Here is a 115,343-nt window from a genome sequence, read left to right on the forward strand (position 1 = left end):
AAAGCCGTAGTCGAAGCCCGGACGATCAACGGGGAGACGGTTTCCGTTGCCGGTACTTTCAAGATCGTAGAATTGATCGCCACTCAACCCGGCACGAATAATACGAAGAGCTATCGGGAAGGCAAGCAAGTTGCCGCCGGCGACTTTACCAGCGGCAAGGAGATCAGCCCGGTCATTTTCAGCCAACTGCCCTCCGGACGCTACCGTATCTCGATAGAAGCCAAGGACAGCCAAGGACGACCAAGCAAGAACCAGTCCGATTTCATCCTATACGGTAAGAACGACAAGCGTCCTCCCGTATTTACCCATACATGGGTGCTGAAAGAGAAGACGACTTGCTTACCCGGAGAAGATGCGGAGATCGTATTCGGCACTTCCGATAAGGACGCATATATACTCTATGAATGGTTCGCCGGAAATAACCGCATCCATCACGAGTTGATCAAGCTAAGCGATGCGAATCGCAGATTCGAGATCCCGTTCAAGCAAGAATACGGAGACGGTATCATCGTGTCTTTCACGTTCGTAAAAGAAGGTGCGCTATATATCACCCAAGTGCCCGTAGAGCTTCGCTTACCCGACCGGCAGTTGACCATCAAGCCGGTCACCTTCCGGGATCGCTTGCTTCCGGGAAGCAAAGAGAGTTGGAAATTCCGTATCACCGACGCAGATTCCACGATCGTGTCTGCCGAGGTACTGGCCGGCATGTACGATGCTTCGCTAGATAAGATCATACCTTTCAGTTGGTATTTCTCGCCGCGGCGATCCATCAGCTTGCAAGCTCCTCGCTTCTCGGCCGGAACCGGATTCCAGCGTAGTTACCAATACGATCAGACAGAGGCTAAATATATAAAAATCCCTCAATACAAATACGACCAACTGAATTGGTTCGGCCTGTTCAACGAGGTTTACATACGGGGATACGGTGCCAGCAACCGTGCTCTCGCCACAGGAGGCATCATGATGAAATCGGCAATGGTCCCACAAGCGAGCCTGTCGGTGGGGGTAACCGCAGACAATATGACAGCGGAAGACGTTTTGGAGGAAAAGACAGTAGAGTCTGCCGAGACCTCACCCAACTTCTCCGATCCCGTCGTCCAAGAGAGCGGCCAACCGTTGAACCCGGAGCAACTCCGGCAGAACTTCGCGGAGACCGCCTTCTTCTACCCCACTTTGCAAACCAACGAGGAAGGTGACGTATTCGTGAATTTCACCATGCCGGAAAGTAATACGACATGGAAACTACAGATGCTGGCCAACACCAAGGACCTGAAGTACGGCCTACTTACGAAAGAGGTCGTCACCAGCAAGCCGCTGATGGTTTTACCGAATCTGCCCCGCTTCGTCCGTCAAGGGGATGAGGTCAGCGTCAGCACGCAAGTAATCAATAACTCCAAGGAAACGATATCCGGTCGCGTAAGTATCGAGCTATTCGATCCCGCGACCGACCAACCGGTTATTTGCCTGAGCAAATCACAACGCCCGTTCGAGTTACGGCCGGATAGCATCGCCACCGTAAGCTGGCAGATCCCTGTACCCAAACAGATCAGCCTGCTGGGGGTACGTATCCTGGCCGACTCGGAAAAGGGTAGTGACGGGGAACAGCAGATAGTGCCTGTCCTCTCCGATCAATTGCTTATCACGGAAAGTACCCCGTTCTTCTTGCTCAAGGAAGGAGAGAAACAAATCCGTATCTCCGGGAATCAAGAAGGAAAATCTCCGTTCCGTCTTACGTTAGAGATCACAGGGAACCCGATTTGGTATGCGGTACAGGCATTACCTACGATCACACAACCGGACAATGACAATATCTTGTCTTGGTTCGCCGCTTACTACAGCAATACGTTGGCCTCCTATATCGCCCAAGCCCATCCCCGTATACAGAAAGTGATCGCCCAATGGACCGCCCAAGGAGGAGACGCCTCTACCCTATACTCAAACTTGGAAAAGAACCAAGAGCTCAAGAATATCCTATTGGAAGAGACACCTTGGGTATTGGCCGCCGATAACGAGACGGAGCAAAAGCAGCGTTTGTCTTTATTATTCGATATCAACCGGGCAGACGGGTTACGAGAAGCGGCCCTGCGACAACTTATCCAGCAACAGAACGAAGAGGGTGGATGGAGCTGGTTTAAAGGTTTCCCCGCAAGCCGCTCGATCACGCTTTCGATCCTGCAAGGTATGTCGCAACTCGTGCGGTTAAGCGCGACGCAATACGGACAAGCGGAGAAAGAGATGCAAATGAAAGCGCTCAAGTTCTTGGATAAGAGCATCCAGGAAGATTATGAGAACTTGCGGAAATACGATAAGAAGTGGCAAAACGCAACACCCTCGCCAGAACAAGTGAGGTTCCTGTTCGTCCGCAGCTTCTACCGGGATATCCCGGAACTGGGAGATGCCCGGGAAGCGATCCGCTTCTATACGAGCCAAGCGGAGAAGCACTGGAAACAATATTCCTTACTCAACAAGGGTGAAATCGCCTTGCTGATGCACCGAAACGGAAAGAAAGAAGTGGCTACCGCCATCTTGACCTGGCTAAAGAAGACCGCTACGATCTCTGAGGAGAAAGGCATGTATTGGGCAAACAACCGCAGGGGTAACGATTATTTCACCTCTCCGATAGACACGCACTGCCTATTAATGTCCGTCTTCAACGAGATAGCGCCAGACACCCAGAACACCAACCTGATGAAACAATGGCTGCTAAACCAGAAACGTACACAGAACTGGGAATCCGTACCCGCCACGGTAAACGCGATTTATGCCTTGCTGCTCACAGGTAGCGACTGGCTGGACACGCAAAATACCTGTATCGTAAAATGGGACGGTAAAACCTATAGTACCGCAGACGGAGACATAGCAACCGGTTACCTCAAGACGATACTCCCGAACGAGAAGACGAACCGTTCAGCCAATAACGTGCTCTCGATCCGCAAAGAAGGAGACACTCCGGCATGGGGAGCCGTCTACGAACAATATTTCCAGGATATCGACAAGGTGAAAGGAGAAAAAGGCGTGTTGAACGTCGAGAAGAAGTTATTCGTTGAGATCAATAACGGCACTAACCGCCAAATCCGTCCCGTGACACCGGAACAGCCACTCCATATCGGAGACAAGGTAATCGTACGACTGACGATCCGCACCGACCGCGAAATGAATTATATATTCCTGAAAGACTTACGTGCGGGTTGCTTCGAACCGGCTAACCAGCTTTCCGGCACGGAATCAAGAGACGGTATCTGGTATTACAGATCCCCGAAAGACGTATCCGAGAATTTCTTCATCAACCGCCTGCCGGAAGGTACGTTCGTCTTGGAATATCCGGTCTACGTATCCCGCGGCGGCGAATACGCCGGAGGTATCAGTACGATTCAATGTATGTACGCACCTGAATTCGTGTCGCACACCGCAGGAGAAAGCTTACAGATCGTACCCTAAACGAGCCATTCTTTACAATGCCCGTCCTAAGCCCCTTACAATGCCCAGTATAAGGAAGTTAGAACGGGCATCGTAAGGAGGTAAGAATAGGCATCGTAGAAGCGTTATCTTCCTCTAATTTTCAATCCTCGATTCACTATTTTCAATTGAATTAATTATCTTTGTGATTCGAATTAAAACTAAACGATAAAGATGAAACAAATAGTTTTTATTTTCATGGCGATCCTGTTAGCGACAGGAATGGCTTCGGCTCAAAAGAAAGCGGTTATTTCCGCGGAGACAACTAGCTTTGATTTCGGTACCATCAAAGAAGCCGACGGAAAAGTATCCCATACGTTTGAAGTATCCAATACGGGTGATATGCCCTTGGTAATTACACGTGTAATCGCATCTTGCGGATGCACGACTCCGGAATGGCCGAAAGAACCGATCGCACCGGGAAAGAAGGCACAGATCAAGGTCACTTTCGATCCGGCAGGACGTCCGGGCCCTTTCACGAAAACCATCTCCGTATACAGTAACGGAAAGACCGGAAGCTTCATCATGAACATCCGGGGAGAGGTTGAATAAGAAACACGCGAAAAACGAACATCGGAATGCTGAATATAAAAAGGTTAATCCTCGCTCTTATAGCTCTTATATCTATAACAACGGCTTGGGCACAGCAAGGCGCCCAAATCGTGTCGGACGAGCTGACTTATAATTTCGGGACCATAGCCGAGGCAGATGGATTTGCCAGTCATACCTTCACGATAAAGAATACCGGAGACGCTCCCTTGGTTATCACCCGTGTCACCGCCTCTTGCGGCTGTACACGCCCGGAATGGACCAAGGCCCCGATCGCTCCCGGCAAGACCGGCGAGGTCAAGATAACGTATAATCCGAAAGGACGCCCCGGCCCGTTTTACAAAACCATATCGATATTCAGCAACGGAAAGAAAGGAAGCTACAGCCTGGCCATAAAAGGAAACGTCACCCCGAAACCCTCGCAGCCGGTCTTTACGTATCCATACTCCATAGGAGACTTGAAATTGCATACGAAGACCGTCTTATTCAGCAGTATCCGTCCGGAGGAGACGCTCGGCGAGAAGATCAGTATCAAGAATGAGGGAGAGACTCCGATTACGGTTCATCTGGGTAAAGTACCCCACTATCTCAACGTACAGGTCAACCCGGCTACCCTTCAGCCGGACGAGGTGGGCGCCGTCACGATACTTATGGATGCCAAGGCCGTAAAACGGAAAGGACGAGCTTCCGCACTTTTGCCGGTCACGGTACAGAACGCCGGAGAAAAGGAGGAATCCGGTAAGATACAGATATCTGCCAACGTAATCGATAACTTCAGCAAATTATCCGCGGCGGGTAAGGCACAAGCCCCGGTAGCGGAATTATCCGGTACTTTGTTGGAGTTCGGTAAGTTGCCGGACAAGAAAAGTATCGTACCTTTGATCGGGGGCAAAGTATCGGGTACGTTCGAGATTACCAACGCGGGAAAGACTCCGCTCTTGATCTATAGTGTCACCTGCGACGATGAGCGCATAGACTTATCCGGAGGAAAGAAAGAACTTAAACCGGGAGCGACCGCTACTTTCAAAGTAACCTTGCGACCGAAAGAGATAAAGACAAAACTTGAAACACTTATTAATGTCGTATGCAACGATCCGAACGGGCCTATCCGCTTGATCAAGGTGACGGCATACAAATAACAGATTGATATGGAACATCCAGAAAACGATGATCAGTACAAGGGACTGAAAGTGAACAAGGGCATTTCGGATGTCCCGACCGTAAACCCTTATATAAAAAAACGTGTCCAACGTAAGGTATATACCCCTTCCGAGTTCGTGGATGGTATCTTAAAAGGGAACATCACGATACTCAGTCAAGCGGTTACCTTGGTGGAAAGCTCAAAGCATGAGCATCAGCAAATAGCGCAGGAGATTATCGAGAAATGCTTGCCTTTTGCCGGGAAATCGGTCCGCATCGGTATTACGGGTGTCCCCGGAGCGGGAAAGAGTACCTCTATCGACTCTTTCGGCATGCACCTGATCAACCAAGGGCGTAAACTTGCCGTACTCGCGATCGACCCGAGTAGCGAGCGCTCGAAAGGTAGTATCTTAGGAGACAAGACCCGTATGGAGACTTTGTCGAGAGAGAAGAACGCTTTTATCCGGCCTTCGCCATCCGCAGGTTCCTTGGGGGGAGTAGCCCGTAAGACCCGCGAGACAATCGTATTATGCGAGGCCGCCGGTTTCGATACGGTATTCGTAGAGACCGTGGGTGTAGGGCAAAGCGAGACTGCCGTACATTCTATGGTAGACTTCTTCCTTTTGATCCAACTAGCCGGCACAGGCGATGAATTGCAGGGCATCAAACGCGGTATCATGGAAATGGCAGATGGTATTATTATCAACAAAGCGGATGGCGATAATATCGATAAGGCGAATCTTGCCGCCGCTCAGTTCCGGAACGCCTTGCACCTCTTCCCACCCTCGGAATCGGGCTGGTTCCCAAAAGTATTGACTTATTCCGGTTATTACAACCTTGGTATCAAGGAAATATGGGATATGGTCGGAGAGTACATGGAGTTTACCAAGAAGAACGGTTATTTCAACTATAAACGTAACGAGCAAGCCAAATACTGGATGTACGAAAGCATCAATGATACGCTGAGAGATAAGTTCTACCATAACCCGGCGGTAGAAGGTATGCTGGAACAAACCGAGAAGCAAGTCTTGAACAACGAGATCAGCTCTTTCGTGGCAGCCAAACGAATGATAGATCTGTTCCTGGATAATATCGCCGCAAAATAGAAATACATAAGACTTATATTGATCTTTTTACCGGGTGCAACCGACTTGATCGGTTGCGCCCGGTTGTTTATTTGAACCTCACGTCGATTCCTTTATCCTCCTTCGCTTTCACGGCCAACGCACGCCCTTGCCTTTTTACCTCTCCCGTGATGAACTCGGGAATATTATAGGATTTCATAAAGCGAAAATAAAAATCCGTATCCTTCTGGGGCAACAGAAATGGTTTGCGAGCCTGCCCTTCCTCATCGATATAAGCGATAAACGGCCTTGTGTACAGACCGTCCATCCGGCGGCTGCTAAACACGATCCAACGACTATTACTGCTCCATGAATGATAACTTTCCACATCATCGCTATTCGCGGCCTCCAACGGATAGCTTTGCCGAGTAGACAAGTCTATCATGTGCAAATCGGCATCCTTATGCCAAATAGAGAAATTCCCATAACCGGACAAGGTGTATAGCAGGAACTTTCCGTCCGGGGAAACCCGGGGAAAAGAAACGCTTCTACGGATATCCGACGCTTTATATAAGGTATCGACTACCGTCCCGAAACGACGTGTAGAAGGATCAAACGGGATAGAGCATAGATCGTATCTCACCCGATCGTATTCCTCGGGCATCGGACGGGCTTCCGCCGAGCAGAAATAGAGCGTGTTCCCATCCGGGGAAAACGTGGGGAAAGTCTCGAACGCTCCTTTCGAAAACAATAGCGGAGAGGTCACGATCTCATGCCTTTCCGTATCATAGACAACCACATCCGAGGCAGAGTCGAATACCTCTACCCGGTTCCTATCGTTCATGTGAAAAGCTTGCTTGGTCGTATTTACGGAGAAAGCGACGTATTTTCCGGAAGGATGCCAAGAAGGATAGACTAACGGGGAAAGGGTTTGGCCGGTCTTCGTATTCAGCTTTTCTACCTTATCGCCATCAATCAACAACGTACAAGAATAGGTCTTGCGCATATGGAAGAGCATTTTTTCCGGATCTTGCATGCAGAAAGAATGGCAGTTCACGCAATTATTGCCGCTCATCTTATTTTCTATGATCGCCTTCTCCGTATAATCCTCCAAGTTACGTTGATAGATGCCCATACGATTCCACAACTCATAGCCCGGCTCGATCAAGCGATAAGCCAGCCAACCATCGACAGGCTCCCTCGCTACATGGATAGCGAACGGGGCATACGCAACCCACTCATCATTCACCAAAGCCTGTACGGTTACATTTATACTCTTCCCGGAAGCGGTAGCCAGCAATTTTTTCCAGCCGGAAACCGGGATCGCGAAGCTCGCGCCTCTCCCGGCCTCTATTTTCAATTTTTCCGAACCGCATTCGAAAATGGCACGGGCCTCGGCACAAGCGTTTTTCAATTTAAAATTCAAGGGAGCGATATTCGGGGGAATCGTCACGCCTGCATAATCCGGATAGATCTCCGGCTCCACTTCCAGAACCTTCCGTATCCCGACCGGACCGGAACAAGCTACCAAGCCCAGAAGCATCCACAGGAATATACATCTCATATACATTTTCCTCATCTCCTATTTAAACATATAATAATACCAATAGGTATCGCCATAAGAACGATACATCAAACCGGGCAACGCGCTACTGTTATTCCGTCCCGCAAGCACCTGCCTCTTATAATCGGCGAACCTGCCCGCGATAGACTCCGAGACCCCGAAACGCTTCCAGTAATCCGGATCTTTTTCCGACAGGATAATGACGGCCTCTTGAAAAGCGAGCGGCAAAGAAGGGAGCAAATCGGTCCCGTAATAGGTTTCTACCAACTTCTTAAAATGCGTCACGTCTTTCGCCAGCAGATAGAACACGCCTACATAATGGAGAGCGGCCTTGTTGGAGGGATTTTGCTCTGCCAGACGAATCAAGTCTGTGTCGAACCCATCAACCTGGCTCAGATGATTCTCTGAGAGCAGGTTCTTACGCATATTTCCCAACACGGGATCTGCCTCGACCGCCTCGTCGTTATACAAGAATTTCCGTTGCGCCTTGGCCCAATCCTTATAATAAAAGGTGTTCTCCAAGACCGCTATATATTTCTCCGCTACCGGATAAGCCCCATAAATCAAGTTTGTTTGTACCAGACGTTGCATCATGCGAGGATTCCCGCCACATAAGGCCCCGATATTACTCTCGAAAGCCATCTCTTGAGCTGCCGCTACATTTCCCATCGTAAAGTAGACATCGCTCAACAAAGCGGATAGGGTAGTTGACTTATTCCACGCTACCATTAACCCGCGAGGCCCGTGTTGCGCATACTTGAACGCCTCATCTGCCAGAATCCCTTTCCGTGCCAACGCCATATTCTGGTAGCATAAATAGAGTGGATTGGTCACCGGTTCCTTGCACGACTCCAAGATCCGGTCCCATTGCTCTGTACGGGTAAAATAATCCATCATCTTCAAACGGTATGCCCCCTGTTCGCCATACAAGCCAAATCCTTTCCAGAATACAAGCCCCAAGATAACAAGTTGCGAGACATCCAGCGCTAAACGCTTTTTGCCAACCCATGGTTCCCGGTTCTTACACAGGCAAGTTATAGCCAAAGCCGCAAAGAAAGCGATCCATGAGAAATAAATCACCTTATCCGGAATCAACCGGAAATAATAATAGCTATCCGGCAAAAAGGCAAAGCGATATTCACCGATCACCGAATAACGCACGCATAATCCACCCAAGATCAGCACCATCGTCGGCAAGACCACCGAATAATACCAACGGGAAGTCCGGCTCATGGCCTCATACCCAACCATGGATAAAGCAAATAACAAAGAGACCGGCCCGGCCAACCCAAAGAGAAGCAAGGAGGAGAGCACACTCGTTATCAAACGGGGGATGAATTTCCTTATCCCCAAAACGAGATATAGAACAAGCAGCATCATGCCGAACGCAACCGTCCCCTGAAGCCTGTAATTAAAATCCCATTGTACAAACAATAAGGACAGAATGGGAAGCCAAGCCCACAAAATCCCATGCCCCCGCAGATCGATCCGTCTCAAGATAGCTTGGAGCAAGATCCCCAGGCTTGTCAATAACGCCGCCGTGATCATAGCCCCCGCATTCGGGATAATGAAGAATTGTACCAACCAGCCAGATAGAACCATCGCTAAACCTCCCGGTCGCGCCAACTCATCGACAATAAAAAAACGAGTCAACAGGAACAACTGGTTCTGCTCGACACAATAAAAATGATACTCGCTGAATACCCTCAGGAAGATAAACAGAAAGACAAATACAATTACACCCAAGGCCCCGCCTCTATACTTCTTCATGATATCAGGTTGTTCGAATAAAAAACCCGGATGTAATTATCGCATACATCCGGGTCTCTATCGATATAAATTCTTGTCTTATTTAGATGGAAGAAACACGGAGCGTGTTCAACAAATCCCGGTTAATAGGCTTATCGTTCTTAATCGCCTTAGAGAAGGGCACATAAACGATCTGGTCGTTCTGGATACCCATCATCACGTTACGCTGATCGTCTAGCAAGGCATCGATAGCGGCTACGCCCATACGAGTGGCCAAGATACGGTCTTGAGCCGTAGGAGAACCACCCCGTTGCAAGTGCCCCAAGATAGAGACACGCACGTCGAACTGCGGATACTCTTTTTTCACACGCTCGGCTACACCCATAGCGCCTCCCGTGACCTCGCTTTCGGCAACCAATACGATACTACTGTTCTTAGACTTACGGAACCCGTTCTCGATCATCTCGGCCAACTGGTCTTTCTCCAAGGAGATCTCCGGGATAATAGCGGCCTCGGCACCAGACGCAATCGCTCCGTTCAACGCCAAGAAACCGGCATCACGCCCCATAACCTCCACAAAGAACAAACGATCGTGGGAGGTAGCCGTATCACGTATCTTATCCACGCATTCCATAATCGTATTCAAGGCCGTATCATAACCGATCGTCGTATCCGTACCATATAAGTCGTTATCGATCGTACCCGGCAATCCAACGATCGGGAAATTAAACTCTTGCGCGAAAATACGCGCTCCCGTCAACGTACCGTCGCCGCCAATGGCGATCAAGGCATCGATTCCATGTTCTTGCAACTTGTCATAGGCCAGCTTCCGTCCCTCGGGAGTCTTGAACTCCACGCAACGGGCAGTTTTGAGGATCGTTCCGCCGCGTTGAATTATATTACTGACATTTTGTGTCTTGAACTCTTCAATCTCATCTAGGATCAACCCTTTGTAACCACGGTAAATACCTTTCACTCTCATTCCGTTGTAAATAGCGGAACGTGTTACCGCACGAATAGCGGCATTCATTCCCGGGGCATCACCTCCGGACGTTAAAATACCAACACACTTTACTGTAGACATAGCGTCATTGATTTTAATGTTCTCCGGCAAAAGTAGTAAATATTTAATTATATTCTGTCTTTCTCCCGGAAAGTTCACGTATTCTTAATCAAAATATCATTCTGAAGCATTCAATTCCTTGATCCGGACCGCTACTTCCTCCATCAGCCACTTAGGAGTGGAGGTAGCACCGCAAACCCCGACCCGGCGTACCCCCTCGGGTAAAGGCTCGGTTATCTCCGATACCTCGGAAATAAAAAGCGTATTCGGGTTCGCTTTCCGGCACTCCTCGAACAACATCTTTCCATTGGAGCTTTTACGGCCGGCCACAAAATAGACCCAATCGTGACTGGAGGCAAAGGCTTTTATATTCGGCAAGCGATTCGCCACCTGGCGGCAAATCGTATCATAATAATTGAACTCCACACCTTCCGCCATCCGCTTCTTGATCTCTTCCACCACCGCCTTGAACCCATCCAAGGATTTCGTGGTCTGGGAAAACAAACTGATCGCACGGGTAAAATCCAAGCGGTCGAGATCCTCTATTTTTTCGATGACAATCGCCGTGCCTTCCGTCTGGCCCACCAAGCCATTCACCTCCGCATGCCCTTTCTTTCCATAGATAACCAACTGGGTGTTATTCGCACGGGTCTCTTGATAACATTTATGAATCTTGCGTTGCAAACGCAAGACAACCGGGCAGGTAGCGTCTATAATCGTGATATTGTTTTGCTTCGCTAAAGAATAGGTAGAAGGCGGCTCGCCATGCGCCCGGAGCAATACCTTTTGGTCTCTCAACCCAGAAAGCCCCTCATGGTCGATCGTATGTAACCCCATATGCTCCAACCGTTCCACCTCCAAGCTGTTGTGAACGATATCGCCTAGACAATACAGTGTATCCGTATTTCCCAGTTCCCGCTCCGCGCTTTCTATAGCGGTGACAACCCCAAAACAGAACCCGGAATCTTTATCTATCTCAACTTCTATCATACTCTCAATATTGCTATATGTACGAGCCACTTACAGTTTCTTAAAATATCTATCGCAGGAAACTGCAGTTTCTCTTCATAGAAACTAAAGTTTCCATAGCAAGAAACTCTAGTTTCTTTTGCAGGAAACCGCAAGCACTCATTTATGAACCGATCGCTTTATGATATTGTTTCAACAGCCAAGCCTTTTGCTCGTCTAAGGTCATATTGGAATTATCCAGCACCAAGGCATCGTCGGCTTGTCTTAAAGGCCCCTCCTCCCGGGTTGAGTCTATATAATCCCGTTTCTTCACATTCTCCAGCACTTCCTCGTAAGAAGCGGGAATCCCTTTTGCCTCCAGCTCATCGACCCGGCGCCTCGCACGTACCTCCGGCGAGGCCGTCACGAAAAGCTTCAACTCCGCATCCGGAAACACGACCGTACCGATATCACGGCCATCCATCACGATACCTTTCGCCTTCCCCATCTCTTGTTGCTTAGCGACCAAGGCACGACGCACAAAAACCAACGTAGCTACCAGGCTAACCTTATTCGCTACCTCCATGCCGCGGATCTCTTTCTCTACATTCACACCGTTCAAATACGTATCCGGACGCCCGGTCTCAGCGTTCAAACGAAAAGAGATGTCGATATGATCAATCGCGGCCTTCAATTCGCCTTCCTTGATCTTCTCACCCTCAAAGAATCCATGCTGGATGCAATACAAAGTCACGGCCCGATACATGGCCCCCGTATCGATATATGTATATCCGATCTCTTTGGCTAGATCTTTTGCCATGGTACTTTTGCCACTGGAAGAGTGACCGTCTATAGCGATAACTATCTTCTTCATATATATTAATGTATAGGTTTATTTTATTCCTTACTTGAAGTCGGCCAAGGTCGTAGATACACTGATCATCATCGACATGGCAGACGGATGATATTTCGCCAGCGAGAAACCGACATCAAACATCTTGATCCTCACGCCAGCGCCAGCCGAGAAACCGGAGAAACTTCCTCCACCTTTCAACTTCATATCCATATTCACCTTCGGATTAAATCCAGCGCCCACCCAGAAATTCTCGGACGGGATAAAATCCACACCGATGATAAAATGCTTCGCCAATGTCTTGAGGAAAGAATCCCCGTCATATTCCTTATTCGTATTATCGATATAATCGAACTTCCAACGGTTCAAGTATTGAGCCGTCAATGAAAAACGAATCGGGGCATGCGCCATTTTTTGCGTGATCCCCATCTGGATATCCCAAGGCATTTTCTGTCGCTCATCCTCGTAAGCCTTCAGTTGCGCCCCTATATTCTTCAAGGCGAAACCAAAAGAGAAACCTTTATCCGAATTATAATAACTCAATCCTGCGTCCACGCACAAACCGATAGAGGTATAATCCGCCAATCCCGAATACAAGAACTTCAACGACAACCCGCCGCGCCAACGCTCGTTCAGGTCGCGGGCATAGAAACCATTCACGCTGATATCCTTCGCCGAGAGGCTCGCCCCGGTCATGACATTATCCGGCAATACCTCCTTGATATCCCCATAAGCGATGAACGTAGCTCCTACACCCCAAGCCCCCTTCTCGCCATGCGCTTTCGTGAATAAAGCGCTTCCCACATTGATATCCGAGATGTAGTTCATATAATTCAAGTTGATCATCCCATCCATCTCCGCGCCCAGCAACCCCGGATTATGGAAAATCAAGGAAGGATCCCTTTCCACCAACGCCACGGAATGCCCTCCCAAAGCATTAGCCCGAGTAGAGGTAGGCAGACGTAAAAAAGTGAATGCCTCACCCCCGTTTTGCGCAGAGACAGACAGCGTAACAATAAGCGAAATCAATATAAATAGTTTATTTCTCATATTTTCGTGTAAAAAATCGTTCAAAGATACATTAATTCGGAAAAATGTTTTTACTTTACACCCGCAAATCTCTGAAATACGGATTTCATATTAACAGAAACGGAAAAAATACCGAAAAGGTATATTATCGCTCTCATTTTTGTTTTGAGATATGAAATAATTCGTATTTTTGCGGAAGTGAAAAACACTTATAAATTATTATAAACGTATGGAAATTAAAAAATCACCGAAAGCGGACCTAGAAAAAGGTAAGACCCTAAGTATCCTTATGGGATTCGTAGTGGGCTTAGCGGTCTTGTTCGTGGGCTTCGAATGGAGTACGCGCGACGTTATGATCGTTCAGGCTAGCGAGGGTGTGGCAGACATCATCGCTGAGGAAGAAGTGGAAATCACGAGACCGGAGAATACGCCTCCTCCACCACCTCCACCACCAGCACCTGTTGTAACCGAAGTATTGAACGTCGTTGAAGATGACGTAGAGTTGGAACAGCAAGATATCTTATCTTCCGAGGATGACCAGACATCCGCTCAGGAGGCTGTTTATACACCACCCGCAGTAGTAGAGGAAGAAGAGGAATCTTCTCAGCAGATCTTTACGGTTGTAGAGGAAATGCCGAAGTTCCCTGGTGGAGATGCGGAATTGTTGAAATTTATCGCTAAATCCATCAAGTATCCGGTAATCGCACAGGAAAACGGAATCCAAGGTCGTGTAATCTGCGCCTTCGTGGTGAACAAAGACGGATCCGTTGTGGATGCCGAGGTATTACGCGGTGTAGATCCGTCTCTGGACAAAGAAGCTCTCCGTGTGATCGGAACCATGCCTAAGTGGAGCCCGGGTAAGCAGAGAGGTAAACCAGTACGCGTTAAGTATACTGTGCCTATCACGTTCAGATTACAATAGTATAATACTAAACATATTAAAAGGCTGCTTTATTCTTGCAGCCTTTTTTTATTTCATAATTCCATTAATCGTCACAGTCATGTTAACATTCGAAAACATATTAAAAAGAATAGAAAGCGAGATTTCCCAACTACAATTCGCGAACCCTCCCAAAAGTCTATACGAACCCATAGAATACATCTTATCCCTGGGAGGAAAAAGAATACGCCCCGCATTAACGTTGATGGCGTGCAATATATATAATAACAGTATAGAAAACGCAATCAAGCCGGCTTTAGGGCTGGAAGTTTTCCATAATTTCACGTTGTTGCACGACGATTTGATGGATGAAGCCGATAAGAGAAGGAACAAGCCCACCGTACATAAAGTATGGAACGCCAACACCGCGATCCTTTCCGGCGACGCCATGCTAATAGCGGCTTACCAGTTAATAGGATCGACAGCTCCCGGCCACCTCAAGCAAGTGTTGGACTTATTTACGCAAACCGCGCTGGAAATATGTGGAGGCCAACAATTCGACATGGAATTCGAGTCTCGCATGGACGTGAGCGAGGAAGAATATATCGAGATGATCCGGCTAAAAACAGCCGTGTTGCTGGCCTGTGCCCTGAAGATCGGCGCTATCCTCGGGGGGGCCTCACAAGAAGACGCGGACAACCTATACGCGTTTGGCATTAACATCGGCCTAGCGTTTCAATTGCAAGACGACTTATTAGACGTATATGGCGACACCGCCACTTTCGGGAAAAACATAGGCGGCGATATCCTTTGTAATAAGAAAACATTCCTATTAATAAACGCTATCAGGCTAGCGAACAAGGAACAAAAGGAGACTCTCCGCGACTGGATGGATAAAAAAGAGTTCGATCCGGCTCAAAAGATACAGGCCTTTACCTCTATCTACAATGATTTAGGACTAAGGCAACTAACAGAAAATAAAATCCAGGCCTATTACGACGCATCCGTAGAGAACTTGAATGCTTTACAAATTGCCCCGGAGAAACTAACGATCCTAAAAGAGGTTTGTGACCGATTAATGTACAGACAATCTTGATCCATGAAGTTAATAGATACACATTGCCATTTATATCTGGAGGATTTCGACCCGGAACAAGACGAACTCGTGCGGAAAGCGAAAGACTCCGGTATCGACACCCTGCTCCTGCCAAACGTAGACCTGACAACAGTTGACAGGATGCACGATTTATGCGATCGGTACCCAGAGTTCGCTTTCCCCATGATGGGATTACATCCTACCAGCGTAGACAACAATTATGCCAATGCCCTAAAACAAACCGAATCCTATCTATCGAAGCGTACCTATTGCGGAATCGGAGAGATCGGGATCGATCTATATTGGGATAAGACATACTTGAAAGAACAACAAATCGTATTCGAGGAACAACTACGCTGGAGTATCGACTTGGATCTGCCCGTGGCGATCCATACCCGCGACGCATATCCGGAGGTACTGGAAAGCCTACATAAAGTCGGAACGGAGAAACTTAAGGGCGTATTTCATAGTTTTACCGGCATACCCGAAGAGCTAGAAGAAATTAAGAAACTACCCACTTTTAAGATCGGGATAAACGGGGTTGTCACCTTTAAAAATTCAAAACTATCCGAGGTTATCCGGCAAACAAAGATTGAAAAGATTCTCTTGGAAACAGATGCTCCCTATCTCTCGCCAGTACCCTACAGAGGTAGAAGGAATGAGCCTACTTACATATGGAAGACGGCCGAGAAAGTAGCGGAAACCTTCGGTCTCACACTGGAAGAAACCGTAAATGCTACTCGAAAAAACACATTAGAATTGTTTAAAAGCGTAAATAAACCCATATAGAAACTTTTTTTCGAAAGAAGTCAAAATTTATTTCATGGATATTGTGTATATGTCAAGCAAAAACTATAGATTTGTGCACTGAAAAGATTGCATATGGGATTTTTTTCGTATTTTGCGGTCGTTTTAGGAGGAGCTAGGCGAATAATTGGAGAGATGCTCGAGTGGTTGAAGAGGCACGCCTGGAAAGCGTGTAAACCCCTAAAGGGTTTCGCGGGTTCGAATCCCGCTCTCTCCGCTGTGGGGATACCATGAATAAATAATTAACTAAAATAAAAACAAATAAGAGAATTATTAATCTTAAAAATTAAACACACAATGAAAAAGTATTTCGTAAAAACATTCATGAGCCTATGTGCTCTTGGAGTCTCTTCCGTAGTATTTGCGCAAGAAACTGCCGAAGCTGCAGAAACCGCAGTTGAAGGAGGTTTATATCAAGCGTTAAAAGTTAAATTTATTGAAGGTGGTGCAGACTTCATGAGTTTGGTAGCCATCGCTTTGATATTCGGTTTAGCATTCTGCTTGGAAAGAATTATCTACTTAAATTTAGCTGAGACGAATTCTAGTAAATTGTTGAAAGGTATCGAGGAGGCTCTAGACAAAGGTGATGTTGAAGGCGCTAAAGCAATCGCTCGCGATACAAGAGGCCCTATCGCTTCTATCGCTTACCAAGGTTTAATGAGAATCGATCAAGGTATCGACGTTGTTGAGAAATCAATCGTTTCTTACGGAGGTGTTCAAGGTGGTCTTTTGGAGAAGAACCTTTCTTGGGTAACACTATTTATCGCAATGGCTCCGTCATTAGGATTCTTGGGAACAGTTGTTGGTATGGTTATGGCGTTCGATAAAATTGAGCAAGTTGGTGATATCAGCCCGACGGTTGTAGCAGGTGGTATGAAAGTGGCCTTGATTACAACAATCGGTGGTTTGGTCGTAGCTTTGATCCTTCAGGTATTCTATAACTATTTGTTGAGCAAATTGGAGGCTATCTTGAATCAAATGGAAGATGCTTCTATCACGTTACTTGACTTAGTTATCAAATACAACGTCAAATTCAAAAAATAATAAAGAATTATGGCAGTAACTAAAATAAGAAAAATATCAAGTTGGACACTGTTGATATGCTCTATCATCAGCATTGTCACCTTGGTAATGTTTTTCGCTGGTGGTGTCGTAGATCCCGCCGCAGAAATGAAAGAGCCGATCTATACCGGCCTGCTACTTAACTGGACAACAATCTTATCATTTGTTACAATTATCAGTACAGTATTGTTCGCTATCTGGCAATTCGTAACATTATTGAAAACAGACGCAAAATCAGCTCTATCTTCACTTGCGGTTATCGTTTGTTTCTTCGCGCTTTTGTTTATTACTTATACAATTGGTGACGGAACACCGTTAACAGGTTTGAACGCAGACTCTCAAGTATACAACACTCCGGGTTGGTTAAAGATCACGGATATGTGGATCATGTCTACAATTGTTCTTTTAGTCCTGATTATAGCATGTGTCGTTTGGGGTTCTGTAAAAAGAATCATGGGTAAATAATAGTAATAACGATTTGATAAAACAAGAAAGAAATGGGTAAGAAAAGAAAGACACCGGGTATCAATGGTTCTTCTTCGGCCGATATCGCTTTCATGTTGCTTATCTTCTTCCTTATTACTACATCCATGGATACAGATAAAGGTTTGGCAAGACGTTTGCCGCCCCCTGTACCTAAAGATCAGAAGAATGATACAGATGTTGACATCAAAAAGAGAAATCTATTGGTTGTTTTGATTAACAGTAACAACCAAATTCTTTGCGGTGATCAATTCATCGACATCAAGCAATTGAAAGAAAAGATCAAGGACTTCATTGATAATCCATTTAATGACGAGCATAAGCCCGAAAAGGTGGAGCTGGATGTTCCTTTTTATGGAAAAATGATGGTTACAAAGAACCATGTGATTTCTTTGCAGAATGACCGTGGTACTGAATACCAAGCCTATATCAACGTTCAAAATGAGATAGCGGCCGCCTATAACGAATTAAGAGATAATATCTCTAGAAAGAAATTCGGAAAGGCTTTCGCAGACTTGGACGAAGATCAACAAAAGGCAGTGCAAATGATTTATCCGCAGAAGATCTCTGAGGCTGAACCTAAAAATTATGGAGGTAAAAAGTAATGGGAAAGTTTAGTAAAGCGGGTGGTCGTGAAATGCCCGAATTGAATACATCATCATTACCTGACTTGGTGTTTGCTTTCTTGTTCTTCATCATGATGGTAACATCTATGCGTGAGGTGACATTGAAAGTAGAGTTCCATGCTCCACAAGCAACAGAGCTTCAAAAGTTGGAAAAGAAATCTCTAGTAACATTCATCTATGTGGGTAAGCCGACTAAAGACTTACGGGCAAAAATGGGTTCTGAGACTCGTATCCAGTTAAATGACGCTTTTGCGGAGACTTCGGAAATTCAGGATTACATCGCACAGGAAAAGTCCAGTATGAAAGAAGAAGACCAGCCGTTTATGACAGTCTCTATCAAGGCTGATAAAGAGACAAAGATGGGTGTCATCACCGATATCAAACAGGCTCTTCGTGAAGCATACGCATTGAAGATCAGTTATTCCGCAGCACAGCGTGTCGCAGACTAATTATCTGATATAACCATTATAAAAAGGGCGGGATTTATTTCCCGCCCTTTTTTATTTCACTCCATAAACATTTTGATGAATGATAGCCTTAACCCGTTCAAAAGATTGCTCCATATCAATTTCTCCATGAGTCATCAAACGCATTTCCAAAAACTCCTCTCCCCTACGATATGGAGGTTGGTAATAGACATGATGATCCAAGATAAACCCCAAACGCTCATAAAAACCGATCCTGCGTTTGCTCATCTCCTCGGTCGGCATCTCTACCTCCAAGACAACCGGATCCTTATGAAGGGCAAGGAAGCTCGTCATGGCTCTCGCACCGATCCCCCCGTTACGAGCAGACTCGTCAATAGCGAAATGTTCCGCATAAACAAAGCCCTCAAATTGCCATCCGGTAATAAAACCCACATAAATCCCATCCCGCAATAAAGCATACATCTCGAAACGGTTATCTTCCTCCAAAAGCTTACGTACCAAAGAAAAATCACGGCGTTCCTCTTCCGGAAAAGACCCATTATATGTTTTCTCCACTAGATCCAATAAAGGATCGTCGATCTCACGCACAGGCTTACTAACTATTACATGATTTGCGCTCATAATAAGAAATACTTAATAATTGAATAAAGAGTACTTACAAAATCAAAATAATCAACCATAATCTTTAGGTGATTATAAGATTATCCTTATATTTGTATTAAATTGAAAGATATAATCTAACAGCAATACAAATATACTGAATATATGGCACATCATCAACTAGATGAACTGGATGAGAAAATCCTTAAATTAATCATCGGTAACGCACGTATGCCGTTTTTGGAAGTAGCGAGGGAATGTAACGTGTCCGGAGCGGCTATCCATCAACGCATACAAAAGCTGACTAATTTAGGTGTCATCAAAGGTTCAGAATTTATCGTAGATAATACAAAGGTTGGATATGAAACTTGCGCATATATGGGATTATTCCTAAAATCTCCCGGGCAGTTCCCGAGTGTTACCGAGGCACTGCAGCAGATACCGGAAGTTGTGGAATGCCATTATACAACGGGCCAATATGACCTGTTTATAAAAATATACGCAAAAAACAACCAGCATTTGCTAAGTATCATTCACAACAAGTTACAGCCGTTGGGCTTGGCTCGTACCGAATCGCTCATATCCTTTAAGGAAGCGTTCAAAAGGCAAATTCCTATCAATCTGGATGACGATGATTAAACGATGGAATACCTTATATAAGAAAAAGGCCTGTAATCTGGTTGAAACCGATTACAGGCCTTTTTTATCATGACCACCAAGCACTTTTAGAACTCAGCGTTATTCGGAGTACGCGGGAAAGGTATCACGTCTCGAATATTTGCCATACCAGTTACGAACAGCAAAAGACGCTCAAAACCCAGACCGAAACCGGAGTGAGGTACCGTACCGAAACGACGAGTATCCAAGTACCACCACATATCTTTCATCGGAATGTTCAGCTCCTCTATACGAGCCAAGAGCTTACCATAATCGGCCTCACGCTCGGAACCACCGATGATCTCTCCGATCTTCGGGAACAATACATCCATGGCACGTACGGTCTTCCCATCCTCGTTTTGCTTCATATAGAAAGCCTTGATCTCTTTCGGATAATCAGTTAAGATTACCGGACGTTTGAAATGATCCTCTACTAAGAAACGTTCATGCTCCGAAGCAAGATCTACCCCCCAATATACAGGGAACTCGAATTTATGCCCCTTAGCAACGGCCTCTTCCAAGATCTTGATACCTTCCGTATACGACAAGCGAACAAATGAATCTTTCAATACGCCCTCCAGACGAGCGATCAATTCCTTATCGAACATATCGTTCAAGAACTTGATATCCTCCATACAGTTATCCAAAGCCCATCGCACGCAATATTTAATGAATTCCTCGGCCAGCTCCATATTGTCCGTGATATCATTGAAAGCTACTTCAGGCTCGATCATCCAGAACTCGGCCAAATGACGAGGCGTATTTGAATTCTCTGCCCGGAATGTAGGGCCAAACGTATAGATCTGTCCTAAAGCAGTAGCGGCCAACTCACCTTCCAACTGCCCGGAAACCGTCAAACTCGCTTGCTTACCAAAAAAATCATCCTCATAAATAATAGAGCCATTCTCATCCTTCTTCAAGTCATACAAGTTCTTGGTAGTAACCTGGAACATCTGCCCGGCACCCTCACAGTCGGAAGCCGTAATGATCGGTGTATGGAAATAAAAAAAGCCTCTATCATGGAAAAACTTATGGATAGCATAAGCCATATTGTGACGAATACGGAATACTGCGCCAAACGTATTAGTACGAGGACGCAAATGAGCAATCTCCCGTAAAAATTCCATGGAATGTCCCTTTTTCTGCAACGGATAGGTAGCAGGATCAGCCGTACCAAAAATCTCGATCTCGGTAGCTTGTATCTCAATATTTTGTCCCTTACCTTGAGATTGTGTCAAGATACCGTTCACGCTGATACTAGCTCCCGTGGTAATCGGTTTTAAGAATTCATCGCCCAATTTATCCACATCCACAACGATCTGAACATTATTGATTGTAGAACCGTCATTCAAGGCGATAAAACTCACCTGTTTGCTACCACGGCGGGTACGGACCCATCCTTTCACGTTCACGGTAGTACCGAAAGCATCGCTTTTCAGCACATCTACAATTTTTGTTCGTTTAATTGTTTCCATCTGTATCGTTTTTTATTATTCGAAAGCTCCCATCCGAAGAGCATTCACTTCCCTTTCATTCAAGTAACGCCATTTTCCGCGACCTAAATTCTTCTTGGTCAAACCGGCGAAATAAACACGGTCCAATTTCGTCACATGATATCCCAACGACTCGAAGATTCGACGCACGATACGGTTACGACCGGAATGAATCTCAATACCAACTTGGCTCTTATCATCCTCGCTTGCATAACTGATAGCGTCCGCATGGATTTCTCCATCCTCAAGTTCAAGGCCATTGGCGATTTTCTCCATATCCTCGATAGCCACGTTCTTATCCAACCATACATGGTAGATCTTTTTCTTCTTGAAAGACGGATGGGTCAATTTAGAAGCCAAATCACCATCATTGGTCAATAACAAGACTCCTGTCGTATTACGGTCTAAACGGCCTACCGGATAAATACGTTCTTGACAGGCGTTCTTCACCAAATCCATAACGGTTAAGCGCTCTTGAGGATCATCGGATGTCGTTACGCAATTTTTCGGCTTGTTCAATACGATATACACCTTGCTCTCGATCTGAACCGGTTTCTCATTGAATGTGACTACATCTTGACGGGTAATCTTAGTACCCAACTCAGTTACCACGACATCGTTTACCTTAACAACCCCTTTCTGGATAAACTCATCCGCCTCACGACGTGAGCAAACACCGGCGTTAGATAAAAATTTATTCAAACGGATCGGTTCGTTTGGATCTGCCAAAACCTCCTTATACTTGATTTGTTTCGGGCGCATTCCATATCCTTGTGATTTTTGAGGAGCGCCACCTCCCTGACGGCGATTATTATTGAAAGAAGGACGGCGATTATTTCCATATCCACCACCTCCTTGACGATTGCCACCGTAGGAATTATCGTTACCGTAAGGACGTCTGGGCGCATAACCGCCTCCACCGCTAGGGCGCGACTCGTTGTAATCAACCCGGGTATCACCTACTCTGGGTCTTCTTTTCTTCATGCCATCAGCAGACATTCCTTCTCCGGAAGGGTTAGCGGAATAAGCCTTAGCCGGTCCATCATAATTAGGACGGGACGGACGATTATACTGTCCTCCCCCATTCCCATACGACGGGCGGTTGTTACCATAAGATGAGCGGCCATTGTTGTAGCCACCTTCACGGTTGCCGCCATAAGAAGGACGGTTATTCCCATACCCGCCCTCGCGATTGTTACCATAAGACGGACGAGTATTTCCATAGCCCCCCTCACGGTTGTTACCATACCCTCCTTCACGGTTATTATCGTAAGAGCGTGGACGGCTCGGACGATCTCCGTATGAAGGACGGTTATTTTCTCCATAAGACCGATACGGCCTACGTTCATAGTTACCCTCAGGTTTGTTGTAACCCTGATTATAAGGTCTTCTTTCACCTTCTTGGTCTGTGTTTTCCCGTCTGATACTTGGTATCACCTTTTTTGGACGCGGTTGAGATTCATCTCTTTCTTCTGTACTCATTTGTTGTAAATTAAACAATGGTTAAAAACTTGGTAGCCTCACGGCTACCCGTATTATCACTAAATTCCTGTATAATTATGAGGCGTTATAGCCCTTAATTCATCCTTAATCCGGTCGCTAACATTCAAGGTATCAATAAACTCCTTGATAGATTGCTCCGTAACTGCTTGGTTCGTACGTGTCAACTCTTTTAATGCCTCGTAAGGCTTCGGATAACCCTCACGACGCAATACCGTCTGGATTCCCTCGGCTACCACGGCCCAGCAATTATCTAAATCTCTACTAAGAGCTTTCTCGTTCAATAACAATTTACCCAAGCCTTTTGTTAAACTTTTGAAAGCAATTTCTATATGCGCTAATGGCACACCGACGTTTCTCAACACGGTAGAATCCGTCAGGTCTCTTTGCAAACGAGATACCGGCAATTTCGTGGCTAAATGCTCCAAGATAGCGTTAGCGATACCTAGGTTACCCTCAGCATTCTCAAAATCAATCGGGTTCACCTTATGTGGCATAGCGGACGATCCGATCTCACCGGCCTTAATCTTTTGCTTGAAATATTCCATGGAAATATATTGCCAGAAATCACGGTTCAAGTCGATCAAGATCGTATTGATACGTTTTAAGCTATCAAAAATCGCTGCCAGATTATCATAATTAGAAATCTGTGTAGTCCATTCCTCTCGCTTCAGACCTAATACCTCATTAACGAACTTATTACCAAACGCCCGCCAATCATATTCTGGATATGCTACATGATGCGCATTAAAGTTTCCTGTTGCGCCACCAAACTTAGCGGAGATAGGAACAGCCTTCAGCAAAGCCAACTGTTGCTCCAAACGATAAACAAAAACCATTACTTCCTTACCCAAACGGGTTGGAGACGCAGGTTGTCCATGCGTCTTGGCCAACATCGGGATATTCATCCATTCCTCCGCATACTTCTTTAAGGTATTAATCACTTCCTCCAAACCCGGGAAATATACCTCTTGCAAAGCATCCTTGATAGATAAAGGTACAGAAGTGTTATTAATATCCTGAGAAGTCAATCCAAAATGGATAAACTCGTGATACTTCTCCGCAAGGAAATGATTTGTTTTTTCCTTAATAAAATACTCCACCGCTTTCACATCGTGGTTTGTTACGCTCTCGATCTCCTTCACTCGCAAAGCGTCTTCTTCCGTAAACTCTTGATAAATCTTCCGAAGCCCTTCTTTTATTTCCACCACATTTAAGTCACTTAATTGCGGTAGGAACTCAGAGAGAGTAATAAAATACTCAATCTCTACTCGCACTCTATACTTGATAAGTGCGTATTCAGAAAAATAAGCCGCCAGATTCTCAGTCTTATTCCTGTATCGCCCATCCACAGGCGAAATAGCAGTCAGTGTCGATAATACCATATACATTATTAATATAGAGTCGCAAAGTTAAATCTTTTCCTCTGAATAATAAGGTAAGCAACCGTTATTTTTAACTAAATGTCCTATTTTGGGAACCTATATCTTGCGAATTGTTTTATATCTCACAACCATGATAAAAAGTTCATGTATCTCTTGACAGAGAAGGCTATAGAAAATCTCTATAAACTTATTAAATAATGTATTCTAGAAGGCACAATTTCATAATATCAATGATAGTTCCATAATCGGGCTCAAAAACAAACTGAAAGGAGTAATTTGCGGGAAGAGTAAACAATAAAAAAACGGGACTCCCGTTAAGGAGTCCCGCACAAAAGATTTTATCTATCTTACATAACCCTGGTTTTGGATTTCTTTTTCCGTCAATGGTTTTGTTTTCTTTTTCTTCTTTTCTTCATAATCTTGACTTCACAAACGTAAGCCTTTATATTTAACCACACAAATTTTTATTGAATTATTTTAAAGAATTGCCACCTTTTAGTTTAATCTTATGGATTTTAGTGTGGATCGGACATAGTAAACAGGATGGAACGCCTCCGAAGATAGAGATTTTCGGGAACTTTGTCCCTAATTTTTCTAATACTTCTTACAATATCAAATTTACCTATTGACCGTAGCATCTAAGCAAAATCCATATTTATCCACATTTTTTCGTCTAAAAGTTTGGAGGTAATGAAAAAAGCAGTATCTTTGCAGCGCTTTAGAGAGATAAAGCAAACGAAAAATAAGTTTAAAGGGCGTTTAGCTCAGCTGGTTCAGAGCATCTGCCTTACAAGCAGAGGGTCGGCGGTTCGAATCCGTCAACGCCCACTTTTAAACTATTATTTCACCGAAAGAATTTCGGGCGTTTAGCTCAGCTGGTTCAGAGCATCTGCCTTACAAGCAGAGGGTCGGCGGTTCGAATCCGTCAACGCCCACGAAGATAAAAAGTTGGAGGAAGTCAACAAAAGACAGAAACTTCAACTAAGAAATAAGAATCCTGTTAATCAATAGATTAATAGGATTTTTCTTTTTACATAACCGACACTGCTGAATGAAAAAAGCCATAAAGAAACAGTAGGTTTGTTGTAAACCGTATGTAAGAAACAATCTTAATTTTATACACAAACAGATGCATAATCGATTAGAGTAAAGCATCTTGTAGTATTTTTGTTTGGTATTTTTAGGGCGATAAATCCTTTGACAATAAACTATAATTTTGTCGAGTTAAAAAGGAGAAACATGAAAAATACTTACCGTGTCCTATTCTATATTAGGAAAACCAAATCAAATAAAGACGGTTCTACAACAATTGCGATCCTCTTTACGATCAACAGAGAAGTTTATTAAATTCAATCCAATGTTGTTTGTACCCTCCCTGATCATATTTTTATTTATCTATAACCTCTGATACGAATCTAAGACTGGTATATCTTTAGATAGAACTTTCCCACCTCTTTGAAATACTTCAAGCAGGTGTCAAAGCGAGAAATAGTTACTTTGGCGTAATCCTTACCAATCAGTCCATGGCATTTGTCGTTATATTCCTAATAAACTTCAAAGAACATTAGGTGCTTTTCATCCAGTCTGAGAAAACCTCTTCTAATTTCCATCGGATTGATAAGCTTATCATCTTCTTCTAAAATTCCATGAATACCATACAAGTGTAGTCTTACCGATTCAAGATCGCAGTTTACTTCTATCGATTTAGCGTCTTTATCTGTACACTGCTCTTTGGCTTGCAACCAAAGTTTAGGCTTAACAGTTCTTTTTAGCTGCATTCCTGCTAATTACCCTTAAATTGTTATCCGTAACATGATAGATGTCTCACCTGATTTTACTGTTCTTATTTTGCGAACGAAGAACAATACGTTGAAGTCTGTCATTTCATACTCTAAAAATTAATGTTTAAAGTTTCTGAATCATGTAGAATAGTAAGAATTAAACGATAAGTCAATCTGTGACTTATGATACAATTCATGGACATTTTTTTCGAGACCAAAATTGTCCACGATTTAGTACTACGGAAGTACATAACTTAGCTAAAAAATGTGGGAGTTTTAGGAAAAAGAAAATCTCTGAAATATTTAATTTTCAAGGATTTACCCAATTTGAAGTCTTTTAAAAGTGATACCACCAGCAACCGAAAAATGGTTTGTATAGCACTATTTATCAACAAGTTATATTTTTATTACGATGTTAGTCCCTAGAATAAGGTTTTCACTGTTTTGTACCGTTCGACATCAGTTTTTTCTTGGGTACGATTTCTGAATGCAGAGATAGTGTATTTTTTGATATTTTGGGTTGAGATTATTTATTAATAAAATTTTTTATTTAGCATGTCTATACATCTATTTAGCATAACCTCATTATTGATTATTACGATGTGAAGTTTTTTTCTAGTCCTAGTGATTATTTGATATAACATTTGTCTTTGTGAATAATAATTATTATCAGCTATTAAATCTCCTTGAAAGTTATACTTAAAAGACTCGTCTATGACTACTACAACATTGTCGAATTCTTGACCAACAACAGAATGTGCACTTTCTGTATCATTAGATAAATATGCTTCATAGTGAAAGAATGAGCGTGTTCCTGGTGTATAATTAGGAATTTTCCACCCTCTTTCCGATAATTCTTGCAGTACTAATTTTGTGGAGAAATAATTTTTACAATATGTGAATTCTATATTAGGATAGTCTATACTGGATATATTCTTTTTAATATTGAAAAGTTGTCTTATAAAATATGCAATTTCTTTATTGGTTCTAATTTTATCTGTTAACTTATAGGGAGTGCATAATAATTCTTTTTCAATCCTTTCTTTGGTATGATATTGTTTCTCATTGTCACGTAAATATTGGTTCTCATCATATGAGAAGATACACTTTTTATTAAGAGTGCGTACTTCTGTTACATATTTATCAAATTGATATGGATACATTCGTTGAGCTTCATCAATTATGATTAAGTCAAAATCTGTCGTATTAGGAGCATACTTAGGCATATATATACTCCAATTGTATTCTTCCATTAAAATTTGATGACCACTATTTAGTGGGGCACAATGTAGAACGAGCACTTTTTTACCTATCTGAATAGTTTCTTTAGCTATATGATAAGTCAACAATGTTTTACCTGTTCCTGCACTCCCTGTTAAGGCTATAAAATTTGTTGTAGTATCAGACAACTTTATTTGAATGTCCTTATATATTTGTTCTTGTTGAACTGTAAGGAAATATCCCTATGACATAAATTTTGGGGGAGAATTAAAAGGAGAAACTAAATAGTCTTATGGATTAAATAAATCATCAATATTATCAAATGTTACCACTTGTTAACATATTAACATGTCGCATAATTCACTAAAGATTGTTTCTTCTATTTCGCTTTTATTATTTTTATTTACAAGCTTATAAAGTTTGTTTTCATTTAAAATATAGGTATAAATATAAAGTGGCTTATCTAAAAAACTGAGATAGTATCTATTCTTTTGTTGTTGTTTTAATATCTTCTCTATTGAACTTTCTGTTTTAATCTCTATATTAATAATATAGTTATTTCCAAATCTAAGTAAATCAAATTCTTTTCTAATCTGTGGTATTGAATAACCTAAATAATAACGATTAACAATAGAAATATTATTATTTACTTTTTGCAACTCATTTATAAAAGATTCGATACCATTAAGTTCGTAATCTTTTATCCCGCTAGTTATTCCGTAATTATTCATCAATTTTTGGAATGAAGTATCGCTTAGTTTTCGATAAGCTTCTATGATAGATAGAATATTGACACTCTTCATTATATGAATTTATAAAGATTGATTTTTATTTGATGTTTTATTATTTTTGTTATTCCAATAATATCCACCATTTCGTTGAGCCCCCTTGAATTCTATAAATTCCAATCTAACCAAAGAATTTAAATAGCGTTTAGTAGTAGGAACACTTTTCCCTATTAAGTCTGCTATTTTAGACGAGTTGAGTCCTGGATATTGTTTGACAATATTTAGGTCTTCTTGTTCTTTTGAATTTACAGTATCATTTATAGTATCATTTTTGATACTGATACCTCTTTTAAATACAGCTGTAAACATCCCCTCCGTATGAAATTCCGGTTCGGGCAGATTCGCATCTTTCATGGCTTCCTGCATACGAGGAATACCTGATGCAACTCTTTCAACTAAGTGCATACGAGTAAATAAACCGAAGATTAACGGATTATGCGTCATGCTTTTATACCCGAAATCTTTAGCCACAACAGGCAAAAGTCCTCCGAGATTGGAAATATCTACCTGATCGTCAAACATTTCTATCATAATGCTTGCGCCTTGTTCGTAGTAATCACGGTACGACAGGGCGTTTATAAAGGCTTCTTTAAATACGGTCAGAGGTATTTCCCCAATTTCTTCTCTTGGTCCTGCTCCCTCTATTTTATAGGCTACTTGCAGTTTGCTTTCCAGCCAAGACATAGCCTGTAAATACTGTTGATACAATGAACCTCCGAAAGTTTTATCATCTATAATATAGACTTTATTTGTTCCCTTGAAAAGAACACATCTTGCAACAGCGTGTGGAAACTTTCGTTCGGGTTGTTTGCCGTAGAACATCGCTGCACCGTTTTTTGCCGTAGCATTTTCGGTAAACAGTTCCAAATTCTCAAATATTTGTTTGTCGGATATAGACAGACCTAGTTTGGCTTCTGTCCGGAAATCCTTAATCATCTGTTCATCTGTATCCGTGTAGATATTGAACCAATGGCAGGGTATATGGTCAAAAAAGATTTTGTTACACTCTTGAAAGAAGCTGCGCATTTCTTCGGCTGTGCGAAGTTTCTGTGAGTTTGCCCCCTCACGCACATAGATAGAACCGAAAAATATATAAGGTTTATCCTTGCCGAACGGAACATCAATCACCCAAACAGTTTTATTGCCAATATTTGCGGGATACAATTCACAGTGGAGTGCAGGAGATATTTCGCTGATAGAACCTTGAATGGCAGAGCACTTATCGTTTTCTAAATTAGTATCTACCATTTTCCGTTATCATCTACTCCTATAAGCAAATATCCTCTGTCTGCATTGGCGAAAGCACATATTTCTTCTGTCAGTTCACGAACCTTTGAAGGAACACGAACCTTAAATTCCACATTGTAACCTTCTCCACCCTCAATGAGTGATTGTATGGTTTCTGTATTTAGCACGAAATCCTATTATAAATAATGCAAAGTTAGTCAATTTGTTGAATGTCTCAATACCCTATTACGTTCATTTTCAAAAGAAAATTGGCAAATTCTTGCCTTTTACCTAATAAGAGATTACTTTTGTAACGAAATTTAAAATTATTCCGATGAAAGTACGCTAATTCTATTCATACAAACATTTTTCAATAAGGATATCTTATTGTGTATTAGTGTACTTATTTCCAACATAACAACTCATTGATAATTTCCTTGTATTCATGGGGTAATATTTGTGTTTGTAATGAATAGTTCTATTTCTACTCGTTAGTAAGTATATTCATTAATAAACATTGTAACAAAGAATGCCTGTGAAAAGATTCTTGAGAACAAAGTTATTCAAGCTACTTACAGATTCTATTAGTGATAGAAAAATAAATTCGTCTGAACTATCTGTAACTTATGATGATTTTGTACGACAGCTATTCTTATTTTGTCAAAATAAACAAGATATAATACTATTGTACTTTACTATTAATTATACCATAGCCGAAATCAAAGAACTGAATGTGCGATTAGAATCTGAATATGATAATTCTTTATTTGACATACGATTATTATTATTAAAGTTATCAAGTATATTAGATTCAACATTTAGGATTGTGCAATTTCAATTAGAAAATCCCAATATCTTTATACAGAATGAAGAAAATAGCTTTGTGCCCGATGTCTATTTAGCTAATGATGTTGATATGATTGATATAATGGAATTGATATGTGGGCTTTTTTATTCACATTCATTAAGGAATAGACTAGGAAAGCCTGTGACTTTTTCTGATTTAACACGTGTTTTTGAAAAAGGTATGAATTTTAAGTTTGCAGACATTTATAAAAAAAGAGATGATGTTTTTAAGCGTAAAACTACAAAATTGACGGAATTTATAAAAGAGTTGATTGTTACGATTAAAATAGAAAGTAAAAATAGAGGATATTTATAGTTAGTAATATGGAATACAGAATTAGGAAGTTAAGAGTTTCAGAAATTCGGATTTTAAGAACATTTCTTTATGAAGCAATCTATCAGCCAAGTAGCAGAGATAAATTACCTGTTAATGTTATTGATACTTCAGAATTGTATCTATATATTGAAGATTGGGGTAAGACAAATGATTATTGTTTGGTCTTAGAAATTGAGAATGAAATTGTTGGGGCTATATGGGTTCGGATTTTGAAAAACGGATATGGATATATAAATGATACTATACCTGAAATTTGTATGTCTTTACTAAAAGATTTTCGAAATCAAGGTTTTGGAAGTCTATTAATTAAGAAAATGCTTGATGATATGAAGTTATTAGGATATAAGCATATATCGTTGAGTGTTTCAAAAGATAATTATGCAGCAGACTGGTATAGAAAGTTAGGTTTCAAAGTTTATAAGGAACAGAAAGAAGATTATATAATGGTAGTTGATTTATAGCAACTTAATCCTAAAATATAGGGGAGTAGATAATTTATTACCCTATATTAAAATTTCTATTTTTCAGAACTTTGCTTCATCAATCGATTGACAGGCAAGGATGTATAATCAGAAAATGAAGCAATCATGTATATAGACAATGACGATTTCAACGTATGGATGCAGAAGCTGTATGCCAAACAGGAAGAACCTTGCAAGGATGTACGGGCACTGCACAATGCCGACAGGGTACTGCCCGAAGATGACAACCTGCTGGATAATCAGGGCTTGTGTCTGTTGTTCAAAGTTAGTATCAAGACCCTACAACGTTACCGGGCTATCGGTGCGCTGCCATACTTCACAATCAGCGGAAAAGCGTATTACAAGGCTTCCGATGTCCGGGAGTTTATCAAGGAAAGATTTAGCGTCACCACGCTGCGCCAGTTCGAGAAAGAACACCGCACGAAGAATAAGAAGTGAATTTGAAAGCCGGAGCGGTTCTACTCCGGCTTTACTTTTGGTTTATGGTTTGCCTAACTTGTCGGCTTCCTCCTTTAGCTGCTCGGCTTGTTCGTTAAGTAGCCTTGCACGTTCAACGCTTCTGCTTGTTTCCTGTACGGTATTCAAAGCCTTTCACCGAATCGGTCTGGTTTCGGATAAAAGCGTTATCCCGTTCTCGGCTGAACTTCGTTTCCTGCAAATCAAGGCAGCTGCCGTCTGACTTTCCTTTCATAAGGATATAGCGATATTTTATATCATTGTGCTGTAACCACTGCATCTTTTGACACAACGTACAACTGTTCGTTCTAATGTTATGGTGGAACATACTTTATTAAAGTTTGAAATACCTTCTGGTAATAGTATTGGTATCACATTAAATTTCTTAGAGCATGCATTTCGGGTATCAGGTTTTAAATTATAACTTAAATAGTATGTTAGACTGTTTCAACACACTATCTAAGCTATAAAAGATTATATTAATCGTTTTTCAACTTCTTGCATATCTCTTAAAATGGTTGGGGCTAATACCTTTACATAATGCTATATCATTCTCGTAGAAGAATGCCCCAGCATTTTAACCACGTTCGGCAGTGATACGTTGTTAGCCAGTGCGATGGCTGATGTGAAGCTGTACCGGGCGATGTGCACAGTCAGATTCTTTTTAATGCCGCACAAGTTGGTAATTTCTTCCAAATAACTGTTCATCTGCCGGTTGCAGATAACGGGAAGGCACAGCCCCTTTTTCATGCACACGGGATGGTCTTCGTTTTTCTTTAAAATGGAAAGCGGAACAGGCAACAAGGGAACATTGCTGATGGAAGGTACCCGACATCTGTGCTCCATTTTTACACGTCCTTTCCTCATCCACCAGGCCCCGCTGTTGTCCTGTACGAGGTTGTCTCTCATCTGTGTAGAAACAGCGGTAAAAACGAGTCCCGTGAACGACGCAAAGACAAAAATATCCCGTACCAGCGCAAGCCGTGGAACGGTGAAATGTTTCTCCATGATGGTTTTAAGTTCCTGGTAAGTGAGGAATACGGGATCTGTCTCGTCCTCTCCCATCTTATAGACGTAAAACAGGGCTTTGCGCATCCACTCCTTTGCCAGGGCCATGTTCGTGATCCGTTTGAAACATTTCATGTAACGGACAACTGTGTTTCCGCAAAGGTTGGCTTCCGTTTTCAGGTGCAGGTCAAATGCCGCGATGAAGTCGGAGTTCAATTCGTAAAACGTGATGTCCTCTTTTTCATAAAAGGCTGGGATGGTTTTCTCCTGCTTCTTCATCACATTGATATATCTGTTGATCATAACGGGAGCATAGTCTATGTCTACAGCTTGTTTCATCTTTTCTATTTCTTCCCGCATGGTTCCGAGCAGGGTACGCATTTCCGTGTCTTTCCCGAATACCCGTTTCAAAAGCAGTCTGGGGGTGATCAATGCCTGTTCAAGCATGAGTTTCTTGTGCTTCCGCAAAGCCAATGCGCTCAGTTCCGCAATGTAATTGTTCAGTTCCTTGGTCACCCGGTCTTTTCCTCATCCTTTTGAAGAATCCCACAGTTTGGGAGAAATGCTTCTCCGGATTCTTGCCTCCTCGTATTGTCCGTCAATGGTTATCCGCATGAGGATGGGAGCTTCGCCGTTCTTTAATAGCTTCGTCTTCAGAATGAAGAACAGAATGTTCATTGTTTCATACTCGTTTCCTTTTAGTTGTTGAACACATTTTTAATTCTGTCAACTTGAAAGGTAAGGAAGGGAATCTGTCGGTGTTTTTTTGTGCCTTCAATCCAGAAAACCACCCAAAATCCGGGAAAAACACCGGATTTTTGAAAAGGGAGGAAAGTGTCCTCTACAGAATATCGGGCCATTCCCATAATCCGGTTGTTCTTTCATCCTTTCCATTCTTTTCTTCTACATTCAAGCAGGTAGGCAAAAGTAGTCTTTTGTACCTGAAAGATGAATCTGCAAATGATTGAAAATAAGTGAAGTATCAAGCAAATGGTGGCTTTTTTGAGGGGTTTTGAAAAACCACCGAATGGGAAATTTTTAAATTCCTAAATCTGCAAGTTTTTACGTTTTGGGGGAATAAAAAATCCCCTGAAATTGCTGAATTTCAGGGGATTTCAAGAAAAGAACTTTTTGCTTGGTGGTGCCACCAGGAATCGAACCGGGGACACAAGGATTTTCAGTCCTTTGCTCTACCAACTGAGCTATGGCACCATCATATTATATTTGGTCACTGTTTTGATTACGGGTGCAAAGGTAGATATTATTTTTAATTGAGCAAATCTTTTGAGAGAAAAATTCAAAGGAAAGTAAAATATTCATTTTTCTAGAAAAAAAAGCACTTTTCTCTTGCAGATTCAAAAACAATGTATACCTTTGCACCCGTAATCAAAACAGTGACGTAATAATATAAAAACGGGATGTAGCACAGTTGGCTAGCGCGCCACGTTCGGGACGTGGAGGTCGGAAGTTCGAGTCTTCTCATCCCGACTTCTTAAAAAGGTAAGAATCTTAAAAAAAGATCTTACCTTTTTCTTTTTAGTCTTATTGATATTTTTTAAGTACTAAAAGTGGATCGCCTCAAAAGTCATGATACATCCAGAAAAGTGGGTTAATCCAGAAAACTTGTGGATATGTTAAAAACTAAAAACACAGTTTGTATACCTCAAAGATGAAAGGAAGTATTATAGATGCCAATCAATCCCCAAGCCTGTCATAAGCCGACTTCTGTTCAAGACAATGATAATGCCCAAATATGATTCTTGTCCATTTTTTATCCCAATCCTTTTCAAAAAATACCAGCCAAATGTACGCTCAACTCTTGCTTAAAATTGTTTACTCCATTTACATATCAGAAAAAACATATTCAAGGCCTCGCCCACTATACCACTGAATCTCATCATTTCCCAAATCTTGTACCATTTATCAGTTGGAAACATGAACCTTGTCAATCGTCTAATAGAAAATTTTTATACATGAGACCTGTCATTGATCATTCTCACATTCGAGAAAAAAGAATATATAGTAAGGCATGTTTCAATTAATCCTATTCCTATATCCGCTGATGAAATCCTTACATCACACAGCGCCTCGCAGATCATCCTCCCACAAAAAATGTAATAAAGCTGATACTTACCACAGTCGCTTCAATTTTCTTCTTTCAAGCAGAGCGACAAACAACAAAAAACGGGACCCTCTAAAGAGTCCCGTACAAAAGATCCTATCTTAACATAGCCTTCGCTTTGGTTAATAAAGTTCATTTTGTTTTCTGTCAACGGTTTTGGTTTTTCTTTTTTCATAGTCTTGACTCCACAAACGTAAGCCTTTATTTTTAAATGCGCAAACTTTTATTGATTTATTTCAAAGAAATGTTATCTTTTAATTTAATCCTATGGATTTGACCATGGATCGGACATGATGAACTGAATGGAATGTTTCGAAAACGGGAGATTTTTGAGACCTCAACTTCAAATACCGCAGACTATTCCCCTCAATGAAAATAACTGTTATAATATAATTGTTTATTGCCATATTCATAGCTTCATGTTGTCCGAGCTATTTTCTGGAGGAACACCAACGATTCGTTCTCACCATAGTTCTCTGTTCGTATAGTTTTTTTGCGATAAGGAGCCCCTTACATAAGGCAGGTTATTTCGAAATAAAATTAGAGTAGAAACTCAGATGGATACTTATAGCAATAAGCGGATTACCATTATATATCTTCTCCATTCCATAAAGCATCCGCTATATCTTGATGCTGTTGAGCTAGCTCATCCTCTCCTATCGCCCGAAAACCTTCTGCCAGATATTTGTGAGAAGCCGCATGCTTGGGCTTGATACTTACCGCTTGCTGAAAATCCAGAATAGCTTCATCGTAATATTTGAGTTTTAACAAGCATTTTCCACGATTATAGCGGGCCTTGAATGATTTTGGGCTTAATTTCACGGCCTTATTCAAACAAATCAGAGCATCATAGTCCTCACCTATATCCAATAAAGTAACCCCTTTTCGTACCCAAACTTCCATATAATCAGGATTCAGACTCAAGGCTTTATTAAAACAACGAATAGCGGCATTCGCATCATGGGCTTTCGTAATACACTCATTACCCATTAAGTAATATTCATGCGCATACTCTTTCTGAGTCTCATGAAGAGAATGCAATTCCTCCCGTAACGCTTTAATTTGTGCCTTTTGGCTATTTAACGTTTGTAATTTCAGACGAAGCAAACGTTGCACCATCGGATTGTCCAATTCATTTCGTTTAGAGACAGCGGCGGCAAAGGCTTCTACCGCTTCTTTCATATTACCTTGCCGGAAATTTTGTGCAGCCTGGCTATATTTCATTTCCGCTTCACTTTCCTTAAGGCTTTTCTCTATTAACGCTTGATTATTGAATATTTGGCTGAACTCTACGATCTCTTTCCGGATAAAGATATCCCGAGAAGAAATCTTGCTTTTCAGTACCAGTCCTTCCAAAGAAGTACATCGGCTCAACGCCACATAAGTTTGTCCTCCGGCAAAAACACCTCCGGTCAAATCAACTACGACCCGACTAAAAGTCAGGCCTTGACTTTTATGTACCGTGATTGCCCAAGCCAAACGAATAGGCAATTGTTCGAACGTACCAACAATCTCTTCCTCAATCCGTTTCTCCTTCTCGTTATATTTGTATTTATAATTCCGCCACGAGGTTGGTTCGACCAAATGTTCCACACCACTTTCTAGCAAGACATAAACATTTCCATTCTCATCAATCCCCGATACCATACCGATCGTTCCGTTTACCCAACGGCGCTCATAATCGTTATCAATAAAAATAACCTGCGCTTGTTCCTTAATAGATAAATTCAATTGGGTAGGTAATGAAGATTCCGGAAAATCCCCCTCAATCTTTCCTACAGAGACATACTCTTCTCCGGGAAGTTCGGCCAATTTCTTCTCATTTATAAAGTCTACCTGATCTCTTCGGGTAGCCAACGTGATATACATATCCTCATTTTGAGGCTCGAAAGAAGGAAAGTAACGGCTATTCAAGGTATCCAGCTCCTGTTTTCTCGCAGCGTTACTACGAATCCGGTCTAATACGTTAATAAATAAAGGATCTGTCTGACGATACACTTTTTGTAACTCAATCGGCACTAAATTGATATCTTTAAACACGTGAGCCGAGAAAAAGAAAGGACTTGCGTAAAATAAACTCAAGATCTCTTTTTGATCCGATGGAACAACAGGTTCCAATTGGAATACGTCTCCCACGAACAATAGCTGTTTCCCGCCAAAAGGTAATCGCATATTACCTGAGTAAACTCTCAAGATACGATCCACACAATCAATAATATCTGCCCTCACCATTGAGATCTCATCAATGATAATCAACTCAACCTCCGCTATAATCTTCCGTTTTTCCTTCGGATACTTGAAAAACTCAAAGATACGACCATGTGACAAACTTAAATCCGGATCATCCGGCAACATCGGCCGGAAGGGAAGTTTAAAAAAAGAATGCAACGTAACACCTCCCGCATTGATGGCAGCGATTCCTGTCGGAGCCAACACCACATACTTTTTCTTCGTATGATTACAAATATACTTCAAAAAAGTAGACTTACCAGTCCCGGCTTTTCCCGTTAGGAAAACAGACTGGCGAGTATGGGTGATCAGTTGCAAAGCATCCTGAAACTCCTTATTATTCGTGTCTAGATGAAAATCCAAATATGTAAATTTAAGATGAGACAAAGCTATGAAAATATTTACAAATCACTCTAATAATATCCCTCAAAATATTTGGCAATCTCCATAAAAATTACTTATTTTGTGATATTAAAATAATATCATATATAAATCATTATGAAATTAAATAATAAAACATTCAAAGTACTGATAATCTTTGGATTCAATATAATATTAGCGCCATCATCATGTTTAGGCTTATATCATTATCCGTAAGACCAAACCGATGCACATATTCACGGTCATAACGAAAGTTAGGATCTGGAAAGTTTATGATTTAGCAGTTGTGAGGTCTTTAAAAAATTTGAGAAAGAATAAAAATCAGTCTAGAGACAAAGGATACTGAAGTTCTGGATGTTTATGTCGATTATTTAACATATGCTCCAGATATCACCAGAATCATACAGCGTACAATATAAGCGGATGTGATTAGAAATTTAATATTAATACTAGTATATGGCCAAAAAAGATAATACTGTCAAAAGTTTCATCCTTAGGGTGGATACTGAAATGATGGAAGCTATCGAAGCTTGGGCTGCGGATGAATTTCGCAGCACCAACGGCCAAATCCAGTACATCCTGGACCAAGCCTTACGAAAGGCAGGACGGTTGAAAAAGAAAAAACTGCCCCGGCCACAAAACGACGACAAGTCATAAAAAAAGCCTGATCAAAAGATCAGGCTTTTTTATTAACGGCTAATAAACAGCCAAGCATTTTTATATTTTTCAATCTTTCGTAATGCCTCAATATAGTTCTCGGCATCAGAGCGATTATTAAACTTATCCGCATAAATACGATATTTACCATCACGAACTACCTTGTTTACATTTTTACATTGCGTGCGGTCTACACTAGATATATACTCATCTGCCTGTTTCTCTGTCGGAAAACTAGCTATCACGATATAATACGTTTTCTCAGCCATTACCGGCTCTACATTCGGAGCAGGAATGACAACTTCTTTTCTCGCCTTCGGAACTGGGGATGCATCTACGATCTTAGCCTCCCTAGGAGTTTCAACCATTAAAGCCATCTCCGAAACTGCTTCATTATCTTGTGGCACATAAACTTCATCCGGTTGAGAAGCTGGTTCCTCAAATCTATAATTTATCATCTCCGTAGGAACAAAGCTTGCTGTATAAGCAGATTGATTCACTTCTTCCACCGGAGTCGAAACTACAAAAAACAATGCGATAGCAGCGGCCGAGACCGCAATAAGCCGGATCAACTCACGATTATCCGGAATATAAAGTTTTCTCTTTTTACCGGTAAGCAGGGTCGCCTCTTTCCGTCTTTCTCTCAACGATTGCAAAACAGGAAAATGGAACGATGATAAACCATACGAATCTGCGTCGAATATCCCTGAGTCTCCCGGTGTAAAAATAGTCTGCCCTTCCTCACCTATAGAAAAAGTTCCAATCCGTCCAAGCATTATCTGCTTATCTTGCTCTAAAGAAGCGTTCAAGACCTCAATATCCTCTTCCAGCATCAATTGAGCTTTCCGGTAATCAACACCGTACACTCGCATATACGACTCGGAAAGTAAACCGTCCGTATGCTGTAATGTGGCATTGAACATGACCTCTTTACGCATCGGACGGAATTGATGCTCTTTTTCCTGATACACAGCCGGTAAGGTTTGCAGCACAAAACCACCAAACTTCGGCAAGATCACACAATCGTGCGTCAGCAATAAACGTTCAATATGTGTTATTATCCTTAACATAGAGACAAAGGTAAATATCTTATATAGAAATAACAAAAAAAGACCATCTTTTCCTCTAAGATATCCTCAAAAAAACATCATTTCAAAGTTTTTCATCACATTCAATATCATAATACCATTCATAGTATCTACTATATTCTTATCTTACTAACAAACGGTTGCGAGTTTCTGATTCTAAATCTTTTTCAAAAATTGGCAAAAAGCTAAAACCATCTTCTGCTTGCCTATCAAGAAGAGGCTATCCCGGTAATTCTGTTAATGTCGAAAGAACATCTTTATATAGCTTGAATAAAAACAGTAAAAACGTTATTTTTTATACTTTGTAGATTCTTTGCCATCCTTATGGCACTGCTGTGCCACCCTTATGTCATAGCCTTGCCACTTAGATGGCATAACTATGCCACAAGAAAAAAAATCATTGGCATAGCATACCATTGATATACAACCACATAATAAGTTTTCCAAATCATTAAAGTCTCCAAGGATAAGCACCGTCTTAACTTACTAAGTATTCTAAATAATAAATTCCTACTCAATTGATAGTTTATATCTAAGATCTCCGCTATCTCATTATGCAACAATTTATTTACATAATAAAGATAAAAATCTTTCGCTGTAGAGAAGAAAGTTTTGTCAAAACCACTATTGAAAGTTTTTTATGCGTCGCTTCCATCGCATTCTGAAAAATACGAGAAAACATCCCATTCAGACACGGTTTCCAAAGTTTTTTAGAAAAACACGTGCATAACGCAAAATACATTATACACGTGTTTTTTGGAATAATATGAAAGATTACTTATATTGTTTGCCTTGCCAAGGAATCATTCCTGTCTGGCGGATATGCTCCATCAAGCCATTGAACAAGTTTTTATAAGTAGCGGAAGAACGTTCCACGATCGGGTTTTGCTCTTTTGGGTCTTCTTTCAGATTAAAGAACTGGATGGGTTCCCAAGGGGTGTTCTGTAAAATCTTATAATCTTTATAACGAGATGCGTAATAAGCTTTACCACCATATTGGAAATTGCCTTCTCTGCGGACCCAATAAACCATCCGATCATCCGTATCTTGCTGCTCACCCCGTAAAAGAGGCAAGATGCTGATACCGTCGATCTCATGCGATACAGGCACGGCTGTCAGATCGCACAATGTCGGAAACATATCCGAAAGCATAACAAAATTATCACATACCGCCGGACGTATCTGGTTTTTCCAATAAATACCTCCAGCTACCCGGATTCCTCCCTCGTACATATCCTGTTTCGCACCTCTGAACGGGCCATTATTCGCTCCGGCATCTGCCTGCCCACCATTATCAGACGTGAAGATAATGATTGTATTCTCCAACTGGCCATTCTTTTCCAAGGCCTCATACACACGTCCGACATTGTAATCCAGATGTTCTATCAAAGCAACAATCTTAGCACGCTTCTCTGGAAGTGACGGTTCACGCTTTTTCACCATTTCCAACCATTCCTTAGGAGGTTGTATCGGAGTATGCGGGGCATTATAAGCTAAATATAAGAAGAAAGGCTCTTGTTTTTGCTTCATATCCGACAGGTAACCGATCGCCCAATCAGAGAAAATTTCTGTAGCATGCCCTTGCGGATCGATCTCTTTCAAATTCTCACGCATATAATTATTCCCGAAACGACGATGGGTATAATAATCATCCATCATATCCCCCAAAAATCCCCGGTAGAAATCGAACCCCCTTTCCGTAGGGGTATTCGGAGACTCCAATCCTAGATTCCATTTTCCAACCATCGCATTATGATAACCTCTTTTCTTCAACATCTGGGGTAATAATACGGCATCTTCCGACAGATACCCCCAACTATCCTCCTTATGCGTACGAATGACTCCCGGTACACCTACCATATCCGGATAGCGCCCAGTTAATAACGAGGCTCTACTAGGAGAGGAAACTGGACAGTTCGCATGGAAATTCGTAAAACGAACTCCCTCATTTAATAATTTATCAATATGTGGAGTTTGAATGTCATTGGCAGCGCCTTGACAAGACAAATCACCATATCCTAAATCATCAACCAAAATCAGCAGGATATTCGGGCTATCCGGCAAAGCCTTTGTTTGTGCGGACACAGTAGAAAAAACTAATCCACAAGCCGCTGTTAGTATATATTTATTCATCAATCTATTTTTTTAATGTTCCATCACATCATATCACATACCGAAGGCTTGATCTTCATTCCTTTCCTATGCTTTTCCCCGGCTTCGATCAGTAATTTCACGATCTCCGGATGCTTATCCGCCTGATTGAATCTTTCTGAGATATCAGTCTCCACATTATACAACAAAGGTTCTGCAGGAGTCTCGATTTTACAGGTACGCAGATATTGATCTTTGATCGTCTTAAAATAATACTTCCACTCACCTTTACGGATCGCCATCAACTCACTTCCCCACCAATAATAAACCTCATCACGGGCAGAATGCTTCTCCTCAAACAATAATCCGGTCTGATTCACGCCATCCAGTACGATATCTTTCGGTTGCTCAATACCTGCCATTGAGAGGAAGGTCGGATATAAATCCATCGAGGTCATGATCTCATCATTGATCGCAGGATTGATTTTTCCCGGCATCCAACAAATAGCCGGAACCCGGAAGCCACCTTCCCACCAAGTACCCTTGCCATCTTTCAACGGACCTGCGGAACCGCCATTCTCATGTTCCGTCAACCAAGGACCGTTATCGCTGGTAAAAATAACAAAAGTATTCTCGTCTAAACCATTCTCACGCAATGCCTTCAACACCTCTCCAACGCTCCAGTCGATTTCCTCAACCACATCTCCGTACAGTCCTCGTTTGCTCGTTCCCTCGAAACGGGCATTCGTATACAATGGAATATGTGGGAAAGTATGAGCGAAATAAAGGAAGAAAGGTTCTTTTGAATGTTCCTTTATGAACGCTACCGCTTTTTCCGTATAGCGACGGGTCAATTCTCCTTGGTCTGGTTCAGACTCGATTTGCTTCCCATCCAATATCAATGGAGTCGGTGGAAAATTCCGGGCATGCGCACCTTTATTCTGAACGGGACTCATATCATTGGAATAAGGTATGCCGAAATAGGTATCAAAACCATGATCCGTAGGTAGATAGGGAGAGAACGCTCCTAAATGCCATTTGCCAACACAGCCAGTCGCATACCCGTTTTGCTGCAAAACCTTGGCGATTGTAACCTCATCTTGCCCTAACCCAGCTTTTGAATTAGGGAAAAGTACGGCTACACGATCTCCATACAATCCATTTCGAACCGGCAGACGTCCGGTCATTAACGCAGCCCGACTTGGCGTAGAAACTCCGGCCCCCACATAAAATTGGGTCAGCTTCATTCCTTCACAAGCCATACGGTCGATATTCGGTGTGCAGATCGTAGGATTCCCATAACAACTCAAATCCCCATATCCCATATCGTCACAGAATATGATTACGAAATTAGGCTTATTGGCCGCATCCGAGGAAGCGTTCAAACTCAAACTATTCGATAATACCGCCGCTGTTAAAACAGATAATGATTTTAGTGTTTTCATATACGTATCTTTTTATTTAAGTAAACGAGGAAAAGGCTCATCGATGATACCGGCAGGACGCTGATTCCGGCCTTCATATCCCCAATCTCCCATATCATCACGAACCTGTTCGATCAATTGATTCATTTTCGCTATCACCTCAGGATGTTTATCGATGACATTTGTTGTTTCCGACAGATCTTCTGCCAAGTTATATAAACGAGCTTCACCGATTTCTGTATCTGGGAAATGAGGACCTTTGATACGCTCCTTCAAAGGCAAATGATATTTCCAATTTTCCCAACGCACCGCTTGTAATTGTTGTTTCTGGTAATAATAAAAAGTCTTCGTAGGCGATACCATAGACCTACCTTCTAAAATTCCAGACACATCATGACCATCTATCACCCGGTCGGAAGGAACCGTGTACCCACAATAATGTGCCAATGTCGGCAAGAAATCCATAGAAGTTACCAAACTATTATTTTCTTGTCCTTCCGGTATTTTTGCGGGCCACCTCATTATGCAGGGTACCCTGAATCCCCCTTCATATGTAGTTCCCTTTTGCCCCCTCAACGGGCGGTTCGTTCCTCCGAAATGTTCATCAGCGCCATTATCGGAGGTAAAGATAACCAATGTATTTTGATCCAGTCCTTCCTCTTTTAAAGTCTCAAGCAAAACACCCATCGACCAATCCAATTCCTCGGTCGCATCTCCGTAAAGTCCGTTTTGAGACTTTCCCTTGAAGGCGGGAGAAGCCGCTAACGGATTATGAGTCATATTATGGCACAAATAGATAAAGAAAGGTGATTCTTTATGAGACTTTATAAACTCCACGGTCTTATTGGTATAACGAATCGTCAAAGAATCATGACCGACGGGAGCCACAATCACCTCTTCCTGTTCCATCAAGGGTAACGGACAGTACGGACGATCCATATCGTTACTATAAGGAATACCATAATAGTAGTCAAAACCCTGCCGTGTAGGAAGAAACGGTAATTGATCTCCTAGGTGCCATTTCCCGATACAAGCCGTCGCATATCCTTGCTCCTTCATCAATTCGGCGATCGTTACCTCTCCGGGATTCAAGCCTTTATGCGAAGCCGGAAATAGCACTTGCCTTCCCTTGGACATCAAAGGTGTAGGGTCCGCATTTACATGCATGGAAACACGTCTTGGATAACATCCTGTCAATAAAGCAGATCTGGAAGGTGTACTCACGCTCGAACCCACATAAAAATCAGTCAGTCGTATTCCCTCTTTAGCCATTTGGTCGATATGGGGAGTACGATGTTTCGTACTCCCATAACAACCTAAATCTCCATATCCGAAATCATCAATAAATACAATGATTACATTCGGTCTTTCTGCCGCCTGAGTAACCACAGTCACTCCGGAAAAGGCTAACACAGATACCAATTTAGATATAAATTTCATTTCAACCTCCTTATTAGTTGAATATTACCAACCTGGATTCTGATCCAAATTCGGATTCAACGAACGTTCACTATCAGGAATAGGTAGTAAATCATAATATTCCAGATAACCATTCGGGAACTTTGTCTCAATCACACTTCCCTCATGATCCTTAATAATCATTGGATAAAGAGTCTTTCCGATTTTCCAACGTTTCACGTCCGACCAATAACGGCCTTCCAGCGCTAACTCTATTCGTCTCTCATGCCTTACTTTCTCACGTGCCTCATCACGACTCATGGATGTCGGTAATAACGAGATCTTAACATCATCTCTTTCCGTACGGATACGATTGAGAATAGCGATTGCATCTGCCACATTTCCGTTTGTCTCTATAATCGCCTCTGCTTTTGACAATAAGACATCCGCATATCTCAATATGATATCATTGATATAAGATTGCCCGGAAGGAGGTAGTTTCGATTCATCCTGAATACGGTACTTACGGGTACTTAAATGTTTCAACCGATTACCAGCATGATTAAACGCACCACCCGGATATAAATAATTAGGAAAACGGTATCCTAAAATATAAGAACCAGGAAGCACCACCGTGAAACCTAAACGAGGATCCCGATTTTCATAAGGATTCTCAGGATCTACCGGAGAACCATCGATAGTCTCATAAGCCGCAACCAAATCATCCGTAGGAACATAACGACTCCCTCTAGTCCAACTCCCGGTACCTGTCCCACAATACTGGTCTATATAAGAACCTTGCGAATTCTCTCCTTCGATATATTGGATATCAAACAAAACTTCTTTATTATTTTCATTATCAGGATCAAACAATCCTTCATAACTATGGAAAAGACCATATTTCTTCAGCGCATCAATTTGTTCGACACAAGCTAAAACCTCCTTGTATTTACCTTGATACAAATAGGCTCTCATTTTCATTCCTAAAGCCGCACCTTTTGTCGCACGACCTGGCTCAGGAGCATCCACTCCCAAACAGGTGACCGCTATCTCATAATCATCTAACGCTTGTTGCCAAGTCTCTTCCAAACTCGCACGCTTCAGACTTCTAGCCTCCTCCGTGGAAATATTCGTCAATATAATAGGTACACCACCATAAGTTTCCGCAAGTACAGAATATGCCAATCCGCGTAAAAAATAAGCTTCTCCGGAATACATGTTTTTAGCCTCTTCCGATAATTCCACAACATCTAGGCAGGTCAATAAATAGTTTGCCCGGGAAATTATCTCATAACACCTTTTCCAACGATACGTAACAACACCTTCATCGCTAGAACTTAATCGCCCAGCACCTAACTTATTAAAAATTTCATCCGTTCCCCAATTAAAAGCATTTGGGGTAGCTCCATCCGTTATACCAAAGCCAAACAAGCCCTGATTATAAATCTCTTTTTCCCGTAACTGGGCATAAATACCATTTAAAAGAAGCTTTATATCCGATTCATTTTCCGGGAAATTCGCTGTCGTAATCTTATCCTCGGGATATAAATCCAAATAATTTTCCATACATCCCGTAAAAGAGACACAGAATATGATTGATAAACAATATGCTAATAGATGTTTCATAATTTTAGAAATTAAGATTTATACCAAATGTAAATATTCTCGGAGTTGGGTAATAACCCGTACCCTCATCAAAAGTATTTCTCTCTGGGTCATATCCTTCGTATCCTTTTTTCCACATAATCGTAAATAAATTCTGGGCATTCGCATATACATACAATCGTTGCACTTTCAACTTTGAGGTAATCCATTCCGGGAACGCATAACCTAATTGTAAGTTTTTCAATTTCAAGAAATCAATCCGATGTACCCAAAACGAGGAATCGTATGTATCCCATGAAGAGTCAAACCGGAGCATCGGTATATTCGAGTCAGGATTCTCTGGGCTCCACGCATCCCGCCACTTTTCCGAAATGGTCAACCATTCATATTGCATACGGGTCATACCACTCTTGGTAAACGCATTCGCCTGTCCCAAACCTTGGAATAAAAGATTTAAGTCAAATCCCTTATAACGCAATCCGGCTGTGATACCGTATGTAATTTTAGGGATTGTATTGCCAAGAACTTGTTTGTCTTGATAATCTAATTTTCCATCGTTATTAACATCCTCGTATTTCAGATTTCCCATTTCCGGTTTCAATCCGTTACTATGCATATGTTGAGCAGCCTCTTCATCCGATTGATAAATACCAACTGCTTTATAACCATACAAAGCTTTATACGGATATCTTTCACGGATCAAATAAAGCTGGTCCGGAGAATTACCCCCCTGAAATTTCGTCACCTTATTATCAATATAAGTAAAGTTCAATCCTACATTAAACCCCAAGCGGTCTCTGCTTGTCTCAAGATTATCATAATTCACAACTAACTCAAAACCATTGTTTTTCATTTCACCAACATTCTCAAATGGCGCAGTCTTATCTCCCAACACGTTTGGTATTGGTAATTGAACGATAATATCAGTCGTCTTTTTATTGAAGTAATCAGCCTCTATATTCAACTTATTACCCAAGAAACCCAAATCCACGCCAATATCCAAGGAAGAAGTAGTCTCCCAAGTGGTATCCTCATCCACTAAGGCGGTTACAGCAGCACCTGGAGCCAATGAGCCACCATAATTATAACTTAAATCATAATCTTGAGTGATAACGGTTAAATAAGGCCAATATCCTTCGATAGTTTGATTTCCCAATTGTCCCCAAGACGCACGTAATTTTAAATTAGAGAACACATTTAGATTTTTAATAAATGCCTCTTCACTTAAACGCCATCCGGCGGAGAAACCAGGAAAAACACCCCAACGATTTCCTCTTTTAAAACGAGATGAAGCATCCGCACGAAGATTCATCTCAAATAAATATTTATCCGCAAAGGCATAATTCAACCGGCCAAAATAAGATGCCATACGTAGGCCTTCCATATTACCTTCACCTTTGATACCTTCCGTTCCTGCATCAACTTGGGTCAATCCTTCTTTCGGAGGATTTGTTCTTCTGGCAAATACATTCTTTATACTATAATTTTCCAATTGGCTACCTAGGATAGCGGCAACATAATGCTTATCCGCAAATCTCTTACTATAATTTAACGTCGCTTGGAAATTATTACGCATCGTCGATACCTGTTCTCTACTCAATACAATACCATCCCTATTATAATTTTTCGGTATAGTCTCTATACCAGAGTCTGTATATCCATAAAGGCTCTCATTATATTTATCGACCATTTTCCAATTGCCATTAGAAGCCCATGTCACTTGTAAGTTCAGATCTTTCGTGAAATCCACGGTCGCAAAAGCGTTAACTGCCATATAGTCATTAGATGTTTTCGTCGCTCCGTTCGATGCGTCGATAACAGGTTGATAGGTCGTATATAATAAAGTTCCATCGTCTTTGATAGCCTCGACTGAACCAAAACGACCATCTCGAGTATACGGGGCGATGAAAGGAGCCGCACCAGACTGTTGCTCGAACACACGAGCCAAATCAAAAGGCTCTTGAGAATTCCTACGAGTATAATTTAAACGAGCGCCAACTTTCAACCAAGAATTCACTTTATATTCCACATTTGCCCGAATTCCAAATCTCTCGGCTTTGGAATTCATCAAAATACCTTCTTGATTCAAATAATTCAACGATAAGAAAGAAGATAGTTTCTCTGAACCTCCACGAATCGATAAATTATGTCCCGTTATTAATGCGTTCCGATAAAGAGAATCATACCAATCCGTATTTGGATATTTATAAGGATCTGTTCCGTTAGCAAAATTAGAGATCAATGTTTCCGAGAAAAGAGGATTTTCTCCTCCATTTACTAAAGCTTGATTAGCCATAGTCATATGCTCTGCGCTATTGGTCACTAAATCAAAATGACGTCCGATCTGCTGCATTCCAACATAAGAGTTTAACTCCACTTGAGTTTTCTCATTATTTTTCCCCATCTTGGTTGTAACCAAAACGACCCCATTAGCAGCTTTTGATCCGTAAATGGCCGCGCTTGCCGCATCTTTCAAAACTGTGATACTCTCTATATCACTTGGATTAACTTGACTGAATACACCTTCCACTCCGTCAATAATCACCAATGGGTCTGAGTTGTTCAGTGTACCCCAGCCACGAATTCTCAATTGGGCCCCATCATCTCCTGGCTTACCAGAATTCTGACTGATCCATACACCGGAAACTTTTCCGGAAAGCGCTTGCGACGCATCCGTAATCGGACGATTCGCCAATTCTTCATCAAATTTAACAGAAGATACAGAACCTGTCAAATTCACTTTCTTCTGGGTTCCATAACCGACAACCACGACCTCCTCTAATGCCTGTGTATCTTCTTTTAACCGTACAGTTAGCGAGGTCTGTCCCGTAGTAGTAGCAGTTGTTGGCATAAAGCCAATATAAGAGAATTGAAGCGTAGCGTTATCTGATACTTCCAGAATAAATTTACCGTCAAAATCCGTTATCGTACCATTTGTAGTACCTTTCTCAACGACATTAGCACCGATGATAGGTTCTCCTTTCGAATCAACGACAATCCCCGTTATTTTCCGTGCCTGCTGAGTAATCGTATTTGTTAAAGGTTTTTCAAATAAATAGATCTTTCCATTTTTAACCTCATAACTTAATGATGTTCCCTCCGTAATCTTATCCAAGACTTTTGTCAATTCAGCATTCGTAAAATTAACACTTACTCTCCGATTTAGATCCACGATTTGCTTGCTATACGCAACACTCAACCCGGTTTGTTTAGTGATAGTAGCTAGAATTTTCTCTACTTTCGCATTGTTCAATACAATAGATACCCGTTGAGCCGAGGCAGTAGCCGTGAAACTCAGTAATGATATGACTAAAAATAGAAAGGTTAACTTCATGGCATTCGGTATTTTCTCAATTAATATTAAAAGGCACCTACGCCGAGGGCTTTCTTGTTTTTCTTTCATATATTTGTAATGATTTATATTATTTGGTATTAGAAATTTATTTTTAATACGACCGACAGCCGAAAAGTGTAGGAGCTTTTCGGCTGTTTTTTTATATTTCCATATTATGAAGAATCCATACGCATATCTATTTTAAGGTTAACACTCGTTTTCCTGTTCTCCTATAAAATAGACACACGACTAAATGAAAAGGATGAGTCGTTGTCGGTATTTTTTATTTTTTCATCCGGACCTCTATCTTACCTTCTTTTTCTTCGAATAGTACAGGTGTGATTTTTTCCAATTCCTTTAATACCGTGGTCAAGTTGACACTATCAGTCGTTATTGTATAAGTATATCGTAAAGCTGTTGAGTCCTTCACGTCAAAGGATATATTATAAGTTCGAGCCAAAGTTTTCATCACATCCGACAAAGGAGCGCTCTTAAATACGAGGACATTACGTCTCCAAGCCGAATAAATCTTGACATCATGAGAACGAAGTACCTCACAACGTCCGGAAGTCTTGTTATAAACAGCTTTTTCTCCCGGGCGTAATTGGTAAGACCTGAAAGATCTTGATTCCAGCTCTATAGATCCAGTTTCTAAGGCTACAAATATGGCTTCTTCCTCTGGATAAGCTTTTACATCGAAGGTCGTACCCAATACTTTTATATCCATATAAGAAAGATCCACGATAAAAGGTCTGTTCTTATTTTTAGCGACCTCAAACCAAGCCTCTCCCTCCAAATAAACCTTACGCTCAGAAAGTCCGAATTTTTTCGGATAACGAATACGGCTTCCTGAATTTAAATGGACCTTGCTTCCATCTTGAAAAAGTACCTGCATACGTTCCCCATTAGGCACATACACCTCATCGTACCCATCATCTGCCAATAAGTCTACTTGTGAGTTGATACGCACGAAAAGGCTGATAATTAAAACTATCGGAATCAAGACCGCAGCCGCATACGCAACAAAACGGCGTATCTTTTGACGGCGAAGTTGGCGCATAATGTCCTGATACATTACGGCTGAGGGTATCGGATGGTCAATCCATTCCTCCTCCTCTCCCACATTAATCGCCTTCTCATCCAAATCAATGCGTTCCGCAAGCCATGCCTGTCCTTCCGGAGTCTTAAACCAACGAACAACTTCGCAAGATTCTTCAGGCGTAGCCTCATTATTCAGCGTTTTCTCTATGATCGACAGATCGGGTATTTTCATATTAATTTCCTTTTATCAATTGACACATAAAGCCATCAATAGGATGAGTTCCACAAATATAAAAGAAATAAAAATAGTCTCTCGAAACGTGTCCGTAGTATTTTTATAGCTTGAGCATAATGTGTTTTTACCGTAGGAACTGAAATATTCATCTTATCAGCAATTTCTTGATTAGATAGGTTCCCTTTCAATTTATACAGACAAACTTGCCGTTTTTGCTCCGGCAAATGATCAATCTCTTGGTAAAAATGAGACATCATATCCTGTTCTTCAATCTTGACAAGCAGCTCATCCTCATACTCTGGCGTTGATTGTACGATCTCATAGTTCTTTTCTACAGCACTGTTATTATTCCTGATCTCATTTAAGACGTGATTTTTTAGCATCGTATAGAGATAATTCCTTAAATTCACATTCACCATCAGCAGGGAACGTGTCTCCCACAATTTTAGAAAAACCTGTTGTACCGCATCTTCCGAGGAATATGTACTTTTCAAATATTTATAGGCCAATACATACAATAATTTATGATACCGTTCATAAATGACAGTAAACGCATCCTCACTTCCCGCCCTCAACGAGGTAAGCAGATCTTCATCATTCCGTATGGATTTCTGAAAAAAAGGCATCCGGGAAGACTATATAATATATGATTCGCTATTCAACAAACGTTCTGCTTCCTTCTTCATGGCATCTGGTATCTGTGTAACTGAGCCTTCACTGATTAGTTGAATAAATTCTGGATATTCTTTACGGTAAACATCTAACATTCGATTCGCAAAGACAAACATTATTGTATATTGGATATTCGCCAGCCGATCGCACATTTTTATGAACGAAGCAAATCTCGTATCTCGTATTCCCTTATAATACAGATTATTTGCTCGTTCTTTCCGGTTTCTTCCCTTTTCATTAGTTAAGGCATATACGATTTCAGGAACCTGTTGTTCTAATTGCAGCCTTACAGCTTCCGGCAAGACAAAATCCTCCCCTCTAAACTCTCTCAGAAATTTCACGATATCGTTATAAGTCATCCTAGCATCCTCTATCGTATCGTGTAGATAAGCAGACGCATACAAAACCAACACGTCACCTTCTGTATCAGACACTAGATATCCGTAGCGAGAGACATACGACGCAGTCATTTTCAAATGAAATCCATAAGGTAACACATCATCATATTTCTGATTTACATTGTCATGTATATGAAAAGCCGCCTTCTCCATACTGTTGATCCAAGGATAATAACGCTTTATCGTGGCGATAAAAGATTGTTTTTCCATTTCTCCTGTTATTATAATTTAGTTAATTACAAACAACCGGACAAATATATCATTTTAATTCAAGATCCTATGGAGTGAGACTCAGATAATATCCAGCTTTTCTCTTAATTGCTTGAAATACCTATGCGAGGCAAACTTAGCCACATCTTCAAAAGGAGGATAAAAAACACACCGTAATGTCTTATTCTCAATAAACATCAAATAACTAAGATTTACGATACAATCTTGACTAATTTGTGAGAATATATTATTAATTGATAGCAATTCTTTTGCCGTAGTACTCATTTTTAACTTATGGGTTTTGCGAGAGGTCAATACGATTTGCCAACAACGTAAGTCCTTCAGGAATTGGAAGATGAAGATCTCCTCACGACGAACCAATAATAAACCGGAAACTGTCTGGATGGCAATTCTATTATCCTTATTTAGTATCTTTCGCAAAGATTTTTCCATACTGAGTATATTTTTAGGCTCAACAGTATGAAAACGTTTTATCATGGTAGCCAATTCCTCAAGAGTATAAGGTTTTAACAAATAATCAAATGCCGAGGCACGCAAGGCATCCAATACATACTTATCATAGGCTGTAAAAAAAATAACACGTAAGTCAGGATGAACATCTTCCCGTATATCATTCAATAATTCAAATCCTGACATATCCGGTAACTCTACATCTAAGAATACTAAATCCGGTTTATACTTAATGATCAGTTTCTTTCCTAACTCCGCAGTCACGGCACTTTCCAATATCTTTATACCCGGGAAAGCAGACAAATCATCTTGTAATTTTTGGATTGACTTTAAATCGTCATCTACGATTATAACCGTTATTTCTCTTCCCATACACTCTTCTATTTTTCAACAAAGAAAAATATTTATCATCAAGTTTAAAAATCAGCAAAGGTTTTTATATGAGGATTTTTGCATATAAAAAGCATTATATATATCTATCCATTCATTTTTCATACTTATTCTACAATTTTTATCAATAGGTTTGGGTAAAACCTTTCGCTTATGGCTTTAATCAGAAGAGCTGAAAGAGACCTAGTTTCCTCTATAAAATTTATTCTATCAGATTTTTTGGAATTTCTAATCCGTAAACCTTATCTTAGTACCCACAGTTATACCAGAGACAACATTATTACATTAATTATCATGTCACAACGAAAAATAAATATTATCACATTTCTTTGCCTCTTCGTACTCACGGCATACGCCCAATACGTTCCCGACATATTAGGAGACGGCTACTTACGCCGTACTTTCCAAATGCCTGACGATTATGAAGGAAAAGTTGTTTGTACGTTGGTAAAAAAGTCTCAACAAGATTATGTTAAACAGGCTGTTTTATATATCCATGGCTATAACGATTATTTTTTTCAAAAACAATTAGGCGATAGTGTCAATGCACATGGGTATAATTTCTACGCGATGGATTTACGGAAATACGGACGTTCGATGTTACCCAACCAAACCCCATTTTTTTGTAAGAGTTTAAAAGAATATTTCGCTGATATCGATACCGCCTTGGCCACTATCCGCTCTGAAGGCAACGAGCGGATATTACTAATGGCTCATTCTACAGGTGGATTGATCACACCTTATTATTTAAATAGTAAAGAAGGAGAATTACCAGTAGACGGTCTTATATTAAACAGCCCTTTCCTAGATTGGAATTTCGGGTGGTTCATGGAGAAAGTAATACTACCAGCCGTAGCGTTTATCGGGAAACTATTTCCAAATCTAACCGTTCAAGGTTTGGGGAATCCGAATTATGCTTATAGCTTGCTCAAACAATATAAAGGAGAATGGGAATTCAACACGAACTGGAAAATGATATTCGGACATCCGAAAAAAGCTGGATGGATCAATGCCATACAAGAAGCACAGCAGACCATACAGGAAGGGTTAAAGTTGGATTGCCCGATATTAGTAATGTCTTCCAGCAAGTCTTTTCCGGAAACAGAGACATGGCATAAGGAGTACATGACCTCTGACATCGTCTTGAATATTCAAGACATTCAAAAATATGGGGAGAAACTAGGAACTAAAGTCACAAGAGATACTATTCCAAACGGTATCCACGACTTAATCCTGTCTCAAAAGCCTTATCGGGACAATATTTATCAAACAATATTCAAATGGCTAAACAAGTTGATGATTGATCAGTAAAAAACAACAATATATTGCCAACAATCAATTATCAACTAATTTTCTTACCTTTGCGACCATACAAAATATTTATCATACATGAAATCAATGCGATCAATTTTTATAGGCCTGTTTTTTCTGGGGATGGCAACGGTTAGTTTCGCTCAAGAAGATGAAAAAACTCCAGAAGCAACCACCTATAAAGCCGAAATATTCGGATCAGTAGCTAGCGGCGACAAGACTCCTTTTTGGATGGTTAGCAATCGATACGGGATTGTCCCTCTGGATGCGAATAATGGATATTTGAATGCGGGAGTATTCCATAATCAAACTCTTGGTAAAGGTTTTCGTTGGGGAGCCGGATTAGATGTAGTAGCCGCAGTACCTCGTCATCACAACTTCTTTATTCAACAAATATATGCCGAGCTTGGTTACAAATGCTTGCTATTGAGTGTTGGAAGTAAGGAGCGCTATAATTCACTGTGGGACCGCTGGCTTAGTTCAGGTGATATCGTACACTCTGCCAACGCACGCCCGATTCCGGAAGTGAATATCAGTATTCCGGAATTTACCATCGTACCCCTAACGAAAGGCTGGATGCAAGTAAAAGGAGATTTCGCTATCGGCCGTTCTTTCGATAAGGATTATCTGGCTAATTTCACGAACAATAAACAAACTTATGTAGATAACGTTTTATGGCACCATAAATCATTATTTGTGCAGATCAAAGATACACGTAATGATTTTCCGTTATCCGGAGTAATCGGTGTGCAACATTGGGCACAATGGGGAGGGACTTCAACCAATCCTAAAATAGGAAAGCAACCTCAGTCTTTCAAGGATCTTATCCGGGTTATTTGTGGTAGTGAAGGAGGCGACAATGCTACAGTCTCCGACCAGATTAACGTACTGGGTAACCATTACGGCTCTTACGATTTCAAATTATCTTTTACGCAACCCAACTGGCAAGTATCTGCCTACTACCAACATTTCTTCGAGGATAAATCCGGCATGATATTCGTAAACAATACTGATGGATTATGGGGAGGACAGTTGGATTTGCCAAAATTTCCATGGTTACGTAAGGTTGTCGTGGAATATCTGGTTACAAGAGACCAAAGCGGACAGTTTCACTTCATTGATTTTGACCACGACTTGCATCCCGGCGTAGGTGGCGGCGGTGACGACTATTATAATAACGGGGAATATACCACCGGAGCCTCCTATTTTAATCGAGCGATAGGATCTCCCTTGATCCCAAGCCCAGAATATAACGAGGACGGTTCATTAGGATTCAAGAACAACCGTGTTCGTGACTGGCATTTCGGTGCGGAAGGTGCAATCTCTCCGCAAGTATCCTATCGGGTATTAGTAACCGTGATGAACAGTTGGGGCAGACACGCCACTCCTTTTCTGAACAAGAAAAGAGGGGCTTCCGGACTTTTGGATATCACCTATCAACATCCTCGTTTATCGGGATGGGAATTTACGGGATCATTAGCCGCAGACGCAGGCTCCATGTTTGGCGATAATTTCGGATTCAGCCTGAAAGTAGCGAAACACGGCATCTTGAAAAACTGGAAATAACATACCCCTAATTATTTATACTCTTCCCACAAGGCAGAAGCAATGACTTCCTGAGTCTGATCAGCGAACGCTTGAAGCCCTTTGTGGGAAGTGTCTATATTCTCGGTAGAAACTGCCGGATGGATCACCATTTCCATCCGATGGCGATGAACATTCAAGGAACCGATCGGCAAGACATCAAACGGCCCGTTTAAAGTGATTGGGATAATAGGTAAATGCTGATCTAGCGCCATTTGATAAGCCCCTTTTTTAAAACGAATCATTCTCCCGGTATATGTGCGCGAACCTTCCGGAAAGACAACCACGGAAGCCCCGTTCCGGAGACAACGCTCTGCCTCTAAAACACTGCGAGCAGCAGCCTTCGGCGTAGAATTATCGACAAAGATAAAACCTGCCGCACGACAAGCGGCCCCTACAAATGGAATTTTAGCGATACCTGCTTTCATCACCCATTTAATCGGAACCCCCAAGAAGCCATATATCAAGAAAATATCGAACGCACCTTGGTGATTGGCAACGAAAACGTATGATTGCCTTCGGTTTATGTGCTCACGTCCTTTTACCGTCACCGGGCAAAGCGCTAAATAACAAGTCAATCGAGACCAGACCATACCCGGATAATAAGCGAAGATTTTCTCTCCACCCAACAAACAACCAATAATAACCGTCACTGCCGTAAGTATAGTCAGCACCAAAAATACAGGTACAAAAAACAGCCATAAATAAACTATGTAAAGTATTCTTCCCATACGCAACTCTATTATAACACAAATATAGAAGCTAATTTCAATCGTTTCATTATTTTTCTCCAAAAATATTTTCACGATCGGGTTATTATTGCTTTATTTGCGGTAGAAAAGAAAATAATTATAAAATATCTATAACCATGAATGAGTTAATTAAAAATCTAGGAGTGATCGTACTCATTATCGGTGCGGTTGTTTTGGCAGTACCGTTTTTTACCGGTGGTATGACAAATAGTATTCTACTTACAGGTCTGGGATTGGTTCTCCTTGGCTATTTTGGTCATATCGTGATTAACAAACGAGTAGAATAATAATACACGCTACTTAGATTCAAAAGGAAATGTAAAAGGGCTATTCATAGAATAGCCCTTTTACATTTATTGTCGTTCCAACCAAGTTTTTACCCCTTCGAGCAAGATTCGGTTCTCATCAGGTCTCTGGGTAGAAAGGCGTAAATAAGTCTCATCCAGACTCCGGAAATTAGAAGCATCACGGATCAAGATTCCGTAATTATCTAAAAGGAATTGTTTTAAATCTGCGGCCGTACCTTTTTTCAGACGAACAAGGAAAAAGGTCGTCGAGGTTGGAAGTACCTCCAAACCGTCTAATTTACTCAATTGATAAATAAAATCCGCTGTCTCACGTTGCCATTTACGGATTGGCAAGGTAAACTGCGCTGGATGGATCAAGATGTATTTACTTGCTTCGATTGCGATGGCGTTTACCGACCAAGGAATAATATATTTATTTACTTCTTCCGTGATCTCCGGAGAGGCGACTAAATAACCAATACGCAAGCCGGGGATGTTATAGGCCTTTGATATAGACTGAACAAGGATCAAGTTCTTATGCACTTTTACGTCACTCGGCTTTAACATGTCTTCTGTTGTAAATGCGACATATGCTTGATCAATAATAAAAGTTGTTTGCGGATTCGCAGAGATTAAACGGAGAAGTTCCGTACGATGGATCAACTTTCCATCCGGATTATTCGGATTACAAATCCAACAAAAATCCTGCCCTTCTAAAGACAACTCCGATAAATCATCCGATGTCGAGAAGAATGAGATCTCATGCTCATGCAGATGACAAGCGTCCTCATACTCAGAGAAAGAAGGAATGGCGATCATGGACTTCGCCCCGCGCCACGCTTGAGCCAACAAGTAAAAAGCCGTTATCGAACCATTTGTCACTACAATATTCTCTTCCTCAATCTCATATCGACGGGCCAATAACCTTTTCAAGGTAGCGGCATCTGGCTCCGGATAACGAGTTAACTTTTCAAAATGTTCGATCAAATGTTCTTTCAATTTATCTAAATTAGCTCCATGCCACACATTTGAGCTAAAGTTTATCTTTACCTCATCCTTCGCATTATAAAAATCATCTCCGTGTCCGTATAACATATACTTGCTTTTTTATTAATACTTTATCTGTTAAAACTGTCACAAAATTACGAATCTTTTTGTCTTTTCCTATCTATTGCCTTATAGATCGCATCTTGTATACGAGTACGTATATCAAGCGCCCCCAACTTATTATTCGCCCGGCTAGGATTTACCCGGTTACTCAAAAATATATAAATGAGTTGATTATCCGGGTCTACCCAAAAGCAAGTTCCCGTAAACCCGGTATGTCCGTATACTGAGACAGGAGCCAAAGCACCACAAGGCGAGGCCTTTGGATTACCGACAAGCGGCTTATCAAACCCTAATCCTCTCCGACAAGTAGGACTCTTGCTTTGTGTAAACAAACGGCTGGTCTCCAAAGAAAGATAGCGCTCACCACCATAAGTTCCTTGATTCAACATCAATTGGAGTACTTTTGCCAAATCATTCGCATTTGAAAATAATCCGGCATTTCCAGAAACACCTCCTTGGAAAGCGGCGGCCTCATCATGTACATATCCGCGAAGCAATTGACGACGAACAAATCCATCATGTTCCGTAGGAACAATTTGCAAGGTATCTAATATCTTCAACGGATTGTAAGTCGTATGCCAAGCCCCTAACCCCCTATAGAAATTATCTCGAAGGAACTGGTCCATAGGAGATCTCGTCAGATTTTCCACCATTATTTTCAGCATAATGAAATTTACGCAACTATACACATACCTTCCTCTCGTACCCAAACGAGATTTTTTGATATCTTGCAGGATTGTATCTTTAAAGGAGTCGCTTACATAGAAATCACGGGCCACTTCTGTTGTAAATCCGGGTTTCCGGGTATTTGACACCAAATGCGGAAGATATTTAAAATCATTCCGCACATACGTTTTTGCGTCAAAACGTACCGGATGCGCAGCATTTTTCGCCGTACTATACAAACTCCCTTTATAACTATCCTTATCAATAGCATCCAGATAGAAATTAATGGTAGGAGTCACTCCCGATTGATGATACAGCAACTCTTTTATCGACAAATCTTTTTTATTGGATTCTTTCAATTCAGGTATAAAATCGGAGATTTTATCATTTAGAGTGAACTTCTTCTCATCATATGCTTTCATAACCGCCAGTAAAGTTCCTGCCGCTTTCGAAGCCGAAGCCAAATCATAGACTGAAGACTCCGCGACTGGTTGCCTACTTTCATAATCAAAATAGCCGAATGATTTATTATAAATAATCATACCATCTTTCGCTACCAACACTTGACATCCTGGATAAGCCTTCTTTTCCAATCCCTCCTTCACTATGGACTCAATCACGTCCATACGTACAGGATTTGCACCAACCTCTTCCGGCTGGTGATAACCCAAACGAGTTTTTTCCGTAAAGACACCGGTACCCGCATAATATAACCCCGGAATTGAAACAGGAAGTTTCCCCTTTGCCCCTATTCCACCAAATATCACCTGAGCCGCATACTCCTGCGCTAATGGTGTACCTTCGTAAGCCAACACAACAGCTTTCGCCTTCTCTATTGATTTTTTATATTCCTTACAGGCATAAGGCAATGTAAAGAAAGCATAAATCATCTCTTTCTTTTCGGCCAACTGTCTCAATGCCAAACTCTCAGGAATACGAATCGTATGTACACCACAAATAATCACATCGTATTTTTGCAACTTATTGTAAACCCGCTGGATTTGGGAAGCCGTAGAACGCCGTCCAATACTAAAACAAGCGATAGAATCATACTTGCCTAGCATTTTCTGGAATTCATTACCAACCCCATCTCCAATTGAGAGTGCGGCTATCTTCTTTTTATCTAATTGTTTAAGAGGAAGGCTCATATTCTCATTCTTCAGAACAGTAATAGCCTCCGAATTCAACTTAGCCGCCATCCATGCCGCATGTGGAGAGTTCAAGCGTTTCGATAAACCTTTCGTATCAACTGGTTTATAAGTATTTAAACCAGCAATATATTTATATCTCAATATTTTTAAGCACTTGGCCTCAATAGTTTCCAGATCCAATACACCTTCCTCGATAGCTTCTTTCACGGCGGCAAAATCATTGATCGGAGCGGCCGGAGCAAGCAAAATATCATTTCCAGCAAGTAAAGCTTTTACCGAAGGATTGTCTGCTTTCTTCGTGGAAGCTCCCTTCATCGCCAACGCATCCGTAAAGCACAAGCCCTGAAAACCAAGTTCTTTCTGTAATAACCCCGTCACTATTGCCTTGGAAAAAGAGGCAGGTTTATGGCTTTTGTCCAAAGCAGGAACGTAAAGATGCCCCGTCATTATCCCGGCAAACCCATCATATATATAACGTTTAAAAGGAAAAAGCTCCACACTATCCAAACGAGCCCGATTGTGACGCACGACAGGCAATGTCTCATGCGAGTCTTCCGAGGTATCTCCATGTCCGGGGAAATGCTTAGAGACAGACAGTATCCCCATACTTTCCAACCCTTTTGCATAAGCGATTCCCTTTTCTGCCACGGCATCCGGGTTCTCACCAAACGAGCGAAGACCAATTACAGGGTTATCTACGTTACTATTCACGTCCATATCTGGAGCAAAATTTATATGGATTCCCATCTCCCGGCATTGACGACCTACCTCTTTCCCATACTCTTCGATCAAAGTATTATCCTCAATAGCACCAAGCATCATGTTTTTTGGGAAACGAGTGGTTCCACTTAATCGCATGGAAAGTCCCCACTCCCCATCCAAAGAAACCAACATCGGAACCCGGGAAGCTTTTTGCAAACGATTGATCACTTCCGCTTGCGTCACCGGATCTCCTTTATGGAATAAGATCCCCCCGATTTTAATATCGTTCACATAACGCATGAGTCGTTGCATATTCCGATTATCGGATTTTGGATTTGCTACTACCATAAACAACTGCCCAATCCGTTCATCATAACTCATAGCGTCGAACACAGAATCAACCCAATGATTCATCTTTTCCTGGTCTACCGAACGATAAAAGTTCGGGATAGTCTGCGCTACACTCGGCAGAAGGAAAATACAACACAAAAGCAAGACACCTATCTTTCTCATCACAACATTGTCATTATTACTTTCCAAAAATAAGAAAATATCGCTATAATAACGTAAAATTGAATATTTGAAAATAAGAATATGACAAACTAAATTACAATTACTGAAATTATAAATCATATAAACCCCTACTTTATTAAAAAATGTTCGGTACTGTTTACTATTACTTTAGCTTATTCCTGTTATCAATCCAAACCGGGACAAGAGACCTCGCAGTATTACAGAACTGAAGGAGATAAAGATTTCTCTTTACAGTACACCAATACCTCAACCCGAAACGGAATCAATGATCTCAGAATTCACACACACCTTGACTACCTCCCAACTCCGGCACATCATATCCGTCATGGAACTGATTATCCTTACCTCTGATTCTGTTTGGAACATATTGAGAAAAGTACCTCCGAAAATTTATCTTCAACAATGTGTATGAGTAGAAACTAGACCTTCATGACTGGAAATCAAGTCTATTCCCTGTACCACAATTTTCTACCAGGCCTTACCTCTCCCCCTACTTTACCGTTGAGAGACAGGGATTATTTCATGGAACACAACAATGTACATCTTTCGACTTATCATCGTTTAGACCGTAGGAATCAATATTTACCGTCCTCCCAAAGAATGGATACCTCTGATTTTGGAATATCTGTATACATAATGCCTATCACCATATGTACCCTATAGCTATCTGTGAACAGCCTTGGGTAAACCACAGCCTTTATTTTGGAACGTTATCACTTTTACCGATCATTCCATCTACATCATACACTTATAAATTCTAAAGAATATGAAACTTATATTCCATTTATCAACTCTATTACCTCGTTTGTTCCTAACCTCCTGTCACGGGAATTTTGACTTAGAAGATTATTGAACTATCCCCAAAATAGTAATCAGTTCGACATTCCCGTCATACAGTCGTTATGACCAGTATATCCCACACATGGTTCCATTCAGAAAACCAACCTGTCAACAGCAATGGGAACATCATCTATACAAAAGAAAAAGAAGCATTTCTCTATCAAATCACATTTCAATACACACCAGGCGAAGCGAATTACTATTCTCTACAGATATGGGGAAAACGACAAACATTTTGGAGTTCTACTAGATTTTTCCGCAGCCCCCGTATTCACACAACAAGATATTCTAAATGAGGTATTCAGCTCTTCAATGGCAGATTGGCGAGGATAAGTACTCCCTGATGGATGGATTTACGAATATAGGTCTAGCTGAACCTATCCATATTTGCAGTAGCGTAGAAGGCAGAACGGGATAGCAGGTGGATGTCAATGATTTGAATCCTTGGTAGACACAAAGGATTTGATTAAATAATAAGCAAAAAAACATCTATGTATTGCAAATCAAATATTTATTTCGTTACTTTGCACCCGCTTTACGTAATCTCTGTCGGGAAATGTAGCCCGTTAAATTGCGTTTCATTATAAATTACAACTAAAAAGCTATAAACAAATGGATTTAATTAAGATTGCAGAAGAAGCGTTTGCTACAAAGAAGGAGCATCCTTCATTCAAGAGTGGTGATACGATCACGGTAGCTTACCGTATCAAAGAGGGTAACAAAGAACGTATCCAGCAGTATCGTGGTGTTGTTATCCGTATCTCTGGACACGGTGACAAAAAACGTTTCACGGTTCGTAAGATGTCAGAAAACGTAGGTGTAGAGAGAATTTTCCCGATTGAATCCCCGTTTATCGAAAGCATCACGGTTAACAAAGTCGGTAAAGTACGTCGTGCTAAATTGTATTATTTGCGTGCTCTTACTGGAAAGAAAGCAAGAATCAAAGAAAAGAGAGTGTAATCTCTCCGATTCTATTGCCATACGAAAAGCCATCCAAGGGAATGTTGGATGGCTTTTTGTATACTAATGTAATATGACTCACACCTGAATACAAGAGAATGCAAATCTAGGCATTCATCTATTATTAGTCACCGAATCTCATCTGTCATACCGTTTCCTTTTATATTGTTTGGATGAAATATTGATATAGATATCATTGATAGAAAGATTAATTTCGAAAACATGAACCTCAGAGATATCCATAACAAGTTTCTCTGATAGAGCTTTCAAAAGATAAACCATAAACTTTGAGACAATTCCGAGACTCAAAAACATTGGACATGTTTCCTTGGAAAAAATAAACAAAAAAACGGGACTCCGTAAAGAGTCCCGTACAAAAGATCTTAGCTTACATAGCCTTCGCTTTGGTCAATAAAGTTCATTTTGTTTTCTGTCAACGGTTTTGGTTTTTCTTTCTTCATAGTCTTGACTTCACAAACGTAAGCCTTTATTTTTAATCACGCAAATTTTTATTGAATTATTTTAAAGAAATGCGATTTTTTTATTTAATCTCACAGATTTGGGTATGGACCGGACGTGACGAACCGGACAAATGCCTCTAGAGAAAGAATTTTCGAGGCCTCAATTTCGATTTCTCCAACATTTGAATCACCCAAGTAAAAAAGAATGCTTTTTACTCTCTTAGAGAATCTCTTTTCTATATCCTCCTACATAAAGAAAAAAGTATTTATTTTCGCCAGTTCCGATTTTACGGATTCAGATGCCTCGGATAGGTTGATATGTGCCTTATCTATATATCTGAACGCCAACTTTACAACTTCACTCTTTTTCAGTGAACAGCGTTTGCATATCTTCTCTACCAAAGCTACCGTTTCCTTGTCTATGGAAATGGTAGTGAATATCGTTTTTCGACTGCAATTGGGCATGATTATTACTTTTTTATAGAAATATGAATAGATAAGTACCCGATAATAAGCATTGAAAAGAAAATGCTTATTACAGGTTTCATTACAGCGTGTTCTTGTAACACACTAAAACCGAAAGGCTTTGCCCCGCAGGGCAAGATGGAAGAACAGGACTTGTCCAGTTCTCTCTTGCTCAATTTAGCGAAACGAGCAAAGCTGAAAGGCGTAGCTGTTTCTGCTAAATTGGGATGATAGTACAAGGAAGGAGCTGTAATGCTTCATTCCCAAATTTGCTACCTTTTGCTTTCATGGCTGATTTTCTAATTAATTGGCTTTTTCAAACTGTTTGTAGGTTTATACACAAATGAGAATAGCCAAAAATTATTGCAATCGTTAATAGGGCTTTACCTTATATAGAATATGTATTGAAGAATAATAAGAAGGTGAACGGTATCTGACAAGTGAAGAACTTTGTTCTATTCTCAAAATCAGCTGTAGAACTTTACAATATTATCAGGATGGTAGCATTTTCCCTTTTATTCAACTTCCGGGCAAAGTGCTGTTCCGTGAATTGGATATTAGGAAGGTTTTGGAAGATAGGTTTTGTTCTGCCTATAATATAGAAGATTATTCTCTTTAGTTTTTAATAGGATAAATATAGAAAAACGGCTACCGTTCGAATAGATTAGGTCACCGTTTTTATCTTTAGGAGGTTTTAGTAGAGAAGCTCTCCCGGACATTCTGCATATCTCGGAGAATACTTTGGTCTAATACTTTTGCGTATAGCTGAGTCATTTTTGTATTGGTATACCCGAGCATTTTGACTACATTTTCTAATGATACATTGTTAGCTAAAGCGACAACAGTCGAAAAAGTATGTCGTGTAACATGGTGTGGTCAGATTCTTTTTAATGCCGCACAAGTCGGCAATTTCTTTCAAATAACTGTTCATCCACCGGTTGCAGATAACGGGAAGGCACAGCCCCTTTTTCATACACACGGGATGGTCTTCGTTTTTCTTTAAAATGGAAAGCGGAACAGGCAACAAGGGAACATTGCTGATGGAAGGTACCCGACATCTGTGCTCCATTTTTACACGTCCTTTCCTCATCCACCAGGCCCCGCTGTTGTCCTGTACGAGGTTGTCTCTCATCTGTGTAGAAACAGCGGTAAAAACGAGTCCCGTGAACGACGCAAAGACAAAAATATCCCGTACCAGCGCAAGCCGTGGAACGGTGAAATGTTTCTCCATGATGGTTTTAAGTTCCTGGTAAGTGAGGAATACGGGATCTGTCTCGTCCTCTCCCATCTTATAGACGTAAAACAGGGCTTTGCGCATCCACTCCTTTGCCAGGGCCATGTTCGTGATCCGTTTGAAACATTTCATGTAACGGACAACTGTGTTTCCGCAAAGGTTGGCTTCCGTTTTCAGGTGCAGGTCAAATGCCGCGATGAAGTCGGAGTTCAATTCGTAAAACGTGATGTCCTCTTTTTCATAAAAGGCTGGGATGGTTTTCTCCTGCTTCTTCATCACATTGATATATCTGTTGATCATAACGGGAGCATAGTCTATGTCTACAGCTTGTTTCATCTTTTCTATTTCTTCCCGCATGGTTCCGAGCAGGGTACGCATTTCCGTGTCTTTCCCGAATACCCATTTCAATAGCAGTTTGGGGGTGATCAATGCCTGTTCAAGCATGAGTTCCTTGTGTTTCCGCAAAGCCAATGCGCTCAGTTCCACAATGTAATTGTTCAGTTCTTTTGTTGCCCGGTCTTTCCCTTTTCCGCATCCATTTGAAGAATCCCACAGTTTTGGAGAAATACTTCTCTGGATTCTTGTTTCCTCGTATTGTCCGTCAATGGTTATCCGCATGAGGATGGGAGCTTCGCCGTTCTTTAATAGCTTCGTCTTCAGAATGAAGAACAGAATGTTCATTGTTTCATACTCGTTTCCTTTTAGTTGTTGAACACATTTTTAATTCTGTCAACTTGAAAGGTAAGGAAGGGAATCTGTCGGTGTTTTTTTGTGCCTTCAATCCAGAAAACCACCCAAAATCCGGGAAAAACACCGGATTTTTGAAAAGGGAGGAAAGTGTCCTCTACAGAATATCGGGCCATTCCCATAATCCGGTTGTTCTTTCATCCTTTCCATTCTTTTCTTCTACATTCAAGCAGGTAGGCAAAAGTAGTCTTTTGTACCTGAAAGATGAATCTGCAAATGATTGAAAATAAGTGAAGTATCAAGCAAATGGTGGCTTTTTTGAGGGGTTTTGAAAAACCACCGAATGGGAAATTTTTAAATTCCTAAATCTGCAAGTTTTTACGTTTTGGGGGAATAAAAAATCCCCTGAAATTGCTGAATTTCAGGGGATTTCAAGAAAAGAACTTTTTGCTTGGTGGTGCCACCAGGAATCGAACCGGGGACACAAGGATTTTCAGTCCTTTGCTCTACCAACTGAGCTATGGCACCATCATATTATATTCGGTCACTGTTTTGATTACGGGTGCAAAGATACAGATTTTTTCCATATATGCAATAGCTTTAGGGGATTTTTTCGTAAATACTCAAGAAAAGATATAGGATTTCTACAGTTAATAAGTAAATACGATAAATCAAATGAATTTTATTAAAATAATTCAGCAAAAATACATAGAGTGAAAAACGAAAATCTATATTCACAAACCCCAGTTCTCAATCATAAGCAAAAGAGCTAATTTATTGGATAATAGGTAAAATAAGATTATTGATAAAACTTATAACATCTACCATATTTCATTCAAGATCATCTTGTTGAATAAACTATTACCATATAAATATCTGATAAAAGCAAACGTACTGAGGCAGTTTCTCTAAGAAGACTATTTTATGACACCGCCAAATCCTTATGCATAAGTAGGTCTCAGTTTAAATAAGCGGACTATCAAAAAAACAAGAACATAAATTTTAAAGCCATTCTAAATTCTAACCTATAAATCCAGCTCATTCACTGATAAAAAACAGACGCTTACCGATTTAATTTGTAGATCTCGTAAAAACCTAGCTTTTTTGTTTTCGTAAAAACAAAATACATAGCTAGAATGATACACAAAAGGATTCTTGCATTCTTAATTGCATTTCTTCCTATTATTATCATTGCTTGTAGTGATGATAATAGCGATAACTTGATCAGTAAACAGCACAGTATCCCTGATATGGAAAGAGATACCTGGACACAGAACGCAAAATATTACAATTCTGACCGATATGGAACCGTAACCTTTGTTATTAATAGAAAAGCATATATCAGTTGTGGATATGATGGAAATTATCTAAGAAATTTCTACGCTTTCAATCCAGCGAAGAATAACAGGATTCAAATTAAGGATATATCAGATTCCTTTAACGAAGATTATTATAATGATTATACGATCAGACGAATAAATCTGGGTACTTTCATAATTGATGAAGTTACTTATCCGACTTATAGTGAGAACAAAAGTACATGTAACGATACTTGGAAATATCATCCAATCATAGATTTATGGGAAGATATGGCTAAATTCAAGGGAACTGTTCATACGCTAATGTTTTTTCTTTTCTGGCGAGAAAGGATTTGTAATATCTAGCAAAAGTGATACTACCCGATTTACGAACATTAGGGAATTTCAATCTAATAAATATAACGATAATAGATATTAAGAAAAGATAGGGTTGGTTTATACAGAGCCTAGTGGTATCGCTAATATTATCGTTTTATTTATAACATTTCTAAGATGGAGAGATAGGAACTCTACTGGTCACAACAAGAGCTGCAAATATCTCAATCGGGATATGGTTGGGAGTACTAGATTAAGATGAATGGAAAGAGGTTGATTTATCCCATCATTCCCTATATTGCTACGGCAATGTATTCCCGAATAAGGAATGTGCAAAAAATAAACACACTCGTTTTAAACAAATTAGCCGGAAACAAAAACTTTCCAGTCTATAGAGAAGAAATACAACATTCACTCTCTTATTTAGGGCAATAGATTTATAATCATTAAATGTTGGGGCAAGCCGGCTATTGATTAGTAGGCTTGCTTCGTTTTTATGTATAAAACGAAAAAGGGAGTTACCAATAGCAAACTCCCCCACTTCTTTCTAACAAATAACGAAAATTACTACTTATAAGTCTTACAACCATAAACAGCCAAGGAAGCCAACTCTTCTTCTATACGAAGCAACTGGTTGTATTTTGCCATACGATCAGAACGACTCAAGGAACCTGTCTTGATCTGTCCGCTATTAGTAGCCACTGCTATATCAGCGATTGTAGTGTCCTCAGTCTCACCAGAACGATGAGATATCACGGATGTATAACCATTACGATGAGCCATTTCAACTGCGTCCAATGTCTCACTTAAAGTACCTATCTGGTTTACCTTGATCAAAATGGAATTAGCGCAACCGTTCATAATGCCTTTTTTCAAAAATTCTACGTTGGTAACGAACAAGTCATCACCCACCAGTTGGCATTTGCCACCTAATGTAGAAGTTAACATTTGCCAACCATTCCAATCGTTTTCATCCATACCATCTTCAATCGAATCAATCGGATATTTACTCACCAAGTCACTCAGATAAGCGACCTGTTGCTGGGCGTTTCGCTTAGCTCCTTTTTCACCTTCAAACTTCGTATAATCATAAATACCATTATAATAAAACTCAGAAGAAGCACAGTCCATAGCAATTGTCACATCCTTACCCGGTTCGTATCCAGCGGCATTGACTGCAATCATGATAGAATTCAAAGCATCCTCTGTACCTCCTAATGCCGGAGCAAAACCACCTTCATCACCTACTGCCGTGCTCAAACCACGATCATGCAATACTTTCTTTAACGCATGAAAAACTTCTGCCCCCATACGAAGCCCCTCACAAAAACTCTTTGCACCTATCGGACGAATCATGAATTCCTGAAAAGCGATCGGAGCGTCGGAATGAGCCCCCCCATTGATAATATTCATCATTGGAACTGGTAGTACATAAGCGTTTGTCCCACCAATATAACGATACAGAGGTTGATCTAGATAACGAGCGGCAGCTTTCGCTACGGCAAGTGATACGCCCAGTATGGCGTTAGCTCCTAAATTCGATTTAGTTTTTGTTCCATCTAAATCTAATAACTTATGGTCTATTTCTCTTTGATTCAAGGCACTCATACCTAAAATAGCAGGAGCTATCACTTTATTTACATTCTCTACGGCACGAAGAACACCTTTACCTCCGTAACGCTTCTTATCACCATCACGTAATTCGATAGCCTCATTCTCTCCAGTAGAGGCTCCAGAAGGTACAGCGGCACGGCCAAATACTCCAGAAGCCAAATGTACATCTACTTCAATTGTCGGATTACCACGTGAGTCTAGAATTTCTCTACCTACTATTTTTACAATTTCCATATTATATTTGTTTTATTAGTTACATCCGTAATGTACTCTCCTTATATTATAAATATAACAATAATCAGACTTAGAATGTTCGCTACAACACATCAGGCTTATCAAAAGATTAACAAACAAAAGAGCGGTCTGTATAAATACAAACCGCTCTTCTTATAATCATAACAGACTTGCTTATTCTGCTGTTTTTTCCTCACTTGTAATATCTGCGGCAGGAGCCTCAGCAACAGTTACCGTTGATTTCTTACGAGAACGTCTTGTTTTAGAAGTTTTCTTAGCTGCTGTATCCTTCAACATATTTTCATTGTAGTCGACTAACTCAATAAAGCACATAGCAGCATTGTCACCTAAACGGTTACCTGTTTTAATGATTCTGGTATAACCACCCGGACGATCACCGATTTTCTGAGCAATTTCCTTGAACAACTCTGTTACAGCATATTTATCTTGCAAATTACTAAATACCACACGTCTTGAGTGAGTTGTATCCTCCTTAGACTTCGTGATAAGTGGTTCTACATACTTACGTAGCGCTTTTGCCTTTGCTGTCGTAGTAAAGATTCTCTTATGCTTGATCAAAGAACAAGCCATATTCGAAAGCATTGCGTCACGGTGAGTATTTGTACGACCTAAATGATTGAATTTCTTATTATGTCTCATCGTTTACTTACTCTTTATCTAATTTATATTTTGTGATATCCATACCGAATGAAAGGTTCAAACTCTCAAGTAGTTCATCAAGCTCAGTGAGCGACTTCTTACCGAAATTACGAAATTTCAACAAATCATTCTTGTTGAATTTTACCAACTCACCTAATGTTTCAACATCTGCGGCCTTTAAGCAATTCAATGCACGAACGGAAAGGTCCATATCAGCCAACTTACTCTTAAGCAACTGACGCATATGAAGTACTTCTTCATCGAACTCTTCATTGCCTTCAGTATCCGCAGTCTCAATCGCAATCTTTTCATCTGAGAACAACATAAAATGATGAATCAGGATCTTCGCTGCTTCCTTCAACGCTTCCTTCGGATGAATAGAACCATCCGTGGCTATTTCAAGAACCAGCTTCTCGTAGTCCGTTTTCTGTTCAACACGGAAGTTCTCAATTGAATATTTTACGTTACGTATCGGAGTGTAGATAGAGTCGATTGCAATCACATGCATGTCTGCGTTTGGATCTCTGTTCTCATCCGCAGGTACATAACCGCGACCCTTATTGATTGTCAATTCAATTTGGAAACTTGCGGTCGGATCCAAGCGGCAAATAACCAAATCTGAATTCAAAATCTCGAATCCAGTCAGTTGCTTACCAATATCACCGGCTTTGAACACTTCCGAACCCGAAACAGTAATACTCACTTTTTCATTCTCAATGTCATCTACGATATGCTTGAAACGAACTTGTTTCAAATTTAAAATTATGTTTGTCACATCCTCGATAACACCCGGGATTGTACCAAATTCATGATCAACCCCATCGATCTTAATGGATGTAATAGCAAAACCTTCAAGTGACGACAGGAGAATACGACGTAAAGCATTACCTATTGTAATACCATAGCCGGGTTCCAACGGACGAAATTCAAACTTTCCGAAGAAATTGTCCGCTTCCAACATTAATACTTTATCGGGTTTTTGAAATGCTAATATCGCCATGGAAATCAATTATTATTTAGAATACAATTCTACGATCAACTGCTCTTTAATGTTTTCAGGGATGTCTGCTCTTTCCGGCAGATGCAGTAATTTTCCACTCATTGAAGACTGTTCCCACTCAATCCAAGGATACTTACTGTGATTGAAACCAGACAATGCGTCCGCAATAACTTCCAAGGATTTAGATTTTTCCCTAACACCAATGACCTGACCGGGCTTTACAGAGTAAGAAGGAATGTTTACAACACTCCCGTCCACCGTAATGTGACGGTGAGAAACCAACTGACGAGCTGCGGCTCTTGTCGGGGCAATACCCAAACGATAAACCATATTATCAAGACGGCCTTCTAACAATTGAAGAAGAACCTCACCTGTAATACCTTTTGAGCGTGAAGCTTTTTCAAATAAGTTTCTAAATTGCTTCTCTAACACTCCATAAGTGTATTTAGCCTTTTGCTTCTCACGAAGCTGGATACCATATTCAGAAGTCTTTCTTTTTCTGGAGTTACCATGTTGTCCAGGAGGATAATTCTTCTTTGAAAGAACTTTATCCGCACCGAATATTGCCTCACCAAACTTACGGGCAATTCTTGTTCTTGGTCCAGTATATCTTGCCATTTTTCTATTTTTTTAATGTTCTGTTTGAATCAGGAACCGTGCAGCCGCGATTACAGAGAGGATAAGGTCAATATGCAATCTATTCACAATTCCGGATTCAATGTTTAAGAAACTATAATTAATTATACTCTTCTCTTTTTCGGAGGACGACATCCGTTATGAGGAAGCGGAGTGACATCTACGATTTCTGTCACCTCAATACCCGCACCATGGATCGTTCTGATAGCGGACTCACGACCGTTACCCGGACCCTTTACGAATACTTTCACCTTTCTTAAACCAAGATCATAAGCTACCTTAGCACAATCTTGTGCCGCCATCTGAGCTGCATAAGGAGTATTCTTCTTAGAGCTTCTAAATCCCATTTTACCAGCGGAAGACCAGCTGATTACTTGTCCTTCGCTATTAGCTAAAGACACAATAATGTTGTTAAAAGAAGAATGAATATGAGCTTGACCGTAAGCGTCAACTTTTACGTTTCTCTTCTTTGCTGCGACTGTTTTCTTTGCCATATTAACTCTTATTATTTAGTAGCTTTTTTCTTATTTGCAACAGTTTTCTTCTTACCCTTACGAGTACGAGCGTTGTTCTTCGTGCTTTGGCCTCTCAAAGGCAAGCCGAGACGATGACGAACACCTCTGTAGCAACCTATATCCATCAAACGCTTAATATTCAACTGAACTTCAGAACGAAGATCACCTTCAACCTTATACTCAGCGCCAATAACTTCACGAACTTTTGCGGCTTGATCGTCTGTCCAATCCTTAACCTTGATATCACGATCAACCCCAGCCTTATCTAATACGGATTTTGCAGCGCTACGACCGATACCATAGATATAAGTCAAAGCAATCTCTCCTCTTTTATTTTGTGGCAAGTCTACACCAACTATTCTTATAGCCATATTACTTACTTAGATTATTTTGCAAAAATAATAAATTATCCTTGACGTTGTTTATACTTAGGATTTTTCTTGTTAATTACGTATAAGCGACCCTTTCTTCTTACTATCTTACACTCAGGTGTACGCTTCTTTAAAGATGCTCTTACTTTCATATTGTGTTTAATTTTATTTGTATCTAAAAGCAATTCTACCTTTCGATAGATCATACGGAGACATTTCTACTCTTACCTTATCCCCCGGAAGGATTTTAATATAATGCATACGCATCTTTCCTGAGATGTGAGCGGTAATTTCATGTCCGTTCTCCAATTCCACACGAAACATTGCGTTCGACAATGCTTCTACAATCACTCCATCTTTTTCTATTGCTGATTGTTTAGCCATATAAATCCAATTAAATTGCGTTATCTCCTAGAACCTCCTCTAAAAACTTAAATGAAGATAAGATCTGCGGACCATCCGGACGTATAGCGATACAATGTTCAAAATGAGCAGAAGGCTTTCTGTCTTTTGTACGAACCGTCCATCCGTCTTTCTCAAATGCTACATTCTTACTTCCCATGTTGATCATAGGCTCAATACAGATGCACATTCCACTACGCAATAACGGACCGCATCCATGCCTGCCATAATTAGGTACTTCCGGTTCCTCATGCATTTTCCGACCGATACCATGCCCCACCAGTTCTCTTACGACAGAATAACCTTGAGACTCACAATAAGTCTGGACCGCATTACTGATATCACCTAAACGATGCCCCTCAACGGCACATTGAATACCTAAATAAAGTGATTCTTTTGTTGCTTTCAACAATTTTTTCACTTCTGGCACAACCTCACCTACACAAAAAGTATAAGCGGAATCACCAACAAAACCATTCAATATTGTACCGCAATCTACAGAAATCACATCCCCCTCTTTCAAGATCGTCTTAGAAGAAGGAATACCATGTACTACCTGCTCATTCACTGAGGCACATATTGAATTTGGGAAACCGCCATATCCTAAAAAAGCTGGAACAGCACCATTATCTCTAATGAACTCTTCCGCAATCCTATCAAGTTGAAGAGTGGAGACCCCAGGAGCAATGTACTTAGCGACCTCGCCAAGAGTCTTACCCACCAGTTGATTAGCCTCACGCATCAACTCAATCTCTTCATCTGTCTTTAAATAGATCATTCCATTAATAAGCGGCAACAGAGCCTGTACGACCTTTAATTCTTCCTGACTTCAACAAACCGTCATAATGACGCATTAGCAAATGACTTTCAACTTGCTGCAATGTATCCAACACCACACCAACCAAAATCAACAAAGATGTACCACCAAAGAATTGGGAGAACTCCATACTTACACCGGCGATTCTAGCGAAAGCAGGCATGATAGCAACCAACGCAAGGAAAAACGCACCCGGCAAAGTAATACGATCCATAATGGTATCCAGATAATCTTTGGTATTCTTACCCGGCTTTACTCCCGGAATAAAACCATTGTTTCTCTTCAAATCATCAGACATCTGAGTCGGATTGATCGTGATAGCTGTATAGAAATACGTAAACAGAATAATCAACACCGCAAATACGAAGTTGTACCAGAATCCCGTATTATCCATAAAAGCAGCCCAAAAACCGCTTTGCTCTCCCGTACTAGAGAAACCAACAATTGAGATAGGAATAAACATGATCGCCTGAGCAAAAATAATAGGCATCACATTAGCCGCATTGACCTTCAATGGAATGTACTGACGTGCGCCACCATATTGTTTATTACCTATAATTCTTTTTGCATATTGTACAGGAACTTTACGAGTACCTTGCACCAATAGAATCGCACCGGCGATAACAAGCAAAAGGAACAACATCTCAAATAAGAACATAACCAGACCACCGGTTTTCTCACTTGTCCTAGAAACGAATTCCTGGAACAAAGAGTGCGGCAGACGGGCTATAATACCAACCAAAATGATAAATGAAATACCATTTCCAACACCTTTATCTGTAATTCTTTCACCTAGCCATAAGATAAACATACTTCCCGCAGCCAAGATGATCGTAGACGAAATTGTGAACCAGATACCACCGGGTAAAGCTGCACCGGCAGCCTTCAACTGAACGCTCAAATTCACTAAGTAAGTAGGTCCTTGGAACAACAAGATGGCTACCGTCAAATAACGAGTCCACTGGTTGATTTTCCTACGGCCACTTTCACCTTCCCTTTGCAATTTCTGGAAAGAAGGAACTGCGATAGCTAACAACTGCATAACAATTGAAGCAGAGATATATGGCATGATCCCCAACGCAAAAATAGAAGCGTTAGAAAAGGCTCCACCAGAGAACATATCCAACAGTGCAAGCAATCCACCTCTTGTCTGCTCCTGTAAAGCGGTCAACGCTTTGGGATCAATACCCGGAAGCACTACATACGTACCAAAACGATATATAGCCACTAATAAAAGAGTGGTGAGGATCCGATTTCTCAGATCCTCAATCTTCCAGATATTCTTGATTGTTTCAACAGCTCTCATGACTTAGAGTTTAACGACTGTTCCACCTACGGCTTGGATAGCTGCCTCCGCACTCTTAGAGAAAGCGTGAGCCTCAACCTCTAACTTAGCAGTCAAGCTACCATTACCAAGAATTTTAACCAATTGAGAAGAAGAGATGAAGCCGGCCTCCATCAATTCATTAATACCAATCTTAGTTAATTGTTTAGCCTCAGCCATTTGCTGCAAAGTATCGATATTAATAGCTTTATATTCTACACGGTTAATATTCTTGAAACCAAATTTAGGCAAACGTCTTTGAATAGGCATCTGACCACCTTCGAAACCAATCTTGTTCTTGTAGCCAGATCTTGATTTGGCACCCTTATGACCTCTTGTTGAAGTTCCACCTAATCCTGAACCCGGACCACGTCCGATTCTTTTTCTGGTCTTGGTAGATCCTTCAGCCGGTTTTAAATTTGATAAATTCATATCGTATAATTTATTTTTTCAACCAATTATTACTTTACTACAGAAACCAAATGTTTCACTTTCTCAACCATACCTAAGATCGCCGGATTAGCTTCATGCTCTACAATCTGGTTCATCTTTCTCAGCCCTAGTGCGTCAAGCGTTCTTTTTTGGTCTTTAGGGCATCCAATTCTACTTTTAACTTGCTTTACTTTAATAGTCGCCATAAATTTATCCTCCCTAATTAACCTCTAAATACTTTTTCAACAGCAACACCTCTGTTCTGTGCAACATCAAACGGACTTCTCAACTCACTCAATGCAGCGATAGTAGCTTTCACCAAGTTATGAGGATTTGAAGAACCCTTAGATTTTGCCAAAACGTCTGTAATACCAACACTCTCTAATACAGCACGCATTGCACCACCAGCTTTAACACCAGTACCATGAGATGCAGGTCTGATCAGTACCTGAGCACCACCAAATTTAGCTAATTGCTCATGAGGAATCGTCCCTTTGTGTACTGGTACCTTGATCAAGTTCTTCTTAGCAGCTTCTACACCTTTAGCGATAGCTGTCGTTACCTCACCGGCTTTACCTAATCCCCAGCCAACGATACCATCCTCGTTTCCTACTACAACGATAGCAGCAAAACTGAATGTACGTCCACCTTTTGTAACCTTAGTTACACGGTTTATTGCAACCAGTCTGTCCTTCAACTCTAAGTCGTTGGTTGATTTAACTCTATTATTTGCCATCTTCATTAAAATTTAAGGCCGCCGTTACGTGCAGCATCTGCTAATTCTTTAACTCTCCCGTGATACAAATAACCATTACGGTCGAAAACCACTGCTTGAACGCCTGCTTCTTGAGCGCTCTTCGCAATTAACTCACCAACCTTAGCAGCAATTTCCTTTTTCGGAGCCTTAACATCTAATTTCAAAGATGAAGCAGCAGCTAAAGTCTTGCCTGTAGTATCATCTATTACCTGTGCATAGATTTGCTTATTGCTTCTAAACACAGTCAGGCGCGGACGCTCAGTAGTTCCTGAGATTTTTCCGCGTACACCCGCTTTTATTTTTAATCTTCTTTCTTGCTTCGTTGTCATGATAATTTCAGTTTACGTAGATTACTTACCTGCTGACTTACCAGACTTTCTACGAATCTCCTCACCCACGAACTTGATACCCTTACCTTTATACGGTTCCGGCATTCTGAACGAACGGATCTTCGCACAAATCTGACCCAATAATTGCTTGTCAGCCGATTCAAGGATAATAAGAGGGTTCTTATTTCTCTCAGACTTAGTCTCAACTTTCACTTCCTTCGGCAACTGCAAATAGATATTATGAGTATAACCTAAAGAAAGATCCAATAACTGACCTGTATTTGAAACACGGTAACCAACACCTACTAACTCTAACTCTTTCTTGTATCCTTCAGAGCAGCCCACAACCATGTTATTGATCAAAGAGCGATACAAACCATGTAACGCACGATGATTCTTATCATCAGTCGGTCTTGTTAAATGGATAACTCCGTCTTCCAAAGTAACGTTAATATCAGGATTCACTTCCTGTACAAGTTCACCTTTAGGGCCTTTAACTGTTACTACATTATCCTTAATTGTAACTGTAACACCAGCCGGTACATGAATTGGCAATTTTCCTATTCTTGACATTCTTCTTCCCTCCTAATTAATAAACGTAACATAATACCTCGCCACCGATCTTCAAATCGCGGGCCTCTTTGTCAGTCATCACACCTTTAGAAGTAGAAAGAACAGCAATACCTAAACCATTCAATACTCTCGGCATTTCTTTGTAACCAGTGTACTTACGTAAACCGGGCGTAGAAACTCTCTCAAGTTTCTTAATCGCATTAACTTTGTTTACTAGGTCGTACTTCAAGGCTATCTTGATCGTACCTTGAGGACCATCCTCTACAAACTTAAAATTAAGAATGTAACCCTTGTCGAAAAGGATCTTAGTGATCTCTTTCTTTAAATTTGACGCCGGCACCTCAACAACTCTGTGCTTCGCTTTGATCGCATTACGCAATCTTGTCAAATAATCTGCAATAGGATCTGTCATATAAATAATTAATTAAATTGATCCGGCCACCCGGACAATATTTAAACTAAAAAACTCTTACCAACTTGCTTTCTTCACACCCGGGATTAAACCATTAGATGCCATTTCACGCAATTGGATACGAGAAATACCGAACTGGCGTACATACCCTTTCGGACGTCCCGTGATCTTGCAACGATTGTGCAAACGTACGGGAGAAGCATTTTTAGGTAAAGCCTGCAAAGCCTCATAGTTGCCTTCTGCCTTAAGCTGAGCTCTTTTAGCGGCATACTTAGCGACAAGCTTCGCTCTCTTAACCTCACGGGCTTTCATTGATTCCTTAGCCATAACTACTTAGTCTTTTTTTCGTTTTTAAAAGGCAATCCAAACTCTCTTAAAAGAGCGTAACCTTCCTCATCTGTTTTCGCAGAGGTCACAAAGGTAATATTCATTCCTAATATTTTGGTAATATTATCGATATTTATTTCAGGAAAAATGATTTGTTCCTGAATACCGAGTGTATAATTACCTCTTCCGTCTAACTTACTCTCAATTCCCTTGAAGTCGCGGATACGAGGAAGAGCAATACGAACAAGTCTTTCCAAGAACTCATACATCTGCTCACGACGTAATGTTACCATAACGCCAATCGGCATCTTCTTACGCAACTTAAAGTTAGAGATATCTTTCTTGGATACGGTAGCAACAGCTTTTTGACCTGTGATCGCAGACAACTCGCTGATAGCGATATCAATGATCTTCTTGTCAGCCGTAGCCATACCTAATCCTTGATTAATCACGATTTTCTTCAAAACAGGTACCTGCATCACGGATTTGTAACCGAACTCCTTCGTTAAGGCAGGAACAATTCTGTCTTGGTATTCTTTCTTAAGACTGGCAGTATTGCTCATTACTTAATTTCCTCCCCTGATTTTTTAGAATAACGCACTAAAGCACCCTTCTCATTCAACTTACGGCCGATACGTGTTGCTTTACCAGATTTCGGGTCAACCACGTTAAGGTTAGAAATATGAATAGGAGCTTCCTTCTTTTCGATTCCTCCTTGAGGATTCTTCGCATTAGGCTTGGTATGCTTTGATACCATATTAATACCTTCGACAATCGCACGATTGTCTTTTACAAGTACCTGTAAAACACGCCCTGTCTTACCCTTGTCCTCGCCGGCATTAACAAATACTATATCGCCTTTTTTGATATGTAATTTACTCATTACTTTAAATTTTACGAGATTAAAGCACTTCAGGTGCAAGTGATACAATTTTCATGTTTGTTGCACGAAGCTCTCTAGCAACCGGACCGAAGATACGGCTACCGCGGATATCGCCGCCAGCATTCAATAATACGCAAGCATTATCATCGAAACGGATGTAAGAACCATCCGAACGGCGGATCTCTTTCTTAGTACGAACGATGATAGCCTTAGAAACAGCACCCTTCTTTACGTCGCTAGACGGAATTACGCTCTTGATTGCTACTACGATCACATCACCCACAGTGGCATAACGCTTTCTCGTACCGCCCAAAACACGAATACACAAAGCCTCCTTTGCCCCACTGTTATCTGCTACTACTAGTCTTGATTCTTGTTGTATCATCTTACTTAGCCCTTTCGATTATTTGAACTAATCTCCATCTTTTAGTCTTGCTCAAAGGACGAGTTTCCATAATCTTTACGGTATCGCCAATGTTGCATTCATTATTTTCATCGTGAGCATGATATTTCTTCGTCTTACTAACGAACTTACCATAAATGGGGTGCTTCTCCTTCCATTTAATGGCAACTGTGATGCTTTTATCCATCTTGTTGCTCGTTACCACGCCCGTTCTTTCTTTTCTTAAATTTCTAGTTTCCATCAGGCTCAATTATTTGTTGTTAAGTTCTCTCTGGCGCAATTCTGTTTTCATGCGCGCGATCAATCTGCGTTGCTGTTTAATCTGAGAAGGATTATCCATTGGCGAGATGCTATGGTTAATCTTCTTCTGATCATAGGCCGCAACCTCTGCATCTACTCTCTCAAGCAACTCTTTCGTGCTTAGTTCTCTAATTTCTGCAATCTTCATAACAATTACGCATTTTGATTTTGCATGTCATAATCACGTCTCACAACAAACTTGGTTGTAACCGGAAGTTTTTGAGCGGCAAGGCGCAACGCTTCCTTAGCGATATCGAAGGGAACACCCTCGATCTCGAAAATCAGACGACCTGGGGTAACAGGCGCAACAAATCCCTCGGGATTACCTTTACCTTTACCCATACGTACCTCGGCAGGCTTCTTTGTGATCGGCTTATCCGGAAAGATACGAACCCAAACCTGACCCTGACGTTGCATATAACGTGTAACGGCGATACGGGCAGCCTCGATCTGACGACCGGTAATCCATTTATTCTCTAATGATTTTATTCCAAAAGAACCGAAGGCCAGCTGGTTTCCACGTTGAGCTTCGCCCTTCATGCGACCTTTCTGCTGTCTTCTGAACTTGGTTTTCTTTGGTTGTAACATCTCTACTTAAATTCTAACGTTTAACGATTAGCTCTTTTTCTCTTGAAGTTCTTGTCTCTGTTGCCACCTGCATTGTCGTTTCTACGACCCGTCTCCTTGGCAGCAGTGAAAGAAGGAGCAAGATCGCGCTTGCCATAAACTTCACCACGACAGATCCAAACCTTAACACCCAGCAAACCAACCTTCGTCAAGGCCTCAGCCAAAGCATAGTCGATATCTGCTCTAAGAGTGTGCAACGGAGTTCTTCCTTCCTTATACATTTCCGAACGAGCCATTTCAGCACCGTTCAAACGACCAGAGATTTGAATCTTAATACCTTCCGCACCCATTCTCATGGTAGAGGCGATAGCCATCTTTATCGCGCGACGATATGCGATTTTTCCTTCAAGCTGACGTGCGATATTATTTGCTACGATAACAGCGTCCAATTCGGGTCTCTTCACCTCGAAGATGTTGATCTGCACTTCTTTGTCAGTGATCTTCTTCAACTCTTCCTTCAACTTATCAACTTCCTGACCACCTTTACCGATGATGATACCCGGACGTGACGTACAAACAGTGATCGTGATCAGCTTAAGCGTACGTTCAATAACGATACGAGATACACTAGCTTTTGCAAGACGGGCATTCAAATACTTACGGATTTTGCTATCTTCCAGCAAAGTATCCCCGTAATTCTTACCGCCATACCAATTGGAATCCCAACCACGGATAATTCCTAAACGATTACTAATCGGATTAACCTTTTGTCCCATCTACAAATTAATTTTGACTATCGTTTTTACTAAGTGTATCAACAAACAGAGTTACATGGTTCGAGCGTTTACGAATTCTGTAACCTCTTCCTTGAGGAGCCGGACGCATTCTCTTCAATGTAGTAGCGCAATCAACGCTGATTGAAGATACGCATAACTCTCCTGCTTCTGCTTTACGTTCATTTTTCTGTTCCCAGTTTGCGATTGCTGAACGAAGCAATTTTTCTACTCTTGCTGCAGCTTCCTTGTTTGAAAACTTCAAAACACCAAGCGCACGGAATACTTCCATACCGCGAATCATGTCTGCTACCAAACGCATCTTACGAGGAGAGGTAGGAACATTATTCAACTTCGCGAAATACATGGTCTTTTGGGCCTCTTTTCTTGCTTCAGCTGATATTCTTTTTCTAGCACCCATTTTATTCGATTCTTTTTATTTTCAGATTCCTGAATTCCTGTTACTACCGATATTATTTCTTCTTGTTACCGGCGTGACCGCGGAAAGTACGTGTCGGAGAAAACTCTCCCAACTTGTGACCTACCATATTCTCGGTTACGAAAACAGGAATAAATTTATTTCCATTATGAACTGCAATAGTATGGCCTACAAAATCAGGCGAAATCATTGAAGCTCTTGCCCATGTCTTAACTACGGCTTTCTTTCCTGACTCATTCATAGCCAGAACTTTCTTCTCAAGCTTTACATTAATATACGGGCCTTTTTTTAGCGAACGACTCATAGTTTACTTAATTAATCAGATTATTTCTTTCTTCTTTCAATAATATACTTTGAAGAATGCTTCTTAGGAGCTCTAGTCTTCAAGCCCTTAGCATATAAGCCATTACGGGATCTAGGATGACCTCCGGAAGAACGACCTTCACCACCACCCATTGGGTGATCAACCGGGTTCATAACAACACCACGGTTGTGAGGACGACGACCTAGCCATCTAGAGCGACCGGCTTTACCTGATTTTTCAAGAGCATGGTCTGAGTTACCAACTGCACCAATTGTAGCCTTACAAGTCGCAAGAATCTTTCTAGTTTCACCAGAAGGCATCTTAATAATCGCATAAGCGCCTTCCTTTGAAGTCAGCTGAGCGAATGCACCTGCGGAACGTACCATTTTGGCACCCTGTCCAGGACGAAGCTCAATATTGTGAATAATAGTACCAACGGGAATATTTGCCATAGGCAAAGTATTACCTACCTCAGGAGCTGCGTCGCTACCTGAAACCACTGTCTGGCCAACTTCCAATCCGTTCGGAGCGATGATATAGCTCTTAGCTCCATCAGCGTAATACAACAAAGCGATACGAGATGAACGGTTAGGATCATACTCGATAGACTTTACTGTCGCAGGAATGCCATCCTTATTTCTCTTGAAATCGATAATTCTGTACTTTTGCTTATGACCGCCACCGATATAACGCATTGTCATTTTACCAGTGTTGTTACGGCCACCTGTACTCTTCTTACCTACTACAAGAGACTTTTCTGGTGTACTTGCAGTGATTTTATCAAATGCACCAATAATCTTGTGTCTCTGCCCCGGTGTCGTGGGCTTTAATTTACGTATTCCCATTTCTTTTTTTAGATATTACTAAAGAAATCAATTGTTTCTCCTTCTTTCAACGTTACGATCGCTTTCTTGAAAGCAGCTTGCTTACCATTGATAATACCAGATTTAGTATAACGGCTTTTGCGCTTTCCTGAGTAGTTGATGGTATTAACATCAACTACTGTAACACAGTACATATCCTCTACAGCTTTCTTAATCTCCAATTTATTGGCATCAGGAGAAACGCGAAAACCATAGCGATTCGGAAATTTCTCTGTGATCGCTGTTTGTTTCTCAGTTACTATAGGCTTAATAATAATTCCCATTATTCTACTCCTTATGCTTTAAAATTTTGTTCAACAACAGCGACTGAACTTTCCGTCAAAACCAAATTAACTGCGTTTAACACAGCGTATGTATTTAGTTCAGAAGCAGTTATTACATTTGTCTTCTCTAAATTTCGAGCGGACAAATATACTAAATTATTCTTCTCCGGTAAAACCATAAGTAACTTTTTATCAGCCACTTTCAGGTTTTTAGTAATTGTTATAAATTCTTTAGTCTTAGGGGTTTCCATCGTGAAATCCTCTACGACAACAATCGCATTGTTCTTTGCCTTGTAGCTCAATGCTGACTTACGAGCCAAAGATTTTACTTTCTTGTTTAGCTTGAACTCATAGCTACGAGGTCTCGGACCGAACACACGGCCACCGCCCACCAACACCGGAGAGTTAATATCACCACGACGTGCGCCACCGCCACCTTTCTGACGGATCAGCTTACGTGTACTACCAGATACTTCACTTCTCTCTTTTGACTTATGTGTTCCCTGACGTTGATTTGCCAAATACTGCTTTACGTCTAAGTAAATAGCATGATCATTGGGTTCAATGCCGAAGATCGCATCACTCAAAGTTACCTTTCTTCCGGTATCTTCTCCTTTAATATTAAATACGCTCAGTTCCATTACTTTTCAATTAATAAGATTGAACCTTTTGCTCCTGGAACAGATCCCTTTACCAATAAAAGGTTGTGTTCCGGCATTACCTTGATCACTTGAAGATTCTGTACAGTCACACGCTCGTTACCCATCTGGCCACCCATGCGCATACCCTTGAATACCTTTGCTGGGTAAGAACAAGCACCGATAGAACCCGGTTTACGGGCACGGTTGTGCTGACCGTGAGTAGTCTGGCCTACACCACCAAAACCATGGCGTTTTACTACACCTTGGAAACCTTTACCCTTTGATGTACCAACTACATCCACGAAACCTGCGTCTTCCAAGAAGTCTACAGTGATCACGTCACCCATCTTGTACTCAGTCTCGAAATTCTTGAACTCGGCCAAGTATCTCTTGGGAGTTACACCTGCTTTCTTGAAGTGCCCCATCTCCGGCTGCGTAGTATGTTTCTCTTTCTTGTCGACGAAACCTAACTGTACAGCTTCATAGCCATCTTTCTCCAAAGTCTTAATCTGTGTAACTACACAAGGACCTACTTCGATAACAGTGCATGGAAGATTTTTTCCCTCGGCACTGAAAACGGATGTCATTCCGATTTTTTTTCCTAATAATCCCGGCATTTCACTTTTCTTGTTAAAAACTTACACTTTAATTTCTACTTCCACACCGCTAGGTAACTCTAGCTTCATCAAAGCATCAACCGTCTTTGCGGTTGAGCTATAGATATCGATTAATCTCTTATAAGAAGAGAGTTCGAACTGCTCACGAGATTTCTTGTTAACGAAAGTTGAGCGGTTCACTGTAAAGATACGTTTGTGCGTAGGAAGAGGTATAGGACCGCTAACGATAGCACCTGTAGCCTTTACCGTCTTTACGATCTTCTCGGCAGATTTGTCTACCAGAGAATAATCGTAAGACTTCAATTTAATTCTGATCTTTTGGCTCATATTTATTATATGTTTCTAAATATTATTTGATCAAATCAACGCGACCTTGAACCTCTGTCAATACTTGCTTAGCGATAGAAGAGGATACTTGAGCGTAGTGTGAGAACTGCATTGAAGATGTTGCGCGACCTGAAGTGATCGTACGCAAAGCTGTCACATAGCCGAATGTCTCAGCCAATGGCACTTTAGCCTTCACGATACGAGCTCCCGTACGGCTAGTCTCCATTCCCTCAACCTGTCCGCGACGCTTGTTCAAGTCGCCGATAACATCACCCATGCTCTCTTCCGGAGTAACAACCTCCATTTGCATGATCGGCTCCATCAAGACAGGACCAGCCTTAGCAGAAGCGTTCTTGAACGCCTGGATAGCGGCGATCTCGAAAGACAACTGATCAGAGTCCACCGGGTGGAAAGAACCATCAATCAAAGTTACTTTCAGCTTATCCAAAGGATAACCCGCCAATACACCGTTCTTCATTGCCTTCTCAAAACCTTTCTGTACAGACGGAATGAATTCCTTAGGGATGTTACCACCTTTCACCTCATCGATGAATTGCAAAGTACCCTCGAAACTCTCATCTGCCGGCTCTATACGAACGATGACATCCGCAAACTTACCACGACCACCTGATTGCTTCTTGTAAACCTCGCGAAGCTCAACCGGCTGCGTGATAGCTTCTTTGTAAGTAACCTGCGGGCGACCTTGATTACACTCTACCTTGAACTCACGACGTAAACGGTCGATGATGATATCCAAGTGAAGCTCACCCATACCACTAATAACAGTCTGGCCTGTCTCCTCGTTCGTCTGTACACGGAAAGTAGGATCCTCCTCAGCCAATTTGGCCAAGCCCATACCTAACTTATCCATGTCCTTTTGAGTTTTAGGCTCTACGGCAATACCGATAACCGGTTCCGGGAATTCCATAGACTCCAACGTGATCGGATGATTCTCATCACAAAGTGTATCACCTGTGCGGATATCCTTAAAACCAACACCAGCACCGATATCACCACAACCGATCACTTCCATCGGATTCTGCTTGTTAGAGTGCATCTGGAACAAACGGGAAATACGCTCTTTCTTTCCGGAACGAGTGTTCAATATATAAGAACCAGCGTTGATAGAACCTGCGTATACGCGGAAGAAACACAGACGACCGACATATGGGTCTGTAGCGATCTTAAATGCCAACGCTGTCAATGGCTCCTCGAACAAAGGCTTGCGAGTGATGATCTTGTCAGGATCGGAAGGATCCGTTCCCTCGATAGCCGGAGTATCCTCTGGAGAAGGCAAAAACGCACAAACTGCGTCCAACAATGTTTGTACACCCTTATTCTTGAAAGAAGAACCACAAGTCATCGGATTAATCTGCATAGCCAACGTACCCTTACGGATAGCAGCCATGATCTCTTCTTCCGTGATTGTAGAAGGATCGTCAAAATATTTCTCCATGATAGCGTCATCGCATTCAGCCAATGCTTCTAGCATTTTGTCACGCCATTCTTCAGCCTCAGCAAGCAAGTCTGCCGGGATTTCCTCTACGCTGTATTCAGCACCCATAGTCTCATCATGCCAGAAGATAGCCTTCATCTTAATCAAGTCTACAACACCCTTGAAAGTCTCCTCAGCCCCAATAGGGATTTGGATCGGACAAGGATTAGCTCCCAACACTTCTTTCACCTGGCGAACTACCTCGTAGTAATTAGCACCCGAACGGTCCATTTTGTTTACATAACCGATACGAGGCACATTATATTTATCAGCCTGGCGCCATACGGTCTCAGACTGGGGCTCAACACCACCAACGGCACAGAATGTAGCAACAGCACCATCCAATACACGAAGAGAACGCTCTACCTCAACCGTGAAGTCAACGTGTCCCGGAGTGTCAATCAAGTTGATTTTATAACGGTTACCCAAGTAGTTCCAGAATGTAGTAGTAGCAGCGGAAGTAATCGTGATACCACGCTCTTGCTCCTGCTCCATCCAGTCCATCGTAGCAGTACCATCATGAGTCTCACCGATCTTGTGTGTCAAACCTGTGTAAAACAAGATACGTTCGGAAGTCGTTGTCTTACCAGCGTCAATGTGAGCCATGATACCGATGTTCCTAGTGAACATCAATTGCTTATCGTTGTTTGCCATATTCTTCTTATTGCCTTAAAAATTAAAATCTGAAGTGAGCGAACGCACGGTTAGCCTCAGCCATACGGTGCATATCTTCTTTTCTTTTAAATGCGCCTCCTTGGTTATTGAAAGCATCTACAATCTCTGCAGACAACTTGTCAGCCATAGTCTTACCTCCACGCTTGCGGGCGAAGATGATAAGGTTCTTCATAGAAATTGACTCTTTACGATCCGGGCGGATTTCAGTAGGGACTTGGAATGTAGCACCACCTACACGGCGTGACTTAACTTCGACTTGAGGGGTAATATTATCAAGCGCAGCTTTCCAAATTTCGAGAGCGGATTTTTCCTCGTTAGGCAACTTAGCCTTAACGGTTTCCAAAGCGGAATAGAAAATTTCGAAGGCAGTATTTTTCTTGCCATCATACATCAAATGGTTAACGAATCTCGTAACCTTTACATCACCGAAAACAGGATCCGGGAGGATCTGTCTTTTCTTTGGTTTTGCTTTTCTCATTTTGTTTTCAAAAAATTTGTTCTTGTCGTTGGTTGCCTTTAATTTGTCTTCAACGGTTCCGCTGAACCATTTACTCAACCTTATAGCCTATCCAAATAACTCAAACCTGTTTTTAATACTTAAATTTAAATCTCAGTTTGAAGGCATGTAACTAATTACTTCTTCTTACCTTTTGCGGTAGCTGCTGCCTGACCTGGCTTCGGACGCTTAGCCCCATATTTGGAACGTCTTTGCGTACGACCGTTAACACCTGCTGTATCCAATGTACCACGTACGATGTGATAACGCACACCCGGAAGGTCCTTTACACGACCACCACGTACCAATACGATAGAGTGCTCTTGCAAATTGTGTCCTTCTCCCGGAATATAGGAGTTAACTTCCTTACCATTTGTCAAACGTACTCTCGCTACTTTACGCATTGCAGAGTTAGGTTTCTTCGGAGTCGTAGTGTAAACACGTACGCAAACGCCACGTCTTTGAGGACAAGCGTCTAATGCGGGTGATTTACCCTTCTCCACCAAAGTTTCCCTTCCTTTTCTAACTAATTGCTGAATTGTAGGCATTTCTTTCTTTTTTTAAACTTTGAATGTGTTATTATTTATCTAATCTTTTCTATTTCGAGTCGCAAAGGTACACATTATTTTCGGACAATCAACAAGTTGTGCCTGCTTTTTTCGTACACTTCACACTAAAAACGGTGCAAAGGTACACATTTGTTCTCGTTTAGCAAGGTAAGAGTTGATAATATTTATCAATATTTAACATTTTCTTTAGAAGGTTACTCCTAGGATCGACCTCAAAACTTAAATCTTTTCTCCAACTCATCGTCTGTCAGCATTGAGATGATCGTCTTCCCGTCTGGGGTCAGGTTCGAATCCGGGCTAGAAAATAGGGAAGCAATCAAATGATCCATCTCCTCCGATGACAAGGATTTACCGGGACGGATAGCGGCGGCTTTCGCTAAAGACAAGGCTATAGCTTCGCAGATTTTCTCATGCACTTCGCATCCGGTCTCAATCGCACGATCTACGATATCCTTTACCAAGTTTACCGGATCAAGGTTTTCTATGCCGGCAGGAAGACCATTGATCGCATAATTGTCATTTCCCAAATTACTCAGGTCAAAACCAACGAAACGTAAATCCTCTAACAAAGATGGCAACACGGCTGCCTCGGCAGCGGTAAATTCTACGATCTCCGGGAATAAGACCTGTTGAGAGACTCCTTGCTGCTGACGAATATTCGAAAGATATTGGTCGAACAAGATACGGACATGCGCACGATGCTGATCTATAATCGCCAAACCCGATTTCAAGGAAGTCACGATATATCGCCCCTTATATTGATAACAAGGATTACTTAACGCCGAAAACAGGCTTTCCGGATCCGAAGCCTCGACCGACAATTCCTCCACTGGAGTATCCTCGAATGTCTCAGACTCTAATTGAACGGCCTTCCGGTCATTCTCAAATCCTTGGTATAACTTAGACCAATCGAATTCCGGTTTCTTATAAAAGGTAGTGTCAAATGGATTATAACTGGAATCTACTTGTACTTTCGGTACTTTGTCTCTACCGGATTCATTATTCTTGACCGGATTATAAACAGGGATATCAATTGCGTCCTCCACGTCGAAATCAATCGTGGGGATAGCACTCGATTTTGCTAATGCCTCCCGTGTCGCAGCAACCAAGATCTGCCAGATCGGTTGTTCGTTCTCGAATTTAATCTCCGTTTTCGTCGGATGGATATTGACATCGATCGAAGAGGGGTCTAACGTGAAATAAACGAAATAATTCGGCATATCCCCGGTAGGGATCAACTGTTCGTAAGCCTGCATAATCGCCTTATGGAAATAAGGATGCTTCATATAACGGCCATTTACGAAAAAGAACTGCAACGCCCCTCGCTTCTTCGCAGAATCCGGACGGCCTACAAAACCAGAGATCGTTACCATCGAACTCTGGGCATCCAGAGATAACAGCTTCTGATTTAAATTCTTACCATATACATTAATAATACGCTGGCGTAAGCCCGACTCGGGCAAATTGAATATCTCTGTGTCGTTATGATAAAGAGACATACCGACTTGTGGATTCACCAAGGCAATCCGCTCAAACTCATTGATGATATTCCTGAATTCTGTCTCATTCGATTTCAAGAATTTCCTGCGGGCCGGAACATTAAAGAAAAGATTTTTTACAGAGAAGATGCTTCCTTCGTTACATACCTCCGGCTCAATACTCTCCAACTTGGAACCTGCGATAGACAGGCAAGTACCAAGCTCCGTCCCCCTAGCCCGGGTACGCAACTCAATGTGGGCAACTGCGGCGATGGAGGCTAATGCTTCACCCCGGAATCCCATCGTGTGTAAAGAGAATAAATCCTCGGCCGTAGAAATCTTAGAAGTAGCGTGTCGCTCAAAAGCCATGCGAGCATCTGTCTCGGACATGCCTCTCCCATCATCAATCACCTGTATCAATGTCTTACCCGCATCCTTTATGTTCACTTGAATATTGGATGCACCTGCGTCCACCGCATTCTCTACCAACTCTTTTACGACAGAGGCTGGACGCTGGATCACCTCTCCTGCCGCAATCTGGTTGGCAATATGGTCCGGAAGTAAATGAATGATATCGCTCATTACCAGAACATATACCACAATAAGGCGAGTAAGACCGCTAAAGCTACCGCCAGTTTCACATTCTTATACCTACGAGTACGGGAATCCTCCCCTCGTCCTACGCTTTTCTTCAAATGTGAGGTACCTTCGATGAAAGTTCCCTTGATATGTGGCCTATATTCCTCTAATGATTCCTCCACCCCCATTTCACGTTTAACCTTACTTATACGCTCTTCCAAAGCTTCCTTATGGGGATCCCAATAAATAGGCTTGTGATCAAATTGACGCGGTTTACGCATGTTATAAAACGAGAAAAGTGCCATAGTCTTTACCTATATTAATTATAAATACGACGCTAATGTACAAATTTATTGCTTCTTTTAGGAGCATCTTGAACTTTTCTTTTCACGACTTGATAAATATCATCCTTATCTTTCGGACGGATATAATCAAACCAATAAAAGTCTTTCAGGTATTTCTGCTCTGGCTTCAAATCGGGAATAGGAGTCATCGTCCCCGTGGGAGTCGGCCAAATTTTTAGTTTATCTAGCTGATTGTCTTTTAACCAAATCGTAAGGAAACCACTTTTTGTCTCATTCATACCGACCATTGAACCATCTTTCTCCAATGGGAAGAAAATCGACTCTGCATTACCCGATACGTCGATTTGGTTCACGACCTGCCCTTCAAAATAGGCCTTCAGATCATTTCCCTTTAATTGATTGAATGCTGTAGAATCAATTTGTTGTATAGCGAAAGCGAATTGCTTCACATGAGCGAAATCAATCGAGCTATCGTTCATGAATATCAAGATCGTATCACCATAGATCTGATACTGCTCATTCCAGACGATAGGATCCGTATACATATATAATACAGAGTCCCTCGTATTAAACTGCATCGAATCGCAAACGCCCTGCATATCTGTCCGGTAAAAACGGACTCCATAATAGGCCTTCACTTCCCGGTAAAGAGAATCTACCGTAGTCATCTTCATGGTATCGCCATGTAAATATAGCGTATCTCCCTGACTGAACTCTAAAAAACGAGCGCTATCCGTGGCGAAGGCATATTCGGTTTTCTCGTTGTAAAAACCATATTGACCTTCCAGCGCAACATGCTGTGCCGTGTCTCGTAGGCTCATATTGCCGAACGCCTCCCCAAAGCCCAATTCCCTATTATAAGCGATAGAGTCACCTGTCAAGATACGGTTACCAGAGACGACCTGAGAGCGGTCCAGTAATAAAGAGGTATTATTCACGGTATCATACCAACCTCTAGAGGAATAAATCGTCCCACTGTCCGATACGATGATAGAAGGCCCGAGTATCGTAGCGACCTTCGAGTCTGTGTTATAATGTAAGGTATCCGAATACAACGTGAATTGCTCATTATCCAAACGAACACTGTCATTGAAAATAGCCAATTTTGTACTCGGTGAGTATTGTCCGTAAAAAGAAGAGAGCTGGTTCAACGAATCAACGATCAAACCTCCATCGAAATAGTATCCGATATCCGGGATTCGCTCATAATTTAAGCTATCTGTAAACAGGGTAACTTGTCCATTCTCCATACGGACATTCTCTCGCAAGTAAGCGATCTGGGTATTCCCATCGTAAAACAGGTAATCTCCATACACGAACAAGGTATCTCCTTGCTCCATCCGGACATTACTAAACGCTTCCAAAGAATTGGTCTGCTCGAAGAAGTATGCACTATCGCAATACATATACGAGCTATCATGACGAAAACAAACATCACCATTCAACACCTGAGCCTCGGCGTTCCTCTCCTCGTCGAATGAAAGCGTATTCGCATGCTCTAAAAAGACTTTTGTCTTCTTGGGAGCAATACTGTCTTTGGCGGCCACCGTCGTGCTATCTTGTGTTTGCGCATATACGCCAACAGATAAAGCACATAATAAGACCGCTAGAAATAACCTGCTAATTAATCTCATTCCTTAATCCAACCCGGATATTTGAAATCACAATTCTTCCAACCTTCGCTAATGCGCACGTATGTTGATTTTTGCTTTTTCGTGATCCAGTTATTCAGTAACTCCTCACGTTTCTTAGCCTCTACAATCGCTTTCAATGCCTGGAAGTCATCGGCTAGATTCGCCTTATGCCCTTCTGTCCGAGCTTTCAACTTAACGATAGCGACTACCTCTTTCTGCTTATTCGTCAGCATCGTGAATGGCTTGGAAATCTCCCCGACTTCCATACCGTATACAACCTTACCGATCTCCTGTGGAAGCTCTTGCATCTCAAACTTAGGGGTACCCATATTACGACTCTCATAATTTTGGTTTACCATCAAACCTTTATTATTACGCGTATCCTTATCATAAGAAACGAATGTAGCAGCTTCCTCAAACGTAAACTTATTCGCTTGCAAATCATTATACAAAGAATCCAAACGAGTGGTAGCATCTGCTAATTCTTTATCGGATACCTTTGGTTTCAACAGGATATGGCGGCAGTTAATACGGTCTCCGCGTTTCTCAATCAACTGGATGATATGATAACCATATTCCGTTTGCACGATCTGGGAAACACGCTTCGAATCCTTCAGGTTGAACGCAACATTCGCAAACTCCGGCAACAACTGAGTTTTGCTCATGAAGCCTAATTCACCTCCCCGAGAGGCCGAACCCGGATCCTCCGAATACAAACGAGCCAACGTAGAGAACTCCATCTTTCCAGCGTTGATCTGATCCGTAAAATCACGCAAACGAGCCTTGATAGCATCCGTTTCCTCAAATGGAATCTTAGGTTCTAAGGTAACGATTTGCACCTCTACCGTAGTAGGTATGTTCGGCAGACTATCTTGAGACAACTGGCTAAAATATTTACGGACCTCAGAAGGGGTCAACTTGATCTCACCGATCAGTTGCTGTTGCATTTGCTGCACGATCTGCTGTTCTCTCACCATCTCCTTACGCTCGTCCTTGATCTGGGAATACTTCTTACCGAAATACTCCTCCAATTTCTCACGAGACCCGATTTGATTCACTGCCATGTTCATCCATTGATCCACACTCTGAATCACCTGATTCTCGTTCACGGTAATACTATCGATCTTGGCTTGATTCAGATATAGTTTCTGTATCGCCATCTGCTCCGGGATCACGCAATACGGGTCACCGTCCAAACGGATCCCTTCGTTTTGATTATACAAACGTTGCGTCTCAATATCCGAACGTAAAATAGCGTCATCCCCTACCACCCACACAATTTCATCGATTACATTGTCTTGCGCCATTACAATGCAAGAACAACAGGCTAGAAAGAATACACTTAAAATCTTTTTCATCATGTCTATCCAATTTATAAAATTAGAGATCACGGCTCGGAATGGAATTCCACGTCACCGCTCCGGATCGCATCGTTATATAACTCGTCTTCAAAATTTCTCAAGAATTCAACTTTTCGTTGATTAATCAGCATTTCCATGACATGCGGACTCGCATAATCATATGGCTCCACACTGCCAGATGGCAAATACTCCTTGATATTCAACAGATAGCAATAACTACTATCTGCTACTTCAACAGACTTATTTGCCTTCAGAAATACGTTCGGATTCGATACATGGACTGGTATATTATCCATTACCTCATCGAAATCAACCCATTTGTCGTAAAAGTACTCATAAATCGTGGCATTTTGCACACTATATTTCTCAATTTTTTCTAAAGAGGCCACATCTGTCGATTTGTACCACTTTTTCACATCAGCAAGTCCGGGGGCATCTACCGGGATTTTCAAGAACAATCCCTTGATCAAGCCTTTATCCAAGATGAACTTTTTCTGATTTTCCTCGTAATAGTTTAATTTATCACTTTCCCGGATATCTGCTCTCAACTTCTCCTCTATCAACCGTTCTTGATAACGGTAACGGACCAAAGAACGCCTGTATTCCTCAACTAATTCATCGACCTTCTCTTTTTCATTCCCCAAGTTACGCAAGGCCACGTCGTACACTAATACATCCTTTACCCATTTTTTAATAAAATTCTCGGCCAACAACATACTATCAGCGGAGGAAGTTCCCCGAGGAATTAGCTTATTCACCTCCGAACGACTCAGGGTACGCCCTTTCACGCTAACCAAGACATCCGTAGTATCAACCGGCTGAGAACCTTTACAGGCACCCAACAACACAACGAACGCTAGGAACATGAAGACCTTCCTCATATCTATCTTTTTTATTTCTTTAATTTCTTCAATAACTTCCAGTTGACGGTTACCGGATATTTCTTATTCAAATCTGCGATCCATTTCGCCTCCAATGCCTTTTGTTGAGCGGAGGGTTTACTCCAGATCTCCCGGTTACTTACCTCAAACAACAGAATCCCATCCCGGTACTCTTGCATCAAATGAGGTATCTCCGGATGTTTTGTCATCAGATTTTTACGCTCGGCGGTTGTCACGATATCTCGGACAAACAGATCATAGACTTCTTGCATAAAATCACCTGCATACGTCTTTGTAGAAAACGGGCAACGTTGGATATAATAAGCGAATTCCGCTTGCGGAAAATCCTTTCCATCCAAACGCATTAACGTCTTGCTCATATCCTTCGCTTTCTCATAAAACGCCTCGTCCGTGGGGAAATTATCATCACATAACGCCTGTAATTCCGCATAGGCTTCCGGATAGAATACATATCCGTATTCTTTCTTCATACGGTCATCAAAAGCTTTATATAACTCGAAGTTACGTTCTCCTTGCCCCATCCGTCTTGATAAAACTTTTTCCTCTTCCTCAAAAGTAGGACGTCCCTTCTTACCAATCAATTTAATAATATGATAGCCAAAACGTGTTTCCACTAGCCCGGATATATCCCCCGGTTTCTCCAAGGCAAAAGCAGCTTGCTCAAAAGGCTGCACCATCTCGCCTACACCAAACCAAGGTACCCCCCCCCCTTTCTTAGCGGAAGCCATATCTCCGGAATATTTTTTTGCCAACTCACTAAAATCCGCTCCCTCTTGCACTTGCTTATAAATCTCTTGTGCTTTCGCCAGAACCTCCGACGAATCTTGAATGGCAGAATCCTTTGGGAAAGAAACTAAGATATGAGCGACATGTACTCGTCCAGGATTGGATTTACGACTATGGACTTTTATCAAATGAAATCCCAATTTCGTACGAACAGGCTTTGAAACCACACCCACAGGTAGGGAATAGGCTACGTCTTCAAACACTTTTAAGGATTGCATCGGGAGCAGGCAACGTACATATTCACAAGCAATATGTTCCTTATTTTTCTCGGCCAAGGCTTTCCCGACTGTTTCTATATCCTCCTCTCCTTTTCGAAGACGTTCGTATACCTGCATAGCCTCTTGATATACAGCTACCGTATCTTTGGAAACCGTCTTCTCCGGCAAACGGAACAGGATATGAGTCAACTCTACTGAATTATCCCCCCGATCATATACCGCACGAGCGGCGTTTTTCTCCCCCTCCTTATCCGACAGATAGCTATCGATCAACTGAGCCCGATATCCTTCCAGCTCATTCTTGAACGAAGTTGTTTGATCAATCCCTAAAGACTCTGCCTCCGCTACCTTTAGCTTAAAATTCTTGAACAGCTCAACATAGTTTTTGACAGACTTCGTATCCGATAAATCGACCTCACCATTCTTCTCCGCGATAAAAATAAATTCAGACAAAGGTACTTGTTTTCCAGCGACCGTCATGACGACCGAATCAGACACAACTTGAGCGTTAACTGTCACACAAGCGAATACCCCTAATGAGATAAGTAACTCTTTCATCAAAAATTCTTTTATCATAGCACGAATATACATTACAAAAATAACACTAATCTAACGGAGAGCTGGCAAGAAAAGTATGCTATCCCATTAAATTAGTGTTTTTTATAAAACATAAAACTTGTATTACTATTCACCGCGACTATAATTCGGAGCCTCCTGCGTGATCGCAACGTCATGCGGATGGCTTTCTTGTACACCGGCATTGGTGATGCGAGTAAAACGAGCTTTATGCAACTCCTCGATATTATGAGCTCCACAATACCCCATTCCGGCACGTAAACCACCTACCATCTGATAAATGACCTCGTACAAAGATCCTTTATACGGAACACGGGCAGCGATTCCCTCCGGAACCAACTTCTTCACGTCGTCCTCCACATCTTGGAAATACCGGTCCTTGGAACCTTTTTGCATAGCCTCCAACGAACCCATCCCACGATAAGACTTAAACTTACGGCCATTGAAGATAATCGTATCACCCGGCGACTCCTCCACACCCGCCAATAAGGATCCCATCATTACGGAAGATCCTCCGGCAGCGATTGCCTTCACGATATCACCCGAGTAACGTAAACCTCCATCGGCAATCAAAGGTACATCTGTCCCTTCCAGTGCTTTCGCTACATCGTAAATAGCCGACAACTGAGGAACACCCACTCCGGCGATCACACGAGTTGTACAAATTGAACCCGGACCGATACCTACCTTCACGGCATCTGCCCCGGCATCCACCAAATATCTAGCAGCCTCACCCGTAGCGATATTACCAACCACACAATCTATATGCGAATATTGAACCTTGATCTGTCTCAAGACATCCACCACACCTTTAGAGTGACCGTGTGCCGTATCAATCACCAAGGCATCCACGCCGGCATCCACCAAAGCAGCTACACGCTCGAAGGTATTGAACGTAACACCTACACCGGCAGCTACACGCAAACGGCCTTTTGAATCCTTACAAGCCTTTGGTTTATCTTTCGCTTTCGTTATATCTTTATAAGTAATCAAACCGATCAGCTTATTATGGCTATCAACCACCGGTAATTTCTCGATCTTATATTCCTGAAGGATTTGGGTAGCCGCCTCCATATCCGTAGACGGTCCGGTTACAACCAGATTCTCTTTTGTCATCACCTCGTCAATAGAACGGTTCATATCCTTCTCGAAACGTAAGTCGCGGTTTGTCACGATACCCACCAAATATCCACCTTCATCCACTACAGGAATACCACCGATCTTATACTCAGCCATCATTGCCAAGGCATCCGCTACACGTTTGCCCTTCGTGATAGTCACCGGATCATAGATCATTCCATTCTCCGCACGCTTAACGCTCTGAACCTGTTTAGCCTGCTCTGCGATCGTCATGTTTTTATGAATCACACCCATACCTCCCTCACGGGCGATGGCGATAGCCAACTTAGCCTCGGTTACCGTATCCATAGCGGCCGACACCATCGGTATATTCAATGCAATATTACGTGAAAACTTTGTCGTGAGATCGACATTACGAGGAAGAACTTCCGAATAAGCTGGGATTAACAATACATCATCAAATGTTAACCCATCCATAACTACCCTGTCTGCAATAAATGACATAGAATTTATGCTTTAAAAATTATTGCGCGCAAATATACGACTTTTCATACGATAATCAGTACTGGGAAAATAAAATTCCTTCCGAAAGAAAAATAAATCTCTTTCGGAAGGAACTATTATTTTCTTTATTTGTTTTTTCTTCAGAGTGGAACCGATCCACCCTTTTATTCATTAGTTTGCCATTTCAGACAAGAATTTGATACGAACTAAACGAATCTCTTCTTCCGTATAATCCCCCCCTAATTCCTCGATGGCATCTTCTAGGTCATCGGTCTCAGAATCTTTGAAATACTCGTAAATATCCTCAATATGATCCTCGTCCATCACATCATTCAAGAAATAATCAATATTGATACGCGTACCGGAATACACGATCGCTTCGATCTCATCCAAAAGTTCGGTGAACTCAAGTCCATTTGTCAAGGCAATCTCGTCCAGCGCCACCTTACGGTCGATCCGCTGAATGATAGAGACCTTCAACTTAGACTTATTAGCGACCGTACGCACACGCAAATCCTCCGGGCGTTCGATCTCGTTCTCCTCTACATGCTTCTTGATCAATTCGATAAACTCCTTGCCATAACGTTTCGCCTTGCCAGCACCCACTCCCGGGATATTCTGCAACTCTTCCAGCGTAATCGGGTAAGTAGTAGCCATAGCCTCTAAAGAGGGATCTTGGAAAATCACGAAAGGTGGAACCTCCAAACGTTTGGATAATTTCTTCCGCAAATCCTTCATCATAGAATAGAGAACCGGGTCTACTGCACAAGAGGCACCTCCACGAACCGGAACTTCCTCTTCCTCTTCCTCGAATTCATTGTCTTCGGTAATCTTAAATGATACCGGTTTCTTCATGAACTCCTTTCCCTTTTCCGTGATTTTCAGCAAACCATAATTCTCAATATCCTTCGCCAAATAACCGGCGATCAAAGCCTGACGAATAACGGCGTTCCAAGTTTTCTCGTCTTCATCTTGTCCTGATCCGAAGACCTCTAATTCGTTGTGCTTGTAATTTTGGATCTCGGAGGTTTCATTACCCACCAAAATATTTACGATATAATCTGTCTTAAACTTTTCTTTCAACGTACTGATAACCTCCAGTACCGCACTTAACAATTCCTTCGCTTCCACCTGTTTCTTTGGGTTCAAACAATTATCACAATTACCACAATTATCTTCCAGGTATTCCTCACCGAAATAATGCAAAAGCACTTTTCTCCGGCAAACAGAAGTCTCAGCATAAGCCGCAGTCTCTAAAAGCAGTTGCTTGCCGATTTCCTGTTCGGCCACGGGTTTTCCTTGCATGAATTTCTCCAATTTCTGCAAGTCTTTATAAGCATAGAAAGCGATACATTGACCTTCTCCGCCATCCCGACCGGCACGACCGGTTTCCTGGTAATAACCTTCCAGGCTCTTCGGGATATCGTAATGAATCACATAACGGACATCCGGCTTATCGATACCCATACCGAAAGCGATTGTCGCCACGATCACATCCGCTTGCTCCATCAGGAAGGCATCCTGATTGGCAGAGCGTACCTGCGAATCCATTCCTGCATGGTAAGGCAATGCCTTGATTCCGTTGGCCTTCAAGATATCGGCAAACTCCTCCACCTTTTTACGGCTCAAACAATATACGATACCCGATTTACCCTCGTTGGCTTTAATATATTTAATGATCTCGCGGTCTATATTCGCCCCTTTCGGACGAACCTCATAATACAAATTAGAGCGGTTGAAGGATGATTTAAACACTGTAGCATCTATCATACCCAGATTTTTCTGGATATCGTGTTGCACTTTGGGCGTGGCGGTAGCAGTCAAAGCAATTAACGGACGTTTACCTATCTCGTTGATAATCGGACGGATTCTTCGATATTCCGGACGGAAATCATGTCCCCATTCCGATATGCAATGCGCTTCGTCCACTGCATAAAAAGAGATTTTCACCTGACGCAGAAAATCCACGTTCTCTTCCTTGGTCAGAGACTCCGGGGCCACATAAAGTAACTTGGTACGCCCCGATAATATATCCGATTTCACCTGGTCGATAGCCGACTTGTTCAAAGAGGAATTAATAAAATGGGCAACCCCATCTTCCTCGCTGAAATTCCGCATCGCATCCACCTGATTTTTCATCAAAGCGATCAACGGAGATATCACGATCGCGGTTCCTTCCATCAGTATGGATGGCAATTGATAACAAAGAGATTTGCCTCCCCCCGTCGGCATTAATACAAAAGTATCTTTCCCGGCCAGCACGTTCTCAATAATAGCCTTCTGGTTCCCTTTAAAGGTACCGAAGCCAAAGTGCCGATTTAGCTCCTCTGTTAAATGATCCTTCTTTGCCATACTTCGTATTATTTATAGTAAACCGTCTACGTTTACGCGACCTGCAAACGGTTCACGTCCGATTTTTCAAATTTCTCTTTCGCATACTCCAACGTTACATGGAGCTCTTTTACCTTTTGAGATGGCATACTGAACATAGCATCCATCATTACAGCCTCTACGATTGAACGTAACCCTCGGGCACCCAACTTAAACTCAAGCGCCTTATCCACGATAAACTCATAAACCTCCTCATCGAACGTCAACTTAATACCATCCATCTCGAACAATTTGACGTATTGCTTGATAATAGAATTCTTAGGCTCTGTCAAGATGTTACGAAGCGTACTGCGGTCAAGCGGATTCAAATAAGTGAGGATAGGCAAACGACCGATAATCTCCGGGATCAAGCCAAACGACTTCAAATCGGTCGGCGTGATGTACTTCAATAAATTATTCCGGTCTACAGTAGCCGTATCCAAACTTGCCGAATAACCAACCACACGGGTATTTAAGCGTTGAGCGATCTTTTTCTCGATACCATCGAAAGCACCACCGCAGACAAACAAGATATTCTTCGTATCCACCGCTATCATTTTTTGTTCCGGATGCTTACGGCCACCCTGAGGAGGAACATTCACGATCGAGCCTTCCAAAAGTTTCAGCAAACCTTGCTGTACACCTTCCCCACTGACATCCCGGGTGATTGACGGATTATCACTTTTACGGGCGATCTTATCGATCTCATCGATGAAAACGATACCTCTTTGGGCCGCTTCCACATCATAATCCGCAGCTTGTAATAACCGTGTCAGGATGCTCTCGATATCTTCACCTACATAACCAGCCTCGGTAAGTACCGTCGCATCTACGATTGCGAATGGAACATGCAATAACTTAGCGATCGTACGAGCTAACAAAGTCTTACCCGTACCGGTAGCGCCAACCATGATAATATTAGATTTCTCTATTTCCACATCGTCCGCGGTAACCTTTTGAAGTAAACGCTTGTAATGGTTATACACTGATACCGATAAATAACGTTTAGCATCATCCTGCCCGATCACGTACTGGTCTAAGAATGTCTTGATATCTTCCGGCTTCGGCAAATCTTTCTGTTTCAAACCAAAAGATGTTTTCTTGCTTCCCATCTGCTCTTTTACGATATCATATGCTTGCCGGGCACAATCATCGCAAATACAGCCAGAGATTCCATTAATAAGCATATTTACCTCACGGCTCCCCCTACCACAAAACGTACATGTATCGCCTGTTGTTTTGGCCATAGTTTATTCTTGTTTTTATTTACGTGTTAAAACATCATCGATCATGCCATACTCTTTTGCTTCTTCCGAGGTCATCCAGAAGTCCCGGTCACCATCACGCTCAATTTCCTCGTAAGATCTACCGGAATGCTCCGAGATAATGGTATACAATTCTTTCTTTACCTTCAAAATCTCGCGAGCGGTGATCTCTATATCAGAAGCCTGTCCTTGTACGCCACCAAGCGGCTGATGGATCATTACACGGGAATGCTTCAAGCCGAAACGCTTTCCTTTTGTTCCCGCAACTAATAAGACAGATGCCATAGAAGCAGCCATGCCCGTACAGATCGTAGAAACATCGCTAGAGATAAACTGCATCGTGTCATAAATACCGTAGCCTGCATAAACAGAGCCGCCCGGCGAGTTGATATAAATAGAAATATCTTTTCCGGGGTCACTTGAATCCAGATACAGTAATTGCGCTTGAATCACATTAGCGGTATAATCATCAATCTGCGTACCCAAGAAAATAATACGATCCATCATTAATCGAGAGAATACATCCATTTGAGCGACATTCAATTGCCGTTCCTCTATAATCGTAGGGGAGATATAGCTACTGGAGATATTCATATAACTATCCAGAGCCGTACCACTCATACCCAAATGCTTTGTTGCATACTTTCTAAAATCTTCCATATTTTCTCCTATCTTTTATTTACCGAGAAGACGTAAAAAGGGATTTCCCTCTGTGACTTAACGGAAAAACAAAGTTATAAATAAATTTCTGAAAGAAACAATTTATTTCGCTATCCGCTAAGATATTTTTAGAGAGAAATCCCTTTTTTGATATAAAACAACCTCCAAGAGGCCGGATAAAATCTTTTACTCAAAAAGTTTGTTGAACTCGTCAGCGGTTACTTCCTTAACATCAAGTTCTACTTGCTCTTTCAGCCATGCCGCTAGTTTTTCCTCAACCGCACGGTCGATAATATTTTGAAGTGTTTGCTTATTTTTCAACATGTCTTTAGCATAGTTGTCAAGTACATCCTCCGGCACAGACAACATTCCGTATTGGGCGAACTGAGCTTTAGCTACACGCTTAGCGAAATTCTCGACATCTGCATCCTCAACTTTCAAGTTATTCTTTTTAACCAAATTCTCCTTGATCAATTGATACTTCAAATCTTGAAGGATCTGAGGAAAGTCCTCATCGATTTTTTCCTTCGTATTCTTCTCGTTAGCGGCAAGCAACCAACGTTTCAACAAATCTTCAGCGAAGTTCAACTCACCAGCTCTTTCAACCAACATATCGCGTGTATCTGTCAAGAACTTGAAATCACTCTGGGGAGCGAATTGTTCGGCCAAAGCTTCCTTGATCTTGTTCTTGAATTCCTCCTCGCTGGTAACCACGTTCTCCCCAAATACCTTGTCGAACAACTCCTGGTTCATCTCAGCGTCTTTATGACGAGTGATCTCCTTGATCTCAAAACTGAAAACTCCGGTAGTCTCGGCCACTTTCTCCTTATCGATCTTCAAGAATGAAGAAATCTCGGCCTCTGCGCCCTCATATGCCTTATTCGGATTGAACACTACGACAGCATTCACCTTTGCTCCGATAAATTTGGTTTTCTCTTCCTCATTCTTGATATACATAGGCATCAAAACCGCATCTTCAACAACGATACCACCTTCTTTCAGTGTACCGTTCTCAAGCTCGGCTACCGTACCCTTTAGCATATCTTTCTCCTCAACTTCATCTACCTTATCGTAAGAGCCAAAATTTGAACGGTAAGCATTCACTTGGCTATTCAGCATTTCCTCATCGATAGCGACTTGATAGAACGGAAGTTTATCGTTCTTGCTCAACTCGATATTGATCTCTGGAGCTAAAGCTACGTCAAAACAGAACTCAAAATTCTCTTCTTTATCGAAATCCAACGGTTTTTGCTCTGTCTCATTAGGCATCGGCTCGCCCAAGATATGCAAATCGTTCTCGCGAATATACTTGAACAGATTTTCAGAGACCAGCTTGTTTACTTCCTCTACCAGCACGTGCTTTCCGTACATTTTCTTAACCATGCCCATAGGAACCATACCCTTACGGAAACCCGGTACATTGGCTTTCTGACGAAGGCTACGCAGGCTCTTGTCTACCTGATCAGCATAGTCAGCTTTCACTATTTCTAATTTCACGATACCGCTTACGGCATCATTGTTTTTAAGCGAAACGTTCATTCTGAATGATTTATTTAATTAATAGTCGTATCGAATTTTAGGTCGCAAAATTAGACTTATTCTTTTAATCGCGCAAATTTTGATCTGTTTTTATTCTAATGTAAAACTCAAGCTTCCCCAATCCTTCACATAAAATCCAAAAGAAATGCCCTAATCATGCAGACAAATTCCCCCAAAAAGAGGGAACCATGTTATTTTTAAAGATGTTTAACAAGATATTCCCTCATGACGGATCGGGGCATTGAACAATTCCCTATAACGAGTTTTTCCCGGTTTATATTTAAAATTGCCGATTTTTCCTTCCACATTCAGCCCGAAATCAAATGGAATAGGAGATTTCAATACATCAATATGATAATTAAAGTTCATATCCATACTATGTTCACCTCCGGTAATGAAACGATACCGATCCATATCAAGCAGAAAAGGAAAAATCTCAATCTTATGATCTTTCGCTATGAAATCCGCAGAAATATGATCGATCAGATTACGTTCTTTATCTTTAAAGTAAAGTTTATTAGCGATCTGATGAAAAGTCTCGTTCGTAAACAATACCATATTCTTGCCATCAAAAGAACAAACCGCAGATAAAGCATCCAAATCCACATTCAATCTCGAATCGATCGGGCAATAAGAAGCTAACTTACAATCCAGAATACCATCTATAGAACTCAACATCGGGAACAAGGTCTCTATAGCCGGAAACATCTTACGCAATTTTCCCACTTGTATCTGGCTCATATCCTAATCCAAAAATATATCTGCTCTTCGAGAAGTCTGATTTTTATACAACAATTGGATACGGGTATCTCCCATATTTGTTTGTGTAGAGAAATCGCAATACGCCTTTCTCTCTCTCAGCGATACGCTTCCTTGTACTTCCTGCATATCAAATTCATAAAGATTCAGTTTATCGGCTTTCAACGAAAGCGACAAAGATAAATTCTCGGGGAAATCTAGTAATCGAGCCGAATCTCGTGCCATAGCCTCCCTGCTTTCTTCCATATTTCGAATAGCCTCGCCTATATCCTCTATGTTGAGCATAGGCTCCTAATAATCAAGAGATTCCTTTTCCTCCTCAAACGAATTTCCTGCAGCAGCTTTCTCTTGCAATCGCAGATCAGTCGTGTCAGCCCGGTACAGATCTCCTAAATACAGATAGGGCTCAGACAACCGGGATTACAAGTTTATAATTTGCTTATAAAAAGTTTTTGCATCCTCTACATTACCAGTCTGCCATGTTTGTTGGGCATTATAAAACAGCTTTAACAACTGTTCGCATGTAACCTGTTGTGCCAATAAAACACAACAGATTGACAAGCAAACAAACAGACTTACCATATCTCCTTTTTATTGATCAATGTCTATCGGTTAGAATTATATTCCCTATAGATCTGGAACATCATCAAGAAAATCACTCTTTGTTTGGGAACTTCTGCTTATCTTTAGCGAAAAATTCACGATAGATTGTCATTATGAGTGTACACATAAAAGGTATTTATGCCAATAAATCAACTATTTTCCAGCTATTATGCCTCTTCTCTTTATTATTAATAGGAGCATCCGTATCATCCATCGTATCCATAGGCTTATCATTAGCCACCCTGAGTTCGCAAACGGACATCACTCTTAATACAAACCTGATGAGGGCCATTCAATTCATTTCCGCAATTTGTACATTCTTATTGCCTGCCATTGCCATGGCGTGGCTATGTAGTGACAAACCATATGATTATTTATCAATACATCGCATAAAAAACGGTCAGATTTGGCTATTTACTCTAGTTTGTATGCTTTTACTTTCTCCGACCATCAACCTGCTAGGGCTTCTCAACAAGCAGATGGAATTACCCGCATTTATGTCTCCTATCGAAGAATGGATGCAGGCCCAAGAAAATTTAGCGGAACAGTTGACTGTCCGTTTATTATCCAGCGATAACATTGGGGTAATTCTAGCTAATCTTATCGTTATAGCCGTTACCGCCGGAATAACTGAGGAGTTCTTGTTCAGAGGAGCTTTGCAACGAGTAATCGGAAAATGGAGCTCTAATCCTCATACGATCATATGGGTCGCCGCTATATTATTTAGTGCCTTCCATTTACAGTTTTACGGATTCTTGCCCCGAATGATACTCGGAGCCTATTTTGGTTATCTTCTTTATTGGAGCAAAAGTATTTGGATACCGGTATTCGCCCATTTTATTAATAATGCTTTTGCGGTAATCGCTATGTCAGACAATCGACTCAAAGACAACGAATTTATAACGGGAGAAATCCCTCCCGAACATCTCTTGGATTTTTGTATGATCGCTACCGTATTATTTCTGCTGTTCATCTTGGTGAACAAGCAATTAAAACGGTTATTATAAGTCTTTCTTACGCAGCACGAAATCTTTTCCAAGGTATTTCTCGCGTACGATCTCGTTCTCGGCAAGCTGCTCGGCAGTTCCTTGGAAAAGGACCTTCCCTTCAAACAGAAGGTAAGCCCGGTCGCAAATACTCAAAGTCTCGTACACATTATGGTCGGTAATCAAGATACCGATATTCTTATGCTTCAAACGGGCTACAATCGTCTGTATATCCTGAACGGCAATCGGATCCACACCCGCAAAAGGTTCATCCAACATAATGAACTTCGGATCTATTGCCAGACAACGAGCGATTTCCGCACGCCGACGCTCTCCTCCCGAAAGTTGGTCTCCTAAATTTTTACGCACTTTATTCAGACCAAACTCTGAAATCAGGCTTTCCAATTTCTCCTTCTGGTATTCAGCGGTACGTCCCGTCATCTCCAGAACCGAGCGGATATTATCCTCTACCGTCATCTTCCGGAAGATAGATGCCTCTTGCGCTAAATAACCGATACCGTTGCGAGCCCGTTTATACACCGGGAATTTCGTAATCTCCATGTCATTCAGGAAGATCTTACCCTCATTAGGAGTAACCAGACCTACTGTCATATAAAAGGTCGTTGTCTTTCCCGCCCCGTTCGGACCAAGCAAACCGACGATTTCCCCTTGTTTCACGTTAATCGATACGTGATTCACGACCGTACGAGTCCTATATTTCTTTACCAAATCCTCCGTTCGGAGCACCATTCGTTGTTCGTCTGACATAAGCTATTTGATAATTTAACGCAAATGTACATGATAATCCGCAAACGACCATAGGATTCACAAATAAAACCAATCTTGTTTCTAAGATGTTATATGGTTATTAGTGGATTTTACGCTATCTTTGCATGCTGAAATCAGAAATTTATCAAGACAAACATGAATAAAGCATTACACAGAATGGGTGAGTATACCCTACTGATGATGAAGAGTATAACACTTCCTGACCGGTGGAGTATGTTCTTTAAGCAATTGATCAAAGAGATATACAAGCTAGGCGTGGATTCTCTCTGGATTGTCGTCATTATCTCAGTCTTCATCGGTACGGTTATCGCCATCCAGATCTCCCTGAATATAAGTTCTCCCTTGATCCCTAAATTTACAATCGGTTATACGACCCGTGAGATCATCTTGCTGGAATTCTCCTCCTCCATTATGTGCTTGATCCTGGCAGGTAAAGTAGGTAGTAATATCGCCTCCGAAATCGGAACGATGCGAGTTACCGAACAAATAGACGCCATGGAAATCATGGGAGTCAATTCCGCTAATTTCTTGATCCTCCCCAAAATGATCGGTTTGATGATCTTTATTCCCGTATTGGTTATATTCAGTATGTTCACAGGCATTTTAGGCGGTATTTTTGCCAGTTACTCAACGAGTACGGGGATGACTCCTTCCTCATTCGAATATGGCTTGCAATTCTATTTCAATGAGTTCTACATTTGGTATTCGATTATCAAGTCTGTGGTATACGCATTCATCATCTCATCCATCGCCGCCTATTTTGGCTATAACGTAAAAGGAGGGGCTTTAGAGGTAGGTAAGGCGAGTACGAATGCCGTGGTTATGAGTAGCATCATGATTTTGCTCGCCGACGTAATATTAACCCATTTAATGCTTACTTAAAAGATGATTGAAGTTAAAAATATAACGAAATCTTTCGACGGTCGTACAGTCTTAAAAGATATCAGCACCACTTTCGAGGATGGAAAGACTAATCTGATTATCGGACGAAGCGGTTCCGGTAAAACGGTAATGATCAAAAATATCATCGGACTGATGAAGCCGGATACCGGACAAATATTATATGATGGCAGAGACTTAATCACGATGAACAAGCATGAGTTAAATATGCTGCGCCGCGAGATGGGAATGCTGTTTCAAGGTTCCGCTTTATTCGATAGTATGACTGTATTGGAAAACGTGATGTTTCCCTTGGATATGTTCTCTAATGACTCAACGAAAGAGCGCAGGAAACGTGCGGAATTCTGCTTGGAGCGCGTAAACTTGTCCGAGGCCGGGCATTTGTATCCTTCCGAGATCAGTGGTGGTATGATGAAACGTGCCGCTATCGCAAGAGCGATCTCCTTGAATCCGAAATATTTGTTCTGTGATGAGCCGAACTCCGGACTAGATCCCAAGACTTCCCTATTAATTGATGATTTGATTCACGACATTACGGTGGAATACAATATGACGACCGTTATCAATACCCACGATATGAACTCCGTGATGAACATCGGCGACAACATCATTTTCATTAAGGAAGGTGTAAAGGAATGGCAAGGCACAAAAGAACAGGTAATCACCTCCAACAACCAAGCATTAAACGACTTCATCTTCGCTTCAGACCTATTCAGGAAAGTGAAAGAAGTGGAGATGCAGCAAGAAGAAGGGTAACTCGTATAAATTATGCTCTAAATGGTTACATTACCGCAACCGCCGTGCAGTATACTGCGACGGCGTTGCAGCAATGTTATCTAAGAAAGGAATATTACAAGCCAAATACTTCCTTGATCTTATCTACATAGTCTAGTTTCTCCCAAGTGAACAACTCTACCTCGCAAACAACCGGTTTCTGTAGATAACGGGAAGAGAAGGTCTTAGTAACGACCTGTGGTTTACGTCCCATATGACCATAAGAGGCGGTTTCGAAATAAATAGGGTTACGTAATTTCAAACGTTCCTCGATCGCTTTCGGACGCATATCAAAGATATCCCAAATCTTAGCGGCGATCTCGCCGTCTGTCTGATTTACCTTCGCACGGCCAAAAGTATTCACGAAAATATTCATCGGCTTGGCTACACCGATCGCATAAGACACTTGTACCAACATCTCGTCTGCCACGCCGGCGGCCACCATATTCTTGGCGATATGACGAGCGGCGTAAGCAGCCGAACGGTCTACCTTAGAAGGATCTTTTCCAGAAAAAGCACCACCACCATGAGCACCTTTGCCACCATACGTATCTACGATGATCTTACGACCGGTCAGACCGGTATCACCATGAGGACCACCAATCACGAACTTACCAGTCGGATTCACATGATAAATGATATTATCATTGAACAAAGCCTGTACATGAGCCGGATATTGCGCCTTTACACGAGGAATCAAGATATTCTTTACATCTGAGGCGATTTTCTTTTGCATAGCCTCATCCGCTTCTTCTTGTGAAATACCTTTCGGACCGATAAACTCGTCGTGCTGCGTGGATATGACAATCGTATCGATACGCAACGGCTTACCGTTATCATCATATTCAATCGTTACCTGGCTCTTAGCGTCCGGACGCAAATAAGGCATCAAATCCAACTCTTCCTTGCGAATCTTTGCCAATTCCCATAATAAGCTATGAGATAAGTCCAACGCTAGCGGCATATAATTATCAGTCTCATTTGTGGCATAACCGAACATCATACCTTGGTCGCCGGCACCCTGCTCATAGGGGTCCGCACGCTCCACACCACGGTTTATGTCACCACTCTGTTCATGAATAGAAGAGAATACGCCACATGATTTCGCCTCAAACTGGTACTCGCTTTTCGTGTAACCAATCTTCTCGATCACGCCGCGTGCCACTTCCTGCACATCTACATACGCACTTGATTTAACTTCTCCAGCCAAGACAACCTGCCCGGTTGTAACAAGGGTTTCGCAAGCAACTTTCGAGTTCTTGTCGTAGGCCAAGAACTCATCCAGCAAAGCATCCGAAATTTGATCGGCTACTTTATCGGGGTGTCCTTCAGACACCGATTCGGAGGTGAATAAATAACTCATCGTTTTTAATTGAAAAGATTACTAATCTACAAATGAATTGAGCTTGGAAAGATTTTTCTGCCGGATGGCTACGAAACGGATATGTTTTTAGCATTTTTTCCCGTGGTTGCAAGCAATACAAATCTATCCACGCCAATTCTTGTACAAAGATACGTAATAATTGAGAATTGAATGTTGAAAACTGAAGATTATTTTTTCTTCTTGGTATTACGCAGGGCTTTTTTATACTTAAAGCTAGCTTTCCATTTCGCTGAATCAGAACCATGTGTTCCTTTAAGGAAATCAGAGAACTTGATTTTTTTTCCATTCGGATCTACCGCTTCACTTTTCGCTTTCTTGAAGACGATTCCTTGCGTCATCGCTTTATTAATTTCTTTATTCATAACTCAAATCTCTTGGTTCATAACTAAAACTTACAATTCAGATAAAAGTTCACTCATCGTCTTTCCCAATACGGGGTGCTTAACCAACGGAGCGACCTCCACCAACGGTTCCATAACGAACAACCGCTTATGCATCAGAGGATGTGGCAGTATCAAGCGCTCCGTATGTATGATCTGCTCATCCACCATTAATAGATCAATATCGATAATACGATCATGATACGAGCCGTCGCTTTTCTTGATACGCCCCATCTCGATCTCGATCTGGCGGGTAGCATCTAATAATTCGATGGGGGAAAACTCCGTCATCAGGACAATCACAGCATTCAAGAAAGTGTTCTCAGACTCAAATCCCCAAGGCTCCGTCTCATACATATCAGAAAGGGCGAGAACATCTCCCACCCTTTCAGCCAACAACGCTGAGGCTGTCACCAAATTTCCTCGTTTATTGCCTACGTTCGTACCTAATCCAAGGTAAGCTGTCGCCATAAAGATCGGATTAAAGAATTAGCATAGCGTCGCCATAAGCACCAAAACGATACTTCTCTTTCAAAGCGATATCATAAGCGTCCATGATCAGCTCATAACCACCGAAAGAAGCAGTCATCATCAATAAGGTAGACAATGGCATATGGAAATTCGTCACCATACTAGTAGCTACGCTGAAATCATACGGAGGGAAGATAAACTTATTTGTCCAGCCCTCGAATTCTTTTAAATGGCCATCCGTGCTTACAGCAGTCTCGATCGCACGCATTACAGAAGTACCGACCGCACAAATTTTGTGCCCATCGTCCTTTCCTTTATTCACGATATTCACCACATCAGCGTTTACGACCATTTGCTCGGAGTCCATCTTATGTTTTGTCAAATCCTCCACATCGATCTCACGGAAATTACCCAATCCCGAATGCAAAGTCAAGAAAGCGAACTGGCAATCTTTAATCTCCAAACGCTTCATCAACTCACGGCTAAAATGCAATCCGGCAGCGGGAGCCACGACAGCGCCTTCTTCCGTGGCGAAGATATTCTGATACCGATACTCATCTTCCGGTTCCACCTCGCGTTCGATATACTTAGGTAGTGGGGTCTCGCCCAAGGCATACAAAGCCCTCTTGAATTCATCATGATTCCCGTCATATAAGAAACGAAGTGTACGACCGCGTGAAGTCGTATTATCGATTACCTCAGCTACCATGGAATCATCCTCGCCAAAGTATAGTTTATTACCGATACGGATCTTACGGGCCGGATCAACCAACACGTCCCATAAGCGTAAATCCTCGTTCAGTTCTCGCAGCAAAAACACCTCGATACGCGCTCCTGTTTTCTCCTTATTGCCATATAAGCGAGCGGGGAAGACTTTCGTGTTATTAAAAATAAACACGTCACCTTTTCCATAATAGTCTAGAATACCTTTGAATTCGCGGTGCTCGATCTCACCGGTATCGCGATGAACGACCATCAACCTCGACTCATCTCTGTTCTTCGCCGGATTCAAAGCGATTAATTCCGACGGTAAGTTAAATTTGAATTTCGAAAGCTTCATAATGCACTCTTTTATTTTTCTTCTATTTTTACCACATTCTTTTCCAAGAAATCATCGATCTCTTCCGGAGACATACACATCTCCAAGGTTACTTCCCCGATACGAGTCCGTTCCAAGCCAATCAAATGGGCTCCAGAATTCAAGGCTCTCCCGATATCACGGGCCAAAGCGCGAATATAAGTTCCTTTGCTACATACCACCCGTATCTTTATGACAGGCAAATTGCACTCCAGCAACTCCAGTTCGTCTATAACCAATGTCTTGGATTTTAGTTCAACTTCCTCTCCTTTTCGGGCTAGCTCATAAGCTCGCTTGCCTTCTACCTTACAAGCAGAGAATACCGGGGGGATCTGCTGGATCGTACCCACAAATGTCTTTAAAACCTTCTCTACAAGTTCACGAGTTATATGCTCCGTGGGATACACAGCGTCTATCTCTTTCTCCAAGTCGAAAGATGGGGTAGTCTCTCCCAATTTCAATGTAGCGACATATTCCTTCGTCTGATATTGAAACTCATCAATCCGCTTCGTGGCCCTTCCGGTACAAACGATCATCACACCCGTAGCCAAGGGATCCAACGTCCCCGCATGTCCAACTTTAATCTTCTTTACCTTTAGTTTCCGACTTAGCTTATAGCGAAATTTATTCACCAGGTCAAAAGAAGTCCACGTTAGCGGTTTATTAAAATATAAAATCTCTCCTGCTATAAAATCCATTCTTTATTTCAGTAACGTACAAGCAATTGTCACCACTCCTGCGATTGCGCAATAGATAGCGAAGTAAATCAGTTTCCCTTTTTTCACGATGTTGATCATCCATTTACAAGCCACACAACCAGAAATAAAAGCGGCCACGAAACCTACCATCAATGATAACGCAGGAATATCTCCGGCTACATCTTCGCCTTTCATCATCTTCAAGACATCCAACAACGCCTCTCCCAAGATCGGAGGAATTACCATCAAGAAAGAGAACTGAGCCAATCTCGCCTTATTATTCCCCAATAACAAACCGGTAGCGATCGTAGATCCGGAACGAGACAACCCCGGCATCACGGCGCAAGCCTGGGCCAAACCAATGATGAAAGCATCCTTCATCGAGATCGACTCTTTCTTTCGCGGCTTGGCATAATAGGAAAATGCCAACAAAGCCGCTGTCAGGAGCAACATACAACCAACGATCAATAAACCGGATCCGAAGATTTGCTCCACCGTATCCTTAAAAAATACACCAACGATCCCGATCGGGATCATGGAAATTAAAATATTGATCACATACCTTGTCTCCGCATTCATCTGAAATTTGAACAAACCGCGGAATATCCAGTCGATTTCCTTCCAAAGGATTACCAACGTACTGAATACGGTCGCCACATGCACGACGATCGTAAACGCAAGATTCTCCTCTCCCTCTATACCAAACAACGCTGAACCTATCGCCAGATGACCGCTACTGCTCACCGGCAGATATTCGGTCAATCCCTGTACGATTCCCAGTACCAAGGCCTCAAACCAACTCATTCTGTTACTTCTTTATCTTTGCTATTCTTCAGTATTCCAAAAATCATCATCACAAAACCGATAACCGTAACCACCGGAGCTACCACGATACGGCGTGCGCTGAATATATCAGGGTTAAACGTGTTATCCCCGGAACCTCCACCACTCATTAATATGAAACCAAGCACGATACAGGCAACTGCTACTGCGATTAGTATAAAATTCTCTTTCCCGAAAGCAAAATCTCTTTTAGCCATTTTCTCAACTCTTTATTATTCGTACATTTAAATATAATACAACTTATCGACACCCATCCGCAAATATTTATTCACGGCAAAAATGGTTGCGATCACGGACAAGACTATACCTAAAACAAGCACCGCCACATAAACCAGCAGCAGTGTTTGCATATCCAATATCTGGATAAAACCTTTCAATTCATTTTGCAAATAATATAACGCTCCGGTTAGCATCAATATTGCCAAAACAGAAGCGAAAATACCACTTACTATGTTATATTTTACAAAGGGCCTACGTATAAAGCCGGAAGTAGCCCCCACAAGCTTCATCGTATGAATCAAGAATCGTTTGGAATAAATCAACAGACGAATGGTATTACTGATCAAGACGAATGAGATAACCATCAATACCGCCGCCAAGGTGAGCAAGACCAAACTCAGCCGTTTCATATTATTATGGACCATCTCCATCATATCCTTCCGGTAAAGTAACTCCGAGACTGATGTGTATTTCTTGATCTTCCTCTCTATTACTTGAAGACTATCAGGATTAGCATATTCCGAATGTAGCTTCACCTCGATCGAAGCCTGTAAAGGGTTGAAGCCTAAGAAGGTCTCCGGATTCTCCCCCAGTTCCTCCTCCAGCTCTTTCGCAGCTTGCTCTTTCGATATATATTCGGTTGATTTTATAAAGGGAAGAGCGTCCAGGCTCTTTTGCATTTTCTTTATCTCAGCTTCTTTTTGGTTATCTTTCAACACAATGGAGAAAGATAAGTTCTCTTTCACATAAACGGAGAGTTTATTTCCCAGCGTTCCTATCAAAAGTATGAGTCCTAACAAGAATAGTACCAAGGAGATACTAATTACAGATGTAAGACGGGAGTTAAAGAAAGAAACAGAACTAACTTTTTTATTTTCAGCCATCAGACTCTCACTTATTAAAGTTAAATAAATTAAGGAGATGCGTATAAAGCACACATCCCCTAATTTTTCCGCAAAAGAACAAATAAAATAAGTAAGCCGAAAGTGTTTTAGAATATTTAACCTCCATGCCCCTAAAGAAAGCGGTTTATCATATTCACGACAGGGATTCAAATCAACGCATAAAAAAAGTTCTTTATGATCGATCATAAAGAACTTCTCGTGACCCGGGTGGGACTCAAACCCACGACCTTCAGAACCGGAATCTGACGCTCTATTCAACTAAGCTACCGAGCCAAAGACTGTGCAAAAGTACATATAATATATTACTTAAGCAAATACATGAAAGAAATATTTTGCTTCTGATATTTTGCTTATAAGTCTTTTATATATCCTGCCATTTTGCAAATAAGAATGATCATATTCTTGTTATTTTGCCATTAATCATTATCTTTGCCGCACATATTTTACAAACACAAAGCACAACAAGTATATGAGCTATCTTATTAAACCCACAGGGTATAAAGCCTTACTTAACTTATCCCAGACTGAAATGGGAATCAAGAAGATCAAGGACTTTTTCCAGCAAAATCTCTCATCCGAGCTACGCCTAAGACGCGTAACCGCACCATTATTCGTACTTAAGGGCATGGGTATCAACGATGACCTTAACGGGGTCGAACGAGCCGTTACTTTTCCGATCAAGGATTTAAACGATTCCAAAGCCGAGATCGTACACTCACTCGCCAAATGGAAACGACTGACACTCGCCGATTATCAAATCGAGGAAGGTTATGGTATTTATACCGATATGAACGCCATCCGCTCTGATGAGGAACTTGGTAATTTACACTCTTTATACGTGGATCAATGGGATTGGGAACGTGTGATGAGCGAAAATGAACGGAATATCGATTTCCTCAAGGAGATTGTTCGCCGCATATACGCAGCCATGGTTCGTACCGAATACTTAGTTTACGAGATGTTCCCTCAGATCCGTCCGACCCTACCTCAACAAATTCATTTTATTCATTCCGAGGATTTGTTACAAAAATATCCTACTTTTACACCGAAAGAGCGGGAAGACGCTATCACCAAGGAATACGGGGCCGTATTCATTATTGGTATCGGATGCTCGCTAAGTAATGGTGAGAAGCATGACGGACGTGCTCCGGACTACGATGATTGGTCTACGATCGCCGAGAACGGACAAACCGGATTAAACGGGGATTTATTGGTTTGGGACGATGTACTAAACCGTTCCATGGAATTATCTTCTATGGGTATCCGTGTCAACAAGGAAGCCTTGTTACGCCAGTTGGATATTTGCAAAGCCGAGGAGAAAAAAGAATTATATTTTCATAAACGTCTCTTAAACGGCGAACTTCCGCAGAGTATCGGTGGCGGTATCGGGCAAAGCCGCCTGTGTATGTTCTATCTTCGTAAGGCTCATATCGGAGAGATTCAGGCGAGCATCTGGCCTGATGAGATGCGCAAGGAAGCACGTGCGGCAGGCATGATGCTGATTTAGTTAACTGCCAATATTATATTATGGATGTAAAAATTGAAGAAAGCTGGAAAAAACGGTTAGCCGATGAGTTTGAGAAAGATTATTTCAAGCAATTGACCGATTTTGTGAGACAAGAATACCGCCAAGGTACGGTTTATCCTCCCGGTCCTTACATGTTCAACGCTTTTGAACATTGCCCGTTCGATAAAGTAAAGGTCGTTATTCTTGGGCAGGATCCTTATCACGAGCCGGGACAGGCGCATGGACTTTGTTTCTCTGTCCAAGACGGGGTACCTTTCCCCCCTTCTCTCATCAATATATTCAAAGAGATACAAGATGATTTAGGGCACCCGGTTCCAACAACCGGTAATCTGACTCGTTGGGCCGATCAAGGCGTATTATTGTTAAACGCTACGCTTACGGTGCGAGCGCATCAAGCCGGTTCCCATCAAAACAGAGGTTGGGAGACTTTTACCGACGCTGTTATTCACCGTTTAGCGGCCGAGAGGAATCATATCGTTTATATCTTATGGGGCTCATACGCACAGAAGAAAGGGGCTTTCATTGATCCATCCCGTAACTTGGTTCTTAAATCGGCCCATCCGTCTCCTCTCTCCGCTTACCGGGGATTCTTCGGAAATAAACATTTCAGCAAAGCCAATGACTATTTGATAGCGACAGGACAAACTCCCATTGATTGGTAAGAGTAAATCGAGCTGATATAACCGAGAATTGATAATTATGGCTATACGATCAAAATAATTATCAATTCTCGCTTTTTAATACCATTGTTGCCCATCTCTATAATTACTTCTCTTATCATACTTCAAGTCTTTCAATAACGAAGAACTTACAGCGATACTGAAGGTATAGGATTTATAAGGACCGACCGGCACGAAACTAGCCGTCATTTGCCAACAATGCAAATTACGAGTCACGTTACAAGTCATATAAGAGATCTTCTTAGCGTCAAAATCGTATGTAGCGCTAAAGTTAAAACGCCAATTCTTTGTCGGCTGTATATTTCCGTTAAAGCTCAGGGAATGAGTCAAGGCATAATCATATTCCCG

The 115,343-nt window shown here is 41.6% G+C and carries 111 protein-coding genes, 7 tRNA genes and 5 pseudogenes (2 of these 123 running past the window's edge); 31 read left to right on the forward strand and 92 right to left on the reverse strand.

Annotated elements, in window-relative coordinates; all coding sequences use genetic code 11:
- From Q0110_RS03765 to meaB, 4 genes are all read left to right on the forward strand, one after another.
- Positions 1-3,438, forward strand: partial view of an alpha-2-macroglobulin family protein gene (locus Q0110_RS03765; protein WP_297902768.1) — the 3' portion only. Its footprint begins 2,247 nt before the window's first position; the window shows 3,438 of its 5,685 coding nt (coding positions 2,248-5,685); its start codon lies beyond the left edge, outside the window; it ends in the stop codon at positions 3,436-3,438.
- Positions 3,439-3,630: 192 nt separating this feature from the next.
- Entirely contained in the window at positions 3,631-4,008 is a 378-nt protein-coding gene (locus Q0110_RS03770; RefSeq protein ID WP_130882583.1) for a DUF1573 domain-containing protein, read from the forward strand.
- A gap of 26 nt (positions 4,009-4,034) precedes the next feature.
- On the forward strand, positions 4,035-5,144 hold the full coding sequence (locus Q0110_RS03775; protein ID WP_297902775.1) for a DUF1573 domain-containing protein: 1,110 nt from the start codon (positions 4,035-4,037) through the stop codon (positions 5,142-5,144).
- Between the two features lie 9 nt (positions 5,145-5,153).
- Positions 5,154-6,251 carry a methylmalonyl Co-A mutase-associated GTPase MeaB gene (meaB, locus tag Q0110_RS03780; protein WP_297902778.1) on the forward strand — a complete coding sequence of 366 codons (1,098 nt, stop codon included), beginning with the start codon at positions 5,154-5,156 and terminating at the stop codon, positions 6,249-6,251.
- A 67-nt stretch (positions 6,252-6,318) separates the two neighbouring features.
- Here the strand turns inward: meaB and Q0110_RS03785 are convergent, their stop codons facing one another.
- The 6 genes from Q0110_RS03785 to porQ all read right to left on the reverse strand — a co-directional run bounded on the left by Q0110_RS03785 (position 6,319) and on the right by porQ (position 13,436).
- Positions 6,319-7,788, reverse strand: a complete 1,470-nt coding sequence (locus tag Q0110_RS03785) for a hypothetical protein (protein WP_297902781.1) — start codon at positions 7,786-7,788, stop codon at positions 6,319-6,321.
- Positions 7,789-7,791: 3 nt separating this feature from the next.
- Complete coding sequence (locus Q0110_RS03790) at positions 7,792-9,543, reverse strand: DUF6057 family protein (RefSeq protein ID WP_297902783.1); 1,752 nt, start codon at positions 9,541-9,543, stop codon at positions 7,792-7,794.
- Positions 9,544-9,625: 82 nt separating this feature from the next.
- Positions 9,626-10,606 carry a 6-phosphofructokinase gene (gene pfkA / locus Q0110_RS03795; RefSeq protein WP_297902786.1) on the reverse strand — a complete coding sequence of 327 codons (981 nt, stop codon included), beginning with the start codon at positions 10,604-10,606 and terminating at the stop codon, positions 9,626-9,628.
- A gap of 96 nt (positions 10,607-10,702) precedes the next feature.
- Positions 10,703-11,575 (reverse strand): 4-hydroxy-3-methylbut-2-enyl diphosphate reductase, encoded by an 873-nt coding sequence (locus Q0110_RS03800; protein WP_297902789.1) that lies wholly within the window; start codon positions 11,573-11,575, stop codon positions 10,703-10,705.
- Between the two features lie 142 nt (positions 11,576-11,717).
- A complete protein-coding gene (gene cmk, locus Q0110_RS03805; protein ID WP_297902792.1) occupies positions 11,718-12,407 on the reverse strand; it encodes a (d)CMP kinase in 690 nt (229 codons plus the stop codon).
- A 30-nt stretch (positions 12,408-12,437) separates the two neighbouring features.
- The gene (gene porQ, locus Q0110_RS03810) at positions 12,438-13,436 is read right to left on the reverse strand and encodes a type IX secretion system protein PorQ (RefSeq protein ID WP_297902795.1); all 999 of its coding nucleotides are present in this window, start codon (positions 13,434-13,436) and stop codon (positions 12,438-12,440) included.
- 208 nt (positions 13,437-13,644) lie between these two features.
- Here porQ and Q0110_RS03815 point away from each other — a divergent pair, with 208 nt between their 5' ends.
- From Q0110_RS03815 to Q0110_RS03850, 8 genes are all read left to right on the forward strand, one after another.
- On the forward strand, positions 13,645-14,337 hold the full coding sequence (locus Q0110_RS03815) for an energy transducer TonB (protein WP_297902798.1): 693 nt from the start codon (positions 13,645-13,647) through the stop codon (positions 14,335-14,337).
- Positions 14,338-14,416: 79 nt separating this feature from the next.
- Positions 14,417-15,391 (forward strand): polyprenyl synthetase family protein, encoded by a 975-nt coding sequence (locus Q0110_RS03820; RefSeq protein WP_297902801.1) that lies wholly within the window; start codon positions 14,417-14,419, stop codon positions 15,389-15,391.
- A 3-nt stretch (positions 15,392-15,394) separates the two neighbouring features.
- Complete coding sequence (locus Q0110_RS03825) at positions 15,395-16,180, forward strand: TatD family hydrolase (protein WP_297902804.1); 786 nt, start codon at positions 15,395-15,397, stop codon at positions 16,178-16,180.
- A gap of 147 nt (positions 16,181-16,327) precedes the next feature.
- Positions 16,328-16,415, forward strand: a tRNA-Ser gene (locus Q0110_RS03830).
- Between the two features lie 80 nt (positions 16,416-16,495).
- Complete coding sequence (locus Q0110_RS03835; RefSeq protein WP_297902807.1) at positions 16,496-17,242, forward strand: MotA/TolQ/ExbB proton channel family protein; 747 nt, start codon at positions 16,496-16,498, stop codon at positions 17,240-17,242.
- Positions 17,243-17,251: 9 nt separating this feature from the next.
- Positions 17,252-17,725 (forward strand): hypothetical protein, encoded by a 474-nt coding sequence (locus Q0110_RS03840; protein ID WP_297902810.1) that lies wholly within the window; start codon positions 17,252-17,254, stop codon positions 17,723-17,725.
- A 32-nt stretch (positions 17,726-17,757) separates the two neighbouring features.
- Positions 17,758-18,348, forward strand: coding sequence for a biopolymer transporter ExbD (locus tag Q0110_RS03845; protein ID WP_297902812.1), 591 nt, complete (start codon positions 17,758-17,760; stop codon positions 18,346-18,348).
- Positions 18,348-18,818, forward strand: a complete 471-nt coding sequence (locus Q0110_RS03850; RefSeq protein ID WP_297902816.1) for a biopolymer transporter ExbD — start codon at positions 18,348-18,350, stop codon at positions 18,816-18,818. Before Q0110_RS03845 ends, Q0110_RS03850 begins: the two co-directional genes overlap by 1 nt.
- 51 nt (positions 18,819-18,869) lie before the next feature.
- On the opposite strand, the gene Q0110_RS03855 is transcribed toward Q0110_RS03850, so the two are convergent.
- Positions 18,870-19,418 (reverse strand): GNAT family N-acetyltransferase, encoded by a 549-nt coding sequence (locus Q0110_RS03855; protein ID WP_297902818.1) that lies wholly within the window; start codon positions 19,416-19,418, stop codon positions 18,870-18,872.
- Positions 19,419-19,562: 144 nt separating this feature from the next.
- Between Q0110_RS03855 and Q0110_RS03860 the strand changes: the two genes are divergently transcribed.
- The gene (locus tag Q0110_RS03860) at positions 19,563-20,036 is read left to right on the forward strand and encodes an Lrp/AsnC ligand binding domain-containing protein (protein WP_297902820.1); all 474 of its coding nucleotides are present in this window, start codon (positions 19,563-19,565) and stop codon (positions 20,034-20,036) included.
- 86 nt (positions 20,037-20,122) lie between these two features.
- Here the strand turns inward: Q0110_RS03860 and asnS are convergent, their stop codons facing one another.
- Genes asnS through purB form a run of 3 tightly spaced genes read right to left on the reverse strand, consistent with a single transcriptional unit; the run spans position 20,123 to position 24,432 of the window.
- Positions 20,123-21,529 carry an asparagine--tRNA ligase gene (gene asnS / locus Q0110_RS03865; protein WP_297902822.1) on the reverse strand — a complete coding sequence of 469 codons (1,407 nt, stop codon included), beginning with the start codon at positions 21,527-21,529 and terminating at the stop codon, positions 20,123-20,125.
- Between the two features lie 15 nt (positions 21,530-21,544).
- The gene (locus tag Q0110_RS03870; RefSeq protein WP_297902832.1) at positions 21,545-23,029 is read right to left on the reverse strand and encodes a pseudouridine synthase; all 1,485 of its coding nucleotides are present in this window, start codon (positions 23,027-23,029) and stop codon (positions 21,545-21,547) included.
- Positions 23,030-23,088: 59 nt separating this feature from the next.
- Positions 23,089-24,432 carry an adenylosuccinate lyase gene (gene purB, locus Q0110_RS03875; protein WP_297902835.1) on the reverse strand — a complete coding sequence of 448 codons (1,344 nt, stop codon included), beginning with the start codon at positions 24,430-24,432 and terminating at the stop codon, positions 23,089-23,091.
- A gap of 753 nt (positions 24,433-25,185) precedes the next feature.
- Here purB and Q0110_RS03880 point away from each other — a divergent pair.
- Together Q0110_RS03880 and Q0110_RS03885 are read left to right on the forward strand one after the other, a co-directional pair.
- Positions 25,186-25,260: transfer RNA gene (locus Q0110_RS03880), tRNA-Val, on the forward strand.
- A 32-nt stretch (positions 25,261-25,292) separates the two neighbouring features.
- Positions 25,293-25,367 (forward strand) — tRNA-Val (locus Q0110_RS03885).
- 609 nt (positions 25,368-25,976) lie between these two features.
- On the opposite strand, the gene Q0110_RS03890 is transcribed toward Q0110_RS03885, so the two are convergent.
- From Q0110_RS03890 to Q0110_RS03905, 4 genes and pseudogenes are all read right to left on the reverse strand, one after another.
- Positions 25,977-26,210 (reverse strand): hypothetical protein, encoded by a 234-nt coding sequence (locus Q0110_RS03890; protein WP_297902838.1) that lies wholly within the window; start codon positions 26,208-26,210, stop codon positions 25,977-25,979.
- Between the two features lie 536 nt (positions 26,211-26,746).
- The gene (locus Q0110_RS03895) at positions 26,747-27,622 is read right to left on the reverse strand and encodes a DNA/RNA helicase domain-containing protein (protein WP_297902841.1); all 876 of its coding nucleotides are present in this window, start codon (positions 27,620-27,622) and stop codon (positions 26,747-26,749) included.
- A gap of 147 nt (positions 27,623-27,769) precedes the next feature.
- Complete coding sequence (locus tag Q0110_RS03900) at positions 27,770-28,237, reverse strand: hypothetical protein (RefSeq protein WP_297902842.1); 468 nt, start codon at positions 28,235-28,237, stop codon at positions 27,770-27,772.
- Positions 28,238-28,246: 9 nt separating this feature from the next.
- Positions 28,247-29,637: pseudogene (locus Q0110_RS03905) on the reverse strand (ATP-binding protein).
- 341 nt (positions 29,638-29,978) lie between these two features.
- Here Q0110_RS03905 and Q0110_RS03910 point away from each other — a divergent pair.
- The 3 genes from Q0110_RS03910 to Q0110_RS03920 all read left to right on the forward strand — a co-directional run bounded on the left by Q0110_RS03910 (position 29,979) and on the right by Q0110_RS03920 (position 31,552).
- Positions 29,979-30,611 carry a hypothetical protein gene (locus tag Q0110_RS03910; RefSeq protein WP_297902844.1) on the forward strand — a complete coding sequence of 211 codons (633 nt, stop codon included), beginning with the start codon at positions 29,979-29,981 and terminating at the stop codon, positions 30,609-30,611.
- A gap of 8 nt (positions 30,612-30,619) precedes the next feature.
- Positions 30,620-31,093 carry a GNAT family N-acetyltransferase gene (locus tag Q0110_RS03915; protein WP_297902847.1) on the forward strand — a complete coding sequence of 158 codons (474 nt, stop codon included), beginning with the start codon at positions 30,620-30,622 and terminating at the stop codon, positions 31,091-31,093.
- 126 nt (positions 31,094-31,219) lie between these two features.
- Positions 31,220-31,552 (forward strand): helix-turn-helix domain-containing protein, encoded by a 333-nt coding sequence (locus Q0110_RS03920; protein WP_297902857.1) that lies wholly within the window; start codon positions 31,220-31,222, stop codon positions 31,550-31,552.
- A gap of 42 nt (positions 31,553-31,594) precedes the next feature.
- Here Q0110_RS03920 and Q0110_RS03925 read toward each other — a convergent pair.
- From Q0110_RS03925 to Q0110_RS03935, 3 genes and pseudogenes are all read right to left on the reverse strand, one after another.
- Positions 31,595-31,856, reverse strand: a pseudogene (locus Q0110_RS03925) (hypothetical protein); the annotation flags it as partial.
- Positions 31,857-32,044: 188 nt separating this feature from the next.
- Positions 32,045-33,256: pseudogene (locus Q0110_RS03930) on the reverse strand (site-specific integrase).
- Between the two features lie 458 nt (positions 33,257-33,714).
- Positions 33,715-33,790, reverse strand: a tRNA-Phe gene (locus Q0110_RS03935).
- 202 nt (positions 33,791-33,992) lie between these two features.
- Between Q0110_RS03935 and Q0110_RS03940 the strand changes: the two genes are divergently transcribed.
- Positions 33,993-34,066, forward strand: a tRNA-Pro gene (locus Q0110_RS03940).
- Between the two features lie 1,222 nt (positions 34,067-35,288).
- On the opposite strand, the gene Q0110_RS03945 is transcribed toward Q0110_RS03940, so the two are convergent.
- Positions 35,289-37,292, reverse strand: a complete 2,004-nt coding sequence (locus Q0110_RS03945) for a tetratricopeptide repeat protein (RefSeq protein ID WP_297902860.1) — start codon at positions 37,290-37,292, stop codon at positions 35,289-35,291.
- Between the two features lie 474 nt (positions 37,293-37,766).
- On the opposite strand from Q0110_RS03945, the gene Q0110_RS03950 reads away from it, so the two are divergent.
- Positions 37,767-37,967, forward strand: a complete 201-nt coding sequence (locus Q0110_RS03950) for an Arc family DNA-binding protein (RefSeq protein ID WP_297902870.1) — start codon at positions 37,767-37,769, stop codon at positions 37,965-37,967.
- A 32-nt stretch (positions 37,968-37,999) separates the two neighbouring features.
- On the opposite strand, the gene Q0110_RS03955 is transcribed toward Q0110_RS03950, so the two are convergent.
- From Q0110_RS03955 to Q0110_RS04000, 10 genes are all read right to left on the reverse strand, one after another.
- Positions 38,000-39,037 carry an SPOR domain-containing protein gene (locus tag Q0110_RS03955; protein WP_297902872.1) on the reverse strand — a complete coding sequence of 346 codons (1,038 nt, stop codon included), beginning with the start codon at positions 39,035-39,037 and terminating at the stop codon, positions 38,000-38,002.
- A gap of 792 nt (positions 39,038-39,829) precedes the next feature.
- Positions 39,830-41,188, reverse strand: coding sequence for a sulfatase-like hydrolase/transferase (locus Q0110_RS03960; RefSeq protein ID WP_297902876.1), 1,359 nt, complete (start codon positions 41,186-41,188; stop codon positions 39,830-39,832).
- Positions 41,189-41,211: 23 nt separating this feature from the next.
- Positions 41,212-42,591 (reverse strand): sulfatase, encoded by a 1,380-nt coding sequence (locus tag Q0110_RS03965; RefSeq protein WP_297902879.1) that lies wholly within the window; start codon positions 42,589-42,591, stop codon positions 41,212-41,214.
- Positions 42,592-42,603: 12 nt separating this feature from the next.
- Entirely contained in the window at positions 42,604-44,010 is a 1,407-nt protein-coding gene (locus tag Q0110_RS03970; RefSeq protein WP_297902882.1) for a sulfatase, read from the reverse strand.
- 24 nt (positions 44,011-44,034) lie between these two features.
- Positions 44,035-45,594 (reverse strand): RagB/SusD family nutrient uptake outer membrane protein, encoded by a 1,560-nt coding sequence (locus Q0110_RS03975; protein WP_297902885.1) that lies wholly within the window; start codon positions 45,592-45,594, stop codon positions 44,035-44,037.
- A gap of 4 nt (positions 45,595-45,598) precedes the next feature.
- On the reverse strand, positions 45,599-48,976 hold the full coding sequence (locus tag Q0110_RS03980) for a TonB-dependent receptor (protein ID WP_366139640.1): 3,378 nt from the start codon (positions 48,974-48,976) through the stop codon (positions 45,599-45,601).
- 214 nt (positions 48,977-49,190) lie between these two features.
- Positions 49,191-50,180 carry a FecR family protein gene (locus Q0110_RS03985; RefSeq protein ID WP_297902890.1) on the reverse strand — a complete coding sequence of 330 codons (990 nt, stop codon included), beginning with the start codon at positions 50,178-50,180 and terminating at the stop codon, positions 49,191-49,193.
- A 35-nt stretch (positions 50,181-50,215) separates the two neighbouring features.
- A complete protein-coding gene (locus Q0110_RS03990) occupies positions 50,216-50,809 on the reverse strand; it encodes an RNA polymerase sigma-70 factor (protein ID WP_297902893.1) in 594 nt (197 codons plus the stop codon).
- Positions 50,810-50,818: 9 nt separating this feature from the next.
- The gene (locus Q0110_RS03995) at positions 50,819-51,463 is read right to left on the reverse strand and encodes an HD domain-containing protein (RefSeq protein ID WP_297902896.1); all 645 of its coding nucleotides are present in this window, start codon (positions 51,461-51,463) and stop codon (positions 50,819-50,821) included.
- A gap of 81 nt (positions 51,464-51,544) precedes the next feature.
- Complete coding sequence (locus Q0110_RS04000) at positions 51,545-52,306, reverse strand: response regulator transcription factor (RefSeq protein WP_297902899.1); 762 nt, start codon at positions 52,304-52,306, stop codon at positions 51,545-51,547.
- A 312-nt stretch (positions 52,307-52,618) separates the two neighbouring features.
- Between Q0110_RS04000 and Q0110_RS04005 the strand changes: the two genes are divergently transcribed.
- Both Q0110_RS04005 and Q0110_RS04010 read left to right on the forward strand, forming a co-directional pair.
- A complete protein-coding gene (locus Q0110_RS04005) occupies positions 52,619-53,635 on the forward strand; it encodes an alpha/beta hydrolase (protein ID WP_297902902.1) in 1,017 nt (338 codons plus the stop codon).
- A gap of 78 nt (positions 53,636-53,713) precedes the next feature.
- The gene (locus Q0110_RS04010; protein ID WP_366139641.1) at positions 53,714-55,201 is read left to right on the forward strand and encodes a capsule assembly Wzi family protein; all 1,488 of its coding nucleotides are present in this window, start codon (positions 53,714-53,716) and stop codon (positions 55,199-55,201) included.
- Between the two features lie 11 nt (positions 55,202-55,212).
- Here the strand turns inward: Q0110_RS04010 and Q0110_RS04015 are convergent, their stop codons facing one another.
- The gene (locus Q0110_RS04015) at positions 55,213-55,950 is read right to left on the reverse strand and encodes a lysophospholipid acyltransferase family protein (protein ID WP_297902914.1); all 738 of its coding nucleotides are present in this window, start codon (positions 55,948-55,950) and stop codon (positions 55,213-55,215) included.
- A 137-nt stretch (positions 55,951-56,087) separates the two neighbouring features.
- On the opposite strand from Q0110_RS04015, the gene Q0110_RS04020 reads away from it, so the two are divergent.
- Positions 56,088-56,258, forward strand: a complete 171-nt coding sequence (locus tag Q0110_RS04020; protein ID WP_297902917.1) for a hypothetical protein — start codon at positions 56,088-56,090, stop codon at positions 56,256-56,258.
- 66 nt (positions 56,259-56,324) lie between these two features.
- On the opposite strand, the gene Q0110_RS04025 is transcribed toward Q0110_RS04020, so the two are convergent.
- Together Q0110_RS04025 and Q0110_RS04030 are read right to left on the reverse strand one after the other, a co-directional pair.
- A complete protein-coding gene (locus Q0110_RS04025) occupies positions 56,325-57,353 on the reverse strand; it encodes an aminotransferase class I/II-fold pyridoxal phosphate-dependent enzyme (RefSeq protein ID WP_297902921.1) in 1,029 nt (342 codons plus the stop codon).
- 47 nt (positions 57,354-57,400) lie between these two features.
- Entirely contained in the window at positions 57,401-60,400 is a 3,000-nt protein-coding gene (locus Q0110_RS04030) for a glycoside hydrolase family 3 N-terminal domain-containing protein (protein WP_297902924.1), read from the reverse strand.
- A gap of 1,153 nt (positions 60,401-61,553) precedes the next feature.
- Here Q0110_RS04030 and Q0110_RS04035 point away from each other — a divergent pair.
- Positions 61,554-61,679 carry a hypothetical protein gene (locus tag Q0110_RS04035; protein ID WP_297902927.1) on the forward strand — a complete coding sequence of 42 codons (126 nt, stop codon included), beginning with the start codon at positions 61,554-61,556 and terminating at the stop codon, positions 61,677-61,679.
- 194 nt (positions 61,680-61,873) lie between these two features.
- The gene (gene rplS, locus Q0110_RS04040) at positions 61,874-62,221 is read left to right on the forward strand and encodes a 50S ribosomal protein L19 (protein ID WP_008773739.1); all 348 of its coding nucleotides are present in this window, start codon (positions 61,874-61,876) and stop codon (positions 62,219-62,221) included.
- A 725-nt stretch (positions 62,222-62,946) separates the two neighbouring features.
- Here rplS and Q0110_RS04045 read toward each other — a convergent pair.
- From Q0110_RS04045 to Q0110_RS04055, 3 genes and pseudogenes are all read right to left on the reverse strand, one after another.
- Positions 62,947-63,147, reverse strand: a pseudogene (locus Q0110_RS04045) (clindamycin resistance transfer factor BtgA); the annotation flags it as partial.
- 684 nt (positions 63,148-63,831) lie between these two features.
- Positions 63,832-65,062: pseudogene (locus Q0110_RS04050) on the reverse strand (site-specific integrase).
- Positions 65,063-65,520: 458 nt separating this feature from the next.
- A tRNA-Phe gene (locus tag Q0110_RS04055) sits at positions 65,521-65,596 on the reverse strand.
- A gap of 1,415 nt (positions 65,597-67,011) precedes the next feature.
- Here Q0110_RS04055 and Q0110_RS18295 point away from each other — a divergent pair.
- Positions 67,012-67,137 carry a hypothetical protein gene (locus Q0110_RS18295; protein ID WP_366139646.1) on the forward strand — a complete coding sequence of 42 codons (126 nt, stop codon included), beginning with the start codon at positions 67,012-67,014 and terminating at the stop codon, positions 67,135-67,137.
- A 132-nt stretch (positions 67,138-67,269) separates the two neighbouring features.
- Here the strand turns inward: Q0110_RS18295 and eno are convergent, their stop codons facing one another.
- The 47 genes from eno to Q0110_RS04290 form a co-directional block, all read right to left on the reverse strand.
- Complete coding sequence (eno, locus tag Q0110_RS04060) at positions 67,270-68,550, reverse strand: phosphopyruvate hydratase (RefSeq protein WP_297902932.1); 1,281 nt, start codon at positions 68,548-68,550, stop codon at positions 67,270-67,272.
- A gap of 174 nt (positions 68,551-68,724) precedes the next feature.
- Positions 68,725-69,210: a 50S ribosomal protein L17 gene (gene rplQ, locus Q0110_RS04065; protein WP_297902935.1), complete on the reverse strand. Its 486-nt coding sequence runs from the start codon at positions 69,208-69,210 to the stop codon at positions 68,725-68,727.
- Positions 69,211-69,217: 7 nt separating this feature from the next.
- The gene (locus Q0110_RS04070; protein WP_297902938.1) at positions 69,218-70,210 is read right to left on the reverse strand and encodes a DNA-directed RNA polymerase subunit alpha; all 993 of its coding nucleotides are present in this window, start codon (positions 70,208-70,210) and stop codon (positions 69,218-69,220) included.
- A gap of 12 nt (positions 70,211-70,222) precedes the next feature.
- Positions 70,223-70,828 (reverse strand): 30S ribosomal protein S4, encoded by a 606-nt coding sequence (gene rpsD / locus Q0110_RS04075; RefSeq protein WP_297902941.1) that lies wholly within the window; start codon positions 70,826-70,828, stop codon positions 70,223-70,225.
- A gap of 122 nt (positions 70,829-70,950) precedes the next feature.
- Positions 70,951-71,340: a 30S ribosomal protein S11 gene (rpsK, locus tag Q0110_RS04080; protein ID WP_005634781.1), complete on the reverse strand. Its 390-nt coding sequence runs from the start codon at positions 71,338-71,340 to the stop codon at positions 70,951-70,953.
- An 11-nt stretch (positions 71,341-71,351) separates the two neighbouring features.
- Positions 71,352-71,732, reverse strand: coding sequence for a 30S ribosomal protein S13 (gene rpsM / locus Q0110_RS04085; RefSeq protein WP_005854010.1), 381 nt, complete (start codon positions 71,730-71,732; stop codon positions 71,352-71,354).
- Positions 71,733-71,767: 35 nt separating this feature from the next.
- Positions 71,768-71,884: a type B 50S ribosomal protein L36 gene (gene ykgO, locus Q0110_RS04090; RefSeq protein ID WP_005645768.1), complete on the reverse strand. Its 117-nt coding sequence runs from the start codon at positions 71,882-71,884 to the stop codon at positions 71,768-71,770.
- A 13-nt stretch (positions 71,885-71,897) separates the two neighbouring features.
- Positions 71,898-72,116 carry a translation initiation factor IF-1 gene (gene infA / locus Q0110_RS04095; RefSeq protein ID WP_005854007.1) on the reverse strand — a complete coding sequence of 73 codons (219 nt, stop codon included), beginning with the start codon at positions 72,114-72,116 and terminating at the stop codon, positions 71,898-71,900.
- A gap of 10 nt (positions 72,117-72,126) precedes the next feature.
- Positions 72,127-72,912, reverse strand: a complete 786-nt coding sequence (map, locus tag Q0110_RS04100; RefSeq protein WP_297902947.1) for a type I methionyl aminopeptidase — start codon at positions 72,910-72,912, stop codon at positions 72,127-72,129.
- Positions 72,913-72,916: 4 nt separating this feature from the next.
- The gene (secY, locus tag Q0110_RS04105; RefSeq protein WP_297902950.1) at positions 72,917-74,257 is read right to left on the reverse strand and encodes a preprotein translocase subunit SecY; all 1,341 of its coding nucleotides are present in this window, start codon (positions 74,255-74,257) and stop codon (positions 72,917-72,919) included.
- A gap of 3 nt (positions 74,258-74,260) precedes the next feature.
- A complete protein-coding gene (gene rplO, locus Q0110_RS04110; protein WP_297902953.1) occupies positions 74,261-74,707 on the reverse strand; it encodes a 50S ribosomal protein L15 in 447 nt (148 codons plus the stop codon).
- 29 nt (positions 74,708-74,736) lie between these two features.
- Positions 74,737-74,913 carry a 50S ribosomal protein L30 gene (rpmD, locus tag Q0110_RS04115; RefSeq protein WP_297902956.1) on the reverse strand — a complete coding sequence of 59 codons (177 nt, stop codon included), beginning with the start codon at positions 74,911-74,913 and terminating at the stop codon, positions 74,737-74,739.
- Positions 74,914-74,930: 17 nt separating this feature from the next.
- Positions 74,931-75,449, reverse strand: a complete 519-nt coding sequence (gene rpsE, locus Q0110_RS04120) for a 30S ribosomal protein S5 (RefSeq protein ID WP_297902958.1) — start codon at positions 75,447-75,449, stop codon at positions 74,931-74,933.
- Positions 75,449-75,793, reverse strand: coding sequence for a 50S ribosomal protein L18 (gene rplR, locus Q0110_RS04125; protein ID WP_297902961.1), 345 nt, complete (start codon positions 75,791-75,793; stop codon positions 75,449-75,451). The genes rpsE and rplR overlap by 1 nt, the downstream gene beginning before the upstream one ends.
- A gap of 21 nt (positions 75,794-75,814) precedes the next feature.
- On the reverse strand, positions 75,815-76,366 hold the full coding sequence (rplF, locus tag Q0110_RS04130; protein ID WP_005853990.1) for a 50S ribosomal protein L6: 552 nt from the start codon (positions 76,364-76,366) through the stop codon (positions 75,815-75,817).
- A 16-nt stretch (positions 76,367-76,382) separates the two neighbouring features.
- Complete coding sequence (rpsH, locus tag Q0110_RS04135; protein ID WP_005634758.1) at positions 76,383-76,778, reverse strand: 30S ribosomal protein S8; 396 nt, start codon at positions 76,776-76,778, stop codon at positions 76,383-76,385.
- A 57-nt stretch (positions 76,779-76,835) separates the two neighbouring features.
- Positions 76,836-77,105, reverse strand: coding sequence for a 30S ribosomal protein S14 (gene rpsN / locus Q0110_RS04140; RefSeq protein ID WP_005853988.1), 270 nt, complete (start codon positions 77,103-77,105; stop codon positions 76,836-76,838).
- 2 nt (positions 77,106-77,107) lie between these two features.
- Positions 77,108-77,668 (reverse strand): 50S ribosomal protein L5, encoded by a 561-nt coding sequence (gene rplE, locus Q0110_RS04145; protein WP_297902965.1) that lies wholly within the window; start codon positions 77,666-77,668, stop codon positions 77,108-77,110.
- On the reverse strand, positions 77,668-77,988 hold the full coding sequence (gene rplX / locus Q0110_RS04150; RefSeq protein WP_297902968.1) for a 50S ribosomal protein L24: 321 nt from the start codon (positions 77,986-77,988) through the stop codon (positions 77,668-77,670). Before rplX ends, rplE begins: the two co-directional genes overlap by 1 nt.
- 19 nt (positions 77,989-78,007) lie before the next feature.
- On the reverse strand, positions 78,008-78,373 hold the full coding sequence (gene rplN / locus Q0110_RS04155; protein ID WP_297902971.1) for a 50S ribosomal protein L14: 366 nt from the start codon (positions 78,371-78,373) through the stop codon (positions 78,008-78,010).
- Position 78,374: 1 nt separating this feature from the next.
- Positions 78,375-78,632 carry a 30S ribosomal protein S17 gene (gene rpsQ / locus Q0110_RS04160; protein ID WP_008773759.1) on the reverse strand — a complete coding sequence of 86 codons (258 nt, stop codon included), beginning with the start codon at positions 78,630-78,632 and terminating at the stop codon, positions 78,375-78,377.
- Between the two features lie 9 nt (positions 78,633-78,641).
- Positions 78,642-78,839 (reverse strand): 50S ribosomal protein L29, encoded by a 198-nt coding sequence (gene rpmC / locus Q0110_RS04165; protein WP_005853979.1) that lies wholly within the window; start codon positions 78,837-78,839, stop codon positions 78,642-78,644.
- Between the two features lie 5 nt (positions 78,840-78,844).
- Entirely contained in the window at positions 78,845-79,279 is a 435-nt protein-coding gene (rplP, locus tag Q0110_RS04170) for a 50S ribosomal protein L16 (protein ID WP_005853976.1), read from the reverse strand.
- Positions 79,280-79,299: 20 nt separating this feature from the next.
- Positions 79,300-80,034 carry a 30S ribosomal protein S3 gene (gene rpsC, locus Q0110_RS04175; protein WP_297902978.1) on the reverse strand — a complete coding sequence of 245 codons (735 nt, stop codon included), beginning with the start codon at positions 80,032-80,034 and terminating at the stop codon, positions 79,300-79,302.
- A gap of 7 nt (positions 80,035-80,041) precedes the next feature.
- On the reverse strand, positions 80,042-80,452 hold the full coding sequence (rplV, locus tag Q0110_RS04180; protein WP_005853972.1) for a 50S ribosomal protein L22: 411 nt from the start codon (positions 80,450-80,452) through the stop codon (positions 80,042-80,044).
- A 52-nt stretch (positions 80,453-80,504) separates the two neighbouring features.
- Positions 80,505-80,774: a 30S ribosomal protein S19 gene (gene rpsS, locus Q0110_RS04185; RefSeq protein ID WP_005634738.1), complete on the reverse strand. Its 270-nt coding sequence runs from the start codon at positions 80,772-80,774 to the stop codon at positions 80,505-80,507.
- A gap of 20 nt (positions 80,775-80,794) precedes the next feature.
- Entirely contained in the window at positions 80,795-81,619 is an 825-nt protein-coding gene (gene rplB / locus Q0110_RS04190) for a 50S ribosomal protein L2 (protein WP_297902983.1), read from the reverse strand.
- A gap of 8 nt (positions 81,620-81,627) precedes the next feature.
- On the reverse strand, positions 81,628-81,921 hold the full coding sequence (gene rplW, locus Q0110_RS04195) for a 50S ribosomal protein L23 (protein WP_297902987.1): 294 nt from the start codon (positions 81,919-81,921) through the stop codon (positions 81,628-81,630).
- 11 nt (positions 81,922-81,932) lie between these two features.
- Positions 81,933-82,562, reverse strand: a complete 630-nt coding sequence (gene rplD, locus Q0110_RS04200; RefSeq protein ID WP_297902990.1) for a 50S ribosomal protein L4 — start codon at positions 82,560-82,562, stop codon at positions 81,933-81,935.
- On the reverse strand, positions 82,562-83,179 hold the full coding sequence (rplC, locus tag Q0110_RS04205; RefSeq protein WP_297902993.1) for a 50S ribosomal protein L3: 618 nt from the start codon (positions 83,177-83,179) through the stop codon (positions 82,562-82,564). The genes rplD and rplC overlap by 1 nt, the downstream gene beginning before the upstream one ends.
- A 21-nt stretch (positions 83,180-83,200) precedes the next feature.
- Positions 83,201-83,506 carry a 30S ribosomal protein S10 gene (gene rpsJ, locus Q0110_RS04210; protein WP_005853961.1) on the reverse strand — a complete coding sequence of 102 codons (306 nt, stop codon included), beginning with the start codon at positions 83,504-83,506 and terminating at the stop codon, positions 83,201-83,203.
- A 22-nt stretch (positions 83,507-83,528) separates the two neighbouring features.
- A complete protein-coding gene (fusA, locus tag Q0110_RS04215; RefSeq protein WP_297902996.1) occupies positions 83,529-85,655 on the reverse strand; it encodes an elongation factor G in 2,127 nt (708 codons plus the stop codon).
- Between the two features lie 22 nt (positions 85,656-85,677).
- Positions 85,678-86,154, reverse strand: coding sequence for a 30S ribosomal protein S7 (gene rpsG / locus Q0110_RS04220; protein ID WP_075966671.1), 477 nt, complete (start codon positions 86,152-86,154; stop codon positions 85,678-85,680).
- 155 nt (positions 86,155-86,309) lie between these two features.
- The gene (rpsL, locus tag Q0110_RS04225) at positions 86,310-86,720 is read right to left on the reverse strand and encodes a 30S ribosomal protein S12 (RefSeq protein WP_297903007.1); all 411 of its coding nucleotides are present in this window, start codon (positions 86,718-86,720) and stop codon (positions 86,310-86,312) included.
- A 233-nt stretch (positions 86,721-86,953) separates the two neighbouring features.
- Positions 86,954-88,801: a DNA mismatch repair endonuclease MutL gene (gene mutL / locus Q0110_RS04230; RefSeq protein WP_297903017.1), complete on the reverse strand. Its 1,848-nt coding sequence runs from the start codon at positions 88,799-88,801 to the stop codon at positions 86,954-86,956.
- Positions 88,801-89,103 carry a hypothetical protein gene (locus tag Q0110_RS04235; RefSeq protein WP_297903020.1) on the reverse strand — a complete coding sequence of 101 codons (303 nt, stop codon included), beginning with the start codon at positions 89,101-89,103 and terminating at the stop codon, positions 88,801-88,803. Before Q0110_RS04235 ends, mutL begins: the two co-directional genes overlap by 1 nt.
- 32 nt (positions 89,104-89,135) lie before the next feature.
- Complete coding sequence (locus Q0110_RS04240) at positions 89,136-90,737, reverse strand: OstA-like protein (RefSeq protein WP_297903023.1); 1,602 nt, start codon at positions 90,735-90,737, stop codon at positions 89,136-89,138.
- Positions 90,734-92,098 carry a peptidylprolyl isomerase gene (locus Q0110_RS04245; RefSeq protein WP_297903026.1) on the reverse strand — a complete coding sequence of 455 codons (1,365 nt, stop codon included), beginning with the start codon at positions 92,096-92,098 and terminating at the stop codon, positions 90,734-90,736. The genes Q0110_RS04240 and Q0110_RS04245 overlap by 4 nt, the downstream gene beginning before the upstream one ends.
- Before the next feature lie 26 nt (positions 92,099-92,124).
- The gene (locus tag Q0110_RS04250) at positions 92,125-92,979 is read right to left on the reverse strand and encodes a peptidyl-prolyl cis-trans isomerase (protein ID WP_297903029.1); all 855 of its coding nucleotides are present in this window, start codon (positions 92,977-92,979) and stop codon (positions 92,125-92,127) included.
- Positions 92,980-92,990: 11 nt separating this feature from the next.
- Positions 92,991-94,580 (reverse strand): peptidylprolyl isomerase, encoded by a 1,590-nt coding sequence (locus Q0110_RS04255; RefSeq protein ID WP_366139642.1) that lies wholly within the window; start codon positions 94,578-94,580, stop codon positions 92,991-92,993.
- Positions 94,581-94,688: 108 nt separating this feature from the next.
- Positions 94,689-96,164, reverse strand: a complete 1,476-nt coding sequence (gene guaB / locus Q0110_RS04260) for an IMP dehydrogenase (protein WP_297903035.1) — start codon at positions 96,162-96,164, stop codon at positions 94,689-94,691.
- Positions 96,165-96,335: 171 nt separating this feature from the next.
- On the reverse strand, positions 96,336-98,516 hold the full coding sequence (gene recQ, locus Q0110_RS04265) for a DNA helicase RecQ (RefSeq protein WP_297903038.1): 2,181 nt from the start codon (positions 98,514-98,516) through the stop codon (positions 96,336-96,338).
- A gap of 32 nt (positions 98,517-98,548) precedes the next feature.
- A complete protein-coding gene (clpX, locus tag Q0110_RS04270) occupies positions 98,549-99,781 on the reverse strand; it encodes an ATP-dependent Clp protease ATP-binding subunit ClpX (protein ID WP_297903041.1) in 1,233 nt (410 codons plus the stop codon).
- 15 nt (positions 99,782-99,796) lie between these two features.
- Positions 99,797-100,459, reverse strand: coding sequence for an ATP-dependent Clp endopeptidase proteolytic subunit ClpP (clpP, locus tag Q0110_RS04275; protein WP_297903044.1), 663 nt, complete (start codon positions 100,457-100,459; stop codon positions 99,797-99,799).
- A 186-nt stretch (positions 100,460-100,645) separates the two neighbouring features.
- Positions 100,646-101,998, reverse strand: a complete 1,353-nt coding sequence (gene tig / locus Q0110_RS04280) for a trigger factor (protein ID WP_297903047.1) — start codon at positions 101,996-101,998, stop codon at positions 100,646-100,648.
- 207 nt (positions 101,999-102,205) lie between these two features.
- Complete coding sequence (locus Q0110_RS04285; protein WP_297903050.1) at positions 102,206-102,739, reverse strand: hypothetical protein; 534 nt, start codon at positions 102,737-102,739, stop codon at positions 102,206-102,208.
- Positions 102,740-102,742: 3 nt separating this feature from the next.
- The gene (locus Q0110_RS04290) at positions 102,743-103,042 is read right to left on the reverse strand and encodes a hypothetical protein (RefSeq protein ID WP_297903054.1); all 300 of its coding nucleotides are present in this window, start codon (positions 103,040-103,042) and stop codon (positions 102,743-102,745) included.
- A gap of 746 nt (positions 103,043-103,788) precedes the next feature.
- On the opposite strand from Q0110_RS04290, the gene Q0110_RS04295 reads away from it, so the two are divergent.
- On the forward strand, positions 103,789-104,367 hold the full coding sequence (locus Q0110_RS04295; protein WP_297903057.1) for a CPBP family intramembrane glutamic endopeptidase: 579 nt from the start codon (positions 103,789-103,791) through the stop codon (positions 104,365-104,367).
- On the opposite strand, the gene lptB is transcribed toward Q0110_RS04295, so the two are convergent.
- Positions 104,362-105,114 (reverse strand): LPS export ABC transporter ATP-binding protein, encoded by a 753-nt coding sequence (gene lptB, locus Q0110_RS04300; RefSeq protein WP_297903060.1) that lies wholly within the window; start codon positions 105,112-105,114, stop codon positions 104,362-104,364. The genes Q0110_RS04295 and lptB overlap by 6 nt on opposite strands.
- 156 nt (positions 105,115-105,270) lie before the next feature.
- Between lptB and Q0110_RS04305 the strand changes: the two genes are divergently transcribed.
- Together Q0110_RS04305 and Q0110_RS04310 are read left to right on the forward strand one after the other, a co-directional pair.
- On the forward strand, positions 105,271-106,017 hold the full coding sequence (locus Q0110_RS04305; RefSeq protein WP_297903063.1) for an ABC transporter permease: 747 nt from the start codon (positions 105,271-105,273) through the stop codon (positions 106,015-106,017).
- Positions 106,018-106,020: 3 nt separating this feature from the next.
- Positions 106,021-106,791, forward strand: coding sequence for an ABC transporter ATP-binding protein (locus Q0110_RS04310; RefSeq protein ID WP_297903066.1), 771 nt, complete (start codon positions 106,021-106,023; stop codon positions 106,789-106,791).
- A 94-nt stretch (positions 106,792-106,885) separates the two neighbouring features.
- Here the strand turns inward: Q0110_RS04310 and metK are convergent, their stop codons facing one another.
- The 9 genes from metK to Q0110_RS04355 form a co-directional block, all read right to left on the reverse strand.
- On the reverse strand, positions 106,886-108,172 hold the full coding sequence (gene metK / locus Q0110_RS04315; protein WP_297903069.1) for a methionine adenosyltransferase: 1,287 nt from the start codon (positions 108,170-108,172) through the stop codon (positions 106,886-106,888).
- A gap of 188 nt (positions 108,173-108,360) precedes the next feature.
- A complete protein-coding gene (locus Q0110_RS04320) occupies positions 108,361-108,555 on the reverse strand; it encodes a hypothetical protein (RefSeq protein WP_297903071.1) in 195 nt (64 codons plus the stop codon).
- Between the two features lie 30 nt (positions 108,556-108,585).
- The gene (gene folK / locus Q0110_RS04325; protein WP_297903075.1) at positions 108,586-109,044 is read right to left on the reverse strand and encodes a 2-amino-4-hydroxy-6-hydroxymethyldihydropteridine diphosphokinase; all 459 of its coding nucleotides are present in this window, start codon (positions 109,042-109,044) and stop codon (positions 108,586-108,588) included.
- Positions 109,045-109,054: 10 nt separating this feature from the next.
- Positions 109,055-110,104, reverse strand: a complete 1,050-nt coding sequence (gene queA, locus Q0110_RS04330; RefSeq protein ID WP_297903078.1) for a tRNA preQ1(34) S-adenosylmethionine ribosyltransferase-isomerase QueA — start codon at positions 110,102-110,104, stop codon at positions 109,055-109,057.
- Between the two features lie 11 nt (positions 110,105-110,115).
- Entirely contained in the window at positions 110,116-110,820 is a 705-nt protein-coding gene (gene truB / locus Q0110_RS04335; RefSeq protein ID WP_297903081.1) for a tRNA pseudouridine(55) synthase TruB, read from the reverse strand.
- Positions 110,821-110,823: 3 nt separating this feature from the next.
- Positions 110,824-111,624 (reverse strand): undecaprenyl-diphosphate phosphatase, encoded by an 801-nt coding sequence (locus tag Q0110_RS04340; RefSeq protein ID WP_297903084.1) that lies wholly within the window; start codon positions 111,622-111,624, stop codon positions 110,824-110,826.
- The gene (locus Q0110_RS04345; RefSeq protein ID WP_005853907.1) at positions 111,621-111,860 is read right to left on the reverse strand and encodes a DUF3098 domain-containing protein; all 240 of its coding nucleotides are present in this window, start codon (positions 111,858-111,860) and stop codon (positions 111,621-111,623) included. Before Q0110_RS04345 ends, Q0110_RS04340 begins: the two co-directional genes overlap by 4 nt.
- A gap of 27 nt (positions 111,861-111,887) precedes the next feature.
- Complete coding sequence (locus Q0110_RS04350; protein WP_297903098.1) at positions 111,888-112,766, reverse strand: permease-like cell division protein FtsX; 879 nt, start codon at positions 112,764-112,766, stop codon at positions 111,888-111,890.
- 220 nt (positions 112,767-112,986) lie between these two features.
- Positions 112,987-113,060 (reverse strand) — tRNA-Arg (locus Q0110_RS04355).
- Positions 113,061-113,256: 196 nt separating this feature from the next.
- Here Q0110_RS04355 and asnA point away from each other — a divergent pair.
- On the forward strand, positions 113,257-114,294 hold the full coding sequence (gene asnA, locus Q0110_RS04360; RefSeq protein WP_297903101.1) for an aspartate--ammonia ligase: 1,038 nt from the start codon (positions 113,257-113,259) through the stop codon (positions 114,292-114,294).
- 20 nt (positions 114,295-114,314) lie between these two features.
- A complete protein-coding gene (gene ung, locus Q0110_RS04365; protein WP_297903104.1) occupies positions 114,315-114,977 on the forward strand; it encodes a uracil-DNA glycosylase in 663 nt (220 codons plus the stop codon).
- Between the two features lie 75 nt (positions 114,978-115,052).
- On the opposite strand, the gene Q0110_RS04370 is transcribed toward ung, so the two are convergent.
- Positions 115,053-115,343 carry the end of a putative LPS assembly protein LptD gene (locus tag Q0110_RS04370; RefSeq protein WP_297903107.1) on the reverse strand. 2,451 nt of this gene lie beyond the right edge of the window, so the window shows 291 of its 2,742 coding nt (coding positions 2,452-2,742); its start codon lies beyond the right edge, outside the window — the gene reads right to left on this strand; the stop codon is at positions 115,053-115,055.

It is taken from the genome of uncultured Parabacteroides sp. (genome assembly GCF_947855115.1).
Classification (GTDB): Bacteria; Bacteroidota; Bacteroidia; order Bacteroidales; family Tannerellaceae; genus Parabacteroides.

Bases quoted from the DNA above. Each gene is read 5' to 3' on its own strand.
- Q0110_RS03770 (WP_130882583.1), top strand. From the start codon at position 3,631: ATGAAACAAATAGTTTTTATTTTCATGGCGATCCTGTTAGCGACAGGA.
- Q0110_RS03775 (WP_297902775.1), top strand. From the start codon at position 4,035: ATGCTGAATATAAAAAGGTTAATCCTCGCTCTTATAGCTCTTATATCT.
- meaB (WP_297902778.1), top strand. From the start codon at position 5,154: ATGGAACATCCAGAAAACGATGATCAGTACAAGGGACTGAAAGTGAAC.
- Q0110_RS03785 (WP_297902781.1), bottom strand. From the start codon at position 7,788: ATGAGGAAAATGTATATGAGATGTATATTCCTGTGGATGCTTCTGGGC.
- Q0110_RS03790 (WP_297902783.1), bottom strand. From the start codon at position 9,543: ATGAAGAAGTATAGAGGCGGGGCCTTGGGTGTAATTGTATTTGTCTTT.
- pfkA (WP_297902786.1), bottom strand. From the start codon at position 10,606: ATGTCTACAGTAAAGTGTGTTGGTATTTTAACGTCCGGAGGTGATGCC.
- Q0110_RS03800 (WP_297902789.1), bottom strand. From the start codon at position 11,575: ATGATAGAAGTTGAGATAGATAAAGATTCCGGGTTCTGTTTTGGGGTT.
- cmk (WP_297902792.1), bottom strand. From the start codon at position 12,407: ATGAAGAAGATAGTTATCGCTATAGACGGTCACTCTTCCAGTGGCAAA.
- porQ (WP_297902795.1), bottom strand. From the start codon at position 13,436: ATGAGAAATAAACTATTTATATTGATTTCGCTTATTGTTACGCTGTCT.
- Q0110_RS03815 (WP_297902798.1), top strand. From the start codon at position 13,645: ATGGAAATTAAAAAATCACCGAAAGCGGACCTAGAAAAAGGTAAGACC.
- Q0110_RS03820 (WP_297902801.1), top strand. From the start codon at position 14,417: ATGTTAACATTCGAAAACATATTAAAAAGAATAGAAAGCGAGATTTCC.
- Q0110_RS03825 (WP_297902804.1), top strand. From the start codon at position 15,395: ATGAAGTTAATAGATACACATTGCCATTTATATCTGGAGGATTTCGAC.
- Q0110_RS03835 (WP_297902807.1), top strand. From the start codon at position 16,496: ATGAAAAAGTATTTCGTAAAAACATTCATGAGCCTATGTGCTCTTGGA.
- Q0110_RS03840 (WP_297902810.1), top strand. From the start codon at position 17,252: ATGGCAGTAACTAAAATAAGAAAAATATCAAGTTGGACACTGTTGATA.
- Q0110_RS03845 (WP_297902812.1), top strand. From the start codon at position 17,758: ATGGGTAAGAAAAGAAAGACACCGGGTATCAATGGTTCTTCTTCGGCC.
- Q0110_RS03850 (WP_297902816.1), top strand. From the start codon at position 18,348: ATGGGAAAGTTTAGTAAAGCGGGTGGTCGTGAAATGCCCGAATTGAAT.
- Q0110_RS03855 (WP_297902818.1), bottom strand. From the start codon at position 19,418: ATGAGCGCAAATCATGTAATAGTTAGTAAGCCTGTGCGTGAGATCGAC.
- Q0110_RS03860 (WP_297902820.1), top strand. From the start codon at position 19,563: ATGGCACATCATCAACTAGATGAACTGGATGAGAAAATCCTTAAATTA.
- asnS (WP_297902822.1), bottom strand. From the start codon at position 21,529: ATGGAAACAATTAAACGAACAAAAATTGTAGATGTGCTGAAAAGCGAT.
- Q0110_RS03870 (WP_297902832.1), bottom strand. From the start codon at position 23,029: ATGAGTACAGAAGAAAGAGATGAATCTCAACCGCGTCCAAAAAAGGTG.
- purB (WP_297902835.1), bottom strand. From the start codon at position 24,432: ATGGTATTATCGACACTGACTGCTATTTCGCCTGTGGATGGGCGATAC.
- Q0110_RS03890 (WP_297902838.1), bottom strand. From the start codon at position 26,210: ATGCAGCTAAAAAGAACTGTTAAGCCTAAACTTTGGTTGCAAGCCAAA.
- Q0110_RS03900 (WP_297902842.1), bottom strand. From the start codon at position 28,237: ATGAAGAGTGTCAATATTCTATCTATCATAGAAGCTTATCGAAAACTA.
- Q0110_RS03910 (WP_297902844.1), top strand. From the start codon at position 29,979: ATGCCTGTGAAAAGATTCTTGAGAACAAAGTTATTCAAGCTACTTACA.
- Q0110_RS03915 (WP_297902847.1), top strand. From the start codon at position 30,620: ATGGAATACAGAATTAGGAAGTTAAGAGTTTCAGAAATTCGGATTTTA.
- Q0110_RS03920 (WP_297902857.1), top strand. From the start codon at position 31,220: ATGTATATAGACAATGACGATTTCAACGTATGGATGCAGAAGCTGTAT.
- Q0110_RS03950 (WP_297902870.1), top strand. From the start codon at position 37,767: ATGGCCAAAAAAGATAATACTGTCAAAAGTTTCATCCTTAGGGTGGAT.
- Q0110_RS03955 (WP_297902872.1), bottom strand. From the start codon at position 39,037: ATGTTAAGGATAATAACACATATTGAACGTTTATTGCTGACGCACGAT.
- Q0110_RS03960 (WP_297902876.1), bottom strand. From the start codon at position 41,188: ATGAATAAATATATACTAACAGCGGCTTGTGGATTAGTTTTTTCTACT.
- Q0110_RS03965 (WP_297902879.1), bottom strand. From the start codon at position 42,591: ATGAAAACACTAAAATCATTATCTGTTTTAACAGCGGCGGTATTATCG.
- Q0110_RS03970 (WP_297902882.1), bottom strand. From the start codon at position 44,010: ATGAAATTTATATCTAAATTGGTATCTGTGTTAGCCTTTTCCGGAGTG.
- Q0110_RS03975 (WP_297902885.1), bottom strand. From the start codon at position 45,594: ATGAAACATCTATTAGCATATTGTTTATCAATCATATTCTGTGTCTCT.
- Q0110_RS03980 (WP_366139640.1), bottom strand. From the start codon at position 48,976: ATGAAAGAAAAACAAGAAAGCCCTCGGCGTAGGTGCCTTTTAATATTA.
- Q0110_RS03985 (WP_297902890.1), bottom strand. From the start codon at position 50,180: ATGAAAATACCCGATCTGTCGATCATAGAGAAAACGCTGAATAATGAG.
- Q0110_RS03990 (WP_297902893.1), bottom strand. From the start codon at position 50,809: ATGCCTTTTTTTCAGAAATCCATACGGAATGATGAAGATCTGCTTACC.
- Q0110_RS03995 (WP_297902896.1), bottom strand. From the start codon at position 51,463: ATGGAAAAACAATCTTTTATCGCCACGATAAAGCGTTATTATCCTTGG.
- Q0110_RS04000 (WP_297902899.1), bottom strand. From the start codon at position 52,306: ATGGGAAGAGAAATAACGGTTATAATCGTAGATGACGATTTAAAGTCA.
- Q0110_RS04005 (WP_297902902.1), top strand. From the start codon at position 52,619: ATGTCACAACGAAAAATAAATATTATCACATTTCTTTGCCTCTTCGTA.
- Q0110_RS04010 (WP_366139641.1), top strand. From the start codon at position 53,714: ATGAAATCAATGCGATCAATTTTTATAGGCCTGTTTTTTCTGGGGATG.
- Q0110_RS04015 (WP_297902914.1), bottom strand. From the start codon at position 55,950: ATGGGAAGAATACTTTACATAGTTTATTTATGGCTGTTTTTTGTACCT.
- Q0110_RS04020 (WP_297902917.1), top strand. From the start codon at position 56,088: ATGAATGAGTTAATTAAAAATCTAGGAGTGATCGTACTCATTATCGGT.
- Q0110_RS04025 (WP_297902921.1), bottom strand. From the start codon at position 57,353: ATGTTATACGGACACGGAGATGATTTTTATAATGCGAAGGATGAGGTA.
- Q0110_RS04030 (WP_297902924.1), bottom strand. From the start codon at position 60,400: ATGAGAAAGATAGGTGTCTTGCTTTTGTGTTGTATTTTCCTTCTGCCG.
- Q0110_RS04035 (WP_297902927.1), top strand. From the start codon at position 61,554: ATGAGGTATTCAGCTCTTCAATGGCAGATTGGCGAGGATAAGTACTCC.
- rplS (WP_008773739.1), top strand. From the start codon at position 61,874: ATGGATTTAATTAAGATTGCAGAAGAAGCGTTTGCTACAAAGAAGGAG.
- Q0110_RS18295 (WP_366139646.1), top strand. From the start codon at position 67,012: ATGTATTCCCGAATAAGGAATGTGCAAAAAATAAACACACTCGTTTTA.
- eno (WP_297902932.1), bottom strand. From the start codon at position 68,550: ATGGAAATTGTAAAAATAGTAGGTAGAGAAATTCTAGACTCACGTGGT.
- rplQ (WP_297902935.1), bottom strand. From the start codon at position 69,210: ATGAGACATAATAAGAAATTCAATCATTTAGGTCGTACAAATACTCAC.
- Q0110_RS04070 (WP_297902938.1), bottom strand. From the start codon at position 70,210: ATGGCGATATTAGCATTTCAAAAACCCGATAAAGTATTAATGTTGGAA.
- rpsD (WP_297902941.1), bottom strand. From the start codon at position 70,828: ATGGCAAGATATACTGGACCAAGAACAAGAATTGCCCGTAAGTTTGGT.
- rpsK (WP_005634781.1), bottom strand. From the start codon at position 71,340: ATGGCAAAGAAAACAGTCGCAGCAAAGAAGAGAAACGTAAAAGTTGAC.
- rpsM (WP_005854010.1), bottom strand. From the start codon at position 71,732: ATGGCTATAAGAATAGTTGGTGTAGACTTGCCACAAAATAAAAGAGGA.
- ykgO (WP_005645768.1), bottom strand. From the start codon at position 71,884: ATGAAAGTAAGAGCATCTTTAAAGAAGCGTACACCTGAGTGTAAGATA.
- infA (WP_005854007.1), bottom strand. From the start codon at position 72,116: ATGGCTAAACAATCAGCAATAGAAAAAGATGGAGTGATTGTAGAAGCA.
- map (WP_297902947.1), bottom strand. From the start codon at position 72,912: ATGATCTATTTAAAGACAGATGAAGAGATTGAGTTGATGCGTGAGGCT.
- secY (WP_297902950.1), bottom strand. From the start codon at position 74,257: ATGAGAGCTGTTGAAACAATCAAGAATATCTGGAAGATTGAGGATCTG.
- rplO (WP_297902953.1), bottom strand. From the start codon at position 74,707: ATGAATTTATCAAATTTAAAACCGGCTGAAGGATCTACCAAGACCAGA.
- rpmD (WP_297902956.1), bottom strand. From the start codon at position 74,913: ATGGCGACTATTAAAGTAAAGCAAGTTAAAAGTAGAATTGGATGCCCT.
- rpsE (WP_297902958.1), bottom strand. From the start codon at position 75,449: ATGAAGATGGCAAATAATAGAGTTAAATCAACCAACGACTTAGAGTTG.
- rplR (WP_297902961.1), bottom strand. From the start codon at position 75,793: ATGACAACGAAGCAAGAAAGAAGATTAAAAATAAAAGCGGGTGTACGC.
- rplF (WP_005853990.1), bottom strand. From the start codon at position 76,366: ATGTCAAGAATAGGAAAATTGCCAATTCATGTACCGGCTGGTGTTACA.
- rpsH (WP_005634758.1), bottom strand. From the start codon at position 76,778: ATGACAGATCCTATTGCAGATTATTTGACAAGATTGCGTAATGCGATC.
- rpsN (WP_005853988.1), bottom strand. From the start codon at position 77,105: ATGGCTAAGGAATCAATGAAAGCCCGTGAGGTTAAGAGAGCGAAGCTT.
- rplE (WP_297902965.1), bottom strand. From the start codon at position 77,668: ATGAGCAATACTGCCAGTCTTAAGAAAGAATACCAAGACAGAATTGTT.
- rplX (WP_297902968.1), bottom strand. From the start codon at position 77,988: ATGAGTAAATTACATATCAAAAAAGGCGATATAGTATTTGTTAATGCC.
- rplN (WP_297902971.1), bottom strand. From the start codon at position 78,373: ATGATACAACAAGAATCAAGACTAGTAGTAGCAGATAACAGTGGGGCA.
- rpsQ (WP_008773759.1), bottom strand. From the start codon at position 78,632: ATGGAAACTAGAAATTTAAGAAAAGAAAGAACGGGCGTGGTAACGAGC.
- rpmC (WP_005853979.1), bottom strand. From the start codon at position 78,839: ATGAAGATTGCAGAAATTAGAGAACTAAGCACGAAAGAGTTGCTTGAG.
- rplP (WP_005853976.1), bottom strand. From the start codon at position 79,279: ATGTTACAACCAAAGAAAACCAAGTTCAGAAGACAGCAGAAAGGTCGC.
- rpsC (WP_297902978.1), bottom strand. From the start codon at position 80,034: ATGGGACAAAAGGTTAATCCGATTAGTAATCGTTTAGGAATTATCCGT.
- rplV (WP_005853972.1), bottom strand. From the start codon at position 80,452: ATGGGTGCTAGAAAAAGAATATCAGCTGAAGCAAGAAAAGAGGCCCAA.
- rpsS (WP_005634738.1), bottom strand. From the start codon at position 80,774: ATGAGTCGTTCGCTAAAAAAAGGCCCGTATATTAATGTAAAGCTTGAG.
- rplB (WP_297902983.1), bottom strand. From the start codon at position 81,619: ATGGGAATACGTAAATTAAAGCCCACGACACCGGGGCAGAGACACAAG.
- rplW (WP_297902987.1), bottom strand. From the start codon at position 81,921: ATGGGAATTATTATTAAGCCTATAGTAACTGAGAAACAAACAGCGATC.
- rplD (WP_297902990.1), bottom strand. From the start codon at position 82,562: ATGGAACTGAGCGTATTTAATATTAAAGGAGAAGATACCGGAAGAAAG.
- rplC (WP_297902993.1), bottom strand. From the start codon at position 83,179: ATGCCGGGATTATTAGGAAAAAAAATCGGAATGACATCCGTTTTCAGT.
- rpsJ (WP_005853961.1), bottom strand. From the start codon at position 83,506: ATGAGCCAAAAGATCAGAATTAAATTGAAGTCTTACGATTATTCTCTG.
- fusA (WP_297902996.1), bottom strand. From the start codon at position 85,655: ATGGCAAACAACGATAAGCAATTGATGTTCACTAGGAACATCGGTATC.
- rpsG (WP_075966671.1), bottom strand. From the start codon at position 86,154: ATGAGAAAAGCAAAACCAAAGAAAAGACAGATCCTCCCGGATCCTGTT.
- rpsL (WP_297903007.1), bottom strand. From the start codon at position 86,720: ATGCCTACAATTCAGCAATTAGTTAGAAAAGGAAGGGAAACTTTGGTG.
- mutL (WP_297903017.1), bottom strand. From the start codon at position 88,801: ATGAGCGATATCATTCATTTACTTCCGGACCATATTGCCAACCAGATT.
- Q0110_RS04235 (WP_297903020.1), bottom strand. From the start codon at position 89,103: ATGGCACTTTTCTCGTTTTATAACATGCGTAAACCGCGTCAATTTGAT.
- Q0110_RS04240 (WP_297903023.1), bottom strand. From the start codon at position 90,737: ATGAGATTAATTAGCAGGTTATTTCTAGCGGTCTTATTATGTGCTTTA.
- Q0110_RS04245 (WP_297903026.1), bottom strand. From the start codon at position 92,098: ATGATGAAAAAGATTTTAAGTGTATTCTTTCTAGCCTGTTGTTCTTGC.
- Q0110_RS04250 (WP_297903029.1), bottom strand. From the start codon at position 92,979: ATGAGGAAGGTCTTCATGTTCCTAGCGTTCGTTGTGTTGTTGGGTGCC.
- Q0110_RS04255 (WP_366139642.1), bottom strand. From the start codon at position 94,580: ATGATAAAAGAATTTTTGATGAAAGAGTTACTTATCTCATTAGGGGTA.
- guaB (WP_297903035.1), bottom strand. From the start codon at position 96,164: ATGTCATTTATTGCAGACAGGGTAGTTATGGATGGGTTAACATTTGAT.
- recQ (WP_297903038.1), bottom strand. From the start codon at position 98,516: ATGGCAAAGAAGGATCATTTAACAGAGGAGCTAAATCGGCACTTTGGC.
- clpX (WP_297903041.1), bottom strand. From the start codon at position 99,781: ATGGCCAAAACAACAGGCGATACATGTACGTTTTGTGGTAGGGGGAGC.
- clpP (WP_297903044.1), bottom strand. From the start codon at position 100,459: ATGGAAGATTTTAGAAAGTATGCAACAAAGCATTTGGGTATGAGTGGT.
- tig (WP_297903047.1), bottom strand. From the start codon at position 101,998: ATGAACGTTTCGCTTAAAAACAATGATGCCGTAAGCGGTATCGTGAAA.
- Q0110_RS04285 (WP_297903050.1), bottom strand. From the start codon at position 102,739: ATGAGCCAGATACAAGTGGGAAAATTGCGTAAGATGTTTCCGGCTATA.
- Q0110_RS04290 (WP_297903054.1), bottom strand. From the start codon at position 103,042: ATGCTCAACATAGAGGATATAGGCGAGGCTATTCGAAATATGGAAGAA.
- Q0110_RS04295 (WP_297903057.1), top strand. From the start codon at position 103,789: ATGCTTTTACTTTCTCCGACCATCAACCTGCTAGGGCTTCTCAACAAG.
- lptB (WP_297903060.1), bottom strand. From the start codon at position 105,114: ATGTCAGACGAACAACGAATGGTGCTCCGAACGGAGGATTTGGTAAAG.
- Q0110_RS04305 (WP_297903063.1), top strand. From the start codon at position 105,271: ATGAATAAAGCATTACACAGAATGGGTGAGTATACCCTACTGATGATG.
- Q0110_RS04310 (WP_297903066.1), top strand. From the start codon at position 106,021: ATGATTGAAGTTAAAAATATAACGAAATCTTTCGACGGTCGTACAGTC.
- metK (WP_297903069.1), bottom strand. From the start codon at position 108,172: ATGAGTTATTTATTCACCTCCGAATCGGTGTCTGAAGGACACCCCGAT.
- Q0110_RS04320 (WP_297903071.1), bottom strand. From the start codon at position 108,555: ATGAATAAAGAAATTAATAAAGCGATGACGCAAGGAATCGTCTTCAAG.
- folK (WP_297903075.1), bottom strand. From the start codon at position 109,044: ATGGCGACAGCTTACCTTGGATTAGGTACGAACGTAGGCAATAAACGA.
- queA (WP_297903078.1), bottom strand. From the start codon at position 110,104: ATGAAGCTTTCGAAATTCAAATTTAACTTACCGTCGGAATTAATCGCT.
- truB (WP_297903081.1), bottom strand. From the start codon at position 110,820: ATGGATTTTATAGCAGGAGAGATTTTATATTTTAATAAACCGCTAACG.
- Q0110_RS04340 (WP_297903084.1), bottom strand. From the start codon at position 111,624: ATGAGTTGGTTTGAGGCCTTGGTACTGGGAATCGTACAGGGATTGACC.
- Q0110_RS04345 (WP_005853907.1), bottom strand. From the start codon at position 111,860: ATGGCTAAAAGAGATTTTGCTTTCGGGAAAGAGAATTTTATACTAATC.
- Q0110_RS04350 (WP_297903098.1), bottom strand. From the start codon at position 112,766: ATGGCTGAAAATAAAAAAGTTAGTTCTGTTTCTTTCTTTAACTCCCGT.
- asnA (WP_297903101.1), top strand. From the start codon at position 113,257: ATGAGCTATCTTATTAAACCCACAGGGTATAAAGCCTTACTTAACTTA.
- ung (WP_297903104.1), top strand. From the start codon at position 114,315: ATGGATGTAAAAATTGAAGAAAGCTGGAAAAAACGGTTAGCCGATGAG.